Annotated in this window: 103 protein-coding genes, 5 tRNA genes and 3 pseudogenes (1 of these 111 cut by a window edge); 43 read left to right on the top strand and 68 right to left on the bottom strand. The window is 65.9% G+C overall.

The genetic code is table 11. The annotated features are described in order from the left end of the window. Positions 1-264: 264 nt before the first annotated feature. Entirely contained in the window at positions 265-921 is a 657-nt protein-coding gene (locus CDN36_RS06730; protein ID WP_287496315.1) for a hypothetical protein, read from the top strand. A gap of 156 nt (positions 922-1,077) precedes the next feature. Here the strand turns inward: CDN36_RS06730 and CDN36_RS06735 are convergent, their stop codons facing one another. Beyond that, positions 1,078-1,428, bottom strand: a complete 351-nt coding sequence (locus CDN36_RS06735) for a hypothetical protein (RefSeq protein ID WP_287496316.1) — start codon at positions 1,426-1,428, stop codon at positions 1,078-1,080. 265 nt (positions 1,429-1,693) lie between these two features. Continuing rightward, positions 1,694-1,846, bottom strand: coding sequence for a hypothetical protein (locus CDN36_RS06740; RefSeq protein WP_287496317.1), 153 nt, complete (start codon positions 1,844-1,846; stop codon positions 1,694-1,696). Between the two features lie 218 nt (positions 1,847-2,064). Between CDN36_RS06740 and CDN36_RS06745 the strand changes: the two genes are divergently transcribed. Continuing rightward, positions 2,065-2,310 carry a hypothetical protein gene (locus CDN36_RS06745; RefSeq protein ID WP_287496318.1) on the top strand — a complete coding sequence of 82 codons (246 nt, stop codon included), beginning with the start codon at positions 2,065-2,067 and terminating at the stop codon, positions 2,308-2,310. A 141-nt stretch (positions 2,311-2,451) separates the two neighbouring features. Here CDN36_RS06745 and CDN36_RS06750 read toward each other — a convergent pair whose 3' ends face one another. The 7 genes from CDN36_RS06750 to CDN36_RS06780 form a co-directional block, all read right to left on the bottom strand. Next, positions 2,452-3,498, bottom strand: coding sequence for an ABC transporter substrate-binding protein (locus CDN36_RS06750; protein ID WP_150555808.1), 1,047 nt, complete (start codon positions 3,496-3,498; stop codon positions 2,452-2,454). 79 nt (positions 3,499-3,577) lie between these two features. Continuing rightward, positions 3,578-4,714 (bottom strand): NAD(P)/FAD-dependent oxidoreductase, encoded by a 1,137-nt coding sequence (locus CDN36_RS06755; RefSeq protein WP_150555807.1) that lies wholly within the window; start codon positions 4,712-4,714, stop codon positions 3,578-3,580. After that, complete coding sequence (locus tag CDN36_RS06760) at positions 4,707-6,212, bottom strand: NAD(P)/FAD-dependent oxidoreductase (protein WP_287496319.1); 1,506 nt, start codon at positions 6,210-6,212, stop codon at positions 4,707-4,709. The genes CDN36_RS06755 and CDN36_RS06760 overlap by 8 nt, the downstream gene beginning before the upstream one ends. Continuing rightward, positions 6,205-6,666 (bottom strand): (2Fe-2S)-binding protein, encoded by a 462-nt coding sequence (locus CDN36_RS06765; RefSeq protein ID WP_287496320.1) that lies wholly within the window; start codon positions 6,664-6,666, stop codon positions 6,205-6,207. The genes CDN36_RS06760 and CDN36_RS06765 overlap by 8 nt, the downstream gene beginning before the upstream one ends. Positions 6,667-6,690: 24 nt before the next feature. Continuing rightward, positions 6,691-7,485, bottom strand: a complete 795-nt coding sequence (locus tag CDN36_RS06770) for an ABC transporter permease (RefSeq protein WP_287496321.1) — start codon at positions 7,483-7,485, stop codon at positions 6,691-6,693. 53 nt (positions 7,486-7,538) lie between these two features. Continuing rightward, complete coding sequence (locus tag CDN36_RS06775) at positions 7,539-8,453, bottom strand: ABC transporter permease (RefSeq protein ID WP_287496322.1); 915 nt, start codon at positions 8,451-8,453, stop codon at positions 7,539-7,541. Continuing rightward, positions 8,446-9,555 (bottom strand): ABC transporter ATP-binding protein, encoded by a 1,110-nt coding sequence (locus CDN36_RS06780; protein WP_150555802.1) that lies wholly within the window; start codon positions 9,553-9,555, stop codon positions 8,446-8,448. Before CDN36_RS06780 ends, CDN36_RS06775 begins: the two co-directional genes overlap by 8 nt. 295 nt (positions 9,556-9,850) lie before the next feature. Between CDN36_RS06780 and CDN36_RS06785 the strand changes: the two genes are divergently transcribed. After that, entirely contained in the window at positions 9,851-10,711 is an 861-nt protein-coding gene (locus tag CDN36_RS06785) for an IclR family transcriptional regulator (protein WP_150555801.1), read from the top strand. Positions 10,712-10,929: 218 nt separating this feature from the next. After that, complete coding sequence (locus CDN36_RS06790; RefSeq protein WP_150555800.1) at positions 10,930-11,406, top strand: OsmC family protein; 477 nt, start codon at positions 10,930-10,932, stop codon at positions 11,404-11,406. A gap of 72 nt (positions 11,407-11,478) precedes the next feature. Here CDN36_RS06790 and CDN36_RS06795 read toward each other — a convergent pair whose 3' ends face one another. Beyond that, positions 11,479-12,117 carry a glutathione S-transferase family protein gene (locus CDN36_RS06795; protein WP_150555799.1) on the bottom strand — a complete coding sequence of 213 codons (639 nt, stop codon included), beginning with the start codon at positions 12,115-12,117 and terminating at the stop codon, positions 11,479-11,481. Positions 12,118-12,626: 509 nt separating this feature from the next. Here CDN36_RS06795 and CDN36_RS06800 point away from each other — a divergent pair. After that, positions 12,627-13,193, top strand: coding sequence for a flavin reductase family protein (locus tag CDN36_RS06800; RefSeq protein ID WP_150555798.1), 567 nt, complete (start codon positions 12,627-12,629; stop codon positions 13,191-13,193). 1 nt (position 13,194) lies between these two features. Here CDN36_RS06800 and CDN36_RS06805 read toward each other — a convergent pair whose 3' ends face one another. After that, positions 13,195-13,494, bottom strand: a complete 300-nt coding sequence (locus CDN36_RS06805; RefSeq protein WP_287496323.1) for a hypothetical protein — start codon at positions 13,492-13,494, stop codon at positions 13,195-13,197. Between CDN36_RS06805 and CDN36_RS06810 the strand changes: the two genes are divergently transcribed. From CDN36_RS06810 to CDN36_RS06825, 4 genes are all read left to right on the top strand, one after another. Continuing rightward, positions 13,493-14,536 (top strand): GGDEF domain-containing protein, encoded by a 1,044-nt coding sequence (locus CDN36_RS06810; RefSeq protein WP_150555797.1) that lies wholly within the window; start codon positions 13,493-13,495, stop codon positions 14,534-14,536. The genes CDN36_RS06805 and CDN36_RS06810 overlap by 2 nt on opposite strands. A gap of 36 nt (positions 14,537-14,572) precedes the next feature. Next, positions 14,573-15,154 (top strand): TMEM175 family protein, encoded by a 582-nt coding sequence (locus CDN36_RS06815; RefSeq protein ID WP_150555796.1) that lies wholly within the window; start codon positions 14,573-14,575, stop codon positions 15,152-15,154. 106 nt (positions 15,155-15,260) lie between these two features. Next, positions 15,261-15,479 carry an RNA-binding S4 domain-containing protein gene (locus CDN36_RS06820; RefSeq protein ID WP_150555795.1) on the top strand — a complete coding sequence of 73 codons (219 nt, stop codon included), beginning with the start codon at positions 15,261-15,263 and terminating at the stop codon, positions 15,477-15,479. A gap of 196 nt (positions 15,480-15,675) precedes the next feature. Continuing rightward, positions 15,676-18,435: a sensor domain-containing protein gene (locus tag CDN36_RS06825; RefSeq protein ID WP_287496324.1), complete on the top strand. Its 2,760-nt coding sequence runs from the start codon at positions 15,676-15,678 to the stop codon at positions 18,433-18,435. Between the two features lie 5 nt (positions 18,436-18,440). Here the strand turns inward: CDN36_RS06825 and CDN36_RS06830 are convergent, their stop codons facing one another. After that, positions 18,441-18,674 carry a DUF3717 domain-containing protein gene (locus tag CDN36_RS06830; protein WP_150555793.1) on the bottom strand — a complete coding sequence of 78 codons (234 nt, stop codon included), beginning with the start codon at positions 18,672-18,674 and terminating at the stop codon, positions 18,441-18,443. Between the two features lie 480 nt (positions 18,675-19,154). On the opposite strand from CDN36_RS06830, the gene CDN36_RS06835 reads away from it, so the two are divergent. From CDN36_RS06835 to CDN36_RS06845, 3 genes and pseudogenes are all read left to right on the top strand, one after another. Then, positions 19,155-19,454 carry a hypothetical protein gene (locus CDN36_RS06835; protein WP_287496325.1) on the top strand — a complete coding sequence of 100 codons (300 nt, stop codon included), beginning with the start codon at positions 19,155-19,157 and terminating at the stop codon, positions 19,452-19,454. 381 nt (positions 19,455-19,835) lie between these two features. Beyond that, entirely contained in the window at positions 19,836-20,147 is a 312-nt protein-coding gene (locus CDN36_RS06840; RefSeq protein WP_150555791.1) for a hypothetical protein, read from the top strand. 161 nt (positions 20,148-20,308) lie between these two features. Then, a pseudogene (locus CDN36_RS06845) lies at positions 20,309-20,485 on the top strand (rubredoxin); the annotation flags it as partial. Between the two features lie 79 nt (positions 20,486-20,564). Here CDN36_RS06845 and CDN36_RS06850 read toward each other — a convergent pair. From CDN36_RS06850 to CDN36_RS06920, 15 genes are all read right to left on the bottom strand, one after another. Continuing rightward, entirely contained in the window at positions 20,565-20,810 is a 246-nt protein-coding gene (locus tag CDN36_RS06850; protein ID WP_244958166.1) for a hypothetical protein, read from the bottom strand. Between the two features lie 281 nt (positions 20,811-21,091). Beyond that, positions 21,092-22,672, bottom strand: coding sequence for a sensor domain-containing diguanylate cyclase (locus CDN36_RS06855; protein ID WP_150555789.1), 1,581 nt, complete (start codon positions 22,670-22,672; stop codon positions 21,092-21,094). 471 nt (positions 22,673-23,143) lie between these two features. Beyond that, positions 23,144-25,414 carry a bifunctional diguanylate cyclase/phosphodiesterase gene (locus CDN36_RS06860; RefSeq protein ID WP_287496326.1) on the bottom strand — a complete coding sequence of 757 codons (2,271 nt, stop codon included), beginning with the start codon at positions 25,412-25,414 and terminating at the stop codon, positions 23,144-23,146. A gap of 380 nt (positions 25,415-25,794) precedes the next feature. Beyond that, positions 25,795-26,211 carry a MerR family transcriptional regulator gene (locus CDN36_RS06865; protein WP_150555787.1) on the bottom strand — a complete coding sequence of 139 codons (417 nt, stop codon included), beginning with the start codon at positions 26,209-26,211 and terminating at the stop codon, positions 25,795-25,797. Positions 26,212-26,294: 83 nt separating this feature from the next. Further along, positions 26,295-26,687 carry an integration host factor subunit alpha gene (locus tag CDN36_RS06870; protein ID WP_150555786.1) on the bottom strand — a complete coding sequence of 131 codons (393 nt, stop codon included), beginning with the start codon at positions 26,685-26,687 and terminating at the stop codon, positions 26,295-26,297. A gap of 62 nt (positions 26,688-26,749) precedes the next feature. Further along, positions 26,750-29,188 (bottom strand): phenylalanine--tRNA ligase subunit beta, encoded by a 2,439-nt coding sequence (gene pheT, locus CDN36_RS06875; RefSeq protein ID WP_287496327.1) that lies wholly within the window; start codon positions 29,186-29,188, stop codon positions 26,750-26,752. Positions 29,189-29,272: 84 nt separating this feature from the next. After that, positions 29,273-30,286 carry a phenylalanine--tRNA ligase subunit alpha gene (gene pheS, locus CDN36_RS06880; protein ID WP_287496328.1) on the bottom strand — a complete coding sequence of 338 codons (1,014 nt, stop codon included), beginning with the start codon at positions 30,284-30,286 and terminating at the stop codon, positions 29,273-29,275. A gap of 152 nt (positions 30,287-30,438) precedes the next feature. After that, entirely contained in the window at positions 30,439-30,798 is a 360-nt protein-coding gene (gene rplT / locus CDN36_RS06885; RefSeq protein ID WP_010806048.1) for a 50S ribosomal protein L20, read from the bottom strand. A 25-nt stretch (positions 30,799-30,823) separates the two neighbouring features. Next, positions 30,824-31,021 carry a 50S ribosomal protein L35 gene (rpmI, locus tag CDN36_RS06890; RefSeq protein WP_010806049.1) on the bottom strand — a complete coding sequence of 66 codons (198 nt, stop codon included), beginning with the start codon at positions 31,019-31,021 and terminating at the stop codon, positions 30,824-30,826. Positions 31,022-31,198: 177 nt separating this feature from the next. Then, the gene (gene infC / locus CDN36_RS06895) at positions 31,199-31,717 is read right to left on the bottom strand and encodes a translation initiation factor IF-3 (protein WP_174966373.1); all 519 of its coding nucleotides are present in this window, start codon (positions 31,715-31,717) and stop codon (positions 31,199-31,201) included. Positions 31,718-31,769: 52 nt separating this feature from the next. After that, the gene (thrS, locus tag CDN36_RS06900) at positions 31,770-33,677 is read right to left on the bottom strand and encodes a threonine--tRNA ligase (RefSeq protein WP_287496329.1); all 1,908 of its coding nucleotides are present in this window, start codon (positions 33,675-33,677) and stop codon (positions 31,770-31,772) included. A 237-nt stretch (positions 33,678-33,914) separates the two neighbouring features. Beyond that, positions 33,915-33,991: transfer RNA gene (locus CDN36_RS06905), tRNA-Val, on the bottom strand. Between the two features lie 202 nt (positions 33,992-34,193). Next, positions 34,194-36,491 (bottom strand): RelA/SpoT family protein, encoded by a 2,298-nt coding sequence (locus CDN36_RS06910; RefSeq protein ID WP_287496330.1) that lies wholly within the window; start codon positions 36,489-36,491, stop codon positions 34,194-34,196. Between the two features lie 47 nt (positions 36,492-36,538). Next, entirely contained in the window at positions 36,539-36,895 is a 357-nt protein-coding gene (locus tag CDN36_RS06915; RefSeq protein ID WP_150555781.1) for a RidA family protein, read from the bottom strand. Positions 36,896-36,958: 63 nt separating this feature from the next. Next, entirely contained in the window at positions 36,959-37,837 is an 879-nt protein-coding gene (locus CDN36_RS06920; RefSeq protein WP_150555780.1) for an alpha/beta fold hydrolase, read from the bottom strand. Positions 37,838-38,000: 163 nt separating this feature from the next. Here CDN36_RS06920 and CDN36_RS06925 point away from each other — a divergent pair, with 163 nt between their 5' ends. Beyond that, positions 38,001-38,792 carry a 3-hydroxybutyrate dehydrogenase gene (locus CDN36_RS06925; RefSeq protein ID WP_150555779.1) on the top strand — a complete coding sequence of 264 codons (792 nt, stop codon included), beginning with the start codon at positions 38,001-38,003 and terminating at the stop codon, positions 38,790-38,792. 371 nt (positions 38,793-39,163) lie between these two features. Here the strand turns inward: CDN36_RS06925 and CDN36_RS06930 are convergent, their stop codons facing one another. Both CDN36_RS06930 and CDN36_RS06935 read right to left on the bottom strand, forming a co-directional pair. Beyond that, entirely contained in the window at positions 39,164-39,802 is a 639-nt protein-coding gene (locus CDN36_RS06930) for a CoA transferase subunit B (RefSeq protein ID WP_150555778.1), read from the bottom strand. A gap of 24 nt (positions 39,803-39,826) precedes the next feature. Further along, positions 39,827-40,525, bottom strand: a complete 699-nt coding sequence (locus tag CDN36_RS06935; RefSeq protein ID WP_150555777.1) for a CoA transferase subunit A — start codon at positions 40,523-40,525, stop codon at positions 39,827-39,829. Positions 40,526-40,750: 225 nt separating this feature from the next. Between CDN36_RS06935 and CDN36_RS06940 the strand changes: the two genes are divergently transcribed. Next, positions 40,751-41,296 carry a PAS and helix-turn-helix domain-containing protein gene (locus CDN36_RS06940; protein WP_150555776.1) on the top strand — a complete coding sequence of 182 codons (546 nt, stop codon included), beginning with the start codon at positions 40,751-40,753 and terminating at the stop codon, positions 41,294-41,296. 18 nt (positions 41,297-41,314) lie between these two features. Here CDN36_RS06940 and CDN36_RS06945 read toward each other — a convergent pair whose 3' ends face one another. The 3 genes from CDN36_RS06945 to CDN36_RS06955 all read right to left on the bottom strand — a co-directional run bounded on the left by CDN36_RS06945 (position 41,315) and on the right by CDN36_RS06955 (position 43,912). Next, entirely contained in the window at positions 41,315-41,782 is a 468-nt protein-coding gene (locus CDN36_RS06945) for an acyl-CoA thioesterase (RefSeq protein WP_150555839.1), read from the bottom strand. Positions 41,783-41,896: 114 nt separating this feature from the next. After that, entirely contained in the window at positions 41,897-42,958 is a 1,062-nt protein-coding gene (locus CDN36_RS06950; RefSeq protein WP_150555775.1) for a DctP family TRAP transporter solute-binding subunit, read from the bottom strand. Between the two features lie 177 nt (positions 42,959-43,135). After that, on the bottom strand, positions 43,136-43,912 hold the full coding sequence (locus CDN36_RS06955) for an SDR family oxidoreductase (protein WP_150555774.1): 777 nt from the start codon (positions 43,910-43,912) through the stop codon (positions 43,136-43,138). A gap of 176 nt (positions 43,913-44,088) precedes the next feature. On the opposite strand from CDN36_RS06955, the gene CDN36_RS06960 reads away from it, so the two are divergent. Continuing rightward, positions 44,089-45,759, top strand: a complete 1,671-nt coding sequence (locus tag CDN36_RS06960; RefSeq protein WP_287496331.1) for an electron transfer flavoprotein-ubiquinone oxidoreductase — start codon at positions 44,089-44,091, stop codon at positions 45,757-45,759. A gap of 121 nt (positions 45,760-45,880) precedes the next feature. After that, on the top strand, positions 45,881-46,204 hold the full coding sequence (locus tag CDN36_RS06965; protein ID WP_287496332.1) for an MliC family protein: 324 nt from the start codon (positions 45,881-45,883) through the stop codon (positions 46,202-46,204). Positions 46,205-46,326: 122 nt separating this feature from the next. On the opposite strand, the gene aroC is transcribed toward CDN36_RS06965, so the two are convergent. The 3 genes from aroC to CDN36_RS06980 all read right to left on the bottom strand — a co-directional run bounded on the left by aroC (position 46,327) and on the right by CDN36_RS06980 (position 49,920). Further along, on the bottom strand, positions 46,327-47,430 hold the full coding sequence (aroC, locus tag CDN36_RS06970) for a chorismate synthase (RefSeq protein WP_150555771.1): 1,104 nt from the start codon (positions 47,428-47,430) through the stop codon (positions 46,327-46,329). 118 nt (positions 47,431-47,548) lie between these two features. After that, positions 47,549-49,468 (bottom strand): MFS transporter, encoded by a 1,920-nt coding sequence (locus tag CDN36_RS06975; protein ID WP_287496333.1) that lies wholly within the window; start codon positions 49,466-49,468, stop codon positions 47,549-47,551. Continuing rightward, the gene (locus CDN36_RS06980; protein ID WP_150555769.1) at positions 49,465-49,920 is read right to left on the bottom strand and encodes a CBS domain-containing protein; all 456 of its coding nucleotides are present in this window, start codon (positions 49,918-49,920) and stop codon (positions 49,465-49,467) included. Before CDN36_RS06980 ends, CDN36_RS06975 begins: the two co-directional genes overlap by 4 nt. A gap of 440 nt (positions 49,921-50,360) precedes the next feature. Here CDN36_RS06980 and CDN36_RS06985 point away from each other — a divergent pair, with 440 nt between their 5' ends. From CDN36_RS06985 to CDN36_RS06995, 3 genes are read left to right on the top strand one after another with little or no spacing between them, the layout of a single operon-like run. Next, positions 50,361-51,668, top strand: a complete 1,308-nt coding sequence (locus CDN36_RS06985; protein ID WP_287496334.1) for an O-acetylhomoserine aminocarboxypropyltransferase — start codon at positions 50,361-50,363, stop codon at positions 51,666-51,668. Beyond that, the gene (locus CDN36_RS06990) at positions 51,665-52,480 is read left to right on the top strand and encodes an alpha/beta fold hydrolase (protein ID WP_287496335.1); all 816 of its coding nucleotides are present in this window, start codon (positions 51,665-51,667) and stop codon (positions 52,478-52,480) included. The genes CDN36_RS06985 and CDN36_RS06990 overlap by 4 nt, the downstream gene beginning before the upstream one ends. Before the next feature lie 32 nt (positions 52,481-52,512). Continuing rightward, positions 52,513-52,836 (top strand): Mpo1-like protein, encoded by a 324-nt coding sequence (locus CDN36_RS06995; protein ID WP_150555766.1) that lies wholly within the window; start codon positions 52,513-52,515, stop codon positions 52,834-52,836. Positions 52,837-53,005: 169 nt separating this feature from the next. Here the strand turns inward: CDN36_RS06995 and CDN36_RS07000 are convergent, their stop codons facing one another. Continuing rightward, positions 53,006-54,346: a YihY family inner membrane protein gene (locus tag CDN36_RS07000; RefSeq protein ID WP_287496336.1), complete on the bottom strand. Its 1,341-nt coding sequence runs from the start codon at positions 54,344-54,346 to the stop codon at positions 53,006-53,008. Between the two features lie 202 nt (positions 54,347-54,548). Here CDN36_RS07000 and wrbA point away from each other — a divergent pair, with 202 nt between their 5' ends. From wrbA to gudD, 9 genes are all read left to right on the top strand, one after another. After that, on the top strand, positions 54,549-55,136 hold the full coding sequence (gene wrbA, locus CDN36_RS07005) for an NAD(P)H:quinone oxidoreductase (RefSeq protein ID WP_150555765.1): 588 nt from the start codon (positions 54,549-54,551) through the stop codon (positions 55,134-55,136). 77 nt (positions 55,137-55,213) lie between these two features. Next, positions 55,214-55,693, top strand: a complete 480-nt coding sequence (locus tag CDN36_RS07010) for a DUF2069 domain-containing protein (protein WP_287496337.1) — start codon at positions 55,214-55,216, stop codon at positions 55,691-55,693. Between the two features lie 139 nt (positions 55,694-55,832). After that, a complete protein-coding gene (locus tag CDN36_RS07015) occupies positions 55,833-57,293 on the top strand; it encodes an FAD-binding oxidoreductase (RefSeq protein ID WP_287496338.1) in 1,461 nt (486 codons plus the stop codon). Between the two features lie 835 nt (positions 57,294-58,128). Beyond that, complete coding sequence (locus tag CDN36_RS07020; protein ID WP_287496339.1) at positions 58,129-58,509, top strand: hypothetical protein; 381 nt, start codon at positions 58,129-58,131, stop codon at positions 58,507-58,509. Between the two features lie 301 nt (positions 58,510-58,810). Next, entirely contained in the window at positions 58,811-59,650 is an 840-nt protein-coding gene (locus tag CDN36_RS07025) for a M90 family metallopeptidase (protein WP_287496340.1), read from the top strand. A 184-nt stretch (positions 59,651-59,834) separates the two neighbouring features. After that, positions 59,835-60,101: a type B 50S ribosomal protein L31 gene (locus CDN36_RS07030; protein ID WP_150555760.1), complete on the top strand. Its 267-nt coding sequence runs from the start codon at positions 59,835-59,837 to the stop codon at positions 60,099-60,101. A 270-nt stretch (positions 60,102-60,371) separates the two neighbouring features. Then, on the top strand, positions 60,372-62,102 hold the full coding sequence (locus CDN36_RS07035) for an ArnT family glycosyltransferase (protein ID WP_150555759.1): 1,731 nt from the start codon (positions 60,372-60,374) through the stop codon (positions 62,100-62,102). 42 nt (positions 62,103-62,144) lie between these two features. Further along, positions 62,145-63,497, top strand: a complete 1,353-nt coding sequence (locus tag CDN36_RS07040) for an MATE family efflux transporter (protein ID WP_287496341.1) — start codon at positions 62,145-62,147, stop codon at positions 63,495-63,497. A gap of 325 nt (positions 63,498-63,822) precedes the next feature. Beyond that, the gene (gene gudD, locus CDN36_RS07045; RefSeq protein ID WP_287496342.1) at positions 63,823-65,151 is read left to right on the top strand and encodes a glucarate dehydratase; all 1,329 of its coding nucleotides are present in this window, start codon (positions 63,823-63,825) and stop codon (positions 65,149-65,151) included. A 254-nt stretch (positions 65,152-65,405) separates the two neighbouring features. Here the strand turns inward: gudD and CDN36_RS07050 are convergent. The 7 genes from CDN36_RS07050 to CDN36_RS07080 all read right to left on the bottom strand — a co-directional run bounded on the left by CDN36_RS07050 (position 65,406) and on the right by CDN36_RS07080 (position 70,735). Then, positions 65,406-65,482, bottom strand: a tRNA-Asp gene (locus CDN36_RS07050). A 100-nt stretch (positions 65,483-65,582) separates the two neighbouring features. After that, positions 65,583-65,659: transfer RNA gene (locus CDN36_RS07055), tRNA-Asp, on the bottom strand. Between the two features lie 96 nt (positions 65,660-65,755). Then, positions 65,756-65,831: transfer RNA gene (locus CDN36_RS07060), tRNA-Glu, on the bottom strand. 177 nt (positions 65,832-66,008) lie between these two features. Further along, positions 66,009-66,084 (bottom strand) — tRNA-Ala (locus CDN36_RS07065). A gap of 202 nt (positions 66,085-66,286) precedes the next feature. Next, positions 66,287-68,443, bottom strand: coding sequence for a polyribonucleotide nucleotidyltransferase (gene pnp / locus CDN36_RS07070; protein WP_150555756.1), 2,157 nt, complete (start codon positions 68,441-68,443; stop codon positions 66,287-66,289). Between the two features lie 383 nt (positions 68,444-68,826). After that, positions 68,827-69,096, bottom strand: coding sequence for a 30S ribosomal protein S15 (gene rpsO / locus CDN36_RS07075; protein WP_023595479.1), 270 nt, complete (start codon positions 69,094-69,096; stop codon positions 68,827-68,829). A gap of 376 nt (positions 69,097-69,472) precedes the next feature. Continuing rightward, entirely contained in the window at positions 69,473-70,735 is a 1,263-nt protein-coding gene (locus CDN36_RS07080; protein ID WP_150555755.1) for a branched-chain amino acid ABC transporter substrate-binding protein, read from the bottom strand. 453 nt (positions 70,736-71,188) lie between these two features. On the opposite strand from CDN36_RS07080, the gene CDN36_RS07085 reads away from it, so the two are divergent. Continuing rightward, positions 71,189-71,716 (top strand): hypothetical protein, encoded by a 528-nt coding sequence (locus CDN36_RS07085; protein ID WP_353846856.1) that lies wholly within the window; start codon positions 71,189-71,191, stop codon positions 71,714-71,716. A 210-nt stretch (positions 71,717-71,926) separates the two neighbouring features. Here the strand turns inward: CDN36_RS07085 and CDN36_RS07090 are convergent, their stop codons facing one another. The 7 genes from CDN36_RS07090 to CDN36_RS07120 all read right to left on the bottom strand — a co-directional run bounded on the left by CDN36_RS07090 (position 71,927) and on the right by CDN36_RS07120 (position 80,241). Beyond that, positions 71,927-73,471 carry a 2-isopropylmalate synthase gene (locus tag CDN36_RS07090; RefSeq protein WP_150555754.1) on the bottom strand — a complete coding sequence of 515 codons (1,545 nt, stop codon included), beginning with the start codon at positions 73,469-73,471 and terminating at the stop codon, positions 71,927-71,929. A 561-nt stretch (positions 73,472-74,032) separates the two neighbouring features. Further along, positions 74,033-74,515, bottom strand: a complete 483-nt coding sequence (gene lysM, locus CDN36_RS07095) for a peptidoglycan-binding protein LysM (RefSeq protein WP_150555753.1) — start codon at positions 74,513-74,515, stop codon at positions 74,033-74,035. A 232-nt stretch (positions 74,516-74,747) separates the two neighbouring features. After that, positions 74,748-75,626: a CDP-alcohol phosphatidyltransferase family protein gene (locus tag CDN36_RS07100; RefSeq protein WP_150555752.1), complete on the bottom strand. Its 879-nt coding sequence runs from the start codon at positions 75,624-75,626 to the stop codon at positions 74,748-74,750. Between the two features lie 159 nt (positions 75,627-75,785). Continuing rightward, positions 75,786-76,421: a phosphatidylserine decarboxylase gene (locus tag CDN36_RS07105; protein WP_150555751.1), complete on the bottom strand. Its 636-nt coding sequence runs from the start codon at positions 76,419-76,421 to the stop codon at positions 75,786-75,788. 383 nt (positions 76,422-76,804) lie between these two features. Next, positions 76,805-77,821, bottom strand: a complete 1,017-nt coding sequence (gene ilvC, locus CDN36_RS07110; protein ID WP_150555750.1) for a ketol-acid reductoisomerase — start codon at positions 77,819-77,821, stop codon at positions 76,805-76,807. 79 nt (positions 77,822-77,900) lie between these two features. Further along, complete coding sequence (gene ilvN / locus CDN36_RS07115; protein WP_023595471.1) at positions 77,901-78,392, bottom strand: acetolactate synthase small subunit; 492 nt, start codon at positions 78,390-78,392, stop codon at positions 77,901-77,903. 79 nt (positions 78,393-78,471) lie between these two features. Beyond that, the gene (locus tag CDN36_RS07120; RefSeq protein ID WP_150555749.1) at positions 78,472-80,241 is read right to left on the bottom strand and encodes an acetolactate synthase 3 catalytic subunit; all 1,770 of its coding nucleotides are present in this window, start codon (positions 80,239-80,241) and stop codon (positions 78,472-78,474) included. A gap of 449 nt (positions 80,242-80,690) precedes the next feature. On the opposite strand from CDN36_RS07120, the gene CDN36_RS07125 reads away from it, so the two are divergent. The 11 genes and pseudogenes from CDN36_RS07125 (at position 80,691) to CDN36_RS07175 (ending at position 89,647) form a co-directional block, all read left to right on the top strand. Further along, a complete protein-coding gene (locus tag CDN36_RS07125; protein ID WP_287496435.1) occupies positions 80,691-81,263 on the top strand; it encodes an RNA polymerase sigma factor in 573 nt (190 codons plus the stop codon). Further along, positions 81,260-81,688 carry a DUF3619 family protein gene (locus CDN36_RS07130; protein ID WP_150555748.1) on the top strand — a complete coding sequence of 143 codons (429 nt, stop codon included), beginning with the start codon at positions 81,260-81,262 and terminating at the stop codon, positions 81,686-81,688. Before CDN36_RS07125 ends, CDN36_RS07130 begins: the two co-directional genes overlap by 4 nt. Before the next feature lie 22 nt (positions 81,689-81,710). Further along, positions 81,711-82,607 (top strand): DUF3106 domain-containing protein, encoded by an 897-nt coding sequence (locus CDN36_RS07135; RefSeq protein ID WP_287496344.1) that lies wholly within the window; start codon positions 81,711-81,713, stop codon positions 82,605-82,607. A 301-nt stretch (positions 82,608-82,908) separates the two neighbouring features. Next, positions 82,909-83,514, top strand: coding sequence for an RDD family protein (locus CDN36_RS07140; RefSeq protein WP_287496345.1), 606 nt, complete (start codon positions 82,909-82,911; stop codon positions 83,512-83,514). Then, entirely contained in the window at positions 83,511-84,467 is a 957-nt protein-coding gene (locus CDN36_RS07145; protein ID WP_150555745.1) for an alpha/beta hydrolase, read from the top strand. Before CDN36_RS07140 ends, CDN36_RS07145 begins: the two co-directional genes overlap by 4 nt. A 242-nt stretch (positions 84,468-84,709) precedes the next feature. Further along, positions 84,710-85,558, top strand: a pseudogene (locus CDN36_RS07150) (UDP-2,3-diacylglucosamine diphosphatase); the annotation flags it as partial. 180 nt (positions 85,559-85,738) lie between these two features. Next, positions 85,739-86,773: a glycosyltransferase family 4 protein gene (locus tag CDN36_RS07155; protein ID WP_150555743.1), complete on the top strand. Its 1,035-nt coding sequence runs from the start codon at positions 85,739-85,741 to the stop codon at positions 86,771-86,773. A 77-nt stretch (positions 86,774-86,850) separates the two neighbouring features. Next, a pseudogene (locus CDN36_RS07160) lies at positions 86,851-87,246 on the top strand (diacylglycerol kinase); the annotation flags it as partial. Positions 87,247-87,386: 140 nt separating this feature from the next. Next, complete coding sequence (locus CDN36_RS07165; RefSeq protein WP_150555741.1) at positions 87,387-88,070, top strand: TetR/AcrR family transcriptional regulator; 684 nt, start codon at positions 87,387-87,389, stop codon at positions 88,068-88,070. Positions 88,071-88,073: 3 nt separating this feature from the next. Continuing rightward, the gene (locus CDN36_RS07170) at positions 88,074-88,670 is read left to right on the top strand and encodes an LOG family protein (protein WP_150555740.1); all 597 of its coding nucleotides are present in this window, start codon (positions 88,074-88,076) and stop codon (positions 88,668-88,670) included. Between the two features lie 314 nt (positions 88,671-88,984). Beyond that, positions 88,985-89,647, top strand: a complete 663-nt coding sequence (locus CDN36_RS07175; RefSeq protein ID WP_287496346.1) for a DUF2062 domain-containing protein — start codon at positions 88,985-88,987, stop codon at positions 89,645-89,647. Positions 89,648-89,669: 22 nt separating this feature from the next. Here the strand turns inward: CDN36_RS07175 and CDN36_RS07180 are convergent, their stop codons facing one another. Both CDN36_RS07180 and CDN36_RS07185 read right to left on the bottom strand, forming a co-directional pair. After that, positions 89,670-90,281, bottom strand: coding sequence for a DUF924 family protein (locus CDN36_RS07180; RefSeq protein ID WP_287496347.1), 612 nt, complete (start codon positions 90,279-90,281; stop codon positions 89,670-89,672). A 65-nt stretch (positions 90,282-90,346) separates the two neighbouring features. Then, entirely contained in the window at positions 90,347-91,078 is a 732-nt protein-coding gene (locus CDN36_RS07185; RefSeq protein ID WP_150555737.1) for an alanyl-tRNA editing protein, read from the bottom strand. 329 nt (positions 91,079-91,407) lie between these two features. On the opposite strand from CDN36_RS07185, the gene CDN36_RS07190 reads away from it, so the two are divergent. Further along, entirely contained in the window at positions 91,408-91,908 is a 501-nt protein-coding gene (locus tag CDN36_RS07190) for a hypothetical protein (protein WP_287496348.1), read from the top strand. Between the two features lie 30 nt (positions 91,909-91,938). Beyond that, positions 91,939-92,838, top strand: coding sequence for a hypothetical protein (locus CDN36_RS07195; protein WP_287496349.1), 900 nt, complete (start codon positions 91,939-91,941; stop codon positions 92,836-92,838). A gap of 88 nt (positions 92,839-92,926) precedes the next feature. Here CDN36_RS07195 and CDN36_RS07200 read toward each other — a convergent pair whose 3' ends face one another. The 15 genes from CDN36_RS07200 to trxA form a co-directional block, all read right to left on the bottom strand. Continuing rightward, on the bottom strand, positions 92,927-93,367 hold the full coding sequence (locus tag CDN36_RS07200) for a group II truncated hemoglobin (protein WP_287496350.1): 441 nt from the start codon (positions 93,365-93,367) through the stop codon (positions 92,927-92,929). A gap of 68 nt (positions 93,368-93,435) precedes the next feature. Next, positions 93,436-95,997 (bottom strand): ABC transporter permease, encoded by a 2,562-nt coding sequence (locus CDN36_RS07205; protein ID WP_287496351.1) that lies wholly within the window; start codon positions 95,995-95,997, stop codon positions 93,436-93,438. Next, the gene (locus tag CDN36_RS07210) at positions 95,984-96,580 is read right to left on the bottom strand and encodes a DUF4126 domain-containing protein (protein WP_150555733.1); all 597 of its coding nucleotides are present in this window, start codon (positions 96,578-96,580) and stop codon (positions 95,984-95,986) included. The genes CDN36_RS07205 and CDN36_RS07210 overlap by 14 nt, the downstream gene beginning before the upstream one ends. Positions 96,581-96,809: 229 nt before the next feature. Then, complete coding sequence (gene sugE, locus CDN36_RS07215) at positions 96,810-97,127, bottom strand: quaternary ammonium compound efflux SMR transporter SugE (protein ID WP_150555732.1); 318 nt, start codon at positions 97,125-97,127, stop codon at positions 96,810-96,812. Between the two features lie 423 nt (positions 97,128-97,550). After that, positions 97,551-98,261, bottom strand: coding sequence for a two-component system response regulator KdpE (kdpE, locus tag CDN36_RS07220; protein ID WP_150555731.1), 711 nt, complete (start codon positions 98,259-98,261; stop codon positions 97,551-97,553). Further along, complete coding sequence (locus CDN36_RS07225; RefSeq protein WP_287496436.1) at positions 98,254-101,145, bottom strand: DUF4118 domain-containing protein; 2,892 nt, start codon at positions 101,143-101,145, stop codon at positions 98,254-98,256. Before CDN36_RS07225 ends, kdpE begins: the two co-directional genes overlap by 8 nt. A 235-nt stretch (positions 101,146-101,380) precedes the next feature. After that, positions 101,381-101,965 carry a potassium-transporting ATPase subunit KdpC gene (gene kdpC, locus CDN36_RS07230; RefSeq protein ID WP_150555730.1) on the bottom strand — a complete coding sequence of 195 codons (585 nt, stop codon included), beginning with the start codon at positions 101,963-101,965 and terminating at the stop codon, positions 101,381-101,383. 138 nt (positions 101,966-102,103) lie between these two features. After that, positions 102,104-104,230 carry a potassium-transporting ATPase subunit KdpB gene (gene kdpB, locus CDN36_RS07235; protein WP_287496352.1) on the bottom strand — a complete coding sequence of 709 codons (2,127 nt, stop codon included), beginning with the start codon at positions 104,228-104,230 and terminating at the stop codon, positions 102,104-102,106. A 28-nt stretch (positions 104,231-104,258) separates the two neighbouring features. Beyond that, positions 104,259-106,064 carry a potassium-transporting ATPase subunit KdpA gene (gene kdpA, locus CDN36_RS07240; RefSeq protein ID WP_287496353.1) on the bottom strand — a complete coding sequence of 602 codons (1,806 nt, stop codon included), beginning with the start codon at positions 106,062-106,064 and terminating at the stop codon, positions 104,259-104,261. After that, positions 106,061-106,153: a K(+)-transporting ATPase subunit F gene (kdpF, locus tag CDN36_RS07245; RefSeq protein WP_072637068.1), complete on the bottom strand. Its 93-nt coding sequence runs from the start codon at positions 106,151-106,153 to the stop codon at positions 106,061-106,063. Before kdpF ends, kdpA begins: the two co-directional genes overlap by 4 nt. A gap of 515 nt (positions 106,154-106,668) precedes the next feature. Further along, positions 106,669-107,658: an amino acid ABC transporter substrate-binding protein gene (locus CDN36_RS07250; RefSeq protein ID WP_244958165.1), complete on the bottom strand. Its 990-nt coding sequence runs from the start codon at positions 107,656-107,658 to the stop codon at positions 106,669-106,671. Between the two features lie 140 nt (positions 107,659-107,798). After that, positions 107,799-108,995, bottom strand: coding sequence for an amino acid ABC transporter substrate-binding protein (locus tag CDN36_RS07255; protein ID WP_287496354.1), 1,197 nt, complete (start codon positions 108,993-108,995; stop codon positions 107,799-107,801). A 200-nt stretch (positions 108,996-109,195) separates the two neighbouring features. Continuing rightward, positions 109,196-109,783 (bottom strand): P-loop nucleotide/nucleoside kinase family protein, encoded by a 588-nt coding sequence (locus tag CDN36_RS07260; RefSeq protein WP_287496355.1) that lies wholly within the window; start codon positions 109,781-109,783, stop codon positions 109,196-109,198. Further along, positions 109,780-110,157, bottom strand: coding sequence for a cupin domain-containing protein (locus tag CDN36_RS07265; RefSeq protein WP_287496356.1), 378 nt, complete (start codon positions 110,155-110,157; stop codon positions 109,780-109,782). Before CDN36_RS07265 ends, CDN36_RS07260 begins: the two co-directional genes overlap by 4 nt. A gap of 30 nt (positions 110,158-110,187) precedes the next feature. Then, complete coding sequence (gene trxA, locus CDN36_RS07270) at positions 110,188-111,039, bottom strand: thioredoxin (RefSeq protein ID WP_150555832.1); 852 nt, start codon at positions 111,037-111,039, stop codon at positions 110,188-110,190. A 215-nt stretch (positions 111,040-111,254) separates the two neighbouring features. On the opposite strand from trxA, the gene CDN36_RS07275 reads away from it, so the two are divergent. After that, positions 111,255-114,011 carry a cation:proton antiporter domain-containing protein gene (locus CDN36_RS07275; RefSeq protein ID WP_287496357.1) on the top strand — a complete coding sequence of 919 codons (2,757 nt, stop codon included), beginning with the start codon at positions 111,255-111,257 and terminating at the stop codon, positions 114,009-114,011. 24 nt (positions 114,012-114,035) lie between these two features. Here the strand turns inward: CDN36_RS07275 and CDN36_RS07280 are convergent, their stop codons facing one another. After that, on the bottom strand, positions 114,036-114,814 hold the 3' portion of the coding sequence (locus tag CDN36_RS07280) for a pirin family protein (protein WP_287496358.1). Its footprint extends 121 nt past the window's final position; only the last 779 of its 900 coding nucleotides appear in the window; its start codon lies beyond the right edge, outside the window — the gene reads right to left on this strand; the stop codon is at positions 114,036-114,038.

Below are 114,814 nucleotides of genomic sequence, written 5' to 3' on the forward strand. Positions count from 1 at the left end.
AAACAGCGGCGCGCCGCTACATCCCCCGCCGCAAGGCGTGCCGGTTCGATTCCGGCCCTGGGCACCACTAGAATTCTTGGCGTTCCGCCGAAGCACTCACCAACGTAGTTATCCACAGATTGCGGAATATTCCGCAAAATCGCCATGGGGCACGCTGCAACGCCCCGATCAGGGATGTGGCTTGTTGCCTCGATGCATTACTCTGTCGGCAAGCGTGAGGAGCAGTGCATCCCAGTAATCGGACTTCTATCGAGATCAGTCCACATGAATCCGTCTGATGAAATCAGAAGCATAATCAATGATATTGCTCAGGTTAAAGCGTCCGGAGTGGCATCATTGCCGATCGAAAAGTTGGAAGAATATCTTGCGCAACGCCTTGATATCGCCACGGCTATGGAGACGGAAGCCGGTCAGATTGCAGTTCAGACCGCAGAACACAATCTGGAAATATGGAAAGTGCAGACCGGCGCTCAATCGGCCGTTAGCGTGGAGATGTTTAAGGCCGTCGTCGAGGCTGGGCAAACCTCCCTAAAGGCGCTGATGCTCATGAATGGCGGGGCCGCCGCTGCGCTTCTGGCCTTCTGTGGGAACGCGATAACCAAAGGTCAGTCTTTTGCAGGCGATCCTTTGTTGGCATCGATAGGAATCGGATTGGCGTGGTTCGTTGCTGGGATGGGAGCTGCTGGCCTTGCTACCGGGTTTCGCTACTTCGCCCAGTATTGCTTCGCCCGAACGCCGGTAATAAGAGCCGGATCACGGTGGTTTGTCGCTGGCACAACGTTCAACATTGCCGCGATCTTAATCGCCCTGTTTGGATTCATGGCGTTTTGCGCCGGCGGCACGCGTACGTACACTAGCATCACGTCCCCGCCCAGCAGCGTCTCCAACCAAGCATTCCATTCGAAGATTTTGTTAGTTTGACGTGCGACATGGGGTGCAGGTGGTCGGAGGTTCAAATCCTCTCGCCCCGACCAGAATGGAAAAACCCGCACAGTTTCGGCTGTGCGGGTTTTTTTGGTTTTGGGTCCGGCATCGATCGATCGGCGCCGTCGCGCCCCGGCCCCCGCGTCCATGCAGCTATTGACGCAGAAGCGCTTCGAGCTTCGTTGGCTTGCCGTAGGATACGGGCAGCGAACACACCGCGTATTCCGGCCGGGAGCAGCGTCCGTCGCGGCACGCTTGCGCATAACTCACCTGTTTCACGGACTTCGGACTCTCGATGACGAAACGACTTTTGTCGGTCCATCGTCCCGAACGCTCGGTGTCGACGCCCCACAGCGTGCATACCTCACCGCTATCAACGTTGCCGCAGGGCCAGATGGCCACGATAGCGGTCTGTCCGCCGCATATCGCCGAGTCGTTTTCAAGCTGCGCCTGGGTGGCGCCGGAAACACATGCCATAGCAAAGAAAATCAACAGACGACGCATTGTTGGCACCTCGGATCTCCACTGTTAGTACCCCGACAGGTCTGTTATTTTTTTGTTGACTATACATAACAACGCCGAGCTACGGCAACCCGTCAGACGCTTCGCGCCAATCCCGGATTTTCACTGGCAGTGCATTTATGCCGGCACGCCTCGAAGAAAAAACCGCGCAACGGACGCTGCGCGGTTGGCTTTGTCCGCCGCTCGGGTCGAGCGTGCTCGCATTCTCGGGGATGCGCACCCACGTCCGCTGCGCCCTCTCTTGCCGTCAGCAGTTCCCCTTCTTCGCCTGACCGGGCGGGCAGAAATCGTTGCCCGGTCCACCTCGCCCGCCGCCGCGATAGCCGTCGTCGGGTACATAAATCGCGCAGCTCGCCAGCAATGTCGTGGTCGCCAGCAACAGCATCGTCAGTATTCGCATGGTTGTCTCCCTGTAAGGTAAGGTTGCGCCGCGCAATGGCGCGGCGAAACACAGAACGGCGCGCGAACGATCTTATCAGTACACGCGCTCGTGTAGCGCTCCACGATTCGTGATCGCGCGTTTTTTTGTCACATGACGACCCGCAAAAATAACTGTGTTTTTATACAGTATTCATGCTACATTCCCGATCATCCAACTTCATCGGGAGTGACACCACCATGAGCGACGTCAAATCCATCAAGTTCATCGTCGTGCCCTATCGCAAGAACAAGGACGGACTGCTGCAGCCGGGCGAGCTGCGCCAGGCGAGTACGGAATTCGGCGCCGTGCGCATTGCGCAATCGATGGCGTGCGCGTTTGCAGGAATCGCGGCTTACGAGGTCCTGGTCGACGAAGAGTCGGGCACGATGGACGCGCCGCGCATTCTGTTTCAGGAAGGCGACATTCCTGCAATGGCGGAATAACGCCCGGGACGCGGCCGCCGCGCCCCCCAACCGCGCCCGCGCTCGCCAGACGCAAAAAAGCCGGGGCGCCCTTGCCGGCCCCGGCGTGCTTCCGAACATCGACGCGCGCCCGCGCCGGAGCGCGCGGGCGACACATGGTGCTTACTGCTCGATCTGACGGTTCCAGCGCTGGTCCCACTGCGCACGGCGCTGGTTGATGGCGTCCCAATCCACCGTCTTGATGTTCTTGACGAGATCATCGATCTTGCCCAGCCGCTTTTGCATCGCCGGCGGCACGCTCGCCTGCGTGTTCGTCGGGATATATGCGCCGGCTGCCGCCGCGAGCGACTGCCCCCTGGCCGAGAGCAGATACTGCGCGAGCTTTTGGGCCATCGCGTTGTCCGGGCTGTTCTTCACCACGCACAGGTCGACGAGCAACTGCACCGCGCCTTCCTTCGGGGCGACATAGGCCACCGGAATGCCCTTGTCCTGCAGGTCGCTCACCGCCGTCGGGGTGAGCGGGAAGATGGCCGCCTCGCCGGTCTGGATCATCTCGGAGAGCTTGGCCGAGTTGGGGATGTACTCGACGACGTTCGGCCCGACCGTACTCGCCCACTTCGTGAAGCCCGGCTCCACGTTCGATTCGCTGCCGCCCCAGATGCGGTTCAGCGCGAGAAAGCCGTGCAACCCGAACGTGCTGCTCGACGCGGACTGGAACACGACCTTGCCCTTGAACTTCGGGTCGGCGAAATCGGTCCACGACGTCGGCGCGGCCCAGCCTTTCTCCTTGAAGATCTTCGTGTTGTAGCCAATGCCCGTCATGCCGAGCTGGACGCCGGCGCCCATGTCGTCCTTCACGCGCGCGAACGGATAGAGCTCCTTGAGCACGGGCGAGTCGTCCAGCTTCTGGCACACGCCCATGCTGATCGCGCGGGCCATCACGCCGTCATCGAGAAACACGACATGCATCTGCGGACTGTTGCGGTTGGCGAGCAGCTTGGCCAGCACGTCCGACGACGTGCCCGGCACCACCACGACCTTCACGTTGTTGGCCTTCTCGAACTCGGGGAAGACCTGGCTCGTGTAGGCCTTCTCCATCGGGCCGCCGTTCATGCCGATGTAGAGCGTCTTCGACTGCGACCAGGCCGCGCTGCTCGCGCCCAGTGCCAGCGCCGCAGCGCACATGACGACCTTTCGGGATAGCTTCATCGTGGTTCTCCTTGCGTTTGCAGTGTGTAAGGAATGAGGTGTTGTGACGAACAGGGACCGTGCGGACGGCGTCGGCCAATCAGGCGGGCGCCGCCGCCATGGCAAAACGGTCGATGGCGAACGCGTCGATCGGCGTAGCCGTCTCGCCGTGCGTCACGAGATCGGCGAGCACTTCGCCCACGCCCGGTGCGAGCAGAAAGCCCCCGCCCGAGAAGCCGAACGCATGCACGAGCCGGGGCGTGGTGCGGCTCATGCCGATGACCGGATTGTTGTCGGGCGTCTCGCCCTCCACGCCGCTCCACGTGCGAATGAGCAGCGCATTGCGCAACGCGGGCAACAACGCACATGCCTCTCGCATGACCGCGCGCGTGGTGTCGGCCGAGGGCTGCGCGTATTCGCCGTTGCCCGTGCCACGCCCGCCGCCGATCACGCAGTTGCCGCGCTCGACCTGGCGCGCATACACGCCGCCGCCATACACGCCCAGGTTGTGGCCGATGAACTTCGGCAGCGGCTCGGTCACCCACATGTTCGGATAAATGGCGTGCATCGGCACACGTTCGCCGAAGGCGCCCGCGATATGATTGGCCCACGCGCCGGACGTGTTGAGCAGCCAGTCGGCGCTCACGTGCAGTGCGTCGCCCTGCGCCGGCTGTGCACTCACCTGGAAGCGCACGCCGTCGTGCGCCACCGCCGTGATCGGCGTGCGTTCGTAGACTTGTGCGCCGAGACCGCGCGCGGCACGCGCGAATGCCGGCGAGACCAGACGCGGGTTGGCATGCCCGTCGCTCATGCACAGCGAACCGCCGACGGCGCCCTCGCCGATCCACGGAAAACGCTGGCGAAACGCCCTGCCGCGCAGGACCGTCGTGACCAGACCGTGCCGGCCGGCCATCTCGGACCAGGCGTCGAGCGGCTCGAGATCGCTCTCGCGGCGCGCAAGGCGCAGGTGTCCCGAGCGCACGAATTCGCCATCGATGCCGATCAGTTCGGGCAGACGGTCCCACAGACGCCGCGCCCGCATCGCGAGCGGCAACTGCTCTTCGGGACGGCCCTGGCAGCGCACGCCGCCGTAATTCACGCCGCTTGCCTGCGCGCCGCAGTAGCGGCGCTCGAACAGCGCCACGCGCAGCCCCCGCTCGGCCAGCGCGCGTGCGGCCGAGGCGCCGACCAGCCCGCCGCCGGCGACGACCACGTCGAAATGCAGCCCATCACTCATCGCGGGCCTCCTCGGGAATGGCCGCAACGTTCTCGTCGAACAGCATCGGGGCAATCGGAATGGGCTTGATCGGGGCTTGCGCACGCAGCCGGCCCACCTGGGCCAGCGTCTGAGCGCTCGCATCGGCAAGCAGATGGCACGCCGCCTCGGCGCACATGCGGCCCTGGCAACGCCCCATGCCGACGCGCGTGAGCGCCTTCAGACGGTTGATTTCGGTCACGCCGTCGAGCCGCACGCATTCGCGCACCGTGCGGGCGTCGATCTCCTCGCAACGGCACACGAGCATGTCGTCGGGCCAGTGTGCGGCCGGCGCTTGCGGCAGCGCGAACGCCTGTTCGATGCCTTCGCGAAAGCGTCGAATACTCGCCAGCTTCAGCGCGATGCGCGCGGCGTCGGGCTGCCCGGAGAGCGCCGGCGCGGCGATACCCAGATCTTCGAGCAGCGCGAGGGCGACGCGGCGGCCGGCGAGTTCCGCGGCGTCCGCGCCAGCAATGCCGGCGCCGTCGCCGGCCAGATACACGCCCGGCTGCGAACTGCGCCCTGCCGCATCGCGCTCGGGCAGCCAGCAACGGTTCAGATCGTCGAAAACGAAACGGCAGCCCGCGAGATCGGCCAGTTGCGTCTCGGGACGCAATCCGAAGCCCAGACCGACCGCGCTGCATTCGAGGGTATGTGCGCGGCCGGCGCGCCGCCAGCGGATCGCGCGAACGCCGGCAGTGCCCTCCATGCCGTCGAGCGTCACGCCCTGCTCGATGCGCACGCCATGCGCGCGCAGCCAGCCGACGTAATAGAGGCCCTTGGCAAGCGTGGCCGGCTGGCTGAGCAAGCGCGGCGCGGCTTTCGCCTGGCTCGCGAACGCGCTGGTGTCGAGCACGGCGGCCACCTGCGCGCCGGCCTTCGCATATTGGTAGGCCACCAGATAGAGCAGCGGGCCGGTGCCCGCGAAGACCACGCGCTCGCCGATCGCACAGCCTTGCGCCTTGAGCGCCACCTGCGCACCCCCCAGCGTGTACACGCCCGGCAGCGTCCAGCCCGGCAGCGGCAGCACGCGATCGGTCGCGCCGCTGGCGATGATCAGATGCGTATAGGGCACCGCGATCTCGCGGCCGGCGTGCATCGTGTGAAGGCGCCGTGGCGCGCCGCGCGCCGCGGCCGCGTGAGCCGCGTCGGCATCAGCGGCATGGCTCGCGTGCGCGGCGTCCGGTGTCTGCGGCGCGTCGCACGCCCATACGAGCGTGTCGGGCCGGTAGTCGAGTTTGGGCAGCAACGCCGCCATCGTGGCGTGCAGCGCCTCGGCCTTGCCCGCTTCGAAGCCGTACAGCGTCCGCTTGCTACGTGCGAAGCCGGCGTCGGCCGGGGGCTGGCGATAGATCTGCCCGCCCCAGCGCGCGTTCTCGTCGAGCACGACGGGCCGCAGGCCCGCCGCGACGAGCGTCTGCGCCGCGCGCACGCCGGCCGGTCCCGCCCCCACGATCACGATCTCGGTACGCTCAGGCATGCGGCGCTCCCCGCGTCGCCGTGGCTGGTGTCGAGGCGTCGACGAACGCGTCCGGTCCGGCCGCTGCGGTGGATTCGGCAGGTCCTGCGGATGGGGCCGTCTCGGCAGCTTGCGTCACGATCCGCATGCCGGGTTGCACGAGCGTCGAGCAGGCGCGCAAACGCGCGAGCTGCGCCTGGCCGCCCGGCATCGGCGCAGACTCGCAGCGCACCCAGCAGTCCTGGCATGCGCCGATCAGGCAAAAACCGGCGCGCGGCGCCCCGCTGAACTCGCTCACGCGCACGTGGCGCTGGTGCGTGAGAATGGCCGTGAGCAGCGTGTCGCCCGCGAGCGCCTGCACCGGCACGCCGTCGAGATAAAACGTGAGAGGCGCCCGTGAGGTTTCCGCCAGACGCGCCAGTTGCGGACGCCCCTGCGCGCTCGGATCTTGCGGGGTTCGGGTAAGGCGTGACATGAGTATCTTTCTTTGTGCGCGCGATCAATGCTGGCCGATGAGAATGCGGTTCAGCCCGTAGACACGGTCGAGCAGCAGCATCGCGCCGAGCGTGATGGCGATGACCAGCGCCGAGACGGACGCCATCATCGGGTCGATCGATTCGGTCGCGTACATGTACATGCGCACGGGCAGCGTGACCGTTTGCGGCGACGTGATGAAGACCGACATCGTGAGTTCGTCGAAGCTGTTGATGAAGGCAAGCAGCCACCCGCCGGTGATGCCCGGCAGGATCATCGGCATGGTCACGCGCCGGAAGGTGGTCCAGGCGCCCGCACCCAGCGAGGCCGCCGCGTGTTCGACGCTGCGATCGAGCCCGCTGATCGACGCGAGCACGAGCCGCATGATGAACGGCGTCACCACGATCATGTGCGCGAAGATCAGCGCACCGAACGAGCCGGTCACGCCCAGCATGGCGAAAAAGCGCAGTAGTGCAATGCCGAGCACCAGCCCGGGAATGACCAGCGGCGAGAGCAGCAAAGCGTTGAGGAAGTCGCGCCCCGGAAAGCGCGCCCGGCCAATGGCGAGCGCCGCGGGCAGCGCGATCGCGAGCGAGAGCGTGGCCGACAGGAACGCGAGCTTCAGGCTGGTGAAGAACGAGGCAATGAAATCCGGGAAGTCGAGAATCGCGCGAAACCAGCGCAGCGACAGGCCGCGCGTGGGCAGCGAGAGCGTCTGCTCCGGCGTGAACGCGACCAGCACCACGATGATCATCGGCGCGAGGACGAAGAGAATGACGAGCGAGTGAAACGCGAGCGCCAGAGGACTGTTTTTACGCATGATGGCGATTCGGTGCGGTGCAGTGCAGTGAGTACGGTGAGCGACGGCCGGCCTTACCCCATGCTGCGCGAATAGCGGCGCTCGAGCAGGCGGTAGTACGTCAGCATCACGATCAGGTTTGCGATGAGCAGCAGCACGGCGATGGTCGCGCCCAGCGGCCAGTTCAGCGAACTTAGGAACTGGTCGTAGACGGCTGTGGCCGCGACCTTCAGACGACGCCCACCGAGCAGGCTCGGAATCGCGAAGGCGCTTGCCGACAGCCCGAACACCATCAGGCTGCCAGACAGAATCCCGGGCACGAGCTGCGGCAACACGATGCGGCGCAGCGTGGTCGCCGGCGAGGCCATGAGCGACAGCGCGGCGTTCTCGGTCTGCGGATCGAGCCGCTGCAGCGTCGTCCACACCGGAATGACCATGAACGGCAGCATCACATGCACGAGCGCCACGACGATGGCGAAGTTCGTGTACTCCATCTTGTACGGCCCCATGCCGGCGAGCGCGAAGGCCTGATTGATCAGGCCGCCCGAGCTCAGCAGCATGCTCCAGCCGAACGCGCGCACGACGATGGACACGAGCAGCGGGGAGAGAATCACCAGCAGGAACAGCGAGCGCCATGGGTCGCCCATGCGCGAGAGGACATAGGCCTCGAACGTTCCCACCACCGCGCACACCGCCGTGACCGTGAGCGAGATGCCGAAAGTGCGTACAAAGATCGTGTGGAAATACGCATCGAACAGCACTTCCCTGTAGTTGCCGAACTGGAAGGCCGCGATCGGGCCGCTCGCAGGATCGAACTGGTAGAACGTGAGCGCGATCGTCATGAGCAGCGGAATGAGCACCAGCGCCACGAACAGCAGCATGGCCGGCGCGCTCATGAGCCACATCGGGAGATACGCGTGCCACGGGGCGCGGGTGTCCGGGGTGCGGCGCGCGTTGTCGGCGGCGCTCACTGGCAGTGTCTCAGCCATGCGCGCGCTCCCCGGCGTTCGGCCAAATGAAGCGCACTGCTTCGGGCTGCCAGTCGAGGCCGACCGACGCGCCTTCGCTCAGCGGCTCGCCGCCCTCGTTCTGGCAGCACACGAGCACTTCGCCCAGCGCGCTGTCCACGCGGTACAGCCACTGGCTGCCGAGGAAAAAGCGGCTCGTGACGGTGGCCGGCACGCGCCCTGCCGAGGGCTCGCACAGGCGCACCTTCTCCGGACGCAGGCACAGCGTGATGGCATCGCCCACGGCGGCGTTGCGCTCATGCGCCGAAAGATCGGCGAGCCTCGCACGCTGCGTGAGCTGCGCGCGCTGCGAGCCGAATTCAACGTGCAGATGGTCGCCGTCGCGCGCGGCCACACGGCCGGACAGCATATTGGCCTTGCCGATGAACTGCGAGACGAATGCCGTCTCGGGGCGCTCGTAGGCGCGGTACGGCGTATCGACCTGGGTGATGCGCCCGGCCTCCATGACCACGACGCGATCGCTGATCGAGAGCGCTTCGGACTGGTCATGCGTGACCATGATCGTGGTCGTGCCGATCTTGCGCTGGATGGCGCGCAGCTCGAACTGCATGTCCTCGCGCAGCTTCGCGTCGAGGTTGGACATCGGCTCGTCGAGCAGCAGCACGGGCGGCGCGATCACGACCGCGCGCGCGATCGCCACGCGCTGACGCTGGCCGCCCGAGAGCTCGCGCGGAAAGCGATGGCCGAGCTTGTCGAGCCGCACGAGCGCGAGCGCCTCGCGAATGCGATCCTGCCGCTCGGACTTCTGCACGCCGCGCATCTCCAGACCAAAGCCGACGTTATCGGCGACCGTCATGTGCGGGAACAGCGCGTAGCTCTGGAACACGATGCCCAGACCACGCTTGTTGGGCCGCATGTGCGTGATGTCGCGTCCGTCGAGCGTAATGCGGCCCGTGGTGGTCTCGACGAACCCCGCGATCATCTGCAGGGTCGTCGTCTTGCCACAGCCCGACGGGCCGAGCAGCGAGACGAACTCCCCCTTCTCCACCGAAAGATTGACGTTGGAGACGGCGTGCAAGTCGCCGAACGTCTTGGAAACATCCGTCAAAGTCAGAAAAGACATGTCGCTACCTTCGGGCGCCTGCGCACCGCAACCAATGCAATTGCACGAACAGTAGCCAGCCAAATTGCGCGCCGCAAGACAAGGATTCCATGTAACGAGATAAATCTTCCGATTATTTCTTTTGGCGGAACATATCGCGACCGACCCGGTGATTTCATTTCGCGCCACCGTCTCGGGATAATCCCTAACCACTAGCAAATACTGGATGTTTTCCCGCATTGCTCGTCATCACGGCGGTTTTCAAGCATCACCGGCTTACGCTAGCATTTCGTTTGACGGAATATTAGAGACAACAATGAACACCTCCGATTCTTCCCGCGCGGCGACTTCGGACGCCGCAGGGGCGGGCATTCTGCAGCGCACCTTTGCCGTCATCCGGGCGCTGGGCGCCGCCAAACCCGAAGGCGAACGCGTCACGCACATCGCCAAGGCGGTGGGGCTGAGCCAGGCCACGGTACACCGCATCCTCCACGCGCTCATGGCGGAACAGGTCGTGGAGCAGGACGAGACGACGAAACGCTACCGCCTGAGCGTCGAGTTCTTTGCCATGGCCGCGCAGGCCGGCAATCCGAGCGGCATGCGCACGCTGTGCCGCCCCTCCTTGCTGCGCCTGTGCGCGAGCCTGGGCGACACGATTTTCCTGCTGGTGCGCAGCAGCTTCGACGCCGTGTGCCTCGACATGTGCGAAGGCCCCTTCCCGATCCGCTCGTTTACCGGCGACATCGGCGGGCGCGTGGCGCTTGGCGTCGGCCAGGGCAGCCTCGCAATCCTGGCGTTCCTGCCGGAAGCCGAGCGAGAGGAGATCATTCGCTTCAATGTGCCGCGCCTGCGGGGCTACGGCGTGCTCGACGAGGTGTACCTGCGCACGGAGATCGAGCGTGTGCGGCAACTCGGTTATGCGGGCAGCAACAGCGGCGTGCTCGAGGGCATGGCCGGCGTGGCCGTGCCGATTTTCGACCGCACGGGGCATGCGCTTGCCGCGCTGAGCGTAGGCACGCTCGCGGCGCGGCTCACGCCGGACCGGCTGCCGATGGTGGTGGAATTGCTGCGTCGGCAGGCGGAGCTGATCGGGCCGCAGACCAACCCGTTCGACGTTGCCATGCGCCGCCCGATGCATGGCCTCACGCGCGCGCTCACGACCGAACCGCTCGCCTGACGCGATCCGGCGCAATGACGTAATGACAGCCGAAAATGGCGAGCGACCCGCGCGCGGTGCTGCGAGAATACGCGGCGGGCCCAGCGGCGAATGCCCTTCCCGCTTCCCGCTTCCCGCTTCTCGCTTCAGGCGCTTCAGGCGCTCCAAACACCTCAGGCGCGCGCCTCAATGCACCTCAATGCATCTCAGCGGGCGCGCCCCCTTTGCGGAGACGATTCATGGCATCAGGCGAACACGAGTACCGGATCGACGTCGAGTGGACCGGCAACGAAGGCAGCGGCACGTCGGGCTACCGCGCATACGGGCGCAATCACGAAATTCGCGCCTGCGGCAAACCGTCCATTCCCGGCTCGGCCGATCCGGCGTTTCGCGGCGACGCGTCGCGCTGGAATCCGGAAGACCTGCTGGTCGCCTCCGCGAGCGCATGCCACAAGCTCTGGTACCTGCATCTATGCTCGGACGCAGGCATCGTCGTGGAACGCTATCGCGACGAGGCCGTCGGCACCATGCTCGACACGGCCGCCGGGGGCCGCTTCACGAAGATCGTCCTGCATCCGCACGTAAGCATTCGCGCAGGCGGCGACGTGGCGCTTGCCGAAGCGCTCCATCACAAGGCACACGAGAAGTGCTACGTTGCGAACTCGGTCAATTTTCCGATCGAGTGCGAGCCGGTCGTCGACACGATCGAGGTGTGAGCCTTCGCCGGCGGCAAGCCGCGAGCGGATGTGAGGATTCCGGTCGGCGACCACTCGCCGTAGCGCGCTAACTCACGCTGCCAGACGCCTGGCCAGCTCCGCGTCGCGCTGCTGCGCGCGCACGAACGAATCGCGCGCGCGAAAGCGCTCGACGTACCCCTTCACCGCCGGCGTTTCCGGCACGAGTCTGAACTGCGTGAGAAAGTGCATCGCGTTGCCCCACAGGGCGTCGGCCGCGGTAAACGACTCGCCGAGCCACCACGGCCCGGCCTCCTGCGACAGGTGCCGCTCCAGCGTCCACATGACCGAATCGTAATCGCCATACGGTGAACGCGAGCGCTCGGCGCCCTCGCGCCCGAGCGACCTGTCGACCACGGCCGGCTCGACACACGAGCCGTAGTACACCATCCAGCGCAGATACGGCCCGCGCCTGGGGTCGCCCGGCGCCGGCGAGAGCCCCTTCTCCGGATACAGCTCGGCCAGATACATGTAGACCGCGGCTTGCTCGGTGATGACGGCGTCGCCGTGACGAATCGCGGGCACCTTGCCCATCGGATTGATCTCGAGATACTCCGAGCCGCGCTGCTCGCCGGTGGCAAAGCGCAGCAGATGCAGATCGTGCTCGGCCTGGAGCTCGTCGAGCAGTACCAATACGCCCGACGAGCGGGTGTTGGGCGCGTGATAGAACGTGATGCGTCGATCGGTCGTCATGAGTTGTCTCCAGTCCCGGGTTGGCGGCGCCTGTGGGGCCCGGCATGCGCTGCCGGATGTGGCGGCCGTCGTGGCCGTCGCATGAGCGCAATGTTACTTCAAGCGAACGGCGAACCGTCTGCCCGGTGCGCGCACATCGCGGCGATGGGGACCGGACTGGGACGAAGCCATGGAATACTTCGCGCACATCTGATCCGGCACGCGCTCCCCGCACCGTGCCGTTTGTACGGCCCGCGGCTCACCCTGCGGGCCGCCTTTTTCGACGCCTCCAGGCACGGGTGATCATGCGGCGTCCTGCACTCGCACATACGAAGGCGCCTCGACGCGCCATGGTCCCCGCCGCGTCCCGCTTGACGGGGCATTACCGGAAATCGGCAGCCATGCGCGAGCGGCGCGACCCTCAAAACGACGCAAGCCGCGCTATGATGAATCGCCCGCCATCGCGCTCGACGCCGAACGGCCGAGCGACGGCATCGCTTCCATCACGCTACGTTCTCCGAGTGCCTGACATGACCGAACGCCTGCCTGTCGAATTGCCCAAAGCCTACCGATTGCTCAACCACGGCCCGACCGTGCTCGTGGGCAGCGCCCACGACGGGCGCCGCAACGTCATGGCCGCCGCCTGGTCGATGCCGCTCGATTTCTCGCCGCCGAAGGTCGCCGTGGTGATCGATCGCAATACGCTCACGCGCGAGCTCGTCGAAGCGTCGGGCGAGTTCTCGCTCAATGTTCCGGCGCGCGCGATTGCGCGCGAGACGCTCGCCGTCGGCTCGGTCTCGGGGCACGACGTGGACAAGTTCGCGCCGGACACCGGCGTGAAGGCGTTCGAAGGCTCGCGCATCGGCGCGCCGCTCATCGAGGGCTGTCTCGCGTGGCTCGAATGCCGTGTGATTCCCGAGCCGCACAACCAGGACCGCTACGATCTGTTCCTCGGCGAAGTCGTGGCAGCATGGGCCGACCCGCGCGCGTTTCGCGACGGGCGCTGGCAATTCGAACCGGGCGTGCCGCGCAGTCTTCACTACATCGCCGGCGGCAACTTCTTCGAGACCGGCGCCGCATTCGAAGTCAGGGCATGAGTCACGGGCCCGGCGCATCCCCGCCATCTGCGGCATCTGCGGCGCGCGTGTTGTGGCGCATGAGCGCCGGCACGCCATTGCAATTGCCAAGCGACGGACGGCACGGCAGAATTGACGCCGTTCCCGATCGGGGGCCGGCCAGTGCGTCAACGCCGCCGGCGCCCTCGGCCTTAGCCTCGAAACCGTCCGCGCCAGCCACCCCGTGCGCGTGCGCCGTCCAGCTGCCGGGCGCGCCGTCCGGGTCGCTGTCGGCGGCACTGCCGTCGCCTACCCGCCCGGCCTCGCCCATCCGTCGCGACATGACCGCATCCGCCGCCGCATCTCCGAACGCCGCGCCCGCCGCACACCTCTACGGCGCATCCCCGGACGAAGAGGCGGCCCGCCTCGCCGCGCTGCGCCGCTACGAAATTCTCGACACCGCGCCCGAGCCGGCCTTCGAGCGCATCGTGCGTCTCGCCTCGTATGTGGTCGGCGCGCCCATCTCGCTCATTTCGCTGATCGACGAAACCCGCCAGTGGTTCAAGGCGCGGCAGGGCCTCGACGCTGCGCAGACGCCGCGCTCGATGGCGTTCTGCGCACACGCCATTCTCGGCGACGAGGTGCTCGTGGTGCCCGACGCGCGCGCCGATCGGCGCTTCGCCGACAATCCACTCGTCACCGGCGAGCCCAACATCCGCTTCTACGCCGGCGCGCCGCTGCGCACGCCCGAAGGGCACCGGCTGGGCACGCTGTGCGTGATCGACCGCCGCGCGCGCACGCTCGACGATGAAAAGCGCGCCCTGCTCGCCGATCTGTCGGCGCTCGTGGTGGACGCGCTCGAACTGCGCCGCGCGAACCAAGTGCTCGGCGACATGGCCATGCGCGACGCTCTCACCGGGGTGCTCAATCGCCGTGCGTTTCTCATGCAGGCCGAACAGCGTTTTGCCGCCTCGCGTGCGCCGCGGCAGCGCCTGTCCGTGCTGATGCTCGACATCGATCACTTCAAGACGGTCAACGACACGTGGGGCCATGCCACCGGCGATCGCGTCATCGTGGAACTGACGCTGGTGCTGCGCGCCACGCTGCGCAAGGGCACGACGATCGGACGCCTGGGCGGCGAGGAATTCGCGGTGCTGCTGCCCGAAGCCGACGCGCCTCGCGCCGTGCAGGCGGCCGAGCGAGTGCTGGCGGCCATCGGAAACGCCAGCGTGCCCGGCTCCCACGGGCCGGTGCGCTTTACCGCGAGCATCGGCGTGGGAAGCCTCGCGCCCGACGACGCCGATTTCGGCAGCGTCCTGCAACGCGCCGACCGCGCGCTGTACGCCGCCAAACAGGCCGGCCGCAATCGCGTTGCGGCGCTGTAACATCGACAACCATCGAGACGCCGACGAATACCGACTATGGGCAAGAACCGACTGGAAGCGTTCAGCGATGGCGTGATTGCCATCATCATCACGATCATGGTGCTGGAAATGAAGGCGCCGCACGGCAGCGATCTGGCCGATCTTCTGCCGGTGGCGCCAACCTTCCTCACGTATATCCTCAGCTACATCTACGTGGGGCTGTACTGGAACAACCATCACCATCTTCTGCATGTGGTGCAGCGCGTCTCGGGCGGCGTGCTGTGGGCGAACCTGCATCTGCTGTTCTGGCTCTCGCTCGTGCCGTTCGTCACGCACTGGCTGGGGGAGAATCACTTCACCGCCTGGCCGACGGCGCTCTACGGCGTGGTGCTGTTCATGGCCGCCGTGGCGTACTACATCCTCACGCGCGCGCTGCTCGCCGTGCATGGCGAGAACGCCAACGCGAAGCTCGCCGCCGCGCTCGGGCGCGACATCAAGGGCAAGCTCTCCGTGGTGGTGTATGCGGTGGCGATCGGGCTGGCGTTCGTGGTGCCCGAGATCTCGCTCGCGCTCTACGCGCTTGTCGCCGCCGTCTGGCTGATTCCGGATCGCCGCATCGAGCATGTGCTCGAGCGGTGAGACGGCCGGAAATGCCGGCGGGTCCGTGGGCATACCATGCGCGTCGTGAGGCATCGTGGGGCGGCAGTCGACGGGCATCGGGTTTTTACGTAGTATCCGCACCATCATGCAAAACGTCACTTTCGAACTGAACGGCGAATTCATCGCCCTGAACGACCTGCTCAAGCTCTGCGGGCTCGTGGACTCCGGCGGCGCAGGCAAGGCTCTCGTGGCCAGCGGCGCGGTGAGCGTGGACGGCCGGACCGAGACCCGCAAGACCTGCAAGATCCGCGCAGGCCAGACCGTGGCGGTCGACGACGTGCGCATTCGCGTCAAGGCGGCCTGAGCCGGCGCGGCGGCAGCAGCGCAAATACTCCGTCCGAGGCGCGCCGGACCGGCGCCAAGGCGCTGCGCCACGGCGCCCTCCCGGTTTGCCCCATGTGAGCCCGCCCGCGCGGGCCGCTATACTTGAAAGCGTTTTTGGCGTGCCAGCCCAAGTCACCCCCGACATTGTCCGCAGGTCGTCCGAGGAGGACGTCGCGATGGTCGAACCCGGCTCACCGTCTCCCGCCGGCGCCACACTGCCCCCGGGGCGCGAAGCGCTTCTGGAAGCGCTCGACCGCTCGCTCGGCATGCTCACACTGACGCCGGACGGCATCATCGTCGACGTCAACGACAGGCTGCTCGGCGTCTTCGGCTATCCGCGCGCCGATCTGCTCGGCAAACCGCACGCCATGCTCTGTGCGCCCGGCGATCCCGCCTGCGGCGACGCGCTCGAGCGCGTGATCGCCACCGGCCGCTCGCACACCGGCCAGGTGCGCCGGCGCCGCCACGACGGCGCCCCCGTCTGGCTCGAAGCCACCTACAATCCCGTGTTCAACGACAAGGGCGAGCTCGCCTACGTGATCAAGCTCGCCGTCGACGTCACCGCGCGCGTGGAGCGCCAGGCGGCCGACGACGCCCGCCTCCATCTGCTCTCGCTGAGCGTGGACGAAACGGACAACGCGGTGCTTATCACCGACGCCCAGGGCAGCGTGTGCTACGTGAACGCCGGCTTCACGCGCATGCTCGGCTACCGCGCCGACGAAGTGCTGGGCCGCTCGGCGCACGTGCCGTTCGGCGAGATCCGCGCCGAAGAGCTGGCCGAGGGCGCGGCGGCCGTCGACGTCCGGCAGGCGCTCACCGGCTGCCTCGTCTCGGCGCGCGACGGCCGCAGCTGCCATTGCGAGGTGCTCGTGCGCACCGCCCAGCGTCAGCCGCTCTGGGTGTCGATCGTCACCAATCCGATTCTCGACGCCGGCGGCAAGCTCGTGAACGCCGTGGTGCTGTTTACCGACATCACGCAGTCGAAGATTCAGGAAGTACTGCAGCACAAGGCGCTCGCCGCCATGGTGCGCGATGCGCCGCTCGTGGAAGTTCTCACCCTCGTGTGCCGCGAGCTGGAGCAGATCGCCCCCGAGGTCATGGCGTCGGTAGTGCGCGTGGACGCCGAAGGGCGGCTGCGCCCGCAAGCCGGGCCGAGCCTGCCGGCGCAGTACCATCAGATGGTCGACGGCGTGGCGATCGGGCCGAACGTGGGCACGTGCGGTGCGGCGGCGTTCCATGCGCGCCCGGTGATCGTCACCGACATCGCGAACGACCCGCGCTGGGCCGACTATCGTGAGGTGGCCGCCGGCTTCGGTCTGGCCGCCTCGTGGGCGATGCCGGTCATCGCCAACGACGGCCGCGTGCTTGGCGTGCTGGCGTTCTACTACCGCACGCCGCGCGGGCCGGACGCCCTGCACGAGCGTCTCGTCGACGTATGCGTGCATCTGTGCAAGCTTGCATTCGAGCGCGACGAATCTCGCACGCGCATCCGTCAGCTCGCGTTTTCCGACAGCCTCACCGGGCTGCCCAATCGCAGCATGCTCGGCGTGCTGGCTGCGCAGGCCATTGCCAGTGCGCAGGAACTCGGCACGCGCATGGCCGTCGTCTTCATCGACCTGGACCGCTTCAAGCAGGTAAACGACTCGCTCGGACATCAGGCCGGCGACGTGCTGCTGCGCACGATCGCCCAGCGATTGCGGCGCGCGCTGCGCGGGGCGGACATCGTGGCACGGCTCTCGGGCGACGAGTTCGTGGCCGTGCTCACCGAGTGCGATCCGCAGCGGCTCGACATCGCCATCGAGCGCCTGCGCGGCGCGCTGAGCGCGCCCTGCCAGGTCGCCGGCGTGACGCTCGCGCCCTCGGGCAGCTTCGGCATCAGCCTGTACCCGAATCACGGCAAGGACTTCGACCTGCTGCTCCAGCGCGCGGACATGGCAATGTATCAGGCCAAGATGGCCAGCCCGGGCAGCGTGCGCGTCTACCACGAGGACATGAACATCCGCGCGCAGGAGCGGCTCGAGCTCGAGACCGCCCTGCGCGACGCCCTGCGCCGCGGCGCGCTCGAGCTCTTCTACCAGCCGCAGATCAATCTGCTCGACGAATCGGTGTACGGTGTCGAAGCCCTTACGCGCTGGGCGCATCCGCAATACGGCGAAGTGCCGCCCTCGCGCTTCATCGCGCTGGCAGAGGAATGCGGGCTGATCGGAGAACTGGGCAACTGGACGCTGCGCGAGTCGTGTCGCCAATTGGCCGATTGGCGACGGCGCGGCGTGGGCATCGAGAGCGTATCGGTCAATCTTTCGCCGACCAACTTCCACGACCACGATCTGCCGCGCACGATCGCACGAGCGCTCGCCGATCACGATCTGCCTGCCTCGTGCCTGGCCGTCGAGATCACGGAGAGCGTGCTGATGGATCACAACCCGAGCACGCTGCGCATCATCGAAGAAGTCCACGGCATGGGCGTTCGCCTGTCGATGGACGACTTCGGCACGGGCTACTCCAGCCTCGGGTATCTGCGCCGCCTGCCTGTCTCCGAACTGAAGCTCGATCGCAGCTTCGTGCACGACATCGCGCGCGACGAAACGGTGCGCGCGCTGACCAACGCGATCATCAGCATTGGCCGCAACCTGCGTCTCACGGTCGTCGCCGAGGGCGTGGAGACGCAAGCGCAGTGCGATCTGCTCATCGCACAAGGCTATCGCGTGGCACAGGGATATCTGTTTTCGCCCGCGCTGCCGGCCAGCGACTTCGAGCGCTGGCTCGTGCAGTGGTCCGCGCGGCGCGCGAGAGCAGGTGGGAACGTTGGCGCGCAAGTGCTGATGGCGTCCGCACGGACGCCCTCAAACACTCCCGCAACGGCGCCCGCGAACACTCGCATCAAGGCACCCGGCTCGACGGACGCTCCCGGCGCGCCGGATTCAAAGGACGCGTAAGGACCTCACGGGGCGAGGCCGAGTTCCATCTGATGCAGGGCCGTCTCGATGGCCTGGCTTTGCTGCTCGTCGAGGGCGTCGGCCGCGATGCTCGTATCGTGCCGGTAGATCATTTCGCCATAGACGTCGGCCAGCACACGCGCGGCCGGGCACAGTGCCCAATGGCTGTCGGCCGCCTGGCGCCGTGTCCAGTAGTTGATCGCCTGCTCGATCTCGGCGATGGAATAGTTGGCTTTCATGAGAGGTTCTGTCTCGCCGTCAATGAAATACTACGCGAAATACTGTGATTATATACAGTATCCAGAGAATCTGGGAATGGGGCCGTGCACAGGTCGATTCTCGGACCCATGTTTCGGAACTGCAACACTTGATGTGGCGGGACGGAAACGGCCCCCCCCCCTCTTTTTTTCCCATCGACGAAAAGTCCGGCGCCGTCTGGTACGCCAACGCGCCGCACCGCGCATGCCGCGCATGGCGCGGCCGCCGGGCCGCCCACCGCCTTGCGCGGCCTCGTCTCATGAGCATCGACACGCTGCGTTTGCTATGCTGCGGCTTTCGCGCGCCGCCCGGCGTTGCACACTCCGCTCTTTCCGAAATCATCGATGGCTGCAGATCCCTCTGATACGCGCGATACGTCTGATACACCTGATGCCCCTGATGCATCTGACAAGCCCGATGCGTCGAACACCGCCGCTCGCCGCAATGCCGCCGACGCGCCCATGACGCGCGGTGACCACGACGCCCGGCGCAACGCGCCCTCGCCGCCCGCCGTAACGGCACCGCCGCCCGGCGCATTGCCGCTCGCATGGCTCGGGCTGGCCGCCGCTGCCGCGTGGGTGCTCAAAAGCCCGAACCCGACCTGGGGCGTCGGCGTGCTGTGCCTGTGCGCCGGATTGATTTCGTCGTTCGGCGCGCGCCGCCGAGGCCGCGCCCCCTGGCCCGCCTTCTTCACCGGCTTGCTGCCGGTAGGCGTCGCGCTCTTCTTCGCGCTGCTCATGCTGCGCCCGCTGCTGCGCTGACACGTCATCGGGGCGCCACGGCACTGTCACCGGCACGCCAGGCCCTCGCGCTCACGAGTTACCCACAGCTTCTGTGGATAACCCACTGGATAACCCGGCAGCACGCCTTCGAGATGCCCGCCGTTACACGCTGTCAAGAGGATTGCCCGTTTCGGCGTCACGCCTGGGCAAATTTTTTGCGCTTGACGTTTCTCTCCGCATCTGTGCAACGGCGTCATCGCTTTGACACACGGCCGCCCGCCGGGAAAAAGGGTCGGGGCCGCGGTCGGGGGCCAAGGATCCGGGGCGTCTCCCAGGGTTCGCAGTCTCTCGGAATCGGCCTATGATGGAGACACGCGATACCTCGCGATGCATTTCAGCCATTCCGGGAGAACGTCTCGTATGACTCAATCCGACAAACCGAAGGTTTCCACTGCACCGTCGTCAGCCGACAGCCTTGCGACAGAAGAGGAGCGCGTCCACCTGGACGAGTTGCTCGCGCGCCACTCGGTCACCGAGACCGTGGACCGCGCTTCGGTGATCGATCTGATCAAGGCGCTGCGCTCGCCCGACGTGCAGACGCCGGAAGACCGGCAACGGGTGGTCGAGAAGAGCCGGCTGTGGAAGGAAGTGTCGCACCGCGATACCGCCATGTCACTGCTGAACTCGCTCGCCCAGATGGCGCCCATCCTGCTCAATCAGATTCACTGGTGAGCCCACGAGCGCGCCGGCGTCGTCCGGCGCCGATTGATCTGGATTAAATGCGTCTTTCGAAAGCCGCGCGGCATGCACGATTTCGCCATGTCGGTGCCTTACAATGCGGGTCGCGCAAGTTTTCCCCTGTGACCCACATCATGACCACCACCACGCTGGAAGCCCCTACCGAGTTCAAGAGCTGGATCTGCCTGATCTGCGGCTGGATCTACAACGAAGCCGAAGGCGCGCCGAACGACGGCCTCGCCCCGGGTACGCGCTGGGCCGACGTGCCCGCCGACTGGCGCTGCCCCGAATGCGACGTTTCCAAGGAAGATTTCGCCCTCTCCGAGTTCTGAGCGCCTGCGCCGAGACCGGCGCCGGCAACGTTCGGCCAAGGTCATGCGCGGCATGCGCCGTGAGGTGTGAACGCCGGCGTCAGTGGCGCCAGCCCCATCCACGTCCGCCGCGCCAGCCGTCGCGGTAGCCGCGGTAATAGCCGCCCGAGACGCCGAAGGTCACCACGGGCGCCGGCGCCACCGCGTAGCCCGGCGCATAGCCGTAGCCGTAATAGTCGTCGTAGCCGTAGGCGCCGTATGCCGGCTGGCCATACGGCACGGCCACGCAGCCCGCCATCAGCATGACAATGGCAGCACCGCCGGTGAGCATGGACAAGCGTTTCACAATGATGTCTCCCGCATGAGTTCTTGACGCCAGGGCCAGCGACGCCGGCCCCGCACGGATCATTAGACATGCAGGTTCCCGTGAAATGCGGCGAAAGTGTCCGCGCTTTGGTTACCAAACGTGACATTGGTAACACCGCCGGCAGGTGAGCGAAGTCGACGTACCGCGCACACCGGGTGCAAATCCGCGGCGAGGGTGAGGGCCGCGTCGGCGGCCGCCGAGCTCAGCACCGGCCGGCGGCGCCGCGGCGCTCGTGCCGCTTGCGGTGCGGCCGGTTCCAGCTAAAACACCCAGCAGCGATCTCGCCCGGCGCGCTTGGCGCGATAGAGGGCCATGTCCGCACGCTCGACCATGTTCATCGGCGAATCCTCGTCCTGCCACTCGGTGATGCCGAAGCTTGCCGAGAAGCGCAGCGGCGGCTCGCTGCCTTCGAGCGACTCGCGCTTGCAACGCTCGCGAATCCGGTCGGCGACTCGCAGTGCATCGCGCTCCGTCGCCCCGGGCAGCAGAATCGCAAACTCCTCGCCGCCGATGCGGCCGATGAGGTCGTCGCCGCGCAACGTCGACGAACACACGAGCACGAAGCGGCACAGCACCTGATCGCCGATGGCATGCCCGTAGGTGTCGTTGATCGACTTGAAGTGATCCAGATCGGTCACGATCAGGCTCATCGGCTCGTTTCTGCGCTGAGCGGCCTCGAGCAGCTGATCGAAACGGTGGAAGAAATACCGGCGCGTGAGGCTGCCTGTCAGCTCGTCGTAGCTGGCTTCGAAGGCGAGCTGATTGTTCGCCGCGCGTAGTTCCTCGTTCGACTGACGCGCCTCGCGATGGCGCACACGCTCGCGCCAGTAGCTCCAGCTCAGCAGCGCCACGATGATCACGCCGCCCAGATACAGCAGGAAGCACAGCGCCAGATCCTTCGCGTGCTGACGCGTGAGCGCCTCCCATGCTTCGACGTCTTCGACCGCGTAGACGATGAGGTCGTTGCTCGCACTCGGGCGCGAAGCGATCACGAACGGTTGGGAGAAGTCGCCAAACGCCGACATCCGATCGAGCAATTCCTGCGGCACCCACGCGTTGGCGCGCCCTGGCGAGCGTTTGAACTGCGTGATCGGCATGCGCGCGAAATCGTCATGCTGGTAGAGCGCCATGCGCTCCGGAAAGGGCATCGAGCCGACTTTGCCGTCGAGCATGAAGCGATTCTCGAAGCGCGGGTCGTTGGCCATGATCACCACGCCGTTGCCATCGGTCACGAATGACTCGCCGCTTCCCACCCAATGGCGCAGGCGCGTGAGGCCGATCTTCGTCATGACGACGCCAACGAGTGTGCCGTCGCGGTAGATGGGGGCGCTGAAATAGAGGCCGGGCGCCTGTTGCTCCCAGCCGGCCGCGTAGCTCTCGAAGCGAGCGCCAAGCAGCGCCTGAGTCACGTATGGCATGCCGGCGACCGACTGGCCCAGCGGCGACGGCGTGTCGCGGAAGTTGCTCGCCGCCACGCAGATGCCGCGGGCGTCGATCACCCAGATGCGGTCAACGCCGAAATAGCCCTGCGCGCCATGCAGAAACTCGTTGGCGCGCGTCACGAGCTCCGCGCCCGACGCCCCGCCTGCCGGACGCAGCACGTCGCGCAGCAGGTCCACTTCGGCCAGCGTCGAGGGAATGGCTCGCACCATCGCCAGGTCCGTGTTGATGGCGTGCACCATGCCGTCGGCCACCCGCTCGGCGACGGTCTGCTCCGCATCGACATTCTGTGCAAGCTTGTCGCCGACCAGCGAAGTGGCGGTCCGGTCCGCCGCAATCCAGCAGGCGACCAGCACGCCAACCGAGACGCACGCGGCATAAAGCCAATGCCGTATCCTCATCCGAAAATCAAACGCTCGTTCTAATATTATTCACTTCTTACGTTGGCAAAGGTTTCGCCTCATTCGGGTCGCGTTTCTGTCTTTTCCCCGGACAGATGCTCTGGTCGCGACCGGCATTCTCGATGCCGGCAAATACCTGCCAATTCTGGTTTACGCGTCGAACTCTTTTCCTCGTTCCCGATCCCCGGCTTGTCGCGCCCCGTGCCTTCGGATCCGTGCTGCGCCGTATTGTGCTCTCCCACGATTGCAGGCTGTTGACAGCCCGCCTGCCCCTGATCCCGCCGCCTGGAATCGCCGCGCCGGGCGGCTCGCGACCGTCCGTGCGTGTCGCTCCAGATCGTCGCGAAAACCAGGTGATTCTATAGTACTCCGACGCTGAATCCGTGCGAAAAACCGGCAAAAAATCGATGCATCCGAAATACCTATTTAATCTATTAAATAGAAAATGCACCGCCGTCATTCACCCCGGCTTTACCGGCAAATTCCAAAACGCTCGATTACCGATTCCATCTGCTCCATTTCCACCGGGCGGGAAAGCAGATAGCCTTGCGCAAAGAGCGGCACGAAATGACGCAGCCATTCGAGTTGCCGCTCGTTCTCGACACCCTCGACAATCAGATCGATTCCCAGCGAACGCGCAATGTTCACGATGTTCGAGATCATGAGGCACGAACGCGACGAATCCGGAATCGATTCGACGAACGACCGGTCGACTTTCAGCGTGTCGACGGGAAAGCGCGTCAGGTAAGACAGCGACGAGTAGCCGGTGCCGAAGTCATCGAGCGCGATGCGCACGCCCGCACGCTTGAACTGCTGGATCTTCATTTCCACGAGCGCCGGGTTGCGGATCATGACCGACTCGGTGATTTCCAGCTCGAGACGATTCGGCTCGACGCCGTATTCCTTCATGAGTCGCTCGACCAGTTCACTGATGTCGCCGCGCCAGAACTGCACCGACGAGACGTTCACCGCGAGCCGCAGCGAGGCCATCGGCGTGCCGCGCCACGCCGCGAGTTGCCGGCAGGCCTGGGTGAGCGCGAACTCGCCGATCGCGACGATCTGGCCGGTCGTCTCCGCCAACGGGATGAATTCGCCCGCCGCGAGCACGCCGCGCTGCGGATGCCGCCAGCGGATCAGCGCTTCCATGCCGCATATGCAATCGGTCTCCAACGCCACGATGGGCTGATAGGCGAGGAAGAACTCGCCATTGGCGAGCGCCTGCTCCATCTCGCGCTCCCATACCACGAGCTGATGCGCCTGGTAGGTCATCTGTTGCGTATACACGCGCACCACGCTCTTGCCCGCTTCCTTGGCGGCGTAGAGCGCCAGGTCGGCCTTCCTGATGAGGTCCGCCTCGGTCTCTTCCGGCTTCGACCAGAACGTCACGCCGATGCTGGCATGCAACGCGAACGAGGTGCCGCCCGCCACCATCGGCGCCCTGAGCGAGGCGAGCATCGCCTCACCGAGCGGCACGGCCTGCTCCGGCACGCCCTCGCCTTCGAGCAGCACGGTGAACTCGTCGCCCGCGAAGCGCGAGAGCGTCGCCGACGGCGGCATGCACGCCGCGAAGCGTTCAGCCACTTGCCGGATGATCTCGTCGCCCTGCGTGTGGCCGAGCGTATCGTTCACGCTCTTGAAGTTGTCCAGATCCATGTGCAGCAGCGCTACCTTGCCGAGCTGCGCCGGGTCGCTCAACGCGCGGCGAAGCGCCTCCATGAAGGCGTAACGATTGGGGAGTTCGGTGAGCGGGTCGTAGGAGATGAGCCGGGTGAGCTGCTGATCGCGACCGATGAGCCGCTGCATCAGGTAGGCGATGAGCCCGAAAAAGACGACGAGCGCAACCGACACGAAGGTCGCCATCGTCAGATAGACGCGCTCGACATGGCGATACTCGGCGAGCTCCTCGTCCATCGACAGGCCGACCTGTACGGCCAGCGGGTAATCGCGCAAGTGACGATACGCCACGATGCGCTCGACGCCGTCGATCGGGTCGCGCTGCACGCCCGAGCTGCGCTGATCGGCCGAGAACGGCGGCAGCTCGCCGGTGCCGGTGTAGGCAACGCCGGCCCCGGCGCTGCGTGCCAGTAAAGCGCCGTCGTCGGCAATGACGGCGATCTGACCATACTGGCCCAGCACGGCGTTGGTGTAGAAGTCCGTCGTGAAATAGCTCGGCTCGAGCGAGACGACGACCACGCCGCCAAAGCTGCCGTCGGGGTTGTTGAGCCGCCGGGTGAACTGGAGCACCCACTTGCGCGAGACGCGGCCGAAGACCGGGTGGCTGATGAACAGACGGTCACCGGCGTCTTCCACATGCACGCGAAAGTGCTCGCGGTCGGCGATGTTGACGCCGGCCCCGCCGGGCAACGTGGCCGCAATCACGTTGCCGCTCGCGTCCGCCATGCTGACGAGCACCATGAAGCGCTCGGGCACGACGCCCGCGGCCAGCGCCTGCTTCAGATCGAAGTTCCGACGGCCGTGCTCGAACTCGTACTTCACGAAACGGGTGATCTGATCGACTTGCCGGATGGCGCGCAGTGTCTGCTGCTCGAGCGCACTGGCGACCGTCGAGGCCGCTGCGGCCGTGTCGCGCAGCACGGCCTTGTGCTCGATGGACACGCGCCAGAGCACCGCCGTCCATACGAGGACCAGGATCAGGAAACCGAAAATCAGTATGGCAACGATAGAGCGGTAAGACGCGGCCCAACGCCCGCGTCGCGCTCCCGTCGTGCTCGGTTGCGCCATAGGTCGAGATCCTTTCAGCCTTCGCGCCACTGCGCGATAAGGTCGGTATTGGCCCGGTGGTCAGGAGGATCCAGGAGGCGCCACTGCCGGACACCGTTGTTTGCGGCAAGTGTAAGACAATCCCGCCAGCCCCGGAAGTCGTCCGCGCGTCCCCGATCGGCGGGCGCGGCGCGTGTTGCAGGGCCCTCGGGCGCTCCGTCGTATTCGCCCTTCGTTGCTACTGACCTGGCGTCCCGCTCGCCATCTCCATGCGGCAGACGAGCGCCATCCCACCGGATGGGGTGTCATACGTCGGATTACGGAAGTTTCAGGCGCCGCCACATCGGGAGAATCCCGGAGGCGTCTGCGGCGGCCCCGGGAGGGCGTCGGGCAGCGCGCGGTCAGGACTTCAGCAGCTCGATGACGGCCTCGAGACCGCGGCGTAGATCGGCCAGGTCGAACCGAGAGGCCACGTCAGGCGCGGCAGGCGTGTCGGGCGCGTCGGCCCGCGCGCTTGTCACGCCGGCGGCGGCGCCGCTCGCGGTGCGCCCGCCGCGCGGCGCATCGGCTTCGAGCCGGTTACGCGCCCCGTTGATGGTGAAGCCCTGCTCATAGAGCAACTCCCGGATTCGCCGGATCAACAGGACTTCGTGGTGTTGGTAGTACCGCCGGTTGCCGCGCCGCTTGACCGGGCGAAGTTGCGTGAACTCCTGCTCCCAATAGCGCAGTACGTGGGGCTTGACGCCACACAGTTCACTCACCTCACCGATGGTGAAGTAACGCTTGGCGGGAATCGGCGGCAAGGCAACGTGATCCATCGCAGCGCGAGCGGAATGGGATGACGGTTAAATTGCGGACGAAAAAACCGACGGCCGCCACAGAATGCAGCGGCCGTGACGACTTACTTGCTCAGCAAGCCAGATTCGACCATCGACTTGAGCTTCTGGCTGGCGTGGAAAGTGACGACGCGACGTGCGGCAATCGGAATGGCCTCGCCGGTCTTGGGGTTCCGGCCCGGCCGCTGCGGCTTGTCGCGCAACTGGAAGTTGCCGAAGCCGGAGAGCTTGACGCTGTCGCCCGACTCCAGTGCGTCGCGGATCGATTCGAAGAACGCCTCGACCATATCCTTCGCTTCGCGCTTGTTCAGGCCGACGTGCTCGAACAGCAGTTCGGCCAGTTCGGCCTTGGTCAGCGTCGGCGCTTCGGTCGCGACATCGTTGACTTCGCTTCGGCCCAGCGCGATACGTTGCGCCGCGAGCATGGCTTCAAATTCACCAGGATTCATTTCGTTCATACGTCCCACGCGATGGCAATGACAGTGCGATAACTCACTCGCAACCAGACTTCTACTGAGCTTTACGCGCGCAAACGTGCGCCGAACGCTTCCACTCGCTGCACCAGCGCGTTAATGGCGCCCTGGACCGTTTCGTCCTGCAACGTACCCGAGGGGTCTTGCAGAGTAACACGAAACGCCACGCTTTTGTCCTGGGCACCAAGCGAGCCCGACGCGGCGCCGGCCTTCGGTCGGAACTCGTCGAACAGACGCACCGATTGCACCACGCTGCACACCGGGTCGTCGTGGCGCGCGGCCAGCATCGCGTCGAGCAGCCCCTGCACCGGCTGCGCCTGATCGACCACCAGCGCAATGTCGCGCGTGACGGGCGGGAATTTCGAGATTTCCTCGTAGCTCGCCACGTCGCGCACGAACAGTGCCTGCGCTTCGATCTCGAAGAGGACCGGCGCGTGCGGCAGGTCATATTTCTGCTGCCAGCGCGGGTGCAGTTCGCCGATGAAACCGACGCGCTTGCCATCGACCTCGATGGCCGCGCTGCGCCCCGGGTGCAGCGCCGGATGCTCGGCCTTCACGAAGCGGGCCGTGCGCGGGGCCAGCAGCGCCTCGAGGTCACCCTTCACGTCGAAGAAGTCGACCTGACGCGTGGGTGCGCCCCACTGCTCCTCGAGCACCGGGCCGTAGGCGAGCGCCGCCACCGTAAGCGGCTGGCGGTAGCCGCCCACGCTCAGCTCGCCCGACGCCACCGTGTTGTCACGGTGATAGGTGCGGCCGATCTCGAACACACGCACGCGCGAGGCCTTGCGGTTCAGGTTGTAGCGCGTCGTGGCGATCAGGCTGCCGATGAGCGTCGAGCGCATTACCGCGAGGTGGCTGGCGATCGGGTTGAGCAGCTTGATTGGGTTGTCGTTGCCGGCGAAATCGGCCTCCCATTCGACGTCGACGAAGCTGAAGCCGACCGTCTCGTGATAGTCGCGTGCGGCAATCGCGTGACGCACGGCGTGCTGCGAGCGACGACCTTCCTGCGTCGGACGCATTTCGCTCGCCGCCACCGGCGGATTGGCCGGAATGCGGTCGAAACCGTAGATGCGCGCGACCTCTTCGATCAGATCCTCTTCGATCTCGATGTCGAAGCGGTACGACGGCGGCGTCACTTCGAATACGCCGTCGTGCAGCGTGAACGGCAGGCCCAGACGCGTGAAAATGGCGCCCATCTCGTGCTCGGTCACCGGCACGCCCAAAATCTTGACGGCACGGGCCACGCGCATCTTCACCGGCCGGCGCTCGGGCAGCTTCGCGACGATGTCGTCGAGCGGGCCGGCCTCGCCGCCGCAAATCTCGAGCACCAACTGCGTGGCGCGCTCGAGCGCACGCACGTTGCCGGCGAAATCCACGCCGCGCTCGAAGCGATGCGATGCGTCGCTCGAGAAGTTGTACTTGCGCGCGCGGCCCTGAATGGCTTGCGGGTAGAAGAAGGCGCCTTCGAGGAAGATGTTCCGCGTCTCGAGACCGGCCTTGGTGGAGTCGCCGCCCATGATGCCCGCCAGCCCGATAGGACCGCTCGCGTCGGTGATGGCGAGCACGCTCTCGTCGAGCGTCACGGTCTGCTCGTTGAGCAGCTTGAGCGTTTCGCCGGCGCGGCCGAAACGCACGTCGATCCCGCCCTGCAGGCGGTTCAGATCGTAGACGTGCAGCGGCTGCCCAAGCTCGAGCATCACGTAGTTGGTGATGTCGACGAGCGCCGAGATGCTGCGCTGGCCGGCGCGTTCCAGACGTTCCACCATCCAGCGCGGCGACGGCGCCGCGGCATTGACGTTGCGGATGATACGGCCGCCGAAGCGTCCGCAACCTTCCGGCGAGCTGATGCGCACCGGCAGCTTGTCGGCGATCGTGGCCGGCAGGGCGCCCTGCCCCGGCAAGTCCTTGAGCGGCGCGCCGGTAATGGCTGCGACCTCGCGCGCGACACCCAGCAGCGAGAGGCAGTCGGCCTTGTTCGGCGTGAGCTTGACGACGAACACGGTGTCATCCAGGTCCAGGTACTCGCGGATGTTCATGCCGACCGGTGCGTCTTCCGGCAGGATCAGCAGGCCGGCGTGGTCGTCCGAGAGCTTGAGCTCGCGTGCCGAGCACAGCATGCCAAAGCTCTGCACGCCGCGCAGCTTGCCAACCTTGATCTGGAACGGCGCCCCCCCTGCTTCGGCCGGCGGCAGTGCCGCCCCCACCGTCGCGCATGGCACCTTGATGCCCGGTGCGACGTTCGGCGCGCCGCACACGATGGTGAGCGTCTCGCCGGTGCCGGCATCGACCTGGCAAACGTTCAGACGGTCGGCATCCGGATGACGGGCGACTTCGAGCACCTTGGCCACGACCACACCGGTAAACGGCGGGGCGACCGGATTGGTTTCCTCGACTTCGAGCCCGGACATGGTCAGGGCGTGCGCCAGCGCGTGCGTCGACAAATCCGGGTCGACCAGGGTACGCAGCCACGATTCAGAGAATTGCATGGATCAGTTCGCTCGCAGTTAAGTCTTCACTTCCGAAGCCCGGCGGCAGCGACTTCGCGCGCCAGACGGGGCTCTCGGCATCGATTACATGAATTGGCGCAGGAAGCGCAGGTCGTTCTCGTAGAACAGGCGCAGATCCTGGACGCCGTAGCGCAGCATCGTCAGGCGCTCCAGGCCCGAGCCGAACGCGAAGCCGATGTAGCGCTCGGGGTCGAGCCCCATGTTGCGAACGACGCTCGGATGCACCTGCCCCGAGCCCGAGATTTCGAGCCACTTGCCGGCGTTCTTGCCGGTCTCGAATTGCATGTCGATCTCGGCGGACGGTTCCGTGAACGGGAAGTACGACGGGCGAAAGCGCACCTGAATGTCGTCGCGCTCGAAGAACTTGCGCAGGAAGTCGGTGTACACGCCCTTGAGGTCGGCGAAGCTGATGTCTTCGGCGATCCACAGGCCCTCGACCTGATGAAACATCGGCGAGTGCGTGGCGTCGGAATCCACGCGGTACGTGCGCCCCGGCGCGATCACCTTGATCGGCGGCTTGTTCATGCGCGCGTAGCGCACCTGCATCGGGCTGGTGTGCGTGCGCAACAGCAGCGGCTTGCCGGCGTCGTCATTGCCCTCGACGTAGAACGTGTCCTGCATCGAGCGCGCCGGGTGATTCTCGGGGCTGTTCAGCGCCGTGAAGTTGAACCAGTCGGTTTCGATTTCGGGGCCGTCGGCCACGTCGAATCCGATGGAGCGGAAAATCTGTTCAACGCGCTCCCAGGTGGTGAGCACGGGGTGCAGGCTGCCAGTGCCCAGGCCGCGGCCGGGCAGCGTGACGTCGATGGCCTCGGCGGACAGACGCGCGTCGAGCAGCGCATCGGCCATGGCCTGGCGGCGCGCCAGCAGAGCGCCTTCGATCTGTTGCTTGGCCGCATTGATCCGCGCGCCTTCGCTCTTGCGCGCTTCGGGATCGAGCTTGCCGAGGCCCTTGAGCAACTCGGTCAGTTGGCCGGTCTTGCCGAGAAAGCGCGCTTTCTCGTTTTCCAGCGCGGCGGCGTCGGGAGCGGCGGCGAATGCACGCTGCGCTTCGCTGACGATAAGTTCCAGATCCATATGCTACAGGCTCAAGTTGGGCGGTCCGAACGGCCGCGTGTACAAGCGAAAAAGCTAGCGAAAAGACCAGCGAAAAACGAAAGGGGGCTCCGATGAGAGCCCCCTCCTGGCGAATGGCGCGCGGTAAAACGCGCTATACGCTAATGACAGCTTCAGGCTGCGACGGCGGCTTTCACCTGGGCGACAATCGCGGCAAACGCCGGCTTGTCGTTGATGGCCATGTCGGACAGCACCTTGCGGTCGAGTTCGATCGAGGCCTTCTTCAGACCAGCGATGAACACGCTGTAGGTCATGCCGTGCTGACGCACACCTGCATTGATACGCGCAATCCACAAGGCGCGGAACACGCGCTTCTTGTTGCGGCGATCGCGATAGGCGTATTGCCCGGCGCGCATGACCGCTTGCTTGGCGATGCGGAAGACGTTATTGCGACGGCCGCGGAAACCCTTGGCTGCAGCGATGACTTTCTTATGGCGGGCCCGTGCGGTGACCCCACGTTTGACTCGAGGCATGTTTCTCTCCTATCTAAGTCGGGGTTTAAGCGAAGGGCAGCATTGCACGCACGGAGTTCAGATCAGACTCGTGAACGCCGACGGCACCGCGCAGGTGACGCTTATTCTTGGTGGTCTTCTTCGTCAGAATGTGACGCTTGAAGGCCTGACCACGCTTGACGGTACCGCCAGGACGCACGCGAAAGCGCTTCTTGGCACCGCTCTTGGTTTTCATCTTGGGCATGAAAAACTCCGAGGTTTTTAACATGATCGCAGGTGTGGCGCCAAAATCGCGCCCCTTGCAGGACCTGGGATCACTTATATTCAGGGCCGAACCGCACCCTGTATCGCTGCCGCCCCCTCGCGGGACGCGACGGCAATTCCTTGCTGCCCGGCGGCGTCGTTCGACACCGCCGCGGCATTACTTCTTCTTCGGCGCGATGACCATGATCATCTGGCGGCCTTCCATCTTCGGCATCTGTTCCGGCTGACCGAACTCTTCGAGATCAGTCTTCAGGCGTTCCAGCATTCGGGCGCCGATTTCCTGGTGAGCCATCTCACGGCCGCGGAAACGCAGCGTGATCTTGGTCTTGTCGCCGTCTTCGAGGAACCGCTTCAGATTGCGCAACTTGACGTTGTAGTCGCCGTCGTCGGTGCCAGGCCGGAACTTGACTTCCTTGATCTGAACAACCTTCTGTTTCAGCTTGTTCTCGTGCGCTTTCTTCTGTTCCTGATACTTGAACTTGCCGTAGTCCATCAGGCGGCACACCGGCGGCTGCGCCTGCGGCGCGATTTCCACCAGATCGACGTCAGCTTCTTCGGACAGACGGAAAGCCTCGGCAAGTTTCACGATGCCGAGCTGCTCACCGTCGACCCCGGTTAGACGCACTTCGGGCGCAGTAATTTCGCCGTTGATGCGATGCGACTTATCGGTAGCGATGTTGCTTATCCTCGAAAAAAGTCAAAAATTTAGCCGCGCTGTCCGACAGGCGTTATTGGAACGATGCGCACTCTTGCGCAAGGCGTTCGATGAGCGCGTCAACGGGCATAACGCCCAGATCCACGCCGCCACGGGCACGCACGGCTACCGTATTCGCCTCCTGCTCCTTGTCCCCCACCACAACCAGATAAGGAACTTTCTGCAAGGAGTGCTCGCGTATTTTATAGCTAATTTTCTCGTTGCGCAAATCGCTCCGAGCCCTAAGCCCTTGTTCTTTCAACTTTTTCGTCACTTCCTGGGCGTAATCGGCCGTTTTTTCGGACACATTCATCACGATTACCTGCTCCGGCGCCAGCCAGGCGGGCATTGCACCAGCATGGTGCTCGATCAGAATCCCGATAAACCGCTCCAACGAGCCCAGGATGGCGCGGTGCAGCATGACCGGGCGCTTGCGGCTGTTGTCTTCGGCCACATATTCGGCGTCGAGGCGCTCGGGCATCGAGAAATCGACCTGCATCGTGCCGCACTGCCACTGGCGACCGAGGGCGTCTTTCAGCGTGTACTCGATCTTCGGACCGTAAAACGCCCCGTCGCCTTCGGCGATCTCGAACTCGCAGCCCGAACGGCGCAGCGATTCCATCAGCGCAAACTCGGCCTTGTCCCAGTTTTCATCGGAACCGACTCGGTGCTCCGGACGCGTGGCCACCTTGTAGATCATGTCCGTGAAGCCGAAATCCTTGTACACGGCATGCAACAGCGCCGTGTAGTTCACGCACTCCTCGAGAATCTGGTCTTCCGTACAGAAGATGTGGCCATCGTCCTGCGTGAAGCCACGAACGCGCATCAGCCCGTGCAGGCCCCCCGACGGCTCATTGCGGTGGCACTGACCGAATTCGCCGTAGCGCAGCGGCAGGTCGCGGTAGCTGTGAAGCGCCGAATTGAAAATCAGGACGTGGCCGGGACAGTTCATCGGCTTGAGCGCATAGGCGCGGCTTTCCGACTCCGTCGTGAACATGTTGTCCTTGTAGTTCTGCCAATGGCCCGACTTCTCCCACAGCGAGCGATCGAGGATCTGCGGCCCTTTCACTTCCTGGTAGCCGTTGTCGCGGTAGACGCGGCGCATGTACTGCTCGATCTGCTGCCAGAGCGTCCAGCCCTTCGGGTGCCAGAAGATGAGACCCGGCGCCTCTTCCTGCATATGGAACAGGTCGAGTGCGCGGCCGAGCTTGCGGTGATCGCGCTTCTCGGCTTCCTCGAGCATATGCAGATAAGCGTCCTGATCTTCCTTCTTCGTCCAGGCCGTGCCGTAGATGCGCTGGAGCTGTTCGTTCTTCGCGTCGCCGCGCCAGTAGGCGCCGGCCACCTTCATCAGCTTGAAAACCTTGAGCTTGCCCGTCGACGGGACGTGCGGGCCCCGGCAAAGATCGACGAACTTGCCTTCGCGGTACAGGCCAATCTCTTCGTTGGCGGGAATCGACTGGATGATTTCCGCCTTGTACTTCTCGCCCATCGACAGGAACAGGCGCACGGCGTCGTCGCGCGAGAGCACTTCGCGCGTGACCGGCTCATCCTTCTTCGCCAGTTCGTGCATCTTCTTCTCGATGGCTTCGAGGTCTTCCGGCGTGAACGGGCGGTGAAACGAGAAGTCGTAATAGAAACCGTTCTCGATCACAGGGCCGATCGTGACCTGCGCCTCCGGGAACAGCTCCTTGACGGCATAGGCGAGCAAGTGCGCCGTGGAGTGACGAACGATGTCGAGACCGTCGGCGTCCTTGTCCGTGACGATAGCGAGACTCACGTCGCGATCGATCAGATAGGACGTATCGACCAGCTTGCCGTCGACGCGGCCGGCGAGTGCGGCCTTGGCCAGCCCCGTGCCGATCGAGCCGGCGACTTGCGCCACCGTGAGCGGGGCTTCGTACTGGCGTTGCGAACCGTCAGGCAAACGTACCGAAATCATGTCGCACTCCCATGCGCTAAAACGTCACGCGCGGCCCACGCCACGCGGCAAACCACGAAAAAAAACGGCCTCGACTGTCGTCGAGGCCGTCTCTTCATTCCTAGCATCCAGACGAAAAACACCCTCGACTTAGCGTCGCACCTTCACCACTGTGAAAGTTCGGGCGGTCTTCAACATGTGTGTTTTTCCAACGCCTGTGTCTGCGGGGTCTCGCGGACTGTAATGCATCAAATTCGTTGGTAGGCTCGATTGGACTCGAACCAACGACCCCCACCATGTCAAGGTGGTGCTCTAACCAGCTGAGCTACGAGCCTACTGCAAGAAAACGAGATTCTAGCAAGATTCCCGCGAATCGCCAAGCGATTATTGTGCCCGCCGACGAAAAACCGCGTCAATCAACGATCTCGGCGCGATGGCGGTGTCAGTCGATGCGCAAACGCCGCACCGACCAACGCCCGCCCGCGTGCGCGCTCGGTGCTGGCGTCCCGTGCCTTCCTGCCGCGGGCGTGCCCCCCCTTATCGCCGACGCGACGAGACCACGCCCGACACCCCGTTGAGCTGAGCCAACGCCCGCTGCAACTGCCCTCCGTCGCGCACTTCGACGGTGAACTGCATGAACGCCTGCTGCCCGCGCGACTGCGTGCTGACGCCCGTCACGTTGAGCTTCTCGCGCGAAAAGACTTCGGAGATGTCGCGCAACAGCCCCTGACGGTCAATCGCCTCGATCTGGATGTCCACCGGATACGCCGCCACGCCACGGCCTTCGAGCACGTCGCCGGACCAGGCGGTCTGAATCACCCGCTCGGGCGCGCGCGCCTTCATCGCCTGAAAGCTGGCGCAGTCCTGGCGGTGAATCGACACCCCCTTGCCCCGCGTGACGAAACCCACGATCGGGTCGGGCGGCGCCGGCCGGCAGCATTTGGCCAACTGGGTGAGCAGCGCCCCAACGCCAACCACCAGCACCCCGCTCTTGGCACCCTGCGTAACACTGGTATCGAGACTCTTCTTCGCGACGAGCGTGTCCTCATCGCGTGGTTCCGGTCCCGGTAGGTTGCCCGAAAGCGCCTGCTCGACATGCCGCAGACTGAACTCGTCCTTCGCAACGGACGCATAGAGATCGTCCGGCGTGCGAAAACCGAGCCGCGCGGCCAGCTCCTCGAGGTTGACCGACGTCTTGCCCTCGCGCTGCAGCGTCTTGTCGATAAGCGTTCGCCCGTTGGCGATCGTCTCCTCGAGATCGACGGCATTGAACCACTGCCGCACCTTCTGCCGCGCCCGATGACTCTGCAAGTACCCGAGTTGCGCATTGAGCCAGTCACGCGACGGCCCGCCCTGCTTGACCGTGATGATCTCTACCGTCTGCCCGTTCTGCAGCGGCGTATTGAGCGGCACCATGGCGCCGTCCACACGCGCGCCGCGACAGCGGTGCCCCAGCTCGGAGTGCAGGTGGTAGGCAAAATCGACGGGCGTGGCGCCCTGCGGCAGCGCAATGACACGCGCTTGCGGTGTGAGCACGTAGATATGATCGTCGATGGTCGCACGCTTGAGCTGCTCCCACGGTTCGGCCGTCGCCTCGGTGCCGACCGTGTCTGCCACGTCGTCCTTCCACGCGAGCAACTGGCGCAGCCACGCGATCTTCTCGTCGTATGCCTCGTTGGCGGCAAAGGCGCCGCCATAGCCGCGCTGCCCGGCCTCCTTGTAACGCCAGTGCGCGGCAATGCCGTATTCGGCGAAGTGGTGCATCTCGTGCGTCCGAATCTGCACTTCGAACGCGCGCCCGTCATCGCCGATCACCACCGTATGCAGCGACTTGTAGCCGTTCGGCTTCGGACGCGAGATGTAATCGTCGAACTCCTTCGGAATCGGCTGCCACAAATTGTGTACGATGCCCAGCACCGTATAGCACGCCTTGATGTCGTCGACGATCACACGAAACGCGCGCACGTCGTACAGTTCCGCGAAATCGACAGCCTTGCCGCGCATCTTCTTCCAGATGCTGTAGATGTGCTTCGGCCGCCCGGACACTTCGGCCTTCACGCCCGCACGCGCGAGCTCGTCCTGAAGCCGCTGGATCGCGCTCTCGATGAACGACTGTCGCTCGGCGCGTTTTTCTTCGAGCAGCTTGGCGATCTGCTTGTAGGTCACCGGCTCCAGGAAGCGGAACGCGAGATCCTCGAGCTCCCACTTCAGTTGCCAGATGCCGAGACGGTTGGCAAGCGGCGCATAGATCTCCAGCACCTCGTGCGGCATGTCCTCCGGCGGCGCCTTCTTTTGCGCGGCATACCACCGCAGCGACTGGAGCCGCGAGGCGAGGCGGATCATCACGACCCGGATGTCCTGCGCGAAGGCGAGCAGCATCTTGCGCAGGCCCTCGACCTGCGACTTGCGCTCGGCGACCGCGTCGCGATCGCGCCCGTCTGACGGCATGGCTTGCGCCGCGCGCGAGCCCGCTCCCGAAAGGCGTTGCAGCTTGCGCACGTCGATCACCAGCGCTGCGACTTCGGCGCCGAACTTCTGCGTCAGCGTCGCCTGCGGATCGGGGAGAAATTCGACGGCGCAGAAGAGCGCGGCAGCCTGATGCGTGGCTTCGTCCACGCGCAGGGTGTCGAGAATCGCGAGCATGCCACGCGCATGCGCCATGATCGGCTCGCCGGACGAAAGCACATGGTCCTCGCACAGCGTCGCGGCGAAGGCGAGCGCGTCGTCGAGCGTGGCCGGCAACGCAGCCTCGGCCACAGCCGGCGCCGGATCCGAGGCACCGGTCGCCGATGTGGCATTCGCGCCAGCGGATGTCGGTGCTTGATGTTGGTTCATGTCGGAACACGGGGCGCCAGGCACCCCGGATGAAGCGGTCGTCGCGCTCAGCTATCGCGCTGCGCTGCCACGACCACGATTTCAACGAGCATGGCAGGATCGGCAAGCGCCGCCTGCACCGTGGCGCGCGGCGGCGCATTGCCGGCCGGCACCCACTCGTCCCACACCTGATTCATTTCACCGAAGTACTTCATGTCGGAGATGAAGATCTGACACGAGAGAATCAACGACTTGTCGCTGTTCGCTTCGGCGAGCAGGCGGTCGATGTGCGCGAGAACCTGACGCGTCTGTCCGGCCATATCCTGGCTGCGGTCATCGGGCGTCTGCCCGGCCAGATAGACGGTGCCATTGTGCACCGCCATGTCCGACCAGCGCTTTTCGACGTAGAAACGTTGTACTGCCATGATGTAAGACTCCTCGTGTTCTTCGAATTCCGGACCTGCCCTGCGATGCCCCTGGGGCGCCCGTCAGTCGGCATATCCGTCAAAAAAACGGCGTGCGATCTCGATCTGATCCGCATGCACGAACGTCGGCGCGTGTCCCACGCCGGGTATTTCCACGGCGCGCGCGTGTTGCGCGTGCGCGAGCATCTGTTGCATCGTGGTGCGCGAGAGCAGGTCCGACTGCTCGCCGCGCACCACGAGCGTGCGTCCGCCAAACGCCGCGAGCGATGCCCAGAGCATCGCCTCGCCGGCCGCCACGGCCTCGGGTGAAATGGCCGTAAACGCCGCGCCGATGGCAGGATCGTAACGCAACACAAATCCGTCGCCATCGGCCTTGACCAACGGCTCGCACAACGCGCGCCACTCCTGCGGCGTATGCGGGCCGAAGGCCGACGAGATCGACCACAGATAATCCGCCGCCTCGTCCATCGACGCAAAGCGCTTTGGCATGCCGACATACTGTCCGATGCGCGCCAGCGCCCCGGCATCGATGTGAGGACCGACGTCGTTGAGCAGCATGTTGCGGATCGGCGTCTGCGGCAGGCCCGCGAGCCCCATGCCGATCAGCCCGCCCATCGAGGTGCCGAACCAGTCCACCGACGCAACGCCCAGCCGCGCGATCAGCGTCACCATGTCCGCGACGTACTGCGGCACGGCGTAGCCGGCGGGGTTGCGCAACCATTCCGACTGCCCCCGCCCGACCACGTCCGGGCATACAACGCGGTAATCGTTCGCGAACGCCTGCGCGAGCGCGTCGAAGTCGCGGCCGCAACGCGTGAGGCCGTGTACGCACACCAGAACGCGCGGATTGCCGGGATCGCCCCACTCCGCATATGCCATGCGATGCAGCCCCGACGGACTCAGACACTGAACGCTTGACAGACGGGGCACGTGGCTCGGCATGGCGGACTCATCGGATCGGTTTCCAGACCCGAATTCTACCGCGCCTGCCGCAAACCGTAAGCTAGAATGAGGCCACTCATGAGCCGCATCAAACCGCAGTCCGCGGTGCTACTCAGCAATTTCAAACGCTTTTCCCACACCTCATCCGCACGGAGACGACGCAATGCTGAAAGGAAAAATCGCCCTCGTGACCGGCTCGACCAGCGGCATCGGTCTGGGCATGGCACAGGCGCTGGCGGCCCAGGGCGCCTCGCTCATCACGAACGGTTTCGGCGACGCCGAGGGCGCGCGCAGAGCCATCGCCGACGCGGCGGCGAAAGCGGGTCACACGGGCGTGAGCATCGGCTATCACGGCGCCGACATGAGCCGGGCGAGCGAGATCGAGGCCATGATGCAATATGCCGAATCGGAGTTCGGCGGCGTGGACATTCTCGTGAACAATGCCGGTATTCAGCACGTTGCGCAGATTCAGGATTTTCCGACGGAAAGATGGGACGCGATCATCGCGATCAACCTCACGTCGGCATTCCACACTACGCGCCTCGCGCTGCCGGGCATGCGCATGCGCAACTGGGGACGAATCATCAATATCGCGTCGGCCCACGGGCTCGTGGGCTCTGCGGGCAAGTCGGCGTATGTGGCGGCCAAACATGGCATCGTCGGACTGACCAAAGTGACGGCGCTCGAAAATGCGCAGACCGGTGTGACGGCCAACGCCATTTGCCCGGGCTTCGTGCTCACGCCGCTCGTTCAGAAACAGATCGACGATCGCGCGGCGCGCGAGCACCTCTCCAGCGAGGCGGCCAAGCGCTCGCTGCTCGGCGAGAAGCAGCCATCGGGCGATTTCGTCACGCCCCAGCAATTGGGTGCGCTGGCCGTTTTCCTGTGCAGCGAAGCCGCCGACCAGGTGCGCGGCGTCGCTTGGAACATGGACGGCGGCTGGGTGGCGCAATAAGTGCAATAAGTGCAATAAGTGCCGTCAGCGCAATCAACGCAAACAGCACATCAGGCAGCAACAGCCATCCAGGCCCGCCAGGCGTGTCCGCCGGGCGCCACGGGCCTGGTAAGGCAATGACGCGCAATAACACGCAATAACACGCAATAGCGCGCAATATCACACATAGCGCGCAGTCGCGCGCGACAATACGCGGCGCCGGAAAAACGAAACGGGCGGGGAAACCCCGCCCGTTTCGACCTCCACACGTCGCCGGGTTCAACGGCCCCGCAACGCTCAGCAAGACACTCGGCCGACCGCCCCCCGCGCGTGGAGGTGGCCGACGACGTATTACCAAGGCGCACCGAAGCGCGCCGAAACACACTCCGGCATCAGACAGCGCTCGTGTCGAGCGGCGCCCCGGTCTTCTGCGTAATTTCTTCCTTCGTCACACCCGGCGCCAGTTCGACGACCTTCAGGCCATCCGGCGTCACGTCGATCACACCCAGATCGGTGATGATGCGGTTGACCACGCCAACGCCGGTCAGCGGCAAATCGCAGTTCTTGAGGATCTTGTGCGCATCGCCCTTGGCTACATGCTCCATGAGCACGACCACGCGGCCCACGCCGGCGACGAGATCCATCGCGCCGCCCATGCCCTTGATCATCTTGCCCGGGATCATCCAGTTCGCGAGGTCACCCTTTTCGCTCACCTGCATCGCCCCGAGAATCGCCAGGTTGATGTGGCCGCCGCGAATCATGGCGAACGAGTCGGCCGACGAGAAGATCGACGAACCCGGCAGCGTCGTCACCGTCTGCTTGCCGGCGTTGATCATGTCGGCGTCGACTTCGTCTTCGGTCGGGAACGGGCCGATACCGAGCAGGCCATTCTCCGACTGCAGCCAGACTTCCATGCCTTCGGGCACATGGTTGGCCACGAGCGTGGGCAAACCGATGCCAAGGTTCACGTAAAAGCCGTCTTCGAGCTCGCGCGCCGCGCGCGCGGCCATTTCATCACGATTCCATGCCATGACTATCTCCTTGTTCTCGGCGGCTTACTTGGCACGTACCGTGCGCTGTTCGATGCGTTTTTCCGGATGCGCGTTCACCACGATGCGCTGCACGAAGATACCCGGCAGGTGCACGTCGTCCGGATCGATCGAACCGGTCTCGACCAGTTCTTCCACTTCGGCAATCGTGATCTTGCCGGCCATGGCGGCCACCGGATTGAAGTTGCGGGCGGTGCGGTTGAATACGAGGTTGCCGGCGCGGTCGGCCTTGGCAGCCTTCACCAACGCGACATCGGCGCGCAGCGAGCGTTCCATGACATACGTCTCGCCGTCGAACTCACGCGTTTCCTTGCCTTCGGCCACTACCGTGCCCACGCCGGTCTTCGTGAAGAATGCGGGAATGCCCGCGCCGCCGGCGCGCAGCTTCTCGGCGAGCGTGCCCTGAGGCGTGAATTCGAGCTCGAGCTCGCCGGCCAGATACTGGCGCTCGAACTCCTTGTTCTCGCCGACGTATGACGAAATCATCTTCTTGATCTGGCGCGTCTCGAGCAACAGGCCCAGGCCGAAACCGTCCACGCCGGCGTTGTTGCTGATGCAGGTAAGCCCCTTGACGCCCGAGTCGCGCAGCGCGGCGATCAGGGCCTCCGGAATGCCACACAGGCCGAAGCCGCCGACGGCGAGCGTTTGCCCGTCTGCGACGACGCCGGCGAGCGCCTCCTTGGCGCTGGCGTATACCTTGTTCATCGTTTGTCCCTTTCCCTCGGTTGAGAATTGAAATTATGCCGCGCTCTCACGCATTGCAAGGCTCGCGCCGAACCGCGAGACGCCGCGGACGCGCGCCCGGTGCAATCGTAGAGCTTACGGTGGCGCCCAAATGGGGCACAATACGTGAAATTACATATCTTCCCGTGCACCGGCCGCGGCACGCGCCGCGCTCGCGCGGGGCCCGACCCGATCCGCCCTGCCCCCATGCCGACGTTCGACTATCAGACAGCTTTTCACATCGCGCCGGTCGGTCTGGTGATCTCGCGCCAGCGTATCATCGAAGATTGCAACCGACAGCTTGGCAAGATCTTCGGCTACGAGCCCGAGGCGCTCATCGGCCAGTCGTTCCAGGTGCTCTACCCGTCGCCCAAGGAGTTCGAGCGCATCGGCGAGCGGATCCCGCCGATCATGAGCTCGCAGGGCGTCTATTCCGACGAGCGCATCATGCGCCGCGCCAACGGCGAACTGTTCTGGTGCCACGTCACGGGCCGCTCGCTCGACGTACACGATCCGCACGCGGCAGGCTTGTGGACGTTCGAGGACATCTCGGCCACACGCCGCGTTGCCGTGGCCCTCACCGCCCGCGAGCGGGAGATCGCGGCCCAACTCGTGCAAGGCAAGACCAGCAAGCAGATCGGCAAGATCCTCGACATCAGCCCGCGCACGGTCGACATCTACCGCGCGCGCCTCATGCAGAAATATGGCGCGGGCACGGCCACCGAGCTTGTCCAGCGCCTGCTCGGCAACTGAGACGCGCGGCGCGCCGCTTCACGACATGAGCGCGCGCACGCCGTCGGGCAGCGGCACTGATTTCTCCTCCTTGTAGTTCACCCAAACGATCTTGGCGTTACCCTGCGCAACAAGCACGTCGGGCGTATCGGCCCGGCGCAGCTCGAAGCGCGTATCGATGCTGCTTCGCCCCGGCTCGCCGACGAACATGCGGCAATCGATGTCTCCCGGGTAGCGCAACTGCCGCAGGAACGTCATGCCGGCGTTGATGATGACCGGCCCTTCGCCCGTGGCGCTCTCTTCCGAAGCAATATTGAGCGACTCCAGCCACGAAATACGCACCTGCTCCATGTACCTGAAGTACACGGTGTTGTTGACGTGCCCGAACGCATCCATATCGCCCCAGCGAATCGGCATGCGCATGCGAAAAACTTCCTTGTAGTGTGACGACACTTCGAATCCCCATGTTGAAAACCGACGCCGCGACCTGCACCGGCCGGACGTCATGGGATGAAAGTGTATCGCCTGAACTCGTTCGATGTGCGCCAGCCGGCGCATTTCGGATGTGATGAGCGGGGGGATCGGAAATATCCGAAGACCGATCCGCCCTCGCCGATCGCCTTACCGACCGTTGAGCGCCTGTGGCTTGCCCGTTGCCGACTCGTCCCTCACCGCGGCTTCGGCCTTCTCGACCAGATCGCGGCCGACCAGCGCCTTCCATTTGGTATAGACGGGTCGCGTCGCGTCCACGAAACGTTGGCGCTGCTCCGGCGTGAGCCTCGTCACCTTCACGCCGCGCGCCTCCAGGTCCTCCCACATGCCGCGCCCGCTGCTCAGCAGATCCTCGCGCGCGAGGGTGACTTCGAAGCGAGCCGCCTCCACCGCCGCCTCGCGCACGATGTCGCGATCCTGCGGCGACCAACTGTCCCACACCTGCCGGTTCACGACGAAGACGATGGGGTCGGCAACGTAATCCCACACGGTGATGTAGCGCTGTCCCACCGTATCGAGTCTGACGTTGTTGTAAATCGTGATCGGGTTTTCCTGACCATCGATCTTGCGCGCGCGCAGCGCACGAAACGCCTCGTTCCACGTCATCTGCGCCGGCACGGCACCGAGCGCGGTGAAGATATCGTTGAACAGCAGGGAACCGACGACGCGAAAACGCAGGCCGCGCATGTCCTCGGGCGTGCGAATCGGGCGGCGCGAATTGCTCAGTTGCCGAAAGCCGTTCTCGCCCCATGCAAGCGGCACGACGCCCTGCTCTTCCACGCGACGAAACAATTCGCGTCCGACGTCGCCCTGCGTGAGCGCGTCGAGCGAGCGATAGCCGCGCAGCAGGAACGGCAGCGAAAAGACGTTGAACTCGGGAATGGCCGACGACCAGTTGATCGTCGAGCCGACGGCGATGTCGATCACACCCTGACGCAGTGCGGAGAATTCGCGCGTCTGGTCGCCGCCGACGAGCGCGGCGCCCGGGTGCAGCCGGATATTGATACGACCGCGCGTGCGTTCGCGCACCATCTCGGCCCAGAGCTGCGTGCCCTTGCCCCAGGGGGTGCCGGCGTCCGGCACGATCGACAGCGAGTATTCGGCCTTGTAAGGTTGCGCGGCGACGGGCAGCGCAGTTGCGGCGAGGGCAAGCGCGACTCCGACGAGCCCCCGCCAGCCTAGATTACGCATGGTGTCCTCAAGATGATTCGGGATCCGACGTCAACGCGACGCCCTCACGATCCCGTGAACATCGACAAATTATGCGCTCGTCGTCGCGGCGCTGACTGCCTCGGACAATCCCGGATTGCCGCGCCGTAGCGAGCCTGCGCAACTGCGCAAATGTCCTCGCCAGACGGCGCGGCGCGTTCAGCTCACGGCCAGTCCGTCGTCGATGGTCATGATCGATCCGTTGATGAATCGAGAATCGTCCGAGGCCAGAAGAAGAATCAACCCATCGAGATCACTGGGCTCACCCACCCGCTGACGCGGCAGCATCTGCACGAGCTTGCGCCCGGCCTCCGTCTGCCAGTGCTCGTGATTGATCTCAGTGTCGATATAGCCGGGGCATAGCGCGTTCACGTTGATATTGAAGCGCCCCCACTCCAGCGCCATCGCGCGCGTCATATGAATGACCGCCGCCTTGCTGAGGCAGTACACGCCGAGCATGGAAATCGCGCGTTGCCCGGCCACCGACGCCACGTTGACGATGCGATGCTGCCGCTGCGGGTCGCCTTTCGCGCGCCGGATCATGCGCTTGGCGACTTCCTGCGCCACGAAAAACGCGCCGCGCGTGTTCGTATCGAGCACGTAGTCGTACTCCTGCGGCGTGACGTCGACCAGACGCTGCTGGGTGGACACCCCGGAATTGTTGATGAGGATGTCGATGGCTCCGGCTTCGGTCTCGGCATGTGCCACCCCGGCACGAATGCTGTCGTAGTCGGTCACGTCGATCGGCACCACATGCGCGGCGCCCCCCTGCGCCTCGATCTCCGCGCGCAGTTCCTTGAGCCGCTCCACGCGGCGACTCGCCAGCACCACCTTGGCCCCCGCCTGCGCCAGCACCTTGGCAAACTGCATGCCCAGGCCGCTCGACGCCCCCGTCACCATCGCCACCTTGCCTTCCAGATTCAGCGAACGCCCCATCTCCTCCCCCTCATGCCCGAACGGGCAATGAACGCCGGCGCGACCCGAAGCGTGTCGCTAGAGCTTCCTACCTACCAAACCGAACGATCGTGCTATTAATATGCGGTTGCGAGGTGTTCCCCATTCCCGGAAAATGGCCGCACCCACGAATTCTAACGTTTATAACAGGAGCATCAATGGATCCCAAGCTGCTCGAGCAGTACGGCCCGAGGGAGTCGATGGAGTATGACGTCGTCGTGGTCGGCGGCGGCCCGGCCGGCCTGTCCACGGCTATCCGTTTGAAGCAACGCGCGCAGGAAGCGGGCAAGGAAATTTCCGTGTGTGTGCTGGAAAAAGGCTCGGAAATCGGCGCTCACATCCTGTCCGGCGCGGTCATGGATCCCCGCGCGCTCACCGAACTCATCCCCGACTGGAAGGCGCTGGGCGCACCGCTCGACACTCCCGTCGTCGAAGACCGCTTCCTGTTCCTCACCGAGAACGGCGCGACTGCCACGCCCTCGTGGCTGCTGCCGGCCTGCTTCCAGAACCATGGCAACTACGTCATCAGCCTGGGCAACGTGGTGCGCTGGCTCGGCCAGCAAGCCGAAGCGCTCGGCGTTGAAATCTTCCCGGGCTTCGCCGCCGCCGAAGTGCTTTATGACGAGAACGGCGCGGTCATGGGCGTGGCCACGGGCAACATGGGCGTCGGCAAGAACGGCGAGCCGACTGAGAACTTCCAGCTTGGCATGGAGCTGCACGCCAAGTACACGATCTTCTCCGAAGGCGCGCGCGGCAGTCTCGGCCGCCAGTTGATGCGCAAGTTCAATCTCGACGAGGGGCGCGATCCGCAGGCCTACGGTCTTGGCATCAAGGAACTGTGGGAGATCGATCCGGCCAAGCACAAGGAAGGCCTCGTCGTGCATACGGCCGGCTGGCCGCTCAAGGCCGACACCTACGGCGGCTCGTTCCTCTATCACCTGTCGAACAACCAGGTGGCCGTGGGCTTCATCGTCGGCCTGGACTACAGCAACCCGTACCTGTCGCCGTTCGAGGAGTTCCAGCGCTACAAGACGCACCCTTCGATTCGTCACTTCCTGGAAGGCGGCAAGCGTATCTCGTATGGCGCGCGCGCCATCACGGCCGGCGGCCTGCTCGCATTGCCGAAACTCGTCTTCAAGGGCGGGGCACTCGTTGGTTGCGAAGCCGGTTTCCTCAACGTGAGCCGCATCAAGGGCAGCCACGCCGCGATCAAAAGCGGCATGCTGGCCGCGGACGCCGCATTCGACGCCCTTGCCGCCGATCGCCAACGTGACGAACTCACGGCGTATCCGGCCGCGTTCGAGCAATCGTGGCTGCACGAAGAGCTGAACAAGTCCCGCAACTTCAAGCAATGGTTCAAGAAGGGATTGACCGTCGCGACGATCATGACGGGCATCGAGCAGAAACTGCTCGGCGGCAAGATGCCGTGGACCATCCACCGCAAGAAGGCGGACTACGAGTGCTTGCTGCCGGCGGCGCAATGCCAGCCGATCGTCTATCCGAAACCGGATGGCAAGCTGACATTCGACCGCCTCTCTTCGGTCTTCATCTCGAACACCAACCACGAGGAGAACCAGCCGGCGCATTTGACGCTCAAGGATCCGAGCGTGCCGGTGGGCATCAATCTGGCCGAGTATGCGGGGCCCGAGCAGCGCTATTGCCCGGCGGGCGTGTACGAGTTCGTGAAGAACGACGACGACTCCGAGCGCCTGCAGATCAACGCGCAGAACTGCGTGCACTGCAAGACGTGTGACATCAAGGACCCGACGCAGAATATCGTGTGGGTTACGCCCGAAGGCGGCGGCGGGCCGAATTACCCGAACATGTGATGCAGGAACCGACCGCCGGCCCGTCCGGCGGTTTTCAATGGTGCCCAGCCCATGGCGCCGGCGGCTGGCTCGGTCCGTGTCGATCCGGCGCCGAATTCACGACTGGACGCAAGGAGGCATGATGCCGAGAACTTCCGTATCTTCCGTATGGCTGCCGGGCGTGGTCCTCGCGGGCGCCCTCTCGCTCGCTTACGGCTGGGCGCAAGCGAAGACTGTGAGTTACCTTTGCGACAACCGGCACGTTGCCGTGGTCGTCTACGACGATCGCGACCTCGGCGGCAACGTGACGTTCTACTGGATGGGCAAACGCGAGATCCTCAAGCCCGCGCGAGCTGCGAGCGGCGAGAAGCACGTGGGGCGCACGCTCGTGTGGTGGAGCAAAGGACCGGAGGGCACGGTCTACACCGCGAAGGACGAGCAACCGATCGCGCAGTGCAAGGAGTAACGAAAAAGCGCCAGACGAGTTGCCTGGCGCATTGGTTCGAGGCGTGCATTCGGGGTGACGCGCTCGCGGTTCAGCGCGTCGATGGGTGTTGGCGCCGCGGGCGCGGCGTCAAACCGCCGCGCTCACTCCGGCGCGCGGGCCGCAATCACCGGCGTGCCGACCCGCACGTCCCCGCACTGCGCACGATGGCGTAACGCGTGATCGATCAGCACGAGCGCCAGCAGTGCTTCGGCAATCGGCGTCGCGCGAATGCCGACACAGGGGTCGTGGCGACCAAACGTCTCGACCGTCGACGCTTGTCCGGTCACATCGATCGAGCGACGCGGCGTGCGAATGCTCGACGTCGGCTTGATCGCGATGGAGACGTCGATGTCCTGCCCCGTCGAAATTCCGCCGAGGATGCCACCGGCGTTGTTGCCGACGAAGCCTTCCGGCGTCAGTTCGTCACCATGCTCGGACCCCTTCTGGGTGACGCATCGGAAACCCGCCCCGATCTCGACGCCCTTGACGGCGTTCAGCCCCATCATCGCGTGCGCGATATCGGCATCAAGCCGGTCGAACAGCGGCTCACCAAGCCCCACCGGCACGCCGGTGGCGACGACGCGCAGGCGCGCCCCCACGGAATCGCCCGCTTTGCGCAGATCGTCCATATACGCTTCGAGCTGCGGAACGACGTCTGCATTCGCGGCGAAGAACGGGTTTTGCGATACCTGTGACCAGTCCGTCTGCGGAATCTCGATGTCACCGAGTTGCGTCATGCAGCCGCGCACCTGTACGCCGAATCGCTGCGCGAGCCACTTCTTGGCCACGGCGCCGGCCGCGACCACCGGCGCCGTCAGCCGCGCCGACGAACGGCCCCCGCCGCGATAGTCGCGCACGCCGTACTTTTGCAGATAGGTGTAATCGGCATGCCCCGGGCGGAACGTCTGCACGATGTTGCCGTAGTCCTTGCTGCGCTGATCGGTATTGCGGATGAGCAACGCGATGGGTGTGCCCGTCGTCACGCCTTCGAATACGCCCGAGAGAATTTCGACGGCGTCCGGTTCGTTACGCTGCGTCACATGACGCGACGTGCCCGGGCGGCGGCGATCCAGCTCCACCTGGATGTCGGCTTCCGTGAGCGCCATTCCCGGCGGGCAGCCGTCAATGACGCAGCCGATGGCCGGGCCATGCGATTCGCCGAAAGTGGTGACGGTAAACAGGGTTCCAAGCGTATTGCCAGACATACGGGGATCAGGGTCGGTGAGACGGGAAAGCCCTATTATGCCAGCGATCCCGCCCGGTCGCGCCGCCTGGCGCGGCATACCGCGACGTCCGAAGCGTCCCTGAAGCGTCCCTGAAGCATCACACGGGCCACGGTCCGCGCAGCCTGAGCACTTTCTCGCGCAGCGCTTCGGGCGTGGCCTGCGCCGGCGTCACCGGCTCGCCGATGACTAGTTCCAGCCGATTCAGAATGCCGCGCTTGAACGGACGTGTCATCGCGGCGCCCCCATGGCGAGAGAAGAAGCTGCCCCACAGGCCGCGCAGCGCCATCGGAATCACCGGCACCGGCGTGCGCTCCACGATACGTTGAATTCCCTGCCGGAAAAGCTGCACGTCACCCGACGCCGTCAGCTTGCCCTCGGGGAAAATGCAGACGACCTCCCCGGCGTCGAGCGCCCCGGAAATCTGCGCGTAGGCGCGCTCGAGCGTATGCGCGTCCTCGTGCGCCGGCGCAATGGGGATCGCGCGAACCGTGCGAAAGAACCACGAGAGCACCGGCATCCGGAAGATCCGGTGATCCATGACGAAGCGCACCGGACGCCGAATCGAGGCGCCGATCACCACGGCATCCGCGAAACTCACGTGATTGCACACGAGCACGCACGGCCCCTCGTCCGGAATCCGGTCCGCACCTTCGACCTCGATGCGGTAGACGGTGTGCAGCAGCAACCACATCACGAATCGGATCAGGAATTCTGGCAGGAGCGTGTAGAGATACACCGCGACCAGCGCGTTGAGAATGCCGGTGACCAGATACAGTTGGTCGATGGTGAGGCCCGCGCGCGTGAGCGCCATCGCCATGAGGGCCGAGACGATCATGAACAGCGCATTGAGGATATTGTTGGCCGCGATGATCCGCGCGCGATGCGATGGCGCGCTGCGGCTCTGAATCAGCGCGTAGAGCGGCACGCTGTAGAAGCCGCCGAACATTGCGAGCAGGAACAGGTCCGCAAGGATTCGCCAATGCTTCGGCACGGCAATGAATTGCGCAACCGTCTGCAACGAAGCGCCACCCGCGCCGCCGCGGCTGGCGAAATAAAGATCGACGGCGAAAACCGTCATGCCGATCGAGCCGAACGGCACCAGCCCGATCTCCACCTTGCCGCCCGACAGCCGCTCGCACAGCAGCGAGCCTGCGCCGATGCCCACGGAGAACATCGCGAGCAGCAATGTGACCACGCCAGGATCAGCGCCCAGCACGTCGCGGGAAAAATTGAAGAACGAGGCGAGGAAGGTCGCCCCCAGAAACCACAACCAGGAAATGCCCAGCAGGCTCTGGAACACGGCACGGTCGCCGCGGGCAATCTTCAGATTTCGCCACGTCTCCGTGATTGGGTTCCAGTTGATGCGCAGATCGGGCTGCGCGGCCGGTGTTTGCGGCACCCAGACGGACGCGAGCCGCCCCAGCGCCGCCAGCGCCAGGCAGACGCCGCCGAGCCATGGCAACGCCGGCGCCCCCGCCGCGGCGATCTCCCCGCCCAGGATGGTGCCGATGAGGATGGCCACGAACGTCCCCATCTCCACCAGGCCGTTGCCTCCCACGAGTTCCCGCGTGGCGAGATGCTGCGGCAGATAGGCATACTTCACCGGCCCGAACAGCGTCGAGTGCAGTCCCATCAGGAACGTACACGCGTAGAGCAGCGACGCGTTCGTCCAAAGGAAACCGAGCGCGCCCACGGCCATGATGACAATCTCGAGCGTCTTGACGAAACGGATCAGCCGCGCCTTGTCCCACTTGTCGGCAATCTGGCCGCTGGTGGCCGAAAACAGTAGAAACGGCGCGATGAAAATGGCCGAAATCAGGAACGCCGCCGTCTTGCCGTCAACGTCCTGAAAAAGCGACGCATGGTAGGTCACAAGCGACGTGAACGCGATCTTGAACACGTTGTCGTTCATCGCGCCCAGGAACTGCGTCCAGAAAAACGGCGCAAAGCGCCGCTGCCTCAGCAGCCGTGATTGATGGCCCTCGCCGCGTGCCCCGCGCTGGCTGGGCTCGCTCACTTGGCGTTTTCCGCTTCCTCGGCCGGCCAGTCGCGGATGTAGGCCTTGAGCATCTGGTTCTCGAAGGACTGTTCCTCGACGACCGCGCGCGCCACATCGTAGAAGGAGATCACGCCCATGAGCGTGCGATTGTCCATGACCGGCAGGTAACGGGCGTGGCGCTCGAGCATCATGCGACGCACTTCGTTCACATCCGTCTCGGGCGTGCAGGTGAGCGGATGGTCATCCATGATCTTGCGGATGGTCGAGCCGCCGACGGTCCCGCCGTTCTTGCTGATCGTATTGATGATCTCGCGGAAGGTGAGCATGCCCACCAGGTCGCCGTATTCCATGACCACGAGCGAGCCGATGTCGTGCTCCGCCATGGTATCGACGGCATCGGCCAGCGACGTCTCCGGGGTCACGGTGAAAAGGGTGTTGCCCTTTACCTTCAGAATGTCAGACACACGCATGGCACACACTCCTCTTTGTGTTGCTCGGGCAAACGCGGCGGAACGCTGCCGCCTGACGTACCGCTGAACGATTGCTTGACCATTGCCGGGCACCGGCTATGAACGGACCACCACCGGCCGCGACGCCGGTGTGTTCGCACTGATTCCCCGACGGAACCTGTTCAAAGGATGCTATCGGAAAGCGCCTGAAAAGGAAAGGCGCACAACGGTCACATCGCCGCGCGACGCGGGTTTCCGGCCGGTTCCGACCTCGTTCTCGGACAACGCGCCAGCTTCGGCATCGGACAACGCCGCAATTTCCCGGATCGGCCGCCCAAGCCCTGTCGGAATGCGCGAGTGTGATGCTAGGATTGCCGTACACGTAAAGCGAGCTGCCATCAAGCGGCCACCGAGCCACCGCCGCGCCGCCATCAAACCAACTTCCGAGGGCCCTCACCGACATGTCCGTACCGCACTTCGACACGCTCGCGCTGCACGCCGGCGCGGCCCCCGACCCGGCCACGGGCGCCAGAGCCACGCCGATCTATCAGACCACGTCGTTCGTCTTTCCCGACGCCGATCGGGCCGCCGCCCTGTTCAATATGGAACGCGCCGGTCACGTCTATTCGCGCATCTCCAATCCGACCAACGCCGTCTTCGAAGAGCGCATGGCCGCGCTCGAAAACGGCGTGGGCGCCATCGCCACGGCCAGTGGCCAGGCGGCCCTGCATCTCGCCATTGCCACGCTGATGGGCGCCGGCTCGCACATCGTCGCATCGGGCGCGTTGTACGGCGGCTCGCACAATCTGCTGCACTACACGCTGCGCCGTTTCGGCATCGAGACCACGTTCGTGTGCCCCGGCGATCTCGATGGGTGGCGCGCCGCCATACGGCCCGAGACACGGCTGCTCTTCGGCGAAACGCTGGGCAACCCGGGGCTCGACGTGCTCGACATTCCAGGCGTCGCGCAAATCGCACACGACGCCGGCGTGCCCCTGCTGGTCGACAGCACGTTCACTACGCCGTGGCTCATCCGGCCCTTCGACCATGGCGCGGACCTCGTCTATCATTCAGCCACCAAATTCCTGGGCGGGCATGGCACGACGATCGGCGGCATCCTGGTCGACGGCGGCACGTTCGATTTCGAGGCAAGCGGCAAATTCCCGGAATTGACGGAGCCCTACGACGGCTTTCACGGCATGGTCTTCGCCGAGGAAAATTCCGTCGCACCGTTCCTGCTGCGTGCGCGGCGCGAAGGCTTGCGCGACTTCGGGGCGTGCCTGCATCCTCAGGCGGCATGGCAACTGCTGCAGGGCGTCGAGACGCTGCCGCTGCGCATGGCACGACATGTCGAAAACGCGCGGCGCGTCGTGGACTTCCTGGCCGGCCACGATACGGTCGACAGTGTCGCCTATCCCGAATTGCCGTCGCACCCGGACCACGCCCTGGCCAAGCGCCTGTTGCCGCGCGGTGCGGGCGCGGTGTTCAGCTTCAACCTGAAGGGCGACCGTGCGGCGGGCCGGCGTTTCATCGAATCGCTGCAACTGTTTTCGCATTTGGCCAACGTGGGCGACGCGCGCTCGCTCGTCATTCATCCGGCGTCGACCACTCACTTCCGCATGGACGCCGCAGCGCTTGCCGCCGCCGGCATCGGCGAAGGCACCGTGCGCCTGTCGATCGGCCTCGAAGATCCGGACGATCTCATCCAGGACCTCAAGCGTGGACTGAAGGCCGCCGCCAAGACCTCGTCCAAAGGAAGCGCGTCATGAATTTCGAGATCGAAAGCCACAATGTCTACGCCTATAGCGCCGGCAAGGCGCTCGACCCGGCGCAGCCGACGGTCGTCTTCCTGCATGGCGCGCAGCACGACCACAGCGTTTGGGGCCTGCAAAGCCGGTATCTCGCGCACCACGGCATGAACGTGCTCGCGCTCGACTTGCCCGGGCACCATCGCAGCACCGGTGAGCCACTGAAGACCGTCGGCGAGATGGCCGATCGCGTGGTCGCGGTGCTCGACGCCGCCGGCGTCGCCCGCGCGGCATGGGTGGGTCACAGCATGGGCTCGCTGATCGCGCTGGACGCCGCGGCACGTTACCCCGAGCGCGTGTCGCGCATCGCGCTGGTGGGCACTGCGTATCCGATGAAGGTGTCGGACGTCTTGCTCGAAGCGGCCGCCGAGCGCGAGTCCGAGGCCATCGCACTCGTCAACGCCTGGTCGCACAGCACGCTCGCCGCCAAGCCTTCGGCGCCGGGGCCCGGCTTTTGGACGTGGGGGGGCAACCAGCGGCTGATGGAACGAGTGGCCAGACGTAATCCCGCGAGAGTCTTCCTGACCGACTTCGAGGCCTGCAACGGCTACGACAGCGGATGGGAAGCGGCCGCGCGCGTGAAGTGCCCGGTACTCGCGGTGCTGGGCACACGCGATCAGATGACGCCGCCGCGGGCTGCACAGCCCCTGCTCGACGCCCTGCGGGACGCAGGCGCGCCGGTGACGGTGGAGCGCGTCGATGCGGGCCACGCGATCATGACGGAGCAACCGGATGCGCTGCTCGATGCGCTCGTGAGATTCATGCGACACTGAGTGCGTCGCCTTCGCCAACGAGGAGACCTGCCATGTCCGATTCGCACGATAGCGCGCCGGTGTTTCATCGGTTCGCGGACTTCTATCCGTTTTATCTGGGCGAACATCGCAACGCGATCTGCCGGCGTCTGCACTTCGTCGGCTCGTGGGGCGTGATTGCCTGCGTGCTGGCGTTCGCGATCACCGGCAACGTGTGGTGGCTGCCGGGGGCGGTCGTTTGCGGCTATGCGTTCGCGTGGATCGGCCATTTCTTCTTCGAGAAGAACCGGCCAGCCACGTTTCGCCACCCGATCTACAGCCTGATGGGCGACTGGGTGATGTTCCGCGACATTTGCCTCGGGCGCGTCAAGCTGTAATCGGCGACGGTGCGCGACAGGCGTTGATGCCGGCGCGAGCGTCGCGCTCGCCGATCTCCCTCTCCGGTGCCCCGGAGCCTTCCCGCATTCCCGGCGCCTTCCCGCATTCCCGGCCGCCTTCCCGCATTCCCGGCGCCCTCCAGCATTCGCGGCGCGGGCCGGCATCTCTCTAGCGCTGGTCGGCGTCGGTGCCACCCGCTGCCGTGGCGGGCCGCTCCGAGCCGTCTCGGGCCGCTTTGTCCCGAACATCGCCCTCGCCTTGTTCGTCGTAGGCCGCGACTTCGCGCGGCAGGGCGTCGGCGAGCGGCACGTTCCACTTGCCCTCGCGCAGTATCTCGGCCACGTGCGCGCCGTCGAGAGCGTGACGCTCCATCTGTCGGGCCAATTCGTCCACGTTGAGCGCGAGTTGCGCGACAAGTGGCGCCAGCGTGGTTGCTTTCGGATTGGCGAGGAGCAGCCAGCGCTCGGCAGGCGGCTGCATCGTGAGACGCCCCACCCAGCCCATGCGCTCGAGCCGCATGAGCAAATCGCCCGCATGTTCGAGGCTCGTTCGCATCGTGCGCGCCAGTTCGGCCGTCGTGCGCCCGGCGCCCCCAGCCTCCCGGTCCCGGTTGAGCAGGTGGATGAGCGTCAGTCCGTCGAGCAGATCACTGCCGGGAAAGCTCGGATACTGAAAGTGCCCGAGGCGCAGTGCGGGCAGCACCGACGTGATCGTCGCACCGAGCAACGCCACCAGCCACGACAGATAGATCCACAACAGGAAGATCGGCACCGCCGCGAACGCTCCGTAGACGGCGGTATACGTGGGGAATTGGCGAATGTACAGGCCGAAGCCGCGCTTCGTCAGGTCGAACGCGATCGCCGCCACGATGCCGCCAACGAGCGCGTCGCGCCAATCCACCTTGCAGCTCGGCATGTACAGATACATCAGCATGAACGCCACGCTGGTGAGCGCGAGCGGAATCAGGCTGAGCAGCGACGCGACGGCCGGCGGCAGCGTGCTCACGAGCGACATCGACTGCGTGAAGATGTACGAGCTGATCGAGAGGCTCACGCCGAAGAGCAACGGCCCCAGCGTGAGCAGACTCCAGTAGATGAGCAGTCGCTGGGCGAGCGGGCGCGGACGCGGCACCCGCCAGATCACGTTGAAGGCCGACTCGATCGTCATCAGCGTGAGCACCGACGTGACGAGCAAACCGATCAGGCCAAACGCCGTCAGGCTTTTCGCCTTGGACGCGAACTGGTTCAGGTAATTGAATATCTGCGCGTTCACGCTCTCCGGCATCAGGTGCTCGAGCAGAAAGCTCTGCAGCGCATCGCGAAACGAGTTGAAGATCGGGAACGCCGTGAAGAGCGCAAAGGTGACGGCAAACAGCGGTACGATCGAGAGGATCGAGGTGAACGTGAGGCTGCCCGCCACCTGCGGAATCCGGTCGTCCTGCGCCCGCGCGAGCGCGTACCTCAGCAGTTGGCGAACGTTGTTCCAGTTGATGCGGGACGGTTTGAGCAAATCGGGCTCCAGTCAAAGATCACTCGAGACGGTCGTTGCGACGGGCATCCGATCATCCCGTCACGTCAGTAGGAACGCCCTATAATACCCGCACTTTTTGCTGGCTTTTCACGCAAGACGCGCGCATTGGGCAGGTTCGCCGCCACTTCCCGCCGCTTCCCGCCACTTCCCGCCACGTCTTCCCGCACTTCGATTCGCACCCATGACCGAAATTCTCGTCCTGTATTACAGCCGCCACGGCACGACCGCCCAACTCGCGCAGTGCATTGCCGCCGGCATCGACAGCGTGCCGGGCGCCCAGGCGCGCGTGCGGACCGTGCCTGCCGTCTCGACGGTGTGCGAGGCCAGCGCCCCCGACATTCCCGACAGCGGCCCGCCTTATGTGGAGTTGCGCGATCTCGAAGAGTGCGCAGGCCTCGCACTCGGCTCGCCCACGCGTTTCGGCAACATGGCCGCCGCCCTCAAGTACTTCCTCGACGGCACCACGCCGCAGTGGCTCTCGGGAGCGCTCTCGGGCAAGCCGGCCTGCGTGTTCACGTCGAGCGCCAGCCTGCACGGCGGTCAGGAAAGCACGTTGCTCTCGATGATGATCCCGCTGCTGCACCACGGCATGCTCGTCATGGGGCTGCCCTACACGGAGCCCGCCCTCTCGAGCACGCGCACGGGCGGCTCGCCCTATGGCGCAACGCACTTCGCCCACGACGGCAACGCTCTGTCGGCAGACGAGCGTCAATTGGCCGCCGCGCTCGGCGCGCGGCTCGCGCGCGCGGCATGCAAGCTGGCAGAATGAGGCTTGGCGCCGTGCCGTCGCACGGCGCCGAGTACGTGACGTCGTCCCCGCAGTTGTCCCGCCTACGAGACTCGCCCATGCCCGCCACACCGCCCGACCCGCACGCCCGCGCCAACCCTGCGCAGTCCGCCCCGCCAGACGAGAGACGTCAAACGACACCGACGCCGCAGACTCCCGCCGCTGCTGGGGCACTGCGCGGTATCGGCATCGCCAGCCTGCTGGCGTTGACCGCGCTCTCGGTCGCCTGGGAACTGTGGCTCGCGCCGCTGCGCCCCGGCGGATCGTGGCTCGTCCTCAAGGCGCTCCTGCTGCTGTTGCCGCTGCGCGGCGTTCTGCGCGGCAGCCTTTACACGCTGCAGTGGTCGAGCATGTTCATCCTGCTGTTCTTCGCCGAAGGCGTCGTGCGCGGCATGACGGACAGCGGTACATCGGCCGCCCTCGCCTGGATCGAAACCGCGCTGTGCGTCGTGTTCTTCTTCTCCACGATCTTCTATCTGCGCCCCTTCAAGCGTGCGGCAAAAGCGCGTGCCGCGGCGGCCCGACACGGCGCACAATAGAACGCGCGGAACGCCTCGCACAACGTGCGGGAGCAGACGCCCGACGCCCAGGCCCTCACAATGATCCGCATGATCCCGCGCGTTCCTGTTGCCATTGCCGCGATGCCTCTGTCGCGGCCCGATACCCTCGAAGTCCGCCATGAACCGTCCCGCCCCTCCCTCCGCCCCTCGCTCCGCCCCTCCCTCCACCTTTCTCGCGGCCTGTCGTGACCTGCTCGGTCGCGATCACGTGCTGACGGACGACGCCGACACCGGCCCGTATCTCGTCGACCAGCGCAAACGCTATACCGGTCGCACCCTCGCCGTGCTGCGCCCGGCCGACGCGCCGCAGCTCGCCGCGCTCGTGCGCCTGTGCGTGGCGCATCGCGTGCCGATGGTGCCGCAAGGCGGCAATACGGGACTAGCCGGTGGCGCGACCCCCGACGCGAGCGGGCGGCAAGTCGTGATCAGCCTGCGCCGCCTCAACCGCATCCGCGAAGTCGACGCCGCCAACATGACGCTGACGGCCGAAGCCGGCTGCGTACTCGCCGACGTCCAGGCGGCCGCGCAGGCAGCCGACCGCCTGTTCCCGCTGAGCCTCGCCGCAGAGGGCAGTTGCACGATCGGCGGCAACCTCGCCACGAATGCGGGCGGCACGGCAGTGCTTCGCTACGGCAACGCCCGCGAGCTGTGTCTCGGCCTGGAAGTGGTCACGCCGCAAGGCGATTTGTGGAACGGGCTGCGCGGGCTGCGCAAGGACAACACGGGCTACGACCTTCGCGATCTGTTCATCGGCGCGGAAGGCACGCTCGGATTGATCACCGCTGCCACGCTCAAGTTGTTCGCGCCGCCGATGGCTCGCATGACGGCGCTGGCCGCGCTCGACAGTCCCGCGCAAGCCCTGGCGCTGCTCAATCTGGCGCAGCGCATGGCAGGCCCGCTGCTCACGGGCTTCGAGCTGATGTCGGACTTCTGCCTGCGACTGGTCGCACAAGTCTTCCCGCAGCACCGCTACCCCCTTTTCGCGCAGCCATGCGCGCAGACCGTACTGCTGGAACTCTCGGACAACGAAAGTGAAGCGCACGCGCGTGAATTGCTCGAACGGCTGCTCGCGGCAGGCGTGGAGCAGGGCGTGGTGCGTGATGCCATCGTCGCGAACAGTCTGGCGCAGTCCAACGCGCTGTGGCATCTGCGCGAGAGCATTCCGCTCGCCCAGTCCGCCACGGGCCTGAACATCAAGCACGACATCGCAGTGCCGGTGTCGCAGGTGCCGGCGTTTATCGCCGCGACGGACCCGCTCGTGCAGCAAATCGCCCCCGGCGCGCGCATGGTGACGTTCGGCCATCTCGGCGACGGCAATCTGCACTACAACGTGATGGCGCCCGAAGGCGTCGACCCCGCCCGCTTCCTTGCGCAATACCAGGCGAGCGTCACCGCGGCCGTGCATGACAGCGTTCACGCGCATCGCGGCACGATCAGTGCGGAACACGGCCTCGGACAGTTCAAACGCGACGCGGCGGCGCAGTACAAGTCGCCCGTCGAACTCGCACTCATGCGCGCGCTGAAGGCCGCGTTCGATCCGCTGGGGTTGATGAATCCGGGCAAGGTGCTGCCGGATTGACGGACCATTCCGGGACATGGCCGATCGTCGGTGCGAGCCACTTCGGAAACCTCGGAAACTTCAGAAACTTCGGCGAACGGGCGCCGAGGTGGTCGAATGATCGGACGAGAGGCGAATAACGGGTCGAATTCGCGACAAAACGCCGCGATACCCTCACATTTCCGACGCTTTCTCGCTTTCCCGGTTTCCCTCATTCCCTCATTCCCTCATTCCCTCATTTCCTCATTCCTTTACGGACGTCCACCAAGCGGCTACAATGTCGGCTTTCCAATTACGACGGAGTTTTCCGTGGGCAGTTGCTCTAGTAGCACGCAAGCGTCGGCAATGACCGACAAGGCGTTGGCCCGGTAACCCGCAGTCGTCATCATCGACTGCCGCTGCCGGTCCCAATACCGCAGCGGTAGTGCATCGATCGGACGTAACTCGATGGCGCCATGATCATTGGCGACGATGGAGAGCGATCCCGATCGCGGATTCTCGATCCGGGATTGCGCATCCCGAATCCCGAGTTCATTCCCCGCACTTTTTCACCGCATTACAGCACTCCCGGACGCCTGAGCGCGTCCGGTGCGCGGCAAGCTTGTTTGCATCCGGTCGTGTTTTGTCGGTACGTCACACCGATTCACCGACGATCCCGGCGCCGCTCAAGCCTGCCGACGCTTGCGTCGAATTCGTGTCGCATCGCGCGCCATCCGCGCCATCCATCGCTTGCGTCCATCGCGAGCATGCGCCATTTGCGCTCAGCAAAGCGGCGAGAGGCACCGGCCGCGTTGGGTGCGACACGTCGCCAAGCCCCGGCATCCGCCGTCCCAGGCCCTTGCATCAGGAGGACACCATGACGCTGCAAATGCTTATCCCCACCCTGTTCGGTCGCACCCGCTCCCGGCTGGCGCCCGCCCCGGCAGCGCCGCGCGCGGCCAAGGCGCCGGCTGCAGCGCCGGCATCGCCACAATACCGACTGGTGGTGCTCGCCCTCGCCGCGAACGCCGAGGCAATCGACGCGAAGGTGCGCCAGGCGCTGAGCGCGCACGAACTCAGCCCCGAATCGGCAACGCGCATTCGTCGCTCGGGCGGCTATCTGCTCGAACTCGACTACGTCCTGCGCTGCGAACGCAGCCGTCGCGCCGCGCTCGTGCATCTCGTCTCCGCGCTCGGCGACACCGACGGCGTTCATGCCATCCGCTGGGAGACAGCGCCGATCATGCGCACGCGCTGAACCGCCGCCGACAGCGGGTCGCCGCCTCGGCAACCACGGGCCGGGCAAGCGGACAACACGCTGACACGCCCGGCCTGTGCCCGACGTCTCGCCCCGCCCTACCGGCGGGGCTTTTTCATGGCCTCGCGATCGCATCACGGTCACCCCTTACGGCCGCCTTGCGCAACGAGAAGCTCTCACCCGGCCCGGACCGCCTAAATTAGAATCGTGGCATCCGCGGCTCGCGGCGCCTGCCATCGCTGCCGTATCGGTGCCGTATCGCTGCCGCACTTATCGTCGTCACGTTTGCTGCGCCCCCGTCATGCTCAAGACTCTGCTTGCCCGTTTGCGTCCGTCGCGACAGCGCGCCATCATCGAAGAGGTGCTGTGGCGCGAAGTCGTCGGCGCCCTGCCATTTCTCGCCTGCCGTCCGGCCGACGAGCTCGACCGGCTGCGCGCGCTGGCTGCGGACTTCCTCGCGAGCAAACGATTCTCCACCGCGCACGACCTGCCGTTGACCGACGCCATGTGCGTCTCGGTGGCCGCCCAGGCCTGCCTGCCGATCCTCAACCTTCCGCCCGCGCTGTATCGGGGCTGGACCGGCATCGTGCTGTATCCGGGCGAATTCCTGATCCGCAAGACGGTGCAGGACGAGGCCGGCGTGGTGCATGACGTCGCGCAGGAAGCGAGCGGCGAAGCATGGGAAGGCGGCCCGGTGCTGCTGTCGTGGCAGGATGTGCAGACGAGCGACGTGCTCGCGTATAACGTCGTGATTCACGAATTCGTCCACAAGCTCGACATGGAGAATGGCGAAGCCGATGGCGTGCCGCCGATGTTGCGGCGTCTGCATGGGGATCTCACGCCAGAGGGGTGGTGCGAGGTGTTCGACCCCGCCTATGAAGCGTTCTGCCACCACGTAGCGAACGTGTCCGACGCGCAGTGGGACGCGTTTGCCTCGACCTCGCTGCTCGACCCTTACGCGACCGAGCACGAATCGGAATTCTTCGCGGTCTGCGCCGAAGCGTTCTTCGTCGCCCCGGCGGCCTTTCGGGACGAATATCCGGCACTATATGCCCTCTTTTCCCGCTATTTTCTGCAAGATCCCGCCGCCTTCGCGCCGCCGGGCTGCCGAGCGCCGCAGGCTTGCGCCGCAACCCCATGAAAACTTTGCGAAATTCACGGTTTTCATGGCATAATGCGCGTTTTCTCACCCGGAAAGTGGTTGGCGCCTTCCCAGTCGAATGACGGCGGCGGCGTTAGCGGGCTGACGGAGCAGTTTTCCAGGCGATCTTGCTGGACGACGCTCTCCCGCGCAGACTGGCTACCGACTTAACCCAAGGTACATCATGAAACAAGGCATCCACCCGGAATACCGCGAAGTCCTGTTCCGCGACATGACGCCCGGCGTCGACTTCGAATTCATCACCCGCTCGACGATCCAGACCAAGGAAACGGCCGAGAAGGATGGCAAGACCTACCCGCTCGTGAAGATCGAAACGTCGTCGGCTTCGCACAACTTCTACACCGGCGAACAGCGCATCATGGACACGGCCGGTCGCGTGGACAAGTTCCGCCAGAAGTTCGGCAACCGCGCCGGCGGCAAGATCGCCTGAGTTTCACGGGCGACGCGCCGTACAACGCAATGCGGGGCCCGACAGGTTTGACGGGCCAGTGCATCAGGGGCAGCGCCCCGGCGTTGGGAAAGCATTGCAAAGGGGCAGCTCAGGCTGCCCCTTTTTCTTCGTTCTGGTCTGCGCCGCGAGACCGGATACTGTCATACTGTCGGCTTTTCTGGTTTTCCCCGAGCTTGACCCCGAACCGGTTCCGGTTCGTCCCCTGATTTTCCGCGATCCGGCCGCTGCGCCGGTTCTGTCGTCCGGCCTATGAAACGAGTTCGCATTACCGCCTCCGCCACCAGCGCGCTTCCGCGTTCGCTGCTGATCGCCATTTGTGTCATCTATGTGCTGGCGGGGTTGTTCGGTCGCGATCCGTGGAAGAACGAAGACGCCGCCGGCTTCGGCATCATGTGGACGATGGCGCACGGCCAGCTCTCGGACTGGCTGCTGCCGAACATCGCCGGCAAGCCGATCTATGACAACGGCCCGCTCGTCTCCTGGCTCGGTGCGCTCGCCATTCGCACCTTCTCGTGGCTCGACGCGCCCGACGCCGCCCGCATCGTCACCGGCCTGTGCTTCTACATCACGTGCACGTTCATCTGGTACGGCACGTATCTGCTCGGCCGCCGCCCCGAAGTGCAGCCATTCAAGTATGCTTTCGGCGGCGAACCCGAGCCGCGCGACTACGGCCGCACCCTCGCCGACGGTGCCCTGCTGATTCTGCTCGCCTGCTTTGGCCTGGCCGAGCGCGGCCATGAAACGACTTCGGCCGTCGGCCAGCTCACCCTCATCTCCATGGCCATTTACGGCCTCGTGCGCAGCCTCGACAAACCGCGTCAGGGCGCCGTGTGGTTTGGCGTGGCGCTCGGCGGCATGGCGCTCGCGTCGTCGCCGCTGATGACGCTGACCTTGTGGATCGCCGGCATCGGCGTTGCGGCGCTCTGCCGCGCGCTGCCGCTTCGCATGCTGCTGATGGTATCCACGCCCGTGACACTGCTCATCGCCTGCACGTGGCCGCTGGCCGCTCTCGAACTGGCAAGCGGTGCGCGCAGTTGGCTCGGCGAGTGGGCCGACATCGGTTTCGACGCCTTTAGCGGGCCGACGCTCGATTCGCTCAGCTACATTGCCAAGAACCTCGCGCTGTTCGCATGGCCGGCATGGCCACTGGCCGCCTGGTCGCTCTATTCCTGGCGCGGCATGCGGCGCGCCCCGCACATCGCCATCGCGCTCGCGTTCACGCTGGCGATCCTGCTGCTGATCGTGCTGCAGGCACATCAGGGCAATCAACTGTTCATGCTGGCGCTGCCGGCCCTGTCGATCGTCGCCGCCTTCGGTCTGCCCACGCTCAAGCGCGGTACGGTCAACGCCATCGACTGGTTTGCCGTGCTCTCGTTTACCGTGCTCGCCGGCTTCGTGTGGATCGTGTGGCTGGCCGGTATCACCGGCTTTCCCGCGTCGACTGCACGCAACCTGCGGCGACTGGTGCCCGGCTTCAATCCGGAATTCAGCTGGCTCACGCTCATCAGCGCCCTGCTCGTAACCGGCGCCTGGGTGGCGCTCGTGGCGTGGCGCGTCTCGCGCAGCCCGAAGGTGCTGTGGCGCAGCGTCGTGTTGTCCTCGGGCGGCACCACGCTCATGTGGGTGCTGCTCATGACGCTCTGGCTGCCTGTCGTGAACTACGGCAGAACGTATCGCGACGTGGCCGCGCAGATCGCCGCGCACCTGCCGGCCGACTACACCTGCATTCGCACCGCACGTGTGGGCGACGCGCAGCTCGCCTCGTTCGCCTACTTCGGCAAGATGCGTTTCGGCTCGTCCAACGACGAGTGCGACGTCCTCTTGCGCCAGGACGCACAGGACTACAGCGAACCGCTCTCGCTCGCGCCCTACGAATGGCGCCAGCTGTGGGAAGGCCGCCGCGCGGCCGACCGCGACGAGCGTTTCCGCCTCTATGTGCTGCAGGAGCGGCCGTGGCGGCGCGCCGCGCGTCCGCGCTGACCCGCTCCGCCGCTCCGGCGCCTGCCTTCGACCTTCCTCGCCATGTGGCATGACATCAAACGCATCGCCGGGCTCGCCTGGCCGGTCCTGATCGGCCAGTTGGCCGTCATCGCCTTCGGGGTGATGGACACCGCGATGGTCGGCCGCGCGTCGGCCTTCGACCTAGCCTCGCTCGCACTCGGCGGCTCGATCTACATCACGGTGTACGTCGGGCTGATGGGCATTCTCGTCGCGCTCTCGCCAATCGCCGCACAACTGTTCGGCGCAGGCGAACGGCTGGCCATTGGCGAAGAGGTACGGCAGGCGTTCTGGCTCGCACTCTTTCTCGCCGTACCGGGTTTCGTGCTGCTGATGCACCCGGGGCTCATCCTGCAGCTCTCCGAGGCCACACCCGAGCTCGAAGCGCGCGCGAGCGCCTATCTGCAGATCCTCGCATTCGGCCTGCCCGCCGCTCTGCTCTTTCGCGTGTATTCGTCGCTCTCGACGGCCGTCGGGCAGCCGCGCATCGTCATGGCCATTCAAGTGACCGGCCTCGCCCTCAAGGTGCCGCTCAATCTCGCGCTCATCTACGGTGTCGAGCGTCTGGGCATTCCCGCACTCGGCAGCACCGGCTGCGCCATCGCCACGACGTCGATCAACTGGGTGTCGTGTGCGCTCGGACTTGTGCTGATGGCGCGTCACCCCAAGCTGCGCGAGTTCGGCATCTTCGCGCGTTTCTGCTGGCCGCACTGGCAGGCGATTCGGGCACTGCTCAAGCTCGGCGTGCCGATGGGGCTGAGCTACCTGATCGAGGTCACGGCGTTCTCGTTCATGGCGATCTTCATTGCACGCCTGGGCGACGTGACGCTCGCCGGTCACCAGATCGCGGCCAACCTCGGCGCACTGCTCTACATGCTGCCGATGTCCATCGCCATCGCCACGGCCACGCTCACCGCACAGGCCATCGGCTCGCGCGACTTTCGCGCGGCGCATCTCGTCGGCCGCCGCGGCGTGGAGTTCGCCGGCACGCTGGGCGTCGTGCTGGCATCCATCGTCTGGTTGTGCCGTCCGTGGATCATTACCGCGTACACGTCCGACGCGATGGTCGCCGCCGTGACCACGCCGCTACTCGCCATGGTCGCCGCCTATCACGTCTTCGACGCGCTGCAGGTGAGCGCCGTGTTCGTGCTGCGAGCGTGGAAGGTCGCCGTTGTGCCGACCGTCATCTACGCCGTGTCGCTGTGGGGCGTGGGGCTGGGCGGCGGCTACGTGCTGGGATTCGACGTGGGCGGCATGTCGCCGGCCTCGCTACACGGTGCCGCGGGCTTCTGGTTCGCGAATACCGCCAGCCTGGCGGTCGCCGCCTTCGGTCTGCTGCTGTACCTGCGCTGGGTCGTGCGCGCCAAGACGCAATAAGGGGCGCCGCGACGCACGCCGCCACCGGGTGCCACCGGGGATGCCACGGATGCCACCAGGTGCGATCGCGGGCGGCCACGGGTGGCCGGTTTAGGCCGCAGTCAAAGCAGCCCCGATTTCCTCGAGCAAGTTGTCTGATAACTTGATGTGCGGCCGACTCGCGCCTGCTTCTTCGCCCTCCCGGCAGAACGAGTCATATGGGGCTTCCACCACGAAAACGGGTAAACCCGCAAAGGCATGGCGTCGATCTTTCCTTAGAATGTTGTCTGATGACATACAACATGTAGGTCGCAACCCTCTTCTTTGCTCCGACCCAGCCTTTGCCATGACCCGAACCCCCACCGTCGTCGAACTTCGCGTTATCCCCGTCGCCGGCCGCGACAGCATGCTGCTGAACCTGAGCGGTGCGCATGGGCCGTTCTTCACCCGCAATCTGGTCATTCTCCATGACAGCGCCGGCCACACGGGCGTCGGCGAAGTCCCCGGCGGCGAAGCCATTCGCAAGACGCTCGAGGATGCCCGTCCCTACGTCGTCGGCCAATCGGTCGCCAACATTCACGCCATCCTGGATCAGACGCGTCGCGCGTTCGCCGATCGCGATACCGGCGGACGCGGTCTGCAGACCTTCGATCTGCGCACGACGATCCACGCCGTCACCGCGCTCGAAGCCGCCCTGCTCGACCTCCTGGGACAGCATCTCGAAGTGCCCGTCGCCGCCCTGCTCGGCGAAGGTCAGCAGCGCAGCGAAGTGGCGATGCTCGGCTACCTGTTCTTCATCGGCGACCGGAACGCCACGGACCTCCCCTACGCCGACAACCGCGGCGCGCGCGACGACTGGGAGCGCGTGCGCACCGAAGTGGCCATGACGCCGGACGCCGTGGTGCGCCTGGCCGAAGCCGCACATGCGCGCTACGGCTTCCAGGACTTCAAGCTCAAGGGTGGTGTACTCGATGGAGATGCGGAGATCGAAGCTGTCACGGCACTGGCCAGACGGTTTCCGCAGGCGCGGGTCACGCTCGACCCGAACGGCGCGTGGTCGCTTGCCGAAGCGGTGCGCCTGTGTCGCGACAAGCACGACGTGCTCGCCTATGCCGAGGATCCCTGCGGCGCCGAGAACGGCTACTCGGGACGCGAGGTCATGGCCGAGTTCCGCCGTGCGACCGGGCTGCCGACGGCGACGAACATGATCGCCACGGACTGGCGTCAAATGGGACACGCGATCCAGTTGCAGTCGGTCGACATTCCGCTGGCCGACCCTCACTTCTGGACGATGCAAGGCGCGGTGCGCGTTGCGCAGATGTGTCGCGACTGGGGTCTGACATGGGGCTCACACTCGAACAACCACTTCGATGTGTCGCTCGCGATGTTCACACACGTGGCAGCCGCGGCCCCGGGGCACATCACTGCGATCGATACGCACTGGATCTGGCAGGACGGCCAGCACCTCACACGCAACCCCCTGCGGATCACGAACGGCAGCGTCAGCGTGCCCACTGCCCCGGGCCTGGGCGTCGCCCTGGACATGGACGCCGTCGAAGCCGCACACGCCCTTTATCTCGAGCACGGACTCGGCGCCCGAGACGACAGTGTCGCCATGCAGTATCTGGTGCCGGACTGGAAGTTCGACCCGAAGCGCCCGTGCCTGGTGCGGTGACCTCGCCGCTTTCGAGACGCTGGTGACATCCGGTGCGCGACGCGGAACCGCAGGGTTACGGTGATGACCGTATCGCAATGCGTGAGAATTGCGGGTTTTTCGGAAATTTCGCGAAAAACCCGCAGAGACCCCGACGGGGCTCAAGAGCGGGGAGAATGGGTGTCGAAATGCCGCAAACGCCGCGGCGCGAGACGACACATCAAGGCGTCGAGAGAATAAAAAAAGCCCAGGCATCAGCCTGGGCTTTCTTTGTTTGGCGGAGCGGACGGGGCTCGAACCCGCGACCCCCGGCGTGACAGGCCGGTATTCTAACCAACTGAACTACCGCTCCAAACTTGCTGCGGCATCGTGACGTCAATCACGTTGCGTTCCTGCTGTTCGCTCGGCATTGACGCGTTTTTACGCGAAAATCACCGAACATCGTAGGTTTTTGGCGGAGCGGACGGGGCTCGAACCCGCGACCCCCGGCGTGACAGGCCGGTATTCTAACCAACTGAACTACCGCTCCAAAACCGACAAAAAAACCCGCCTGACTTTCAGCGGGCTTTGCGCCACTACTGCTGGCATTTTCAAACTGAGGCCGACTCGCTACCGGCATCAATTCTGGCGTCCCCTAGGGGATTCGAACCCCTGTACTCACCGTGAAAGGGTGATGTCCTAGGCCTCTAGACGAAGGGGACAAAATCGTGACTGCTACAACTTTGTCTGTTTCGCTTACTGCATTTCTTGCATTTCGCGAAGAACGCTATTCTAAACAACATTTCTTCGCTTGTGAAGCTTTATTTTCAAGTTTTTTGCATCGTTTTTGCAAGAATTTTGCTTTATCGACGCACCCGAAAATCGAGCCTCGGAATCCGTGGTGGAGGTAAGCGGGATCGAACCGCTGACCTCTTGCATGCCATGCAAGCGCTCTCCCAGCTGAGCTATACCCCCCCGAACAGAGAAGTGAGATTCTAATGACAAACCCAATTCCTGTAAATACCCCGCTCGCATTTTTTCCGCATTATTTTGCCGATCCGTGCGATGGATGAAAAAACGGCGACTCGCGTGAGTCGCCGTTCTCTTTAGGCCGTAGCGTACCGGCATGCCACCCGCCATCCGGCGAAGTGGCACACGGCCACGCCATCCCGGGACCTTACTGGGCTTCGCCTTCGCGCTTGACCAGCACCGGGCCGCCCTGCTTCTCTTCGTCGGTAAGCGCCTTGTGCGACAGGCGCAGACGGCCCTTGTCGTCCTGCTGAATCACCTTCACGCGCACCGACTGACCTTCCTTGAGGTACTCGTTGATGTCCTTGATGCGCTCATTGGCGATCTCGGAGATGTGCAGCAGACCGTCCTTACCCGGCAGCACCGAGACGATCGCGCCGAACTCGAGCAGCTTGAGCACGGTGCCGTCGTAGACCTGACCCACTTCCACTTCGACCGTGATCAGCTCGATGCGGCGCTTCGCTTCGGCGATACCTTCGGCGCTCGGGCTGGCAATCGTGACCACGCCGTCGTCCGAGATGTCGATGCTCGTGCCCGTCTCTTCCGTCAGTGCGCGGATGACCGAGCCGCCCTTGCCGATCACGTCGCGGATCTTTTCCGGATTGATCTTGATGGTGACCATGCGCGGCGCGAACTCCGAGAGCTCCGTGCGCACGCCCGACTGGGCTTCGGTCATCTTGGCGAGGATGTGCAGACGACCTTCCTTGGCCTGTGCGAGCGCCACCTGCATGATTTCCTTGGTGATGCCCTGGATCTTGATGTCCATCTGCAGCGCGGTCACGCCGTTGGCGGTGCCGGCCACCTTGAAGTCCATGTCGCCGAGGTGATCCTCGTCGCCGAGAATGTCGGTCAGCACGGCGAACTTGTTGCCTTCGAGGATCAGGCCCATGGCGATACCGGCGACCGGCGAGGTCAGCGGCACACCGGCGTCCATCATCGCGAGGCTGCCGCCGCACACCGACGCCATCGACGACGAACCGTTCGATTCGGTGATTTCCGAGACCACGCGCACGGTGTAGCCGAAGTCGTCGGCGCTCGGCAGGCACGCGACGAGGGCGCGCTTGGCCAGGCGACCGTGGCCGATTTCGCGACGCTTGGGCGAGCCCACGCGGCCGGTCTCGCCGGTCGAGAACGGCGGGAAGTTGTAGTGCAGCATGAAGCGATCACGGTACTCGCCTTGCAGCGCGTCGATGATCTGCTCGTCGCTCTTCGTGCCGAGCGTGGCAACCACCAGGGCCTGCGTCTCGCCGCGCGTGAACAGCGCCGAGCCATGGGCACGCGGCAGCACGCCGGTGCGAATGGTGATCGGGCGCACGGTGCGCGTGTCGCGGCCGTCGATACGCGGCTCCCCCGCCAGGATCTGGCTGCGCACGATCTTCGATTCGAGGTCGAACAGGATGTTGCCGACCTCGATTTCGTCCGGCGCGGCCTCGCCCCTGGCGCTGGCAGCTTCGGCCAGCTTGGCGATGACCTCGGCGCTCACGGCACGCAGTTGTTGCGTGCGAGCCTGTTTTTCGCGGGTCTGGTAAGCGGCGCGCAGCGGGCCTTCGGCCAGCTCGGTCACCTGGGCGATCAGCGCTTCGTTCTTCGGCGCCGGGGCCCAGTCCCACTCCGGCTTGCCGCCGTCGCGCACCAGGTCGTGAATGGCGTTGATCGCCGTTTGCATCTGCTCGTGGCCAAACACCACGGCGCCCAGCATCACGTCTTCCGGCAGTTCCTGCGCCTCCGATTCCACCATCAGCACGGCCTGTTCCGTACCGGCAACCACGAGGTCCAGCTTCGACTTGGCGATCTGCTCACGCGACGGGTTCAGTACGTACTGGTTGTCGACGTAGGCCACGCGCGCGGCGCCGACCGGGCCGTTGAACGGCAGGCCCGAGATGGCAAGCGCCGCCGAAGCGCCGATGAGGGCCGGGATGTCGGCCGGCACTTCCGGATTGAGCGAGACGACCTGCACCACGACCTGCACTTCGTTGTAGAAGCCTTCCGGGAAGAGCGGACGGATCGGACGATCGATCAGGCGCGAGGTCAGCGTTTCGTTTTCCGACGGACGGCCTTCGCGCTTGAAGAAGCCACCCGGGATCTTGCCGGCGGCGTAAGTCTTTTCGAGGTAGTCGACCGTCAGCGGGAAAAAGTCCTGGCCCGGCTTGGCGTTCTTGGCGCCGACGACCGTGGCGAGCACAACGGTGTCATCCATGTCGACGAGCACGGCGCCAGACGCCTGACGGGCGATTTCACCGGTCTCCATGCGAACCGTGTTCTGTCCCCACTGGAAAGACTTCACGACTTTATTGAACATTTGCACTCCTATATCGAATCGCGCGAATGCAGCAGCGGCGCGACATCGCTGCCGGGGTGGTCCCGACGTCTCGCAGGGGGGAGTGTTATGCCATTCCAGCGTTGCTCGGCCGATTGCCGTGCATGTCTGATGCGACCCTGGAATGACACAAGCCCTGCTTGCCGACGAGGCCCCGTGAACCGGAATTATTGCGAAATTCGTTGCGAAATTTGTTGCCAAGCCGTTGCCGGCTCGTCCCGGTCTTACCGGGGATTTGGGCGAAACCCGGCGCTGCGGCCGGGTCTCGTTCCCGGCTGGCGTCCTCGTCGGATCTCCACCGGGGCAACGCCCAAAAACAAAATGCCTGCATCAGCACGCTGATACAGGCATCTCGTCGTAATCGTAATCGCTTACTTACGCAGGCCCAGCTTCTCGATCAGGGCGCGGTAGCGATCGGCGTCCTTGCCCTTGAGGTAGTCAAGCAGCTTGCGGCGACGGCTCACCATGCGCAGCAGACCGCGGCGGCTGTGGTGATCCTTCATGTGGGCCTTGAAGTGCGGGGTCAATTCGTTGATGCGCGTGGTAAGCAGCGCAACTTGCACTTCGGGCGAGCCGGTGTCATTGGCGGTGCGGGCGAATTGCGCCACGACGTCCGACTTCTTGATATCTGCGTTCGACATTTGCTTTCCTTGGAGACAGGCGGTCACGGAAGAATGGCCGTGCCGTGAACTTACAAAAACATGCGCGGCATCGCCGCACACAAACAAAACTGCAAGTGCGCGATTATACGGGATTCGCCATCGCGACGCCACAATTTTCCGCACTTCGCCCCACGGCGCCGGGCCAGCCGCCCGGTTTTCCGCCGAAAACGCGGGTCCGCCCCGGGATAATCCGTCAAATTCCGCCCAATTACTCGGAAAATCCGACCAATCCGCCCCATCCGGCCAATCGCGACCGATCCGGCTCCCCCGGATTCCCTCCGACTCCTTCAATTGCTGCGCCAAATCTCTGCCCTCTCTGCCGCGCCACCCTATCCCTCCCGCTTACGCCGGGAGGTCAGCGCTGGCGCGCCATGCGGCAGGTACTCGGCAGCGCCACCTTGTTCGCCGGCAATTCCATGACCGTCCTGAAGCCGTAGCCCGAGCCTTCGTTGTCGAACTTCACGCCCGGCTCGCCGGCGCGGCGCATCACCGAGACGTATAGCGGCTCGATCATCTGATGATCGTTCGCGCGCATCCACGCCTCGGCCGGCGCCTCGCGAACGCGCCGGTTCTCCAGCGCGCGGGCCACCGTGGTCACATCGGTCGTGCCGGCCTGCTCGAGCGCGGCCGCGATCATGTCGATCATCACGCTCATGCGCAGCAGCGGATAATCGTCGCGCGCCTCGGGATAGCGCGCCCGAAACGCCTTGTAGAACGCGTCGGAAGCCTCGCCGCCCACGTTCGGATGCCACTCCGCCACGGCGTAGACGCGCCCCACGCCGGCATCGCCCAACGCCGCCGGCGCGCCAAGCGCGTTGCCATAGAACGTATAAAACTTCAATTCCATGCCCTGCTCGCGCGCGGCCTTCACGAGCAGCGTGAGGTCGTTGCCCCAACTGCCCGTGACCACCGTGTCCGCGCCCGACGCCCGGATGCGAGCGAGATACGGCGTGAAATCCTTCACGCGTCCCACCGGGCTGAACTGCTCGCCCACGATGTGCACGTCCGGACGCTTCGCGCCGATCATCTGACGGGCGAGCCCGGCGACCTGGCGGCCGAAGCTGTAGTCCTGATTGAGCAGGTAGACCTTTTGGATGCTGCCGTCCTCGCGGATGGCTTCGGTGAGCGCCTGCATGCGCATGGCGGCATTGGCGTCGAACGCGAAGTGCCAGAAGCTGCACTGCTCGTTGGTGAGCGCCGTGTCGACGGCCGAGTAATTGAAAAACAGCATACGCTGGCCCGGCTCGCGGGCGTTGCGCTTGTTGATCGCGTCGATTAGCGCCGACGCCACCGCCGAACTGTTGCCTTGCAGGATGAACGGAATGCCCACGTCGCCTGCCGCCTTGAGCTGGATCAGGCTCTCCTCGACGGCGCCCTTGCTATCGAAGACGGTCAGCTCCAGCGGATGCGCGCCGTCACGCAGCTTCACGCCGCCGCGAGCGTTCACGCGGTCGATCGCGAAGCGCAGATTGCGCTCGACCATGGCGCCGGCATTGCCGAATGGCCCGCTCATGCCCTCGATCAGCGCGAAGCGGATCGGCGGCGCCGCATGCGCCAGACCGGTCGCGGCCAGCAGGCCGGCCGCGCACCAGCGTGCCAGCAAGACTCGAAATTTCATCAGGGCCCCAGTGACTGTCTCGGCGCGCATCATAACGTCCCGCACCCCACGGGGCAAGCCGAGGCGCCCCACGATGAGGCACATGGCGTTATCCTATCGGCATGCCGCCGGACCGCCGTCGACCGGGGACGCCCGCGTACCCGCGCGCCCACGTACTCGCGCCTGTGCCGGGTAGCAGCGTCCGCCCTTGGGTTTCGCTGCGGCCCCGGAGCCACCGGCGCCCGCCCGTGCCGCCCGGCGCCGCGAGCCCCTCGATGCCCTCGATGCCCTCGATGCCCTCGATATCTTGACGTTGCCGATGCCCTTAACGTGCTCAATGTCCTCAATGCCGCCGATACTATTGGCACCCTTCACGCGAGGCCAACCATGACCCATTCGCACCGGACGCGGACCGGCGCCCCCCGCCCTGGCGCCGAAGCGCCCCCGCGCGCGCGCGCGTCGACGAACAGCTCGCTGCGCCTGCGGATTTTGCGGCCCGGCGCCGCATTACGCTGGCTTGCCGCAGGCGCTCTGGCGCTGTCGCTCGCCGCCTGCTACACGCCGCCCTGGCAGCAAGTCCCGCCCAACGCGTCGCAGGCCGAGGTGCAGGCCCGACTGGGCGCACCGCGCGAGGTCTACCCGCTTGCGCCTGGCGTGACACGCTGGCTCTATCCGACCAAGCCGTTCGGCGAGGAGACCATCGCCGCGGACTTCGACTCGCAGGGCCGCTTGCTGAGCATGGCGCAGGTGCTGTCCATGCCGGAATTCAACAAGGTCGAGATCGACAAATGGACGAAGACCGACGTGCTGCATCACTTCGGCGAGCCGGTCGAAACGTCGTATTTTCCGCTCATGAAGCGCGAAGTCTGGACGTACCGCTTCAAGCAGGATGACGTCTGGTATTCGATGATGAACTTCTATTTCGACCCGCAGGGTATCGTCAAGACCACGCAGATCAGCCCCGATCCGCTGCACGAAAAGCGCGAGAACAATCTGTTCTGACGGCCGGCCCTCGCACCCGCGCCCTTCACGTCCATCGGGGCGATCGGGGCCATAGGGACCATAAGGACCATAGGGACGATGGGGACGATGGGGGCCATAGTGACCATCCAGTCGGCCACGCTCGCGCTCTGCCGGCGCAATCACAAAACGCCCGCGCGCCGGACATCCGGCGGCGGGCGTTGATCTTTGTCTCGACGTCGACGCCTGCGCTTACGGCGTGAGCTGCGGGTTGAGCTTCTCGGACTTCGAGTACAGCTTGTTGAGCGCCGACAGGTACGCCTTGGCCGATGCGGCCACGATATCCGGATCGGTGCCCACGCCGTTGACGATGCGACCGGCCTTCGACAGCCGCACGGTCACTTCGCCCTGCGACTGCGTGCCGGTCGTGATCGCGTTGACCGAATACAGCAGTTGCTCCGCGCCGCTTTGCACCTGCGATTCGATGGCGTTGAGCACGGCGTCGACCGGGCCGTTGCCTTCCGCCTCGCCGACCAGTTCCTTGCCTTCGGCCGTGAACACGACGCGCGCGCTCGGACGCTCGCCCGTCTCGGAATGCTGCGCCATCGACACCAGATAGAAATGCTCGCCGCCTTCGGCCTGCGCCTCGTTCGAGACGATCGCGAGAATGTCTTCGTCGAAAATCTCGGCCTTTTGATCGGCCAGTTCCTTGAAGCGGGTAAACGCGGCGTTCACGTCCTGCTCCGATTCCATCTCGATGCCCAGCTCCTGCAGACGCTGCTTGAACGCGTTACGCCCCGAGAGCTTGCCGAGCACGATCTTGTTGGCGGTCCAGCCCACGTCCTCCGCACGCATGATCTCGTAGGTGTCGCGCGCCTTGAGCACGCCGTCCTGGTGGATACCCGACGCATGAGCGAACGCATTGGCGCCCACCACGGCCTTGTTCGGCTGGACGTTGAAACCGGTGATCTGCGAGACGAGCTTCGAGGCCGGCACGATCTGGGTCGTGTCGATGCCCAGGTCCAGACCAAAGTAGTCCTTGCGGGTCTTGAGCGCCATCACCACTTCTTCGAGCGACGTGTTGCCGGCGCGCTCGCCCAGGCCATTGATCGTGCATTCGATCTGACGCGCACCGCCCAGCTGCACGCCCGCGAGCGAATTCGCCACGGCCATGCCGAGGTCGTTGTGGCAGTGCACCGACCAGATGGCCTTGTCCGAATTGGGCACGCGCTCGCGCAGCGTGCGCACGAGCTGACCGTAGAGTTCCGGCACGCCGTAGCCGACCGTGTCGGCCACGTTGATGGTCGTCGCGCCTTCGTCGATCACCGCCTCGAGCACGCGGCACAGGAAGTCCAGATCCGAGCGGCTGCCGTCTTCGGGCGAAAACTCGATGTTGTCCGTGAACTGGCGCGCATAGCGCACGGCAAGCTTCGCCTGCTCGAACACCTGGTCCGGGCTCATGCGCAGCTTCTTCTCCATATGGAGCGGAGAAGTGGCGATGAACGTATGGATGCGCGAGGAGTTCGCGCCCTTGAGCGCTTCGGCCGCACGCGAGATGTCGCGATCGTTGGCGCGGGCGAGCGAGCAGACCGTGCTGTCCTTCACGATGCCGGCGATGGCCTTGATGGCTTCGAAATCGCCATTGGAGCTGGCAGCGAAGCCGGCCTCGATGACGTCCACGCGCAAGCGCTCCAGTTGACGGGCGATGCGGATCTTCTCCTCGCGCGTCATCGACGCACCCGGCGACTGCTCGCCGTCGCGCAGGGTCGTATCGAAAATGATCAGCTTGTCAGCCATGTCTTTCTCCTGTGGGGATCTCGTAGCGTTCGGATTGTTCTGGATGTCATGGCACGGCGCATTCGCCGTCGGTCGGCCGGAGCCGGCGCGCGAGCGTCGTGCGAGGCGGGCAACTGCCGGAGGGAATCAGCGCGCGACGCGCGCAGGCACGGCCGTCCCGCGAGCGGGGAATTGGCCTGGCGTTGGCGGTGCGAGAGGACGGCCCGAAGCCGGGAGGGTGCCAGAAATCATGAGCGCCAATATAGTCGGAAACCGCTGATTCCGCAACGCGCGCCGCCCCTTGCGAACCTTGTCCCTGCAGGCGTGCAGGCATGTCGGCGGCACCCGGCGCGCACGCAACGGTAAGCGGCGGGTGGCCGCGACAAGTGGCGAGAAACGGCGAGAAACGGCGAGAAACGGCGAGAAACGGCAAGAAATGGGGAGAAACGACGAGAAGCGCCTGGAAGTGCCGAGAAGCCGCAGAGCGAGCAGCGCGGGCAGCGTGGGCAGCGCGGCCGTGAACGAAACAGCCCGGCGCGATGGCCGGGCTGCGCGTCAAGCCAATGGCCAAGCGTGAGGCAATCAGAGTGGCGGGATACGCAGCACCTGGCCCGGGTAGATCCGGTCGGGGCTGGTCAGCATCGGCTTGTTGGCTTCGAAGATGACGTTGTACTTGTTGGCATCGCCGTAGACCGCCTTCGAGATGGCAGAGAGCGTGTCGCCCGATTTGACCGTGTGATACGTGGCCTCGGCCGACGCCGTCGAGACCGACATCTTGTCGTCCACCGCGGCTACGCCCTTCACGTTGCCGCAGCACAGCAGGATCTTTTCCTTGGTCGCCTGATCGGGCGCCACGCCGAAGACCGTGACGGTGCGCGTGGCGCCGTCGAAGGTGACCGTCAGGCCGGTCGCGTCGAGATTCTGCGTCTTGATGTAGTTCTGAATGGCGTCGGCGGCAGCCCGGTTGGCCGCATCGGTATCCGGCCCGGGTGCAGGTGCTTCGGCGGCCTGCGCCTTGCCCAACAACGCTTCGCCGGCTTCTTTCACGAAGTCCAGAATGCCCATGATTTCTCCTTCGTCACGTCGAACAACGGAAACGGCGCGGACGGACCGAGCTGCCAAGGCCCGTCCGGCCAACGGGGTGCTGCCAAGCTCGCTGTCGCCAAGACTACCTCAAGATGGCGGGAAGGCGAAATGGTGAAATGACGGGATGGCCAAGCAGCAGGCGGTGGGCGCCAGGCGGTGGGCGGCGGGATGAGGGCGCCCGCGCCCCCGCCCCGCCTGCCCGATGCCTCGCCTATTCGTCGACCTCGCCGAAGATGCGCTGCCGGCGGCCCTTCAGGAAGCGGAACGCCCACAACACATAGCCCGAGATGCTGTACAGGCAGAACATGCCGAAGAGCACCAGCGGCGGGTCCGATGACACCAGAATGAAGCCAACCATGAACAGCAGCACCACGCCGAACGACACGCGCTGGCGAACATCGAGCGCCTTGCCGCTGTAGAACGGCGCGTTCGAGACCATCGACATGCCGGCGTAGATGGTCAGGCCGAACGCCACCCACGGCATCCAGAACACGTTGACGGGCAGCTTGTTGTCGATGGTGATCCACACGAAGCCCGCGATGAGCGCGGCCGCCGCCGGACTCGCAAGGCCCTGGAAGAAGCGCTTGTCGACCACGCCGATGTTCGTGTTGAAGCGCGCGAGGCGCAGCGCCGCGCCGGCCACGTACACGAACGCGGCGAGCCAGCCCCACTTGCCGATCTCGTGGAGGATCCACTCGTACATCACCAGCGCCGGCGCCACACCGAACGAGGTCATGTCCGAGAGCGAATCGTATTGCTCGCCGAAAGCGCTCTGCGTGTTGGTCATGCGCGCCACGCGCCCGTCCATGCCGTCGAGCACCATCGCGAAGAAGATGGCAATGGCGGCCTGCTCGAAGCGATCGTTCATGGCCTGCACGATCGCGAAGAAGCCGCAGAAGAGCGCCGCCGTCGTGAAGGCGTTCGGCAACAGATAGATGCCGCGATTGCGCGGACGCACCGGCAGGTCGTCCTCCACACCCGGGTCGTGGTCTTCGTTCATCGATGGCTCTGTGGATGATGGCTTGTGACGGCCGAACGGCGAGAGATGCCTGACGTTGTTGCGCAAGCGGCCGCGATGGTTTTCCGGCATCTGTACCTCCTTGACGATGCTGAGACTACGGGCGAGCCCGCGACGGATCACCGCTATTGGAACGCGAGAAGCGAAAGCAGTTGCAAACCGCGCCCGGGCCGGTGCGCGACGTGACGTCGCACCGCGCGGGCGCGGCCATCGTTCGATGGTGCGAGCGACTTACAGCTCGGCGAGGATCGTCGAGGTCGCGGACACCTTGTCGCCGATCGCCACGCGCGGGCGCGAGCCGAGCGGCAGGTACACGTCGACGCGCGAGCCGAACCGGATGAAGCCGTAGCGCTGACCGCGCGTGAGGCGGTCGCCCGCCTTCACGTAACACAGAATGCGCCGGGCAATGAGCCCGGCCACCTGCACGCTCGTGACGATCTGGCCGCCCACGTCGATCACCAGCGCATTGCGCTCGTTCTCGAGCGACGCCTTGTCGAGGTCGGCGTTGAAAAAACGTCCCGGGAAATATTCCACCTTGGTCACGGTGCCGTCAACCGGCGCGCGGTTCGAGTGGACGTTGAACACGTTCATGAACACGCTGATCTTGAGCGCCTCGCGACCGGCGTAAGGATCCTGCGTGGTCTCGATCGCGACAATGCGACCGTCGGCCGGCGAGAGCACGGCCCCGGCCTGTTGCGGCACCTGACGCGGCGGGTCGCGGAAAAACTGGAGAACGAACAGGGCGATCACCCAGAACGGCGCGGCCCAAACCACGCCGGCCATGAAATGCACGACGAGCGCGACGGCGACGGCGATGCCCAGGAAGGGCCAGCCCTCGCGGGCAATGATCGGGTGAGGATAATTCATGCGATTGAACTCGCGTCCTTGGTAAAGCGGTTGAGTGAGCGGGTCGGCCTGCGTTGGACCAAACCGTGGCGTGGCGGCATTGTAGCAATGCGCGCGCCGCGGCGACACTTTTTCCCCATTCGCGACGGGCGCCTCACATTACGCACGCGCGGCGCGCCGCTCTCGATGCATTCGATGCGGTATGCCCGGCATGGGCCGCAAACGAAAAGAGCCGCCCGCCTCGCCGCGGCAAGCGCTGCGGCAAAACGGACGGCCCAGGGCCACGCGGCCACCGGCGAGGCGATCCTATGCCCGGCCGGCGCACCGTCCGCCGCCGGCGCCCGCCGTCCGGCCGGGCGGCTTTCGAACCGCCCCGGACGCGCGCGCCGCGCGGCGCGGCATACTTAGTTCTTCGACTGGTCGACCAGCTTGTTCTTGGCAATCCACGGCATCATCGCGCGCAGCTTGCTGCCCACCTGCTCGATCTGGTGCTCGGCCGTGATACGGCGGCGCGAGATCAGGGTCGGGGCGCCAGCCTTGTTCTCCAGAATGAACGACTTGGCGTACTCGCCCGTCTGGATGTCGGTCAGGCATTGCTTCATCGCCTTCTTCGTCTCTTCGGTCACGACGCGCGGGCCGGTGACGTACTCGCCATACTCGGCGTTGTTCGAGATCGAGTAGTTCATGTTGGCGATGCCGCCTTCGTAAATCAGGTCGACGATCAGCTTGAGCTCGTGCAGGCACTCGAAGTAGGCCATTTCCGGCGCGTAGCCGGCTTCGACCAGCGTTTCGAAACCCGCCTTGATCAGCTCGACGGTGCCGCCGCACAGCACGGCCTGCTCGCCGAACAGGTCGGTTTCGGTCTCTTCGCGGAAGTTCGTTTCGATGATGCCGGCACGGCCGCCGCCGTTGGCCGCAGCATACGACAGGGCGATGTCGCGCGCGGCGCCCGACTTGTCCTGGGCCACGGCGATCAGGTGCGGCACGCCGCCGCCTTGCGAGTACGTCGAGCGCACGGTATGGCCCGGCGCCTTCGGGGCGATCATGATGACGTCGAGGTCGGCGCGCGGAATCACGCAGCCATAGTGCACGTTGAAGCCGTGCGCGAAGGCGAGCGCGGCGCCTTCCTTGATGTTGGCGTGGACTTCGTTCTTGTACACGTCGGCGATCTGCTCGTCGGGCAGCAGCATCATGACGATGTCGGCCGACTTCACGGCTTCTGCGACTTCCTTGGTGTTCAGGCCGGCGTTGACCGCCTTGTTCCACGAAGCACCGTTCTTGCGCAGACCCACCGTCACGTTCACGCCGCTGTCCTTGAGGTTGAGCGCGTGGGCGTGGCCTTGCGAGCCATAGCCGATGATCGTGACTTGCTTGCCTTTGATGAGGGAGAGGTCGGCGTCTTTGTCGTAGAAAACTTTCATTTGGAATTGTCCCGTAATGCCAAAAAAATAACTGCAATCAGAATGGATCGAAATCCGCTTACCGCGTTGCCGCTGCCGGTCAGACCTTCAGGATGCGCTCACCACGCCCGATTCCCGACCCGCCGGTACGAACGGTTTCGAGAATCGCCGTGCGATCGAGCCCTTCGATGAATGCGTCGAGTTTCGACGAATTGCCGGTGAGTTCGATCGTGTAGGTCTTTTCGGTAACGTCAATGATGCGGCCGCGGAAAATATCCGACATCCGCTTCATCTCTTCGCGCTCCTTGCCCACGGCGCGCACCTTGATGAGCATCAGCTCACGTTCGATGTGCGCCCCCTCGGTCAGATCGACGACCTTCACCACCTCGATGAGCCGGTTCAGGTGCTTGGTGATCTGCTCGATGACGTCGTCGGAGCCCGTCGTGACCACCGTCATGCGCGAGAGCGACCGATCTTCGGTCGGTGCGACGGTGAGGGTCTCGATATTGTAGCCACGCGCCGAGAACAGACCGACCACGCGCGACAGCGCGCCCGGCTCGTTCTCGAGCAAAACAGAAATAATGTGCCTCATGGTGTATCCCGGATTGTCCTGGTGTGGGGACCGCGCAGGCGCTCGCCGGCATTCGCCGCGGCGCTGCGCGCGCCTCGTCTTACAGATCTTCTGAACCGAGCAGCATCTCGCTGATGCCCTTGCCCGCCTGGACCATCGGCCAGACGTTCTCGGTGGGATCCGTTTGGAAATCCATGAATACCGTGCGATCCTTGAGCGCCAGCGCTTCGCGCAGCGCCGGCTCGACGTCCGACGACTTCTCGATGCGCATGCCGACGTGACCATACGCCTCGGCGAGCTTCACGAAGTCGGGCAGCGCGTCCATGTACGAACTGGAATAGCGCTTGCTGTATTCGATCTGCTGCCACTGGCGCACCATGCCCAGATAGCGGTTGTTGAGCGACAGGATCTTGATCGGCGTGCGGTATTGCAGGCACGTCGAGAGTTCCTGGATGCACATCTGGATCGAGCCTTCGCCGGTGATGCAGGCGACTTCGGCGTCCGGATGCGCCATCTTCACGCCCATTGCCGCCGGCAGGCCGAAGCCCATCGTGCCCAGACCGCCGGAATTGATCCAGCGGCGCGGCTTGTTGAAGCGATAGTATTGGGCGGCCCACATCTGGTGCTGACCCACGTCCGAGCACACGAACGCTTCGCCGTCGGTGAGCTTCCAGTACGTCTCGACCACGTGCTGGGGCTTGATGATCTCGCTCTCGCGATCGAACGCGAGGCAATCGCGCGAACGCCATTGCTCGATCTGCTTCCACCAGTCGGCCAGCGCCGCGGTGTCCGGGCCGTGCTCGGCCGTCTGCAGATTCTCGATCATTTCGCGCAGCACTTCCTTCACGTCGCCGACGATCGGGATGTCGACCTTCACGCGCTTCGAAATCGACGACGGGTCGATGTCGATGTGAATGATCTTGCGGGCGTGCGAGGCGAAGTGCTCGGGGTTGCCGATCACGCGATCGTCGAAGCGCGCGCCGATGGCGATGAGCACGTCGCAGTGCTGCATGGCCATGTTGGCTTCATACGTGCCGTGCATGCCGAGCATGCCGAGGAACTTGGGATCGCTCGCCCGATACCCGCCCAGGCCCATGAGCGTATTGGTCACCGGATAGCCGAGCAGGTCGCAGAACTGGTTCAGTTCTTTCGACGCGTCGGCCAGAATGATGCCACCGCCCGTATAGATATAGGGGCGCTTGGCCGAGAGCAGCAGGCTCATCGCCTTGCGGATCTGGCCGGAGTGGCCCTTCGTGACCGGATTGTACGAGCGCAGCGACACCGACTTCGGATACTCGAAGCGGCAGCGCGCCTTGGAGACGTCCTTCGGAATGTCGACCAGCACCGGGCCCGGACGGCCCGTCTTGGCGATGTAGAAGGCCTTCTTGATGGTGGCGGCGAGCTCGCGCACGTCCTTCACGAGGAAGTTGTGCTTGACGCACGGACGGGTGATACCGACCGTGTCGCACTCCTGGAAGGCGTCCTGGCCAATGGCGGCCGTGGGCACCTGTCCGGTGATGATCACGAGCGGGATCGAATCCATGTACGCCGTGGCAATGCCGGTGACCGCATTGGTCACGCCGGGGCCCGACGTCACGAGGCACACGCCGACCTTGTCGGTGGAACGCGAATAGGCGTCTGCCGCATGCACGGCAGCCTGCTCGTGGCGCACCAGAATGTGCTGGATCTTGTCCTGCTTGTAGAGTTCGTCGTAGATGTAGAGGACCGAACCGCCGGGATAACCCCACAGATGTTCGACCCCTTCTTCCTGAAGCGAGCGCACGAGAATTTCGGCGCCGATCATGTCTTCGGAAGTATTTTGGTGGCGTGAAGCTTCCGCCTCGGAGAATTCCGCGCTTGGCATGTTCATCGTCGACCTTTCAAAGTTTCGGCAAAAATTTTGATCGGGTGCTCTCCCCACGAACTTGTGGTCCGGGCTCAAGCTGCGCGTCTGAATGATGGACACACCGGATAGGCGTGCCGATATTGAGACAATCACAGATATTGCGAACTGGCAACGTTACCGGTTTGCAGCAAAATGGTCAAGCAAGTTTATGCATTTGCAGCATGATCGCGAAGTCATGCCGCCAATTTCCCACGCCATGCGTCGCGTCGCGCCACGCTGGTGCACAATCCTCACATCATAGGAACGTGAGCGCCCGCCCACCGCCGCCGCGCAACACCGCCGGGCGCAAAAGCGGTTACAGCCGAGCGCGTTTTTGGTAGCATCCGCACCGACTACGCAATCGTTACGTGATTTTTACGCTTACGCGGCATTTCAAAGGGCGCAGCAGGCAAAGGCTGCGTACACCCGACCGGATGGCATCTGACAAGGAACTGGCGGATTTTCTCGCAGGCATCGAACGACGCGCCTTCAAGCAGGCCGTCTACGCCGTGCGCGACGAGGAGGCCGCCCTCGATATCGTTCAGGATGCGATGATCCGCCTGGCCGAGAAGTACGGCGACAAGCCGTCGGCCGACCTGCCGCTGTTGTTCACGCGCATCCTCCAGAACACCATTCACGACTATTTCCGCCGGCAAAAGGTGCGCAACACCTGGGTCACGCTGTTCTCGAACCTGGCCGGCCCGGCAGACGACGAGCGAGACGATTTCGACCCGCTGGAAACCTTGCTGGGCGAAGACGGGTCTGTGCAGACCGAAAGCAGCGAGGACGCCGTTTCGCGTACCGAAATTCTGGCCGTCATCGAAACGGAAATACAGAAACTGCCGGCGCGTCAACGAGAAGCCTTCCTCATGCGTTACTGGGAAGACATGGACGTTGCCGAGACCGCCGCCACGATGGGGTGCTCGGAAGGCAGCGTCAAAACGCACTGCTCGCGCGCCACGCACGCGTTGGCACAAGCGTTGAAGGCAAAAGGGATCAGGTTATGAGTCACGATCTGCAAACGAGGGAAATTCGCTTCGCACATCGCGTGCGGCTCGCGTTGGATGAAGCAGCCGACGCGCCGTCGCCGAACATCGCGGCCCGGCTGGCCGCCGCTCGCCGTGAGGCGCTCGCCCGCAAAAAGCCCGAAACGGCCGCCGTCGTGCAGCCGGCGCTGGTGCTCGCGGGTGTGGGCACCATGCAGACGCCGGATCTCGGCGGGCCGCGCCGCGTACTCGACAAGCTCGGCCGCCTCGGACTGCTCTGGCCGCTCGCCGCACTGGTGATCGGGCTGGCCGGCATCGCGTACTGGGAACATCAGCAGCACATTCAGGACCTGGCGGATATCGACGCCGCCGTATTGAGCGACGAACTGCCGTTGTCGGCCTATGCCGATCACGGGTTCAACGCCTATCTGAAGCGTGCCCAGTAGTCCCCCCCTTCCCAACCGCCCAGTGACGCGACGCAACGTACTCTTTCTCGTCGCCGCGCTGATCGTGGCCGGTCTTGCCGGCACGGTAGCGCTGCGCCGCTCCCAGACCGTGGCTCCCGTGTCCGACGCCCCGCCGGCGATCGGCGCCTCGGCGCCCGCTGTCACGTCCGGAGCACCCGGCGCCGCACCGGCCGGCAGCCTGTCGGCCAGCACGTCGCAGGCGGGCGGTGCCGCCGCGTCGCCGGCCTCCCCGGCCTCCCCGACCTCTGCCGCCTCCCCGGCCGCCGCCGCGCTGCCGTCGCCCGGCGGACACTGGGCCAGGCTCTCCCCGGCCCAGCAGGAAGCTCTCGCCCCGCTCGCGCAGGACTGGAACCGCATGGGCGAGCGCCAGCGCGAGAAGTGGATCGAGATCGCCAAGCGTTTTCACACCCTCTCGCCCGAAGGCCGCAAGCGTCTGCATGACCGCATGGCCGACTGGGTGCGCCTCACCCCCGAGCAGCGCAAGCTCGCGCGCGAGAGCTACCAGAACGCCAAGACGCTGCCGCCCGAGCGCAAGGTGCAGGTGTGGCAGCAGTACCAGCAGCTCACCGAGGAACAAAAGAGCCGCCTGGCCGCCGACGACAAGAAGCAGGCCAATCGCCCCAACGTAGTCAGTGCCCCGCCCACGGGCCGCACAGGCGTGAAGAACCCATACGCCGCCGTGCACCGCAAGGACGCCGCGGCAGGCAGAAGCGGTGCTGCGCCGGCCGCGGCGCCCGCTTCGGCAGCCTCCGCCCCGGCGGCAGCGCTGCCCGCGCCGGCTTCTGCGGTAGCACCGGCGGCAGCCGGCGCGAGCGCGGCCAGCGCCGCGAACGCAGACAAAGGTGGCGACAGGAACGGCGACGCCGTCTTCAACTCGGATCTGTATCACCACAACTGACACGCCCCCATGGGCGCGGGGCGTCGGCCTCCGGCCCACGCGAGAGCATCACGACGGCCGCCCGCGGGCGGCCGTTCGCATTGTTGGACGGCGCGCGGCCTCCATCGGGCTCCCGCGCTCCCCCCCCTCTTCCCCTCTTCCCTCTTCCCCCTCTCCCCGCCTCACGAGCCGCGCGCGGCCGTCTGGCTGGCTGGCCCATCGGCCCGTTCTTCCGCATAATGGGCGACGCACAGCCGGCTGGGTACACCCGGCCGCGCCCCGAAAACAGGAACCCAGATCACGCCGCGACGAGCGACTGCCGATGACCGACACTGCGACTCAGACTGCCACGCCGCCGAGCGCCTCGAACACTGAGGGCACCGAGGACACCCGAGACGCCGGGAGCCGCCCGGGCGCCCCGAACGCCGCACCGCCCCTGCGCCACAGCTACGCGGTGCCGACGTTGCGGCGGCGCCTGCTTTCGATGGTCTACGAGTCGCTCCTGCTCTTTGGCGTGCTCTTTCTCGCGGGCTACCTCTTTAGCACCCTCACCCAGCAGCGCAGCGGCCTGATGTATCGCCACGCGATGCAGGCCTGGCTGTTCCTCGTGCTGGGCGCCTACTTCGTGTGGTTCTGGACGCATGGCGGCCAGACGCTCGCGATGAAGACGTGGAAGATTCGCCTCGTCGACGCGCACGGCCAGCCGGTGCGCGCGCCTCGCGCGATCGTGCGCTACGTCCTCGCCTGGCTGTGGGTTCTCCCGGCAATGGCGCTCGACTGGGCCTTCGGGCTGACCGGCTGGGGCAGCGTGTCGCTGCTCGCCGGCTGGATGACCCTCTGGGCGCTCGCCATGCGCGTGGTGCCCGATCACCAGTTCGTGCACGACCGGCTCGCGGGCACGCGGCTCGTGAGCGTGCTCGGCAAATGACCACACCGCCGCCGGCCGCGGCGCGCCGGGCGCGGCCCTCGCGCCCGCATCTCGTCTATGGCGGCGTGCAGGTGGGCCTCTCGCTCGTCGTTGCCGCCGCCACATGGTCCGCCTGGCACAACCCGTGGGCCACCGTTCTGTGGACGATGCTGTGGCTGCCCGTCTCGCACGCCATCGCATTGGCGGCGGGCTTCGTCATGGCCGCGCAGGCCGACCCGACACCGGCCCGACGCGCACCGGCCGGCGTCGGCATCGCGACCTGGGCCTACGAATGCGCGGCCTCGATCCTGCTGCTCGACCTCTACCAGCCGTGGCGCAGCGCCGCCCCGCTGCCGGCGCCGAGCGGCCCGGCGCGCGCCGTCGCCGTCCTGCTGCTGCACGGCTATGGCTGCAATCGCGCCTTCTGGCTGCGCTTTGCCCGGCATCTGGCCGACGCCGGCTATCAGTGCGACGCCATCAATCTCGGTCCGATCTTCGGCGACATCGACGAATACGCGCCGCAAATTGCGGGCGCTGCCCAAGCGCTGGCCGAGCGCACGCGCCTGCCGGTGGTGATCGTCGGTCACAGCATGGGCGGGCTTGCCGCCCGCGCTTGCCTGAGCCGCCACCCGACGCTGCCCGTCGCGCACACCATCACGCTCGGCTCGCCGCACTTCGGCACGCTGCACGCGCGTCACGGTTTCGGGGTCAACGTCCGGCAGATGGGCATTGGCAGCGAGTGGCTCATCGCGCTTGCCAACCGCGAAACGGACGCCGAGCGCGCGCGCATCACCTCGATCTACACGTATCACGACAACGTGGTGTACCCCACGCGCACCTCGGTGTTGCCCGGCGCGCACAACGTTGCGCTCGATCGGCTGGGGCACGTGTCGCTCGGCACGCATCCGCGCGCCCGCGCGCTCGTGCTCGAAACGCTGGAGCGCGTGGCCCAGGGACTGCGGCGCGGCGCGTGACGCGGCAACCCGCGACGTGCTGTGGCGTTCGCGCGACGTTGCAAGACAGTTCGGCGACAAGGCGATGACTGTCATCTGCGCTTCACGAAGCCATGGCGCAATGCTCGCATGTTCAACGCGACGTGCGAGCCGCTATGACGACGACACCGACCTTCGACTTTCCGATTCCCACGCCTGCTGCTCGCGCCGGACATTTCGCTGACACCCCGCCGGGCCGCCCCCTCTGCCCACCCGCCAGCCCTCCCGCCACACCGCCCTCCACGATCGACCTGCCGCCGGACACCCCCGACCCGCTCGACCCACCGCCTGAAGGCATCACCCGCTACCGCACTATCTGGCTGTCCGACATCCACCTCGGCACGCAAGGCTGTCAGGCCGAGTACCTGCTCGACTTCCTGCGCCATCACGAATCGGACTATCTGTACCTCGTCGGCGACATCATCGACGGCTGGCATCTTCGCCGCGGCTGGCACTGGCCGCAGACGCACAACGACGTCGTGCAGAAGATGCTGCGCCGCGCACGCAAGGGCACGCAGGTGATCTACGTGCCGGGCAATCACGACGAAGCCGCGCGGCAATTCTGCGGACTCGCGTTCGGCGACATCGCGGTGCGCGACGAGGCGTTTCACACCACGCTCGGCGGCAAGCGGCTGTGGATCACCCACGGCGACCTGTTCGACGGCGTGATCCAGCATGCGAAGTGGCTCGCCTACCTGGGCGACTCGCTCTACACGCTCACGCTGCTGCTCAACCGCTGGTTCAACCGCGTGCGCACCCGCTTCGGCTTCCCGTACTGGTCGCTCTCGCAATACCTGAAGCATCAGGTGAAGAACGCCGTGAACTTCATCTCCGCCTTCGAGCATGTGATGGCCGACGAAGCGCGCCGCCGTGGTTGCGACGGCGTGGTCTGCGGCCACATCCACAAGCCGGAGATCCGCGACATCGACGGCCTGCTCTACTGCAACGACGGCGATTGGGTCGAGAGCCTCTCCGCGCTCGTCGAGACGACCGAAGGCGAGCTGCGCATCGTCTACTGGACGCAAAGGCGCGCCGCCCGCAGCCAAGTGAAGGCCACGCCGGTGAGCGCGTGAACGCCCGGCCCCACCGGCTGTCGGCGGCGAGCTCCTCTCGCACGCCGTCGGCCCTTTGACGCAGTCGCCCCCCCCGCGCGCGCAAGGCATGGGACTGCTGCGCGCGCCCCACCCGGCATCGCCGCGCGAGCTCTCGCACGCGTGCCACCCACCCGCGCCACGTGCGCGAAGGAGCGCCCGATGAAAATCATGATCATCACCGACGCCTGGGATCCGCAGATCAACGGCGTGGTCCGCACGTTGAAGAACACGCGCGCTCAGTTGGAAGCCGCCGGCCACCGCGTCGAGCTGCTGACCCCGCTGGAGTTCCGCACGATACCGTGTCCGACGTACCCGGAGATCCGCCTCGCGTTCTTCGCGGCCGGCCGGGTGGCGCGCCGCATCGAGGAATTCGCCCCGGACGCCCTGCACATCGCCACCGAAGGGCCCCTTGGCATGGCCGCCCGCAAGTGGGCCATCCGCCACGACTTCCCGTTCACCACCGCCTATCACACGCGCTTTCCCGAGTACGTGCAGGCGCGCTTCGGCCTGCCGCTCGCGACTACCTACCGGTTTCTGCGCTGGTTTCACCGGCCGTCGCGCGCGGTGATGGCGCCCACGCCTGTGGTCAAGCGTGATCTCGAGGCGAACGGGTTCGGCAACGTGGTGTTGTGGACGCGCGGCGTGGACCTGGACATCTTCCGTGTGCAGGAAGCACATGTGCTAAATTCGGCGCATCCGATTTTCCTCTACGTGGGACGTGTTGCCGTGGAGAAGAATATCGAGGCCTTCCTGAAGCTGGACCTGCCCGGCTCCAAGTGGGTCGCCGGCGAGGGACCGCAACTGGCCGAACTGCGCTCGCGCTACCCCGACGTGAACTACCTCGGCATGCTCTCGCAGCCCGAGCTCGCGAAGGTGTACGCATCGGCCGACGTCTTCGTCTTCCCGAGCCGCACCGACACGTTCGGCCTCGTGCTGCTCGAAGCCATGGCGTGCGGCCTGCCGGTGGCGGCCTACCCGGTCACCGGCCCGGTCGACGTGCTCGACGGCTGCCCGGAAGGCGAAGGCGGCGCCCTGCGCGAGGATCTTCGCGAAGCCTGCCTCGATGCGCTCAAAGTCTCGCGCGCGAGCGCACGGGCCTGGGCCGAGCGCTTCTCGTGGCAGGCCGCCTCCGAGGAATTCGCCTCGCATCTGCACCCGCGCAAGCCCGAGCCGACGCTCGCGCCCGCGCTCTGACCCATCTCGAAAGCCCGTTGCGGCGAGGAACCTGACGCTTGTTCATCGATCACCCGCCGCCGCGCGACAGACAACCGAATCCTTACAAGGGCAACCGGGGCGTCATGCGTGCATGGCGCGCTCTGAAGTATTCGCTGTCCGGCTTCAAGTTTGCCGTGTTCGAAGAAAGCGCCTTTCGGCAGGAACTGGCGCTCGCCGCGATCCTGCTGCCCGCGGCGGTCTTCCTGCCGGTCACGGCCGTCGAGCGCGTGCTGCTCATCGGCTCCGTGCTGCTCGTGCTCATCATCGAGCTGGTCAATTCGAGCATCGAGGCGGCCATCGACCGCATTTCGCTGGAGCGGCACGAACTGTCCAAGCGCGCCAAGGATTTCGGCAGTGCGGCCGTGCTCGTCGCGCTGGGTCTTTGCCTGCTCACCTGGGCTTCGCTCGCCGGCCCCGTCATCGCCGAACTGATACGTACAGCGCTTTTCTGATATCGGGGTCGCCCCGCCCCGCAGGCTTGGCAGCGTGCGGCTGCCGGGTATAATCGGTCGCCGTATACCTGATACTCATCTACATGAACGCAAGCGGAGAACATCCGTCGCCGAGCTTGCGCCAACCGGGGCCGACAGACATGGAAGGAAAGCCGCCACGCCGAACCCGCGAACGAATTCTTGAGGTGTCGCTACGACTCTTCAACGATCTCGGCGAACCCAACGTCACCACCACCACGATTGCCGAGGAGATGAAAATCAGCCCCGGCAATCTGTACTACCACTTCCGCAACAAAGACGACATCATCAACAGCATCTTCGCCCAGTTCGAGCAGGAAATCGAACGCCGGCTGAAGCTGCCGACGGATCACAAGCCCACGATCGACGAAGTCTGGACGTACCTGCAATACATGTCCGAATTCCTGTGGCGCTATCGTTTCCTGTATCGCGACCTGAACGACCTGCTCGCGCGCAATCGCACGCTCGAGACGCATTTCAAGGAGATCCTCGGCCACAAGAAGCGGTTCGCGAAGCAGATGTGCGAGGTGCTCGTCGCCGATCGGGAAATGGAGGCCACGGACGAGGAAATCGACGTTGCCACGACCAATATGGTCGTGATCTCGACCTACTGGCTGTCGTATCAATTCGTGATGAACCCGCGCAAGTACAACGATCCGGACGAGATCGGCGCGGGACTGCATCGATCGAGCTATCACATCCTCTCGCAGCTCGCACCGTATCTGCGGGGCCGCTCGCTCGAGCTGTACGAGAAGATGGCGCGGGAATCTTCCGCGCACGTACCACCATCCAAGGGAGTCAAGTAAGGCATGTCGTCCGAAGTCAAATCCATCTGCGTCTATTGCGGCGCCGCCGCGGGCGCGCGTCCCGCATACGCCGAAGCCGCGCGCGAACTGGGCCGTCGTATGGCCGAAGCCGGCATCCGTCTCGTCTACGGCGGGGGCAAGGTCGGGCTGATGGGCATCGTCGCCGATGCCGTGCTCGCCCATGGCGGGCAGGCCATCGGCATCATTCCGAAGGCGCTGGTGGACAAGGAAGTCGGTCACACCGGACTCACGGAACTGCACGTCGTCGAGAACATGCACCAGCGCAAGCAGAAGATGGCCGATCTGTCGGACGCCTTCATCGCCATGCCCGGCGGCATCGGCACGTGCGAAGAGCTGTTCGAGGTCTTTACGTGGCTGCAGATCGGCTACCACGCGAAGCCGATCGGCCTGCTCAACGTCGAGCATTACTACGATCCGCTGATGGTGTTCCTGAACGCGATGGTGACGGAGCAGTTCCTCAAGGGCGCGCAACTCGATCAGTTGCAGGTCGCCACATCCCCCGAGGCGCTGCTCGAGACGATTCAGCGCTTCAAGCCGTCGCAGATCGATCGCTGGGCCAAGCAGCGCACCCAGATCTAGGCGCCGGCAGGCCGAAGCTCCCGGCCCCGCGAGCGCATCATGCCGTGCGACGCTGCCGTCGCGCGGCATTGTTTTTTGGGGGGCGGGCCGGCGTCATGGACCCTCCCGCTCATCCCACTCATCGCGCTCATCCCGTCATACCGTTTTCCCGCCCACGCCCTCACGCCCTCACGGCGGGACCACGCCTGCCGCCGCCGCGGCTGCGCATTGAACTCTTGCCGCGACACCTACTCAGACCGTTGTTGCGGACCGACAGGCACTCGCACACGTCTTGCCCGCCCGGGTCCATCCTTCCTTGACGAGCAAACCCGCCCATGATGTTAAAGATGTTTCGCCCGATGCGGCTTCTGCGCTCACGCTGGCTCCGGCCTCACGCCGGGCTGTTGCTGCGCCGCCACTTGTGGCATGCCACGCCCCGCGGCGTCGCGATCGGGCTGGCGTGCGGCGTTTTCTTCGGGATTCTGGTTCCGTTCGGCCAGATTCTGATTGCGGTGCTCGCCGCCGCCCTGCTGCGCGGCAACCTGCTAATCGCAGCCGCGGGCACGCTTGTCACCAACCCGCTCACGGTGCCGTTCGTCTATCTGGGCGCGCACCGCCTGGGCCGCTGGATGTTCGAATGGACGTCGTGGTCGCCCGGTGCTGACATCGAGGCAGGTGTCGCCGCGGCGGCACGCGCGAGCGAGAGCCTCTGGGCGCAGTGGCGGCATTTCGACTTCGGCACGGCCACGCTGCATCTGGCCACCGGGCTCGCGACGTGCGCCGTCGCCGGCAGCATCCTCGCTTATGCGATCGGTTTCTTCGCCATTTGCTGGCATCAACAACGCCGCCGCGCAGGGTCGCCGGCCACTTCGGCGGACACTTCGCAGGCCACTTCGCAGGCCACCTTGCAGGCCACTTTGCAGGCCACTTCGGCGGACACCTCGGCCGACGCTTCCTCCACCCCTTCCACCGCTGCGCCGACAGCGCCCCGCAGCTGAGCGACGCACGCGCCGGGCGTCGTCAGAACGACGATCCCGGCTCTTTCAGAAACGCCACTTCCTCGGGCGTCGACACCCGTCCCAGCGCTTCGTTGCGATGCGGATAGCGTCCGAATCGCTCGATGATGATCGCGTGCCTGCGCGCGTAGTCCAGGTTGTCGACGAGCCCCGCGTCCCTGGCGAGTTGCTCGTAGAGCGCCAACGAAGCGTGCTGACTCTCGAGCGACTCATCGTGCTCGAACGGCAGATAGACGAACACGCGGTGCTGCGCGCTCGGCAGGCGGCGATCGTCGCCCGCGCCGACTAGACGCCGCGCCACGGCGAGCGCCTTGGCGTCCCCCGCGAAGGCTTTCCCCTGCCCGCGATACAGGTTGCGCGAGAACTGGTCGAGCACCACGATCAGCGCGCAGGCGCCCAGCGGCGTATCGGCCCAGCCGTCCAGTTCCCCTGCCAGGGCGCGCTCGTGCAGCGCGCCAAAGCGCGCCCGGATTTCCTCGTCGAACACGTCCGACTTGCGAAACCACTCCGGTCTCGCCAGTCCGAAATCCGGCGCGCCGGGCGCGCCGAACCAGAAGTCGAGAACGGCCTGCCAGGGCGCGGCTGCGGGGGACGGCTCGGGTGCGGGAGCTACCATGGAGATGTCGGGTGCGTGAAGGAAGTATCAGGACATATCAGGACGTGACCCGCATGATGCCAGATTCAGGCGAATGCCAATACCACGCGACGCGTGCGCGACGTCTTCTTTTCGATCCTGGCCACCTTCAACGCCCCGATTTCCGACGTATTGGCCACATGCGTGCCGCCGCACGGCTGCAAATCGACACCCTCGATGCGCACCAGACGCACGCGGCCGAGTCCGACCGGCGGCTTCACGCTCATCGTGCGCACCAGTTCGGGCCGGGCAGCCATTTCCTCGTCGCTGATGCTGTCGATCGCCACCGGGCGCGCGGCCGCCACGAGCGCCGCCAGGCCGGCTTCGACCGTTTCGCGCTCGATCGGCTCGTTGGTCACGAAGTCGAGTCGCGCGTACTCGGTGGTGATGCTGCAGCCGTCCACGGGATGCGGCAGCACGGCGCACATCAGGTGCGAGGCCGTGTGAAAGCGCATGTGGCGAAAGCGCCGGTCCCAGTCGATTTCCGCGCGCACGGGCTCGCCCACCGAGAGCTTCGCCAGCACCTCGGCCTGCCCTTCGGCCGGCACGTGAACGGCGTCGTCCGGCGTCGCGCCCTCGCGTTTCGACTTGCGGGTGTCGGCGATGACAAGCCGCGTGCCGTCGGCCAGCACGAAGTGTCCGGTGTCACCCGCCTGCCCGCCGCCGAGCGGATAAAAGACAGTCCGATCGAGCATGATGCCGGTCTCGTCGATATGCGTGATACGCGCCTCGCATTGGCGCAGATAGGCGTCTTGCCGAAACAGCGCTTCGGTACTCATGGTTCCTCCTTTGCGAACGGGACATGTTCGCGCGATTCGCGCGCCGCTGACAAGGGACAATCCCACGCCCGCACGCCGGTACGGTCGGCAAACGACAGCGTTGCCATCGTGCCCATCGGGGTTATCGTGCTGTCCGGGTTCCGTCACGGTGGCCTAAAACGGCATCTTTGCGCCGCAAACCCCGTGCGCGCGTGCGCCACGCGCCCAATTTCACCGCAGATTACGGCGCCCCAAGAAGTTTTGGCGCGTCCCGAAAGTCACGGCCCGACGCGCCCCCTAGGCTATTGCCGGTCGGTCATCGTGACCGGCGAATGCCAAGGAGTCCAACCGTGCCCGATCTTCACCCCCGTCCCTCCATGACCGGCGCCACCCCTGCCGCCCCTGCCGTCCCTTCCACCCTTGCCGGCCCTGCCGGCCCTGACGCCACACCGCGCGCCGACGCCCCCGAGGCCCTCCCCGGGCTTCCCTCTTTCCCGGCCGAATTCGCGCATGCGCGCGCGTTGCGCGACGCCGGCGACCTCGCGGGTGCGGCCGATGCTTTCGGCCGCCTGTGCCTGCGCTTTCCGCAGCAGGCCGAGACATTCAAGGCACTCGGTTACGTCCTGCATCAAAGCGGTATGCACGACAACGCGCCGGCGCCACTGCTTTTCGCCTTCCTGCTGGACGTGCATGACCCCACCCCGCTCTACTTCGCGGCGCTCAGCGAACGGCAACGCGGCGAACACGAGATGGCGCGTGAACTGGCGATCGACGCGTTGCAGGTCGCCGAAACCTCGCATCGCCACGCCCGGGTCGCCGACGCGGCGCGGCAGCTCATCACCTCGCTCTGAGGACTTCCCCCAACTCGATAGGAGCCCCCCATGACGAACGACCTCGGTGTTTTTTCCATTACCACGTGCCAGACGCACTTCAACGTATCGCCCGGCCAGTCAGGTTCCGGCGCCTCTGCCGCCTTGCTCGATGAGGCGATGCTGGGACTCGCGCCCGCGGGTGGCGCCCACGGCGGATTCAGGATGCGCGCGTCGGACACCGTTTTGCCCATCTTCACGCATGCCCGGCTCACGGCGCTGACCCAGCACTTCATCACGGCCAGCGCGCACACGACGATTTTCGCGCTCGCCCGGGCGAGCGAAGCGCTCGACGCCGGCTCGAACCACAAGACGCTCACGCTCGAACATCGCGCGGCGAGCGTCGGGACCGGCGTGCTGTGCGCGAGCGCTGCACTCGACTTTCTGACGGCAGTCGGCACCTTTCTGAACCGCTCGAAATCGGCGAAGGACATCAAGGATGCGCAGTGGCTCCCGTCGCTCGCCGGGCTGTCGGCCACGTTGCGGCCGTTCACGGACCACTTCAAGACGTTGCAGAACGGCATCAGCAACGTCGCACTTTTCAGCGCGGTGGGCTCGATCGGTGCGCTGTGGGCGACGCGCGAGAGTTTGCGCGAGCCGCCAACGCATCCCTCGCCGGCGCCCGAGCCCACCCCGGCCTCGACGCCGATGCCCGACGTCCCCGCGCCGTCCGCGAGCAATCGGCTCGAGTACGCGCAGTTGGGAGCGGCCATTGCGAGCACGACCTTGCGGGCCGTCATGCCGCCCATCGTATCGACGTGCATCACGCTGGACGAGGCCAAGCGCAAGCGGCACGAATACGAATTGCGGGACGGCCCGAACGGTCTGCATGTGGCGCATGCCGAGGCGCCGGTGACGCTGACGCGGTTCACCAGGGACGATACGCCGCCCATCCTGGGAAACTGGGCGTAATAAGGACCTGGGAGACGCGGAAGACCTGGGAGACGCGGGAGGCGCGGGAGGTGCGGGAGGTGCGGAATACGCGGAAGACGCGGGAAACTCAGCCCGCGCGGTTGCGCATCCAGTCGGCCGTGCCGTAAAAGGCTTGCATGAGACGCTCCTGCAGCGACTTTTCGACGCCGATGTCCTGCATGGCCCAGGCCATGCACCGCAGCCACTGGTCGCGCTCGCTCGTGGCGATCGGGAACGGCAGGTGGCGCGCCCGCAGCATCGGGTGCCCGAATCGTTCGATGTAGTGATTGGGGCCGCCCAGCCAGCCGCACAGGAACCAGAACAGCTTGTCGCGCGAGCCGCCGAGCGCCTCGGGATGCAGGCTGCGAATGCCTGCAAACTCCGGTTCGAGGTCCATCAGGTCGTAGAAGCGGTCGACGAGTTCGCGCACGCGGTCTTCGCCGCCGAGCAGCATGAACGCGCTCGGCTGCGCGGGCGCATCCTGAGCGTCGTCGTCCTTGGGGGATGAGGGGGTGTTTTCGGTCGTCATGGCCGATATTGTGCCCGACGGCGGGCGTTCGCGCATGGGCGCGCGGCACGACGCCGCGCCCCCCACCGTCACACGTCGCGCAGCGTGCGCACCGCCGACTGACGCAGCACGGCCCGCAGCCCGCTCCATCCGCCGACCAGCGCGCACAGCACGCCGGCGCCGATACCCAGCACCGGCAGCCATGGATTGAAACGCAGCGCGAACTCGAAGACGTAGCGTGCCAGCACCCAGCCAAGCGCGCCGGCTCCGAGCGCCGCCAACAGGCCGGCGAGCGCCCCGACGGTCACCAGTTCGGCCAGATGCACGTCGCGAAGCTGGCGCGACGATGCGCCCAGTGCGCGCAGAATGCCGCTCTCGCGCATGCGTTCGTCGCGCGTGCCCGCCAGCGCCGCGTACAGCACCAGCACACCTGCCGCAAGCGTGAAGAGAAACAGCGCCTGCACCGCGTCGATCACCTGGGAGAGGATCTGCTGGATCTGTGCGAGCAGCGCGCCCGTGTCGATCACCGTCACGTTCGGAAACTGACGCACCAGCGCATCGGCCACGCCTTGCTGACGCGGCTCGAGATGGAACGACGTGATCCACGTCATCGGAAACTCTCGCAATGCCGCCGGCGGCATCACCACGAAGAAGTTCACTCGCATCGAACCCCAGTCAAGCTTGCGCAGGCTCGTGATGGGAGCGTCGATGCTCTGCCCGGTCACTTCGAAGCGAAGCGTATCGCCGAGCTTCAGGCCCAGCGTCTTCGCAATGCCCTCTTCCATGGACACTTGTGGCGACGTCGCATCGCCATACCACTGCCCGGCCGTGATGCGATTGCCTTCGGGCAGCGCCGACGTGTACGAGAGGTTGAACTCGCGCTCGGCCAGCCGGCGCGCCCGCTCTTCCGTATAGCTCTCGCCGGTCACCGGCTTGCCGTTGATAGCCGTGAGTCGCGCACGGATCATGGGCGAGAGTTGAACGTCGGGCAGACCGCTCGCGCGCAGTTGCGCCAGCACGGGGCTGTCCTGCCCCGGCTGGATATCGATGACGAAGCGGTTCGGCGCGTCCGGCGGACTCGATTGGCGCCACCCCGCGACCAGATCGTTGCGTGTCACCGCGAGCAGCAGCAACGCCATCAGCCCGAGCCCGAGCGCCACGACCTGCAAGGCGCTGCCAAGGCCCCGGCGGCGCAGCCCGGCTAGTGCATAGCGCCAACCCACGCCGCCCATGCCCCCCATGCCGCCTCCGCCTGCGATACCGTGGCGCCGCGCCCATGCGGCAAGCCCGCGGATGGCGAGCCACGCGAGCACACCGAATACCAGCGCGCCGGCGACGAAACCGCCGGCGACCATCGCCCCCAGACGCAGGTCGCGCGCGGCGAACAGCAACAGCGCGGCAAACGCCAGCGCGCTGGCCGCGTAGGCGAGCCAGCCCTGACGACGCGCGCCGCCCGCCAAGTCGCGGCGCAGCACATGGAGCGGCGCGACTTCCGAGAGCGGCAGCAGCGGCGGCAGCGCGAAACCGAGCAGCATCACGAGCGCGCTCGCCAGGCCGAATACGGCCGGCCGCCACGTCGGCGCCGGCAGTCCTGCCGGAATCACATCGCCCAGCCGGGCGAGCAATACCCAATGCGCGACGTAGCCGAGCGCCACGCCCAGCGCGCCGCCGATCAACCCGAGTCCGACGAATTCGATCGTCACCATGCCACGCAGGGCGCGACGCGACACCCCGAGGCAGCGCATGACGGCGCAGGCGTCGAGGTGCCGCTCGCTGTAGCGGCGCGACGCGATGCCGACCGCCACGGCCGCGAGGACCGCGGCGAGCAGCGCCACGAGCGAGAGGAAGCGTCCGGCACGATCGAGCGTCTGACGCACCTGCGGCTGGCCGTCCTCGAGCGATTCGAGATGCACGCCGCGCGCACGCTCGGCGGCCGCACGCGCCCAGTCGGCGAACCTGGCGAGTTGCGCGTCAGGCCCCGCCACCAGCAGGCGATACGTGATACGGCTGCCGAACTGCACGAGGCCGGTGGACGGCAACTCGTCGAAGCGCATCATCACACGCGGCGCGAGCGAGCCGAAGCCGTAGCCGCGGTCCATCTCGCGCGTGATGACGGCGGCGATGCGCAACGTCCGATTGCCCACGCGGATCGCGTCGCCCGGCCTGACGTGCAAGGCGTCGAGCAGCGCGGCATCCACCCACACGGTGCCGGGCTCGGGAATGCCGGCGGCCGGGGCGTCTGGCGTGTCGGGCGCGCCATCGGGCGCGGTGCGCACGCGCCCACGCAGCGGATAACCGTCGCTGACGGCCTTGAGCGACGACAGCCGGCTCACGTTGGCCTGGCCATTCGGCCCGATGGCGCTCGCCATGCTTGGGAAATTGGCGACAACGGCCGTGTTCAGCCCCTCGACCCCGGCCTGACGAGCGAATTCCGGGGACAGCGGAGCGTCGCTGCGAACCACAAGATCGGCCGCGAGCATCTGGCGCGCATCGCGCTCAAGCCCGCGCTGCATCCGATCCGAGAGAAAACCCACGCTCGAGAGTGCGCCCACCGCCAGCAACAGCGCCACGAGAAGCAGATGCAACTCGCCTGCGCGCCAGTCGCGCAGGAACATCCGCCATGCCTGGCGGGCAATCTCAGTGAACCCCATCGTTCCTCAATCCTTTGACCCGCGCCAGCAGCGAGCGCCACCCCCGCCAGACCCGCGGCAGCCACCACCACGCCAGCACGACGAACACCAGCAACAACAAGAGAAAGACGACGGGAAGGAAGAACGCAAGCGCCAGTCCACCCACCGTAGAGACATCTTCGCCGGCTGAGGCCGCCACGTTGGAGAAAGGTTCCGGCGACGTATTGATCAGCGCGCGGCTGCCCGCCTTGGCCAGATGCGCCGTGCCCGCGAGCGCGCCGCCGGCCAGACCGGCGAGAACCGTGACGGTCGGGTCCATCTGCCCGAGCGCGGCCGCCCCGAGCACGATCCCGGCCGGAATGCGGATGAACGTATGCACCGCGTCCCAGGCGCTGTCGACGAATGGAATCTTGTCGGCAAAGAACTCGATGGCCGCCAGCACGCCGGCGGTGGCAATGACCCACGTCGATGCCAGCACGGCCAGCGACGGCGGCAGATGCAGCCAGCCCAGACGCGCCGCCATTCCTGCGCAGAACACCGTCAGGTACAACCGCAGGCCACTGCCCCAGGACAGCCCTGCGCCGAGCGCAATCGATTCAAGCATGGTGACCTCGCTGCCGCCGACATGACGGCGTCGCACGATCACGCGTGGCAACGGCCCACGCGGCAACCGTCATCCGCTCGCAATGCGGCGCGCGAGACCGAGCCATCGCGGCTGTCGCGGAATGACCGTTACCGCGTCATTATGCCGCGCGTTGCGGCAACGCACCACCGGGGACCGTTTTCGCGAGACGCGGGCGTCGGCCGGCGCGCCGCCGGGTGCCGCGGTGTGCTCAGGCGGCCGTGAGCTTGAGGCCGACAAGGCCCGCCAGAATCAGCGCGACGCTCGCAATGCGCGCCGCCGACGCCGATTCACCGAACAGCACGATGCCAAGCACGAAGGCGCCGACTGCGCCGATGCCCGTCCAGATGGCATAGGCCGTGCCAAGCGGCAACGAGCGCACGGCGAGCGCGAGCAGCCAAACGCTGCCGACCATCGATGCGATCGTAAAGACCGACGGCACGATACGAGTGAAGCCCTGCGTGTACTTAAGGCCGACGGCCCACGCCACTTCGAGCAAACCCGCGAATACGAGAAGAATCCAGGCCATGGCTGACTCCGATGAAAAGCCGATCGGGGTCGTCCCCGGAAATGAAATGAGTGCCGCGCGGGTCGTCCCGGATGCGGGTTTCATCGGAGCCCGAATGAAGCGCCGCCGAAAGCGGCAAAGAGAACGCCATTGCAGCGCTGTCACGCCGCGAGCAAAGGCGTCTTCGCGAATGTTCGGCCGTGGACGAAACCCCGCGATTTTAGCAAAGCCGTTGCGCGCCGGCGCGACACCCCACCCTTAGCAGGGGCATTCGTTCGGGGGCCTGCATCGCTTTTGGCACCATGCGCGATCCATGCGCAACGCGGTACTGTCGCACGCTCGTTATAGGGCTCGCTATCGGGCTCGTTATAGGGCTCGTTATAGGGCTCGTTATCGGGGGAGCTTGCCGATGTCGCGCGAGTCTCGCGCAGGCGCGTCGCCGCGTCACGCTGGCGCTTCCACTTCCAGCCGGTAGCCCACGCCCGTCTCGGTGAGGATGTGCTGCGGCTGCGCGGGGTCGGCTTCGAGCTTCTGGCGAAGGTGCCCCATGTAGATGCGCAGGTAGTGATTGCTCTCGACGTGCGACGGCCCCCACACCTCCTTGAGCAGTTGCCGGTGCGTGAGCACCCGCCCGGCGTGGCGCACCAGCGTGACGAGCAGCCTGTATTCGATCGGCGTGAGGTGCACCGGCTCGCCGGCCCGTGTCACCTTGCGGCGTGCGAGATCGATCTGAATGCCGCCGAACGAGAACGCTTCGTCGAGGGTCTCCGAATTGCCACCGCGATGGTGACGCCGCAACTGCGCGCGGATGCGGGCGAGCAATTCCGACACGCCGAACGGCTTGGTCAGGTAGTCGTCTGCGCCCACGTCGAGCGCGACGACTTTCTCGGCTTCCTCGTTACGCGCCGAGAGGACGATGATCGGCATGTCGGTCCAGCCGCGCACTTCGCGGATGACTTCCACGCCATCGATGTCCGGCAGCCCCAGATCGACGATAAGCAGGTCCGGCTTGCGCGTCGCCGCTTCCACCATGCCCTGGCGCCCGGTCTCCGCCTCGTGCACGACCATGCCCTCGGCCTCCAGCGAGGTGCGCAAGAATCGCCGGATCTGGCGCTCGTCTTCAATCACCACGATGGTGAGGGTCGGTTCACTCATGAGTTTGTGTCGTCTTGACGCCCGGGGAGCGAGGCGTCGCCTCGCCCTCGCCCCGGCCGCCGTCCACGTTTGCGTTCGCACTGTCGCATGCCGTGCTGCCGCCCGCCCGGCCGGACGCCTCGCCCACCTCGTCCTCGAGCGCCGCCCCTTCCGAGAGACCCGACAGCCCCGGCGGCGTCGGCGGCGTCTCGATCGGCAGCGTGAAGACGAACCTGGCCCCGTGACCATCGGGCCCATCGGTCGCGTGGATTCTACCGCCGTGCGCCTGCACGATGGCGCGGCAAATCGCCAACCCCAGTCCGATGCCGGGCTTCGCGGACTCCTTCTCGCCGCGCATGAACTTCTCGAAGATGCGCCCTTCCATGCCCGGCGGCAGCCCCGGCCCGTCGTCGCTCACGCTCACCTCGACTTCGTCGCCGCGCACGCTCGCGGCGATTTCGATGTGCGATCCGGCCGGCGTGTACTTCGCGGCGTTCTCCAGCAGATTGGTGAAAAGCCGCTCGAGCAGCACGGCGTCGAAGCGCAGCAACGGCAGATCGGCCGGCAGCCTCGTGCTCACTTCATGCGCCGCGAGCACCCGGCGGCACGCGCGCAACGACGTGCCCACCACTTCCTCGAGCATCTGCCACTGCCGGTTGAGCTGCACGCCGCCTTCCTGCAACCGGGCCATGTCGAGCAGGTTGGTCACCAGCCCGGTCATGCGCTGCGCCTCCTCGTGAATGGCATCGACGACTTCGGTGCGCAGCGGCCCCGGTGTCCGGTCGTTGCGGCTGAGCATGCTCGCGAATCCGACGATCGACGTAAGCGGTGTGCGCAGATCGTGTGAGATGGCCGAGAGCAGAGAACTGCGCAGGCGCTCCGACTCCATCGTCACCAGCGCGTCCTGCGCGATTTCCACGTAGTGCACCCGCTCGAGCGCCAAGGCGATTTGCGCGGCGAACGTGTCGAGAAGCCGCTGCTGTTCGGGTGTGCCCATGGCGCCGTCGCCGGTGCGCTCGGGCGCGACCACGAGCACGCCGCGCGTGCGCATCGGTGCGCGAAGCGGCAGATAGTAGGCCTGCGACGCGGGCAGCGTGTCGGTCCCCTGTCCGGCCGCCTGCTGGCGGTCGTAGACCCATTGCGCGACGTCCGTATCGATGTGCTGCGGCATGGTTTGCGGCAGCGCGTTCTCCACGGGCTGACGCACGCTGCCCTGGCTGTCGGGCAGCAGCAACGCCACGCGCGCCTGAAACACCTCGCGCACATGGCGCGCGCCGATCTCCACGATCTGCGGAGTCGTCAGCGCCGCCGCCAGCTCGCGCGCCATCGCGTACACCGCACCGGTGCGGCGCTCGCGCCAGGTGGCAAGTCGCGCCTGGAACCGCAGGCTCGTCGTCAGGTGGCTGATGACGAGCGCGACGGTCAGCATCACCGCGAACGTCAGCAGATACTGCGTATCGGAGACCGACAGCGACATCTTCGGCGGCACGAAGAAGAAGTCGAACGCCACCACCGACAGGAACGACGCCAGCACGCCGGGGCCGCGCCCGAGCCGCATCGCCGCGACGATCACACCGAGCAGATACAACATGGCGATGTTCGCCAGATCGAGAAACCGGGTGAGTTCCGCCGCCGCAAGCGACACCGTCGCGCAGATGCCGACGGCCCACGCGTAGGCGCGCCACGGCCCGCCGACCAGGCCGAGTTCCGGCGCCGTGCCGAACCAGTTGCGCCAGTCGCCGCGCACCACGCGCGTGTGCGCGGCGCGGTCGCCGGCAGACGGGCCGATCAGCACCACGTCCACCCCGCCTGCGCGCCGCACCAGTTGCTCGTGCAGCGGCGTGCTCGCGGTCCACCAGCGGCGCGCACCGCTCGCGCCGATCACCAGCTTGGAGACATTGCGCATCTGCGCGTAGGCGAGCAAGGTGGCGCCGGCTTGCGCACCGTCGAGCGTGAGCGTCTCGGCACCGAGTTCCTGCGCCAGTTTCAGCGCGGCGAAGGTGCTCTCGCGGCGCGCCGCCGATTGTCGCAGCAACGCGGGCGTCTCGACGTGAACGGCCAGCCAGTCGGCGCGCAGGCTCGCGGCAAGCCGGGCCGCCGCGCGCACCAGCGCCACGCCCTCCGGCCCCGGCCCGATGGCGACGAGCAGGCGCTCGCGCGCCTGCCACACCTGACTGATCGACTGGTCCGCGCGGTACTCGCGCATTTGCGCGTCCACGCGGTCGGCCGTGCGACGCAGCGCCAGTTCGCGCAGCGCGATCAGGTTGCCCTTGCGAAAGAAGTTGCGCACGGCGCGCTCGGCCTGTGCAGGCAGATATACCTTGCCTTCACGCATGCGCTCGAGCAGTTCGTCGGGCGGCAGGTCGACCAGCTTCACCTCGTCGGCCAGATCGAAGATGCGATCGGGAATCGTCTCCCACACCCGAATGCCGGTGATCTGACCGACCACGTCGTTGAGCCGCTCCAGGTGCTGGACGTTGAGCGTCGTGAAGACGTCGATGCCGGCGGCGAGCAATTCCTGCACGTCCTGCCAGCGCTTGAGGTGTCGCGCACCCGGCACGTTGGCGTGGGCCAGTTCGTCGACGAGCGCGACAGCCGGCGCGCGGGCGAGCATGCCGTCGAGATCGAACTCGTGCAGCACGCGCGCGCGATACTCGACCGACTTGTGCGGCAGCACTTCGAGACCTTCGAGCAGACGCGCCGTTTCTTCGCGGCCGTGCGTCTCGAGCACGCCGACGACCACGTCGGCGCCCTCCTCGCGCAGCTTGCGCGCGGCTTGCAGCATTGCGAACGTCTTGCCCACGCCGGCGCACGCCCCGAAGAAGATCTTCAGTCGGCCGCGCTGCTCGCGCGCTTCGTCACGTTGCAGCTTGTCGAGCAGTTCGTCGGGATCGGGGCGTTCCATGCCAGCCATCGGATCAGTCCATCCATCAGTACGCACGCGCCACATGGCGCGCGCCTTCCATCGAATCATCGACCGAGTCATCGACCGAATCATCGATCGAACATCGGTCGGCGCGTCGATTGCCGACGCAGCAAAACGGCACGCGCCGGGCGTGCCGCCAATCTACTCCAGGCCGCGGGGCAAGGCCAGCGAATGTCGGCAAATTGCCGTTGCACCGCCGCCGCGCGGGCGAATTTCAGACGCCGCCCCGCGCCAGCGCATCCAATGCGAGGTTGAGCTTCAGAACATTCACCCGCGGTTCTCCGAAAATTCCCCACTGCCGGCCCTGTGTGTAGCGCTCGACCAGCCCCCTCACGACGTCGGGCGGCAACTTGCGCGCCGCGGCAACGCGTGCGACCTGGTACTCGGCCGCGGCCGGGCTGATGTCCGGGTCGAGGCCGCTCGCCGACGCCGTCACGAGATCGGCCGGGACCGGCAGCGTGGCCGTCGGGTCGGCCTCGCGCAGTGCGGCGATGCGCGCCTTGACCGCGTCGGCGAGCGCCGGATTGAGCGGCCCCAGGTTCGAGCCGCCCGACGCGGCGCCGTTCTCAGGCATCGGCGCGGTGGCCGACGGGCGGCCCCAGAAGTACTTCGGCTCGTCGAAGTGCTGGCCGATCAGTGCCGAGCCGACCGCCTTGCCGTCCTTGTAGACGAGGCTGCCGGCCGCCTCACGCGGAAATGCCGCGCGGCCGATGCCGGTCACGACGAGCGGATACACCAGCCCCGTGATGACGCTGAGCGCGACAAAAAGACTCAGCATGGGGCGAACGAGGGTTTTCATGACATCTGTTCCTTGAAAATGCGGGGGTGCGACGTGCCGGGGAAGCATTTCGGCGGCGCACTCATCCAGTCTGGCCAGTCCGGCCGGTCGGCTCGCGCGCGCCGGCCGGGCCGGCCGCCCACGCTTGCCCCGCCCGGCTCACGCCCAGCCCATTGCGGCGATGACCATGTCGATCGCCTTGATACCGACGAACGGCACGAGGATGCCGCCGAGCCCGTAGATCACGAGGTTGCGGCGCAGCAGCGTGGCGGCCCCGAGCGGCCGGTACCTCACGCCCTTGAGCGCGAGCGGGATCAGCACCACGATGATCAGGGCGTTGAAGATCACGGCCGACAGGATGGCCGAGGACGGACTCGCCAGGCGCATCACGTTGAGCGCATCGAGCTGCGGATATGTCGTCGCGAACGCGGCCGGGATGATCGCGAAGTACTTCGCCACGTCGTTCGCAATCGAAAACGTGGTGAGGCTGCCGCGCGTCATGAGCATCTGCTTGCCGATCTCGACGATCTCGATGAGCTTCGTCGGATTCGAGTCGAGATCGACCATGTTGCCGGCTTCCTTGGCGGCTTGCGTACCCGAGTTCATGGCCACGGCCACGTCGGCCTGCGCGAGGGCAGGCGCGTCGTTGGTGCCGTCGCCGGTCATGGCGACGAGCTTGCCCTCGGCCTGATACTTGCGGATCGCCGCGAGCTTGGCTTCGGGCGTGGCTTCGGCGAGGAAGTCGTCGACCCCCGCTTCGGCGGCAATGGCCGCGGCCGTCAGACGGTTGTCGCCCGTGATCATCAGCGTGGTGATGCCCATCTGGCGCAACTCGGCAAAGCGTTCCTTGATGCCGCCCTTGACCACGTCCTTGAGCTCGATCACCCCGAGTGCGCGCGTGCCCTGGGCGTCCTGCTCCGCCACGACCAGCGGCGTGCTGCCGCGGCGCGCGATCTCGTCGACGGCCGTGGCCAGCGCGGCCGGCCACACGCCGCCGGCCGACTCGACATAGTGCCTGAGCGCGTCGGCCGCCCCCTTGCGGACTTGCTTGTCGGCCAGATCCACGCCGCTCATGCGCGTTTGCGCCGAGAACGCAATGAACGACGCGTGCAGGCCGCTCATTTCGCGCTCGCGCAGGTTGAAGCGCTGCTTCGCGAGCACGGCGATGCTGCGCCCTTCCGGCGTTTCGTCGGCGAGCGACGCGAGTTGCGCGGCATCGGCCAGCGCGCGCTCGTCGACACCGGGCGCCGGCACGAACCGCGACGCCTGGCGATTGCCCAGCGTGATCGTGCCCGTCTTGTCGAGCAGCAGCACGTCCACGTCGCCGGCCGCTTCCACCGCGCGGCCCGACGTCGCGATCACGTTGGCCTGCATCATCCGGCTCATGCCGGCCACGCCGATGGCCGAGAGCAGCCCACCGATCGTCGTCGGGATCAGGCACACCAGCAGCGCGACGAGCACCGTGATCGTGACCGGGTGACCGGCCTGCGTGACGAATACGCTGTATATCGAGTACGGGAGCAGCGTAGCGGTGGCGAGCAGCAGCACCAGCGTGAGCGCGACGAGCAGGATCGTGAGCGCGATCTCGTTGGGCGTCTTCTGACGCTTCGCGCCTTCGACCATCGCAATCATGCGATCGAGAAACGCTTCGCCCGGGTTGACCGTGACCTTCATGACGATCCAGTCCGAGAGCACTCGCGTGCCGCCGGTCACGGCGCAGAAGTCGCCGCCGGACTCGCGGATCACGGGCGCCGATTCGCCGGTGATGGCCGATTCGTCGACCGACGCCACGCCGTCGACCACTTCGCCGTCGGCCGGAATGACGTCGCCGGCCTCCACGAGCACGAAGTCGCCGCGGCGCAGGCTCGCGCTGTCGATCACCAGACATTCGGCGTCGCGCCGGCCCGCGCGCAATTGCTTTGCCGGCACGTTCTTCTTCGCCTGGCGCAGCGAAGCGGCCTGCGCCTTGCTGCGCCCTTCGGCGAGCGCTTCGGCGAAGTTCGCGAACAGGACCGTGAACCACAGCCACAGCGCGATGGCGAGGATGAACAGCGCGCTCGCCTCGGCGTGGCCGGCAACGGCCATCCCGAAGAGCACCGTGGTGAGCAGGCTGCCCACGTACACCACGAACATCACCGGGTTCTTCGCCTGCGTGAGCGGGTGCAGCTTGCGAAACGAGTCGACAATGGCCGGCCTGACGATGGCGGGGTCGAACATCGACCGGACGGCCGACGCATGCCCGTCGCCCATCGGCCGGGCGGCGGTATTACCTGAGGTTTGATTCATGAGTGCCTCGAATGCCTCATTCCAATGTTCAATGCGCACCGATCATCGCCAGATGTTCGGCGACCGGGCCGAGCGCCAGCGCGGGCACGTAAGTGAGCGCGCCGACGAGCAGTACCGTGCCGAGCAGCAGCACGACGAACAGCGGACCGTGCGTGGGCAGCGTGCCGGGCGTGGCGGCAATGCGCTTCTTGCGAGCGAGCGCGCCTGCGATGGCCAGCACGGGCACGATCACCCAGAAGCGGCCGAACCACATGGCCACGGCAAGCGTGCCGTTGTAGAACGGCGTGTTGGCCGAGAGCCCCGCGAACGCGCTGCCGTTGTTGTTCGCAGCGGAGCTGTAGGCGTAGAGAATTTCCGAGAAGCCGTGGGTGGCCGGGTTCGCCACGCCGGCCTGCCCCGCGGGGGCCAGCACGGCAAGCGCAGTGCCCAGCAGCACGAGCAGCGGCGTCATGAGTACGGCCACGGCGACCATCTTCATCTCGAACGCTTCGATCTTCTTGCCGAGATATTCGGGCGTGCGCCCGATCATCAGACCGGCGACGAAGACCGCCAGCATTGCGAACACCAGCATGCCGTACAAGCCGGAGCCCACCCCGCCGAAAATCACTTCGCCCAGTTGCATGAGCAGCATCGGCACCATCCCGCCAAGCGGCGTGAGCGAGTCGTGCATGGCATTGACGGCGCCGCACGAGGCGGCGGTCGTCACCGTCGCGAAGATGCCCGAGGCCACGATGCCGAAACGCGTTTCCTTGCCTTCCATGTTGCCGCCCGATTGCGCTGCGCTGACCTGCTGATCCACGCCCAGCGAGGCGAGTACCGGATTGCCGGCCTGCTCCGCCGACACGGTGGCCACGCTCGCGATCGAGAATGCGATGGTCATCGCGGCAAGGACCGCCACTCCCTGCCGGCGCTCGCCGACCATGCGCCCGAGCGTGTGGCACAGCGCGGCCGGAATCAGGAAGATCGCCAGGATCTGCAGGAAATTCGACAACGGCGTGGGGTTCTCGTATGGATGCGCGGAATTGGCATTGAAAAAGCCGCCACCGTTCGTGCCAAGCATCTTGATCGCCTCCTGCGAGGCCACCGGGCCCATGGGCAACGTCTGCGTGTGCGTGAGCGCCGGCTGCGTGACGGGTTTGCCGGCCGCGTCGAGCTTCGGTTGGCCGTCCGGGCCGAGCACCGGGTTGTCGTAGTGCGTCGCCTGCAGCGTGCTCACGTCCTTGTAGGCGTCGAAATTCTGGATCACGCCCTGGCTCATGAAGGCGGCGGCAAACAGCACCGCGAGCGGCACCAGCACGTAGAGCGTGATGCGCGTCACGTCGACCCAGAAGTTGCCGATCGTCTGCGCCGTATGGCGGGCAAAGCCGCGAACGAGAGCGACCACCACCGCGATGCCGGTCGCCGCCGAGAGGAAGTTCTGCACGGCGAGGCCAAGCATTTGCGTGAGATAGCTCATCGTCGATTCGCCGGCGTAGCCTTGCCAGTTCGTGTTCGCCACGAAGCTCACCGCCGTGTTCATCGACGAATCGGGCGAGACCGCACCAAAGCCCTGCGGGTTGAACGGCAGCCACAGTTGCCAGCGTTGCAGCCCGTACACGGCGAAGGCGCCGACGGCATTGAAGCCGATCAGCGCAATCGCGTAGGTGCGCCAATGCATTTCCTTCCCGGGATCGACGCCGCACAGGCGATAGAGCCCGCGCTCGAGGGGCGCGAACCAGCGGTTCACGCGCGATTCGCCGGCGAGCACGTCGGCCATGAAGCGGCCAAGCGGGCGCGCCAGCACCAGCAGCACGACGAGGAATACGCCGAGCTGAATCCAGGCATTGAGCGTCATGCGAGGTCCTCCGGCTTGAACAGCGCGTAGACGAGATAAGCGAGCAGCGCGAGCGTGAGGGCGCCGCTCAGCCAGTACATGGCTGTCATTGCTGCCCCCCCAACGACGCGCAGAACGCGACAAAACCGACGGTCGCGGCCGTCAACACCGCGATGGCGCCGAGATACAACCAGTCCATGACAACTCCTTATCGTGTGGCGGCCGGCACGCCACGGACGCGATGCGCCCCCGCGTGCGCATGCCGGCCGTGCAGCGAACGATACGCAGCGGCGCGTAAAGACGGGGACAAAAGGCGTCAAGGGGATGTAAACAACGCGTAAACGAGCGAAGGACAAGGCCCGCCCCCGCCCGGGGTGGCGGTCCGTGGCGGTCCGTGGCGTGTGTGTGGCGTGTGCGGGCGGGCGCGGCGGGCGCAGTGGGGACTAAAAGGACAAAGCCCGCCGATATCGCTATCGGCGGGCCTGGGTTCGGGCCTGAGTTCGGGCCTGAGTTCGGGCCTGAGTTCGGGCCTGAGTTCGGGCCTGAGTTCGGGCCTGGGTTGGGGCCCAGGTTCGGCCTTGGGCGTACCGGCCCTGGGCGTTCGGGCACTGTGGCCCGGCAACGGTTATTCCGTCACTTGCGAGCCCTTGTGCCAGACCTCGAGCACTTCCTTGCTCGGCTCGAGGTTCAGGTTGACGTTGCGCGGCGGGATCGGTTGCTGGAACCACTTGCGCTGAATGCGGCGGATCTCGCCCGAGCTGAAGACGTGCGCCAGCGTCGTGTCGACGAACGCCTTGAACTGCGGGTCGTCGCGTCGCAGCATCAGGGCGTTGAACTCCGTTTCCAGCGGCGCGCCGACGATGGCGAAATCGCCGGGCTCGCGAGCGTTGGCGCGCAGGCCGGCGAGGAGTACGTCATCGAGCGCGAACGCCTTCGCGCGACCGGTCTCGAGCGTCATCATCGACTCGCCGTGGTCGCGGGCCGGAATCACGCGGAAGCCGCCCTTGTCAGCCTGAATGCGCGCCAGGCGCTCACCGGTCGAGCCGGCCGAGGCCACGAGATTCTGCCCCTTGAGGTCTTCCAAGCCGCGGATGTTGTCTTTCTTGTTGACCAGCAGACGCACTTCGGAGACGTAGTAGGGGTTGCTGAAGCCCACTTGTTCGGCACGCTCGGGCGTGATCGTGTTGGGCGCGCAGTCCAGATCCACCGTGCCGTTCTTCACGAGCGGAATGCGGTTCTGCGGCGTGACGGACATCTCGCGCACGCGCAGGTTCGGCAGGTTGAGCGCGGTCTTCACGGCGTCGACCACGGCGTAGCACAGGTCCATCGTGTAGCCGACAGGCTTGCCCTTGTCGTTCACATAGGCGAACGGGATGGCCGCCTCGCGGTAACCGAGCGTGATGAGGCCCGTGTCGTGGATTTTCTTGAGCGTGCCGGTCAGCTCGCCGCGAACCACGGGCAGCGGCACGGTCTTCACCGTTCCCACGGCTGCCGCCGTGGCCGCAGGCGCCGCCAGCGCGACCGGCACGCCGGCGTGCGCACAGATCAGGAGCGTGAGCCCCAGTGCGACGCGCTTCGCGCCGGCTTTCCAATTTGCAACGTTCCCACCGTTCACAGCAATTCCTATCGATATAGCAGCACGATAGCAATTTACAGATTCACGCCGGGGGAATCAAAGAAACGTTTGTCATTAGCTTATGCGCCCCCCCCGGCGCGGGCCGGCTGCGCGCACGGCCCTCAGGGGGATCATGAGGATCATGAGCCGGCGGCGTGCGCCGCACCGGTCGGCAGCGACGCGTCGTGCTCGGCAGCCCCTGGCGTCTCGGCGCCCGAGGCGGTATCGAGGCGTGCGCCGGCCGCCCACAGGGCGACCACTTCCGGCGTGGGCGCGAGCCGGAGGTTGTGCCCGTAAGGCGGCAGCGGCGACTGGAACCACTCGTGCTGGAGCCGCGCCATCTCGCCGCTATCGAAGACGTGTGCGAGCGCGGCATCGACGCGCGCCTTGAACGCCGGGTCGTCCCTGGGCAGCACGAGCGCATACGACTCGGGTTGATCCGACAGCGCCGGCCCGACGACCTCGAAACGCTCAGGCGTCTTGGCGGTCACGCGTTGTCCTTCGAGCAGGACTTCGTCGAGCGCGAACGCCTGCGCGCGATACGCCCGGAGCATGCGAAAAGCGTCGTCGTAGTCGCGCGCCATGAGCAGTTGGAAGCCGACTCGCGCCTGCCGCGCGCGCACGAGTCGTTCCGCCGTGGTCCCCTGCACGACCACGAGCCGCAGGCCCCGCATGTCGTCGAGCGATGCAATGCCGCTGCCACGCCGCACCATCAGACGCACGCTCGACGCGTAGTACGGCAGGCTGAACGCCACCTGCCGGCTACGCGCGGCGGTCACCGTGGACGGTGCGCAGTCGATGTCGATGGCGTCGGCTTTGACGAGCGGCGCGCGCATCTGTTCGATCACGCGCACCGGCGTAATCGTCAGCGACGGCATCGCGAGCTCGCGCCGCAGCGCGGCGGCCACGCGCTGACACAGCGACCACGCGAGACCGATCGGCCGGTCGTGCGTGTCGACATACGAAAACGGCGCGGCGCTTTGCCGATAGCCGAGCACGATGCGTCCGCGTTCGCGAATGCGGGCCATGGTAGGCGGCAGTGCCGCTGTGGCGCCGGAGACCGGGTCTTGCGGCAAGACGATCCCGTCTTGCGGCGGGAGAACGCCGTCAAGCCTCGCTGTCGCGGATATCCCGGGCACCGTGGACTCGCCCGCGCGGGCGCCGGCCGGGAAGACGAAGGTCACCGTGGCCGCCAGCACCGCCAGCGCCGCCACCGCCGCCTGAACGCCAGCGCAACGCTGAAAATTACGCGCCGCGGCGCAGGCTCCATGGCGAGACGGGAACGAGGGCAAGGCAAAGGGCAAGGCAAGGAGCAAGGCAAGGGCGTAGGCAGGCATGAGCGTCGCGGGCAGAGAAAGGAAAGTCTCCCCACCTTAGCAACCGCACCGCGCCCCATTTCCGCGCTACCAAGAGTTTCGGAAAATTCCTATGCCGGCGCAGTTCTCAACGCAATTTGCGTCCATGTTGGCGTCCATGTTGGCGTCCATTTTGGCGTCTATTTTTGAAGACATCCGAACGCCCCACCAGCCGCTACGTGTCAACGGGTCTGGGCGAGCAGCGCCTGCAACAGCCGCTCGTCGTCCTCCGGCGTGGGCGCCGTGTTGTCGAAACGCGCGAAGCCAGGGAAAGCCGACGGCGGCGGCAGGATCCGGCGGACGCGATATTCGTCCCAGTGGGCGAGCTTGTATGCGTCGTTCGGATTGCCGCGGCGCTCGATGCGGGCCTTCGCGTGGGCCTCGTCGAGATCGACCCAGACCACGTGCACGCTCACGTCGTCGTCCACGCCAAGCCAGGCGCGATCGAACAGCAGCCCCTCGCGCAGTTCGCGCGAGAGCGGCCCGACCACGAGCACGTTCACGCCCAGATGCAGGTTCTCGCGCGCCGTCTCCAGCAATCCGGCGTACTCGGGCTCGCGCAGCGTCTGCAGATACAACGGGCTGTCGCGATCGTTCGGATTGCCCGTGAGCGCGCCCATCACCGCCGCGCTGTAACCGCCGTAAAGCGTGTCCTTGTCGAGCAAGCAGAACGCCTCGCCGCTGCGCTCGATGAGCGGACGGATCAGGCGCTTGGCGAGCGTCGTCTTGCCCGCTCCCGAGTGGCCGCAGAAGAAAATCAGTCGTGTCATGACGCCGCCTTGCGCTCGAACATCACGAAGTGCTTGCGCACCGGCTCCACCACTTCGAAGACACCTTCGAAGCCGGCGGGAATCACGCACGCGTCACCCGGGCCGAACTCCGCGGCGTTGCCGGCGAGGTCGCTGATGCGAATGCGCCCTTCGATCACCGAAAAATACTCCTGCCGATGCGGGCCGAACGCAATGCGCCACGCGCCCGGCTCGCAGGTCCATTCGCCACAATCGAACTCGCCGAGGGCGTCCGTATAGAAAGGACGCGTGACGCGCTGCGGGTTGCCGCTCACGCGGCGCGCTTCGGCAGGATGATCGAACACGGGCTCTCCCGCCTGGGCGGGCGCAAACGTAATGAGAGAAGGCGTAGTCATCGGCATGGGTTCGGTGAGGGAGTCGGGGCGTCAGTTCAGTGCGGCGCTGAGCTTGCGGCGCCAGGCGGAGACGGTCGCCGGGTCGGTGCCGGACAGCGCGTCGAAAATCGCCAGCATCGACTTGCGTGCGGCGTCATCAGCAAACGAGCGGTCGCGCTGCACGATCTCGAGGAGCGCCTGCAACGCCGGTTCGTAGGCGCGCTCGGCGAGATAGCGATTGGCGAGGTCGAGGCGCGCCTGCAGGTTGTCGGGCTCGGCCTGCACGCGCCGGAGCAGATCCTGCGCGGGCGGCAGATGGCTCGCCCGCTCGGCGGCTTCGATGCGCGTCGTCAGCGCGGCAATGCGCGCGTCGCCGCTCGCCGCGGTGCGCGGCGAGAGCAATGTCAGCTCCGTGCGCGCAGCCTGCGCGTCGCCCATGCCGAGCAGCACGTCGACCAGATCGAGGCGCACGTCGTCATGCGCGGGATCGAGCGCCAGGGCCGCCTGCAGCGCGTCGCGCGCGGCTTCGGGGCGGCCCTCGGCAAGCGCCTCGCGCGCCACCCGGCGCGCCATCTCCGCCGGATTCGGCACGATGCGCTCGATGAACGCGCGCAGTTGGCCTTCGGGCAAGGCGCCCACGAACTGGTCGACGGGCTCGCCGTCGACGAACGCCACCACCGTGGGCAGACTGCGCACGCCATACTCGGCGCAGAGCTGGGCGTTTTCATCGGCATTGACCTTCACGAGACGAATGCGCCCCTGCGCTTCGGCTTCGAGCTTCTCGAGCAGCGGGCCGAGCACGTTGCACGGGCCGCACCACGGGGCCCAGAAGTCGGCCAGCACCGGCACCTGATGCGAGACGGCCAGCACGTCTGCGTCGAAACTGGCGAGGTTGGTATCGATCATATGACCTATCGAGCGTGGTAAATTGCGTGAACCGCGGTCGGTATTCGTCGCCGGCGCCATTGGCGCGGCCCCGGCGACGTTCCCCCCGACACGGCGGCGTATGTTACGCATGGTAATCGCAATCCGGGCAAATCCGGGCAATTCGGTAGGGACGCACTCCGGCGCGCGGGGTTCCCGCGTCGCAGAGCATTCCACGACGGGCGGGGAGGCACATGCACGCAGGACATGGCACGGCGATCTTTTTCACCCAACTGCTCTTGCTGGTACTCGCCGGCCGCCTGCTCGGCGAGGTGATGCAGCGCCTGCGCCAGCCGGCCGTCATGGGACAGTTGCTCGCGGGCGTGCTGCTCGGCCCGTCCGTCTTCGGCGCCCTGCTGCCCGCCTGGCAACACGCCGTCTTTCCCGATAACGAAACGCAGAAGAAGATGCTCGACGCCGTGTCCGAGCTCGGCGTGCTGCTGCTCCTGCTCTCGACCGGCCTGGAGACCGACCTCGGTCTCGTGCGGCGCATGAAGCGCATGGCGATCTTCGCGTCCGCGGGCGGCATGATCCTGCCGTTTGTCTGCGGCTTCGCGCTCGGCTGGCACCTGCCCGACGCGCTGCTTCCCCACCCTGAAGCGAGGCTCGTCACCTCGCTCTTTCTTGGCACCGCGCTGTCGATCTCGTCGGTGAAGGTCGTGGCGATGGTCATTCGCGAGGTCGATTACCTGCGCCGCAACATCGGCCAGATCATTCTGGCGGCCGCCATTCTGGACGATACGACCGGGTGGATCATCATCGCCGCCATTGCCGGTCTGGGTGCGAGCGGCTCGATCGACGTGGGCCACCTCTCCTTCAGCCTTGGCGGCACCGTACTCTTCATCGCCCTGTGCTTCACCGTGGGCAAGCGCGCGGTGGCCGTGGCGATCCGCTGGACCAACGACCGCTTCATCATCGAGATGCCGGTGCTCAGCGCGATTCTCGTCATCACGTTCGTGCTCGCGCTCGCCACCGACAAGCTCGGCGTGCACACCGCGCTCGGGGCCTTCATGGCGGGCGTCATGATCGGGCAGTCGCCGATCCTCACCGAGCAGATCGAAGCGCAGTTGCGCGGGCTCATCGTGGCGCTCTTCGCGCCCGTCTTCTTTGGCGTGGCGGGCCTGTCGGTCGACCTCACGATCCTGCTCGACTGGCGCATGCTGGGCCTCGTGGCGGGCCTGATCCTGATCGCGAGTGTCGGCAAGTTCACCGGCTGTTTCGTCGGCGGGCGCCTGGGCGGCATGTCCGGCGCCGAAGCGCTTGCGCTCGCGACCGGCATGAACGCGCGCGGTTCCACGGAAATCATCGTGGCGAGCATCGGGCTCTCGCTCGGCGTGTTGAGCAAGGACCTGTTCACGATGATCGTGATCATGGCGCTCATCACCACGCTCATCATGCCGCCGGTGCTGCGCCGCGCACTGGTGCGCATTCCGCTCTCCGAGCAGGAAAAGGCGCGCCTCGAGAAGGAGGCCGCCGAGGAGCGCGACTTCCTGCCTCACGTGGAACGCATTCTCGCCGCGGTCGACGGCAGCGCCAACGGCCGCTTCGCCGCCTGGATCGCCGGGCTGACGGCCGGCGTGCGCGGCACGCTCACCACCGTGCTCGCCCCCACACCGGCCGAGACCGACGGCGGTAGAACGGCGCGCGAGGTGAGCGAGGCGGTCGACAACGAAACGGCATCGGGGCCACGCAGGCATGGCGGCAGCGGAGAAGCGGCGCGCGAGGAAGGTGAGGACGGCAAGGCCGGGGGGGCTGGCGGGGCCGACGAGGAAGGCGCGGGGCGTGACGCTTACGAGATTGCGCTGGCCGCCGCCCGGCTCGCCCTGCCCCGCGCGCCCGGCACGCCGGGCGTGGAGGAAGACAAGCCCCGCGACGACGCCCGCGAGGCGGCGCGGCTGGTGCTGCGCGAGCGCACCGGCAAGCCGCCGCCGAAGTCGCCCGAATTGCCGCATGGGCCCGTGAAGGAGGTCGAAGACATCGAGGCAAACGCCGAGGGAAAAACCTCGGGCGCATCGAATGGTGCGTCGAATGGCGGGTCGACGGGTGCGTCGAATGGCGGGTCGAGGGGCGACGGGAAAGACGACGGCGAGAAAAGCGACCACGAGAAAAGCGACCACGGGAAAAGCGACCACGAGAAACACGGCAAGAACCGCAAGGACCGCGGCGAGCGCCGCGACGGTGGCGGCGCAGACCACGCGCCCAGGCTCGAGCCCGTCGGCGAAGCCCATGATGACAAGCGCGTGAGCCAGGCCAGGCACGAAGGTGAATTCGTCATGAGCGATCCGTCCGACGCCGCTCGCGAGCAAAAGGCGTCACAGCCGGAGAACAGCCACGAGGCCACACGCATCTCCGACGAGATTGCCAAAGGCTACGGTTTCGTGATCGCCGGCTTCGATGCGCCGGGCCAGGAATCCGAATCCGACGTCCCGCCCCTGCCGCTACCCACCGGCGTGCTACCGCTCACGAAGGCGTTCGATGGCGCCATCGCCATCGTGCTCGCGCATGGCGAGCACGCCCGTCAGCCGGACGCGCCGCTCGACATCCTTGTCCCGGTCTCCGGCACCGACTATTCGCGCCACGCCGCCGAGCTCGCGATTACGCTGGCGCGCGCGGCCAACGCGCCGGTCACGGCGCTGCACGTGTCGGCGCGCGCCGCCCCCGGCATGCTGCACCGGCGCTGGCGGCCGCGCGCGCTGCGCCCGGACGCCGCGCAAGCGGCCATGCTGGAAAACCTGCACGCGCTGGCCGAGCGCAACGGCGTGTCATTGCGCACGCGCCTGCTCGCCGGCGGCAAGGTGGAAGACGCGGTGCTGCACCAGATCGGCCACGGCAAGCACAATCTGCTCGTGCTCGGCGTGCAGCCCCGCTTTGGCGATCGGCTGAACTTCGGCAGCATCTCGCACCGCCTGCTGGAAGAACGCCGCTGCTCCGTGATCGTATTAAGCGCGTGAGCGGCGCCGGTTCCGCGCCCGCGCCTACTGCGCCGGAGGCTTGCGCTCGGGCAGCGGAATCCATTCCGTCTCGCCGGGCACCTTGCCCATTTCCTGCGCGCTCCACGCGGCTTTCGCCCGCTCGATGCGCTCGCGGCTCGACGAGACGAAATTCCAGAAGATGAAGCGATCGCCGTCGAGCGGCGCGCCGCCGAGCAACATCAGGCGCGCCGGCTTGTCGCCGGCGACGATGCGCACCTGTGCCTCCGGCGCCAGCACGCCCATGCGTTGCTCCGGCAACGTCTCGTCGTTCACCATCACTTCGCCCTGCACGGTGTAGACCGCGCGCTCGGGATACTCGGGCGGCAGCACGAACGCGGCGCACGGCGCCATGTCCACGGCCAGATAGAAGATCGGTGAGAAAACCTTCACCGGCGACGTCTCGCCGAACGCCTTGCCCAGGATCAGTCGCATGTGCACGCCCGGCTCAAAGATGTCCGGCAGAGACGCCGCGTCGTGATGCGCGAACGTGGGCGCGGTCTCTTCGTCCGCCTGCGGCAACGCCACCCAGGTCTGAATGCCATGCACGTCGCCGCCTCGCGCGCGCACGTCGGGCGGCGTGCGCTCCGAGTGAACGATGCCGCGCCCGGCGGTCATCCAGTTCACCGCGCCTGGCGTGATGCGCTGATCGCTGCCGAGGCTGTCTCGATGCCAGATCTCGCCGTCGAACAGATACGTGACGGTGGCCAGCCCGATGTGCGGGTGCGGGCGCACGTCCATACCCTGCCCGGGCGCCAGTGTGGCCGGGCCCATGTGATCGAAGA

This window comes from Pandoraea sp. CB10b_02 (assembly GCF_002216225.1).
GTDB classification, from domain to species: domain Bacteria; phylum Pseudomonadota; class Gammaproteobacteria; order Burkholderiales; family Burkholderiaceae; genus Pandoraea; species Pandoraea nosoerga.

Coding starts and splice junctions, on each gene's coding strand:
- CDN36_RS06835 (WP_287496325.1), top strand. CDS start 19,155: ATGACGCGCGGTGACCACGACGCCCGGCGCAACGCGCCCTCGCCGCCC.
- CDN36_RS07140 (WP_287496345.1), top strand. CDS start 82,909: ATGACCGACACTGCGACTCAGACTGCCACGCCGCCGAGCGCCTCGAAC.
- CDN36_RS06950 (WP_150555775.1), bottom strand. CDS start 42,958: ATGCGTAATCTAGGCTGGCGGGGGCTCGTCGGAGTCGCGCTTGCCCTC.
- rpsO (WP_023595479.1), bottom strand. CDS start 69,096: ATGTCGAACGCAGATATCAAGAAGTCGGACGTCGTGGCGCAATTCGCC.
- kdpF (WP_072637068.1), bottom strand. CDS start 106,153: ATGACAGCCATGTACTGGCTGAGCGGCGCCCTCACGCTCGCGCTGCTC.
- CDN36_RS06810 (WP_150555797.1), top strand. CDS start 13,493: ATGACCGCATCCGCCGCCGCATCTCCGAACGCCGCGCCCGCCGCACAC.
- CDN36_RS06735 (WP_287496316.1), bottom strand. CDS start 1,428: ATGCGTCGTCTGTTGATTTTCTTTGCTATGGCATGTGTTTCCGGCGCC.
- CDN36_RS06965 (WP_287496332.1), top strand. CDS start 45,881: ATGCCGAGAACTTCCGTATCTTCCGTATGGCTGCCGGGCGTGGTCCTC.
- CDN36_RS06785 (WP_150555801.1), top strand. CDS start 9,851: ATGAACACCTCCGATTCTTCCCGCGCGGCGACTTCGGACGCCGCAGGG.
- wrbA (WP_150555765.1), top strand. CDS start 54,549: ATGACCGAAATTCTCGTCCTGTATTACAGCCGCCACGGCACGACCGCC.
- lysM (WP_150555753.1), bottom strand. CDS start 74,515: ATGGGCATTCTGGACTTCGTGAAAGAAGCCGGCGAAGCGTTGTTGGGC.
- CDN36_RS07125 (WP_287496435.1), top strand. CDS start 80,691: ATGGCATCTGACAAGGAACTGGCGGATTTTCTCGCAGGCATCGAACGA.
- CDN36_RS06980 (WP_150555769.1), bottom strand. CDS start 49,920: ATGCGTGTGTCTGACATTCTGAAGGTAAAGGGCAACACCCTTTTCACC.
- CDN36_RS07275 (WP_287496357.1), top strand. CDS start 111,255: ATGCACGCAGGACATGGCACGGCGATCTTTTTCACCCAACTGCTCTTG.
- CDN36_RS06750 (WP_150555808.1), bottom strand. CDS start 3,498: ATGAAGCTATCCCGAAAGGTCGTCATGTGCGCTGCGGCGCTGGCACTG.
- CDN36_RS06840 (WP_150555791.1), top strand. CDS start 19,836: ATGACTCAATCCGACAAACCGAAGGTTTCCACTGCACCGTCGTCAGCC.
- CDN36_RS07255 (WP_287496354.1), bottom strand. CDS start 108,995: ATGCCTGCCTACGCCCTTGCCTTGCTCCTTGCCTTGCCCTTTGCCTTG.
- ilvN (WP_023595471.1), bottom strand. CDS start 78,392: ATGAGGCACATTATTTCTGTTTTGCTCGAGAACGAGCCGGGCGCGCTG.
- kdpA (WP_287496353.1), bottom strand. CDS start 106,064: ATGACGCTCAATGCCTGGATTCAGCTCGGCGTATTCCTCGTCGTGCTG.
- CDN36_RS07120 (WP_150555749.1), bottom strand. CDS start 80,241: ATGAACATGCCAAGCGCGGAATTCTCCGAGGCGGAAGCTTCACGCCAC.
- CDN36_RS06925 (WP_150555779.1), top strand. CDS start 38,001: ATGCTGAAAGGAAAAATCGCCCTCGTGACCGGCTCGACCAGCGGCATC.
- CDN36_RS06805 (WP_287496323.1), bottom strand. CDS start 13,494: ATGTCGCGACGGATGGGCGAGGCCGGGCGGGTAGGCGACGGCAGTGCC.
- CDN36_RS07040 (WP_287496341.1), top strand. CDS start 62,145: ATGTGGCATGACATCAAACGCATCGCCGGGCTCGCCTGGCCGGTCCTG.
- CDN36_RS06855 (WP_150555789.1), bottom strand. CDS start 22,672: ATGAGGATACGGCATTGGCTTTATGCCGCGTGCGTCTCGGTTGGCGTG.
- CDN36_RS06935 (WP_150555777.1), bottom strand. CDS start 40,525: ATGAACAAGGTATACGCCAGCGCCAAGGAGGCGCTCGCCGGCGTCGTC.
- CDN36_RS06870 (WP_150555786.1), bottom strand. CDS start 26,687: ATGAACGAAATGAATCCTGGTGAATTTGAAGCCATGCTCGCGGCGCAA.
- thrS (WP_287496329.1), bottom strand. CDS start 33,677: ATGATTTCGGTACGTTTGCCTGACGGTTCGCAACGCCAGTACGAAGCC.
- CDN36_RS06800 (WP_150555798.1), top strand. CDS start 12,627: ATGACCGAACGCCTGCCTGTCGAATTGCCCAAAGCCTACCGATTGCTC.
- CDN36_RS06820 (WP_150555795.1), top strand. CDS start 15,261: ATGCAAAACGTCACTTTCGAACTGAACGGCGAATTCATCGCCCTGAAC.
- pheS (WP_287496328.1), bottom strand. CDS start 30,286: ATGGATCTGGAACTTATCGTCAGCGAAGCGCAGCGTGCATTCGCCGCC.
- CDN36_RS07185 (WP_150555737.1), bottom strand. CDS start 91,078: ATGAGTACCGAAGCGCTGTTTCGGCAAGACGCCTATCTGCGCCAATGC.
- CDN36_RS06930 (WP_150555778.1), bottom strand. CDS start 39,802: ATGGCATGGAATCGTGATGAAATGGCCGCGCGCGCGGCGCGCGAGCTC.
- sugE (WP_150555732.1), bottom strand. CDS start 97,127: ATGGCCTGGATTCTTCTCGTATTCGCGGGTTTGCTCGAAGTGGCGTGG.
- CDN36_RS06780 (WP_150555802.1), bottom strand. CDS start 9,555: ATGTCTTTTCTGACTTTGACGGATGTTTCCAAGACGTTCGGCGACTTG.
- CDN36_RS07225 (WP_287496436.1), bottom strand. CDS start 101,145: ATGGAACGCCCCGATCCCGACGAACTGCTCGACAAGCTGCAACGTGAC.
- CDN36_RS06790 (WP_150555800.1), top strand. CDS start 10,930: ATGGCATCAGGCGAACACGAGTACCGGATCGACGTCGAGTGGACCGGC.
- gudD (WP_287496342.1), top strand. CDS start 63,823: ATGACCCGAACCCCCACCGTCGTCGAACTTCGCGTTATCCCCGTCGCC.
- CDN36_RS06990 (WP_287496335.1), top strand. CDS start 51,665: ATGAATTTCGAGATCGAAAGCCACAATGTCTACGCCTATAGCGCCGGC.
- kdpB (WP_287496352.1), bottom strand. CDS start 104,230: ATGAATCAAACCTCAGGTAATACCGCCGCCCGGCCGATGGGCGACGGG.
- CDN36_RS06775 (WP_287496322.1), bottom strand. CDS start 8,453: ATGGCTGAGACACTGCCAGTGAGCGCCGCCGACAACGCGCGCCGCACC.
- CDN36_RS07130 (WP_150555748.1), top strand. CDS start 81,260: ATGAGTCACGATCTGCAAACGAGGGAAATTCGCTTCGCACATCGCGTG.
- CDN36_RS07260 (WP_287496355.1), bottom strand. CDS start 109,783: ATGACACGACTGATTTTCTTCTGCGGCCACTCGGGAGCGGGCAAGACG.
- CDN36_RS07155 (WP_150555743.1), top strand. CDS start 85,739: ATGAAAATCATGATCATCACCGACGCCTGGGATCCGCAGATCAACGGC.
- CDN36_RS06730 (WP_287496315.1), top strand. CDS start 265: ATGAATCCGTCTGATGAAATCAGAAGCATAATCAATGATATTGCTCAG.
- CDN36_RS06955 (WP_150555774.1), bottom strand. CDS start 43,912: ATGGGGCGTTCGCTGAATCTGGAAGGCAAGGTGGCGATGGTGACGGGG.
- CDN36_RS07265 (WP_287496356.1), bottom strand. CDS start 110,157: ATGACTACGCCTTCTCTCATTACGTTTGCGCCCGCCCAGGCGGGAGAG.
- CDN36_RS06915 (WP_150555781.1), bottom strand. CDS start 36,895: ATGGCAGTACAACGTTTCTACGTCGAAAAGCGCTGGTCGGACATGGCG.
- kdpC (WP_150555730.1), bottom strand. CDS start 101,965: ATGAAAACCCTCGTTCGCCCCATGCTGAGTCTTTTTGTCGCGCTCAGC.
- rplT (WP_010806048.1), bottom strand. CDS start 30,798: ATGCCTCGAGTCAAACGTGGGGTCACCGCACGGGCCCGCCATAAGAAA.
- CDN36_RS06795 (WP_150555799.1), bottom strand. CDS start 12,117: ATGACGACCGATCGACGCATCACGTTCTATCACGCGCCCAACACCCGC.
- CDN36_RS06940 (WP_150555776.1), top strand. CDS start 40,751: ATGCCGACGTTCGACTATCAGACAGCTTTTCACATCGCGCCGGTCGGT.
- CDN36_RS07105 (WP_150555751.1), bottom strand. CDS start 76,421: ATGAATTATCCTCACCCGATCATTGCCCGCGAGGGCTGGCCCTTCCTG.
- CDN36_RS06745 (WP_287496318.1), top strand. CDS start 2,065: ATGAGCGACGTCAAATCCATCAAGTTCATCGTCGTGCCCTATCGCAAG.
- CDN36_RS07010 (WP_287496337.1), top strand. CDS start 55,214: ATGCCCGCCACACCGCCCGACCCGCACGCCCGCGCCAACCCTGCGCAG.
- CDN36_RS07205 (WP_287496351.1), bottom strand. CDS start 95,997: ATGGGGTTCACTGAGATTGCCCGCCAGGCATGGCGGATGTTCCTGCGC.
- CDN36_RS07180 (WP_287496347.1), bottom strand. CDS start 90,281: ATGGTAGCTCCCGCACCCGAGCCGTCCCCCGCAGCCGCGCCCTGGCAG.
- CDN36_RS06960 (WP_287496331.1), top strand. CDS start 44,089: ATGGATCCCAAGCTGCTCGAGCAGTACGGCCCGAGGGAGTCGATGGAG.
- CDN36_RS07170 (WP_150555740.1), top strand. CDS start 88,074: ATGTCGTCCGAAGTCAAATCCATCTGCGTCTATTGCGGCGCCGCCGCG.
- CDN36_RS06740 (WP_287496317.1), bottom strand. CDS start 1,846: ATGCGAATACTGACGATGCTGTTGCTGGCGACCACGACATTGCTGGCG.
- CDN36_RS06760 (WP_287496319.1), bottom strand. CDS start 6,212: ATGCCTGAGCGTACCGAGATCGTGATCGTGGGGGCGGGACCGGCCGGC.
- CDN36_RS06945 (WP_150555839.1), bottom strand. CDS start 41,782: ATGACGTCCGGCCGGTGCAGGTCGCGGCGTCGGTTTTCAACATGGGGA.
- CDN36_RS07100 (WP_150555752.1), bottom strand. CDS start 75,626: ATGCCGGAAAACCATCGCGGCCGCTTGCGCAACAACGTCAGGCATCTC.
- CDN36_RS06910 (WP_287496330.1), bottom strand. CDS start 36,491: ATGAACCAACATCAAGCACCGACATCCGCTGGCGCGAATGCCACATCG.
- CDN36_RS07090 (WP_150555754.1), bottom strand. CDS start 73,471: ATGGCTGACAAGCTGATCATTTTCGATACGACCCTGCGCGACGGCGAG.
- CDN36_RS06825 (WP_287496324.1), top strand. CDS start 15,676: ATGGTCGAACCCGGCTCACCGTCTCCCGCCGGCGCCACACTGCCCCCG.
- CDN36_RS06755 (WP_150555807.1), bottom strand. CDS start 4,714: ATGAGTGATGGGCTGCATTTCGACGTGGTCGTCGCCGGCGGCGGGCTG.
- CDN36_RS07145 (WP_150555745.1), top strand. CDS start 83,511: ATGACCACACCGCCGCCGGCCGCGGCGCGCCGGGCGCGGCCCTCGCGC.
- ilvC (WP_150555750.1), bottom strand. CDS start 77,821: ATGAAAGTTTTCTACGACAAAGACGCCGACCTCTCCCTCATCAAAGGC.
- CDN36_RS06860 (WP_287496326.1), bottom strand. CDS start 25,414: ATGGCGCAACCGAGCACGACGGGAGCGCGACGCGGGCGTTGGGCCGCG.
- CDN36_RS06995 (WP_150555766.1), top strand. CDS start 52,513: ATGTCCGATTCGCACGATAGCGCGCCGGTGTTTCATCGGTTCGCGGAC.
- CDN36_RS07165 (WP_150555741.1), top strand. CDS start 87,387: ATGGAAGGAAAGCCGCCACGCCGAACCCGCGAACGAATTCTTGAGGTG.
- CDN36_RS06815 (WP_150555796.1), top strand. CDS start 14,573: ATGGGCAAGAACCGACTGGAAGCGTTCAGCGATGGCGTGATTGCCATC.
- CDN36_RS06765 (WP_287496320.1), bottom strand. CDS start 6,666: ATGTCACGCCTTACCCGAACCCCGCAAGATCCGAGCGCGCAGGGGCGT.
- CDN36_RS06830 (WP_150555793.1), bottom strand. CDS start 18,674: ATGAAAGCCAACTATTCCATCGCCGAGATCGAGCAGGCGATCAACTAC.
- CDN36_RS06985 (WP_287496334.1), top strand. CDS start 50,361: ATGTCCGTACCGCACTTCGACACGCTCGCGCTGCACGCCGGCGCGGCC.
- CDN36_RS07080 (WP_150555755.1), bottom strand. CDS start 70,735: ATGAAATTTCGAGTCTTGCTGGCACGCTGGTGCGCGGCCGGCCTGCTG.
- pheT (WP_287496327.1), bottom strand. CDS start 29,188: ATGCAATTCTCTGAATCGTGGCTGCGTACCCTGGTCGACCCGGATTTG.
- CDN36_RS06865 (WP_150555787.1), bottom strand. CDS start 26,211: ATGGATCACGTTGCCTTGCCGCCGATTCCCGCCAAGCGTTACTTCACC.
- CDN36_RS07015 (WP_287496338.1), top strand. CDS start 55,833: ATGAACCGTCCCGCCCCTCCCTCCGCCCCTCGCTCCGCCCCTCCCTCC.
- CDN36_RS06920 (WP_150555780.1), bottom strand. CDS start 37,837: ATGCCGAGCCACGTGCCCCGTCTGTCAAGCGTTCAGTGTCTGAGTCCG.
- kdpE (WP_150555731.1), bottom strand. CDS start 98,261: ATGAGTGAACCGACCCTCACCATCGTGGTGATTGAAGACGAGCGCCAG.
- CDN36_RS07200 (WP_287496350.1), bottom strand. CDS start 93,367: ATGACGACCGAAAACACCCCCTCATCCCCCAAGGACGACGACGCTCAG.
- rpmI (WP_010806049.1), bottom strand. CDS start 31,021: ATGCCCAAGATGAAAACCAAGAGCGGTGCCAAGAAGCGCTTTCGCGTG.
- CDN36_RS07175 (WP_287496346.1), top strand. CDS start 88,985: ATGATGTTAAAGATGTTTCGCCCGATGCGGCTTCTGCGCTCACGCTGG.
- CDN36_RS07035 (WP_150555759.1), top strand. CDS start 60,372: ATGAAACGAGTTCGCATTACCGCCTCCGCCACCAGCGCGCTTCCGCGT.
- CDN36_RS07025 (WP_287496340.1), top strand. CDS start 58,811: ATGCTCAAGACTCTGCTTGCCCGTTTGCGTCCGTCGCGACAGCGCGCC.
- CDN36_RS06770 (WP_287496321.1), bottom strand. CDS start 7,485: ATGCGTAAAAACAGTCCTCTGGCGCTCGCGTTTCACTCGCTCGTCATT.
- CDN36_RS07195 (WP_287496349.1), top strand. CDS start 91,939: ATGACGAACGACCTCGGTGTTTTTTCCATTACCACGTGCCAGACGCAC.
- CDN36_RS07020 (WP_287496339.1), top strand. CDS start 58,129: ATGACGCTGCAAATGCTTATCCCCACCCTGTTCGGTCGCACCCGCTCC.
- CDN36_RS07210 (WP_150555733.1), bottom strand. CDS start 96,580: ATGCTTGAATCGATTGCGCTCGGCGCAGGGCTGTCCTGGGGCAGTGGC.
- CDN36_RS07030 (WP_150555760.1), top strand. CDS start 59,835: ATGAAACAAGGCATCCACCCGGAATACCGCGAAGTCCTGTTCCGCGAC.
- aroC (WP_150555771.1), bottom strand. CDS start 47,430: ATGTCTGGCAATACGCTTGGAACCCTGTTTACCGTCACCACTTTCGGC.